Genomic DNA, 111,674 nt, shown 5'->3' on the forward strand with positions numbered 1-111,674 from the left:
GACGCCAGTTCATTGAAGAAATTGTTGGTCTGGTTATCCTGGATCTTCCGTCCGCAATCGGTCGGGGTGATTTCCAGGGTCATGACTTTCTTGCCGAAGCCCGGGTCGTCCCGTTCCACCCACACTGCGCTCTGTACATAACGGTCGCAGCTGTTGCGTTCGGTGGTGGGGTAGATCACCTGTTTCTTGTTGTCGTAGACGAAGCTTGCGTCCTGCTGCGGCGTCTGCGGCAATCTCATGTTGATCATCGGCAGGTAGCGCTGGGTCGCCTGGTACCACTGGATCTGGTTCAGGCGCGCGCCTTCCAGGCCACTGTCCTCGACATAGAACAACGCCAGGATCGAGGGTGAGATGGGTGGTTTCTCTTCCCATTTGGCCAGGCGCAGTTCGTTCTGGGTGCCGAAGGATTCGGCGGCGATCTGTCCCATGGCGCGGATGCTCTGGTAGAACGCCGGACCGGCCGCGGTGTTGCGCTCGTCGCGTACGTCGAAGGAACACTGGCGCGAATGATCGCCGCCGTTCTGCCGGTAGTTGGCGCCCCATTGTTCGGCGGTGGTCACACCGATCTCGTTGCAGAATTTCTCCACGCTGCCGGGTGTCCGGCGCGAATCGGTGCAGCCGGCCTGCTGGCGGTCGTCGGTGGCGGCGTCGATGGGGAACGAGCAGAGCACGGCATAATCCTGATGGTCCTTGGGATTGCCGAAGATGGTGTCGAAGATAAAGCCGCTGGTGAGTCCGTAGGCCAGTTTGCGGAATTTTGAGTCCTTGCGCAGGTACGATGCCGAGACGCCGCCGCTGGCCTGGCTCTTCGGGCTGATGCTGTAGAACTGGTAGTCGGTGGACGGCCAGGTGGCCCGGAACAGGACCCCGGAACAGAGGAACGCCGGCTTGGACGGGCCGCCGCAATCCTGTCGGGTATCGTTGTAGAGCTGGTTGAGGCGGGCGACGGTGTCACTGCCCTGGTCGGCGTGCGCGCCGGAATAAAAAGACAGGCCAAGGACAGCCGCCATGCAGGCGATGGGCGCTCTGGTGCTTTTCATCATGCTACTTCCGTGTGGTGTGAAAGCGTTGGCCGGTGTCGGCCTGCCTCTCTGGCAATGGCTTGAGAATAGAAGGGCTTGCGGAAAATGAAGGAGTTTTTGAGCGTCCCGTGACGAGGTTCACGGGATGATCGTACCCACGCTCCGCGTGGGTACGATCCCGATTCGTGCGGCAGCTCTCAGATCGACAATTGGCGGAAGTGTTCCTGCAGGAACTCGACGCAGACCCGCAGCTTTCCGGAGTAGGCCAGACGTGTCGGATACACCGCCCAGACATTCGCGCTCTGGGTGTAGTCGTGCAGCACCTGCACCAGCCGACCCTGTTCCAGCAGCGGTTTGACGTCCCACAGCGAGCGCAAGAGGATGCCGCGGCCGTCCAGGGCCCACTGCAGGACAATCTCGCCGCTGTTGGACGACAGCGGGCCGCTGACCCGCACGCTGTCCTGGCTGTCGTTGCTCTCCCGGTCATTGCGCTCCAGGTTCCAGATACCAAAGGCGTTGTCGCGCTCCTTGAGCACCAGGCAATCGTGCTGTTCGAGGTCGCCCAGTTGCTGTGGCGTGCCGCGTCGTTGCAGGTAGGCCGGCGCGGCACACAGCACCCGGCGATTGCTCACCAGACGCCGACCGATATGCTGGCCGGGGATGTCGTCGCCGACGCGGATCTCCAGGTCGAACCCTTCGCTGACGATGTCCACCACGCGGTCGAACAGGTCCAGGCGGATCTCCAGGTCCGGGTAGCGCTCGGCCAGCAACGACAGCGCCGGTGCCACGTGATTGCGCCCGAAACCGAAGCTGCTGCACAGGTGCAGGCGGCCGCTGGGGCTGTCATGGGCTTCGGACAGTTCGTCGTTGAGTTGCTGGAAGTCTTCCAGGATACGCACGGCCCAGCGTTGCACCCGCTCGCCGTCCTCGGTCAGGGCGATGCGTCGGCTGGTGCGGTGCAGCAGGCGGGTGGCCAGGGTGGTTTCGAGGATCTGGATGCGCTTGCTGACGTAGGCGGGCGACAACCCCAGCTCATCGGCGGCCGCGGCAAAGCCGGCCTTGCGAATGACGGTCAGGAATACACGGAGGTCTTCGGGCAGGGGCACGGTGTCTTTCTTTTGGCTCATGGGCGAAGCAACGAACACTGGCGGCAGAAGCCGCCAGAATAGCATTGGCTGAGAAAGTCGGAGAATGATCGCGCCATTGCGATCTGCAGGGCGGCACACATTCCGTAGGAGCCGGCTTGCTGGCGATAGCGTCTGGATAGGCACCGCCGGGCTCAAGGGCCTCATCGCCGGCAAGCCGGCTCCTACAGGGTCAAGGAGCGACCTTGGCAGCGTCGGCTTCTGCCTGGGCAGCCACGGCCTTGCGTCCGCGCTTGAGGGCAATCGGGGTCATCTTGCTGCGGTCGAGTTCGCCTTCCCAGGCCGCTACCACCAGGGTTGCCACGGCGTTGCCGATGATATTGGTCAGGGAGCGACACTCGGCCATGAAACGGTCGACGCCGAGGATCAGCACCATCGCCGCCACCGGTACGGTCGGCACCACCGCCAGGCTGGCGGCCAGGGCGACAAAGCCTGCGCCAACCACCGCGCCCGCACCCTTGGAGGTCAGCATGGTCACTGCCAGCAGGGTCAGTTGCTGCTCCAGCGTCAGGTCGATATTGGTCGCCTGGGCCAGGAACAGCACCGCCAGGGTCATGTAGATATTGGTCCCGTCGAGGTTGAAGGTGTAGCCGGTGGGCACCACGATACCTACCACTCCCTTGGAGCAGCCCAGGCTTTCCAGTTTCTGGATCAGTTGCGGCAGGGCCGACTCCGACGAGCTGGTGCCGAGCACGATCAGCAGTTCGGACTTGATGTAGCCCAACAGGCGGAAGATGCTGAAACCGGCATAACGGGCGATGCTGCCCAGGACGCAGGTGATGAAGATAAACGCGGTCAGGTAGAAGGTGCCGACCAGTTTCATCAGCGGCAGCAGCGAGCCGAGCCCGTATTTGCCGATGGTGAAGGCGATCGCGCCGAAGGCACCGATCGGGGCCACGCGGGCGATCATGCCGACGATACGGAAGAACACCTCGCTGGCCTGGTGGATCACGGCCACCAGTGGGCGACCCTTCTCACCGACCATCACCAGTGCCAGGCCGAACAGGATCGAGACGAACAGCACCGGCAGGATCTCGCCCTGGGTAAAGGCGTCGAAGAAGGTGGTGGGGATCACATGCAACAGGAAGCCGATCACCCCTTCGCCGTGCTGGGCCTGGCCGACAAAATTGGCGATGGCCGAGGTGTCGAGGGTTTTCACGTCGACGTTGAAGCCCGAACCCGGGTGCAGCGCGTGGGCGGCCAGCAAGCCGATCGCCAGGGCCAGGGTGGAGACGATTTCGAAGTACAGCAGGGCCTTGCCGCCGACTCGCCCGACCTGTTTCACGTCGTGCATGTTGGTGATGCCGGAGACCACGGTACAGAAGATGATCGGGCCGATGATCATCTTGATCAGCTTGATGAAACCATCGCCCAGGGGCTTGAGATCGATACCGGTCTGCGGCCAGTGGTTGCCGATCAGCACCCCCAGGACAATGGCGATGATGACCTGCACATACAGGGTTCCCAGCAGTTTTCTGATTGTCATTTTTATTATCTCGAGAGAGTTTCAGGCAAGCCGATCCCGCCATGGGCCATTACGGCGGCCCATGGGGGCGGGGTGTTTCACGTCAGTGTTTCAGGTCGGTCGGACCCGGTGGTTCAGCGCAGGAACGGCAGGGCTTCGTCGAGCAGTAGCTGCGGGATTTCCTCGGCCAGGTAATGGCCGCCCGGCAGGGCCTTGCCGCGTACATCGGTGGCGACCTGCTGCCACTCGTGCAGCGGGTTGAAGCAACGACCTACCGTGCCTTCGGCGCCCCAGAGGGCCAGCAGCGGCATGTTCAGCTTGCGCCCGGCCTCCAGGTCGGCGCGGTCGTGGTCCAGGTCGATGCCGGCGCTGGCGCGATAGTCCTCGCAGATACCCCGGGCACTGCCGGGCAGGCTGATGCAGCGGATGTATTCGTTGAAGGCGGCGTCGGTGAATGGCTTGAGCCCGGCACTGCGGCTACCCATGACGCTGCGCAGGTACTGTTCCGGGTTGGCTTCGATCAGGCTTTCCGGCAACGGCGCCGGACGGATAAGGAAGAACCAGTGCCAGTACGCGCGGGCGAAGGCTTCGTCGGTCTGGGCGTACATCGACAGCGTCGGGGCGATATCCAGCAGCACCATGCGCTGCACCGCCTGCGGATGGTCGAGGGCCAGGCGATGGGCGACTCGGGCGCCACGGTCGTGGGCCAGGACCGAGAATTGTCTGAAACCCAGGGCCTGCATCAGTTCGACGTCGTCCCGACCCATCTCGCGCTTGGAGTAGCTGAGGTGCTGCTCGTCGGCCGGCGGCCGGCTGCTGTCGCCGTAGCCGCGCAGGTCGGCGGCGACCACGGTGAACTGCTTGGCCAACTCGTCGGCGACCTTGTGCCAGATGACATGCGTCTGCGGGTGGCCGTGCAGCAGCAGCAGGCCCGGCCCGCTGCCACCGATGCGGTAGGCAATGTCCACACCGTTGACGTGGCGCTGGTCTTTCTGGAATCCGGCGAACATGGAGTGACTCCTTATGATTGTTGCCGACATCCTAAAACTCACAGCGCCAAGGGCAAGGCGCAAAACGTGGTGCGCTTGTTCATGAAGTGTGTTGAGAGAAGCGGACGCGGAGCGCCTGGTGAGGCGTTCCCACGCTCAGAGCGTGGGAACGATCGTTGTCAGCCTTTCATTTGCCGGAACAGTTCCGCCGCCCGCGTTTCGATCTCGGCCTGGGTCAGGTCCTCCTTGTGGGTGGCCAGGAACCAGACATGGCCGAAGGGATCTTTCAGGGTACAGCTGCGATCCCCGTAGAACTGGTCCTGAACTTCGCGGATAACCCTGGCACCGGCCGCCGTGGCGGTTTCGAACTGCTTGTCGACATCCGCGACATACAGGTGAATCCCGACCGAGGTGTGCCCCTCCGGGCTGACAAAAGGCCCTTCGTCGCAGGGCGTGCCCAACATCAGCGGCGAGTCGCCGATCCGTAGTTCGGCATGGCCGATACTGCCGTCGGGCATTTCCAGGCGCATGATTTCGCTGGCGCCGAAGGCTGTCTTGTAGAACTCGATGGCTTCGGCCGCCTGTTTGACGCCCAGGTACGGGGTGATGCTATGGAAACCTTGCGGTATCGCTTTGACGCTCATCGTGGTTGTCCTTTCCAGTGGCAGTGACCGGGTGGTGTTGCCGTCTGTTTGACTATAGGCCACGGGCGGCGAGGCCTGGATCGAGCTGACGAGTGTGCTGCCGGCGGATGTCAGCAAGGGGTGTGGGTGCTAGAAATCGACATCCGCCTGTTTGTTGTAGAGCGCCAGCAGGACATCGTAGCGATGGGTCACGTTCCAGAAGTCGTCGCTCAGTACCTGTGGTTCGGCGCGGTTGCGCCAGTCCGTCGCCAGTTGTTCCAGGGCGGCCTGGTAGCGCTGCGCGGGCTGTTCCAGCAAGGCCCACAGATCGTGAACCGGACCTCGGCGATGGTTGGCGGGGAGGCTATCGCGATAGGTCTCGCCCGCTTGCCGGGCCTGGCGCAGGGCTTCGCTGGCGGCGCCGAGCAACGGCAGGTCCAGTTGCCGGCGGGTGGCGGCCTCGTCCAGGCGTTTGACGGTTTCGCGGGCCTGGATCATGTAGTTCAGCAGGTACCAGTGCTGGTCGCGCCCCAGCCGCTGCTCCAGCTGTTCCAACTGCCTGGGGCGCAAGGCGAGGTCGAGGGATTCGAGTTGAGGGCGCAGCGTATCCGAGGCCGCCAGAAACGCTTCGATCTTGCCGTTGTAATAGGTGTCGTGAAACTTCATCGCCAACAGGGCGCTGGCCGGGGAATAGCGTTGCAGAGCCTCGTGGCGCATGAGCACATCATTGAAGGCCGAGGTATAACGATTCACCACCGGCTCCAGCTGCCGTGTACCCGGGAGCATGCCGACCTTGAAGACGATGCCCGGTTTGCAGAAATCACGCCGTATGGCGTCGGCATCATAACGTTGCAGATAGGGGAAATCGTCAGGTGCGTTGCCGGCCTTGAGTGCAGTGGCCGAAGTTGCGCGGTCGAGCCGCCAGGGCACATCGGCCACATTGATGCACTTGATCAACGGCCGCAGCGCGTTGGCTTCGGCGATTTCCTCGCTGCTGTGACGGTCGAGCCAGAGGCCGAAGCGGCTCTGCTGCTGTTCGGTGCCGATGGCCACATAGATCAGGCAGATCAGCACTACGCCGAAGGTGAGAAACCAGCGCATATCCATCAGTGGGCCTCCTTGCCGTACCACTGTTCCCGGGTCGCCGGTGGGCGGCAGTCTTCGGCGCTGGCCGGCATTCGGCTGCACAGGCGTTCGGGCCAGGGTTGCAGGCCCTGGTTGCGACCGGCGACAGTCAGGCCATGAGCGGCATACAGGGCCAGGGTGGCCAGCGAGATGACCAGGATCAGGCCCCAGGCCAGCCACCAGGAGGTCGGGTAGGTCGAGGTATTCTTCAGGTTGGCTGTCGGGCGGTCGACCCAGGCCATCCCCAGCATCGCGCCGCCGTACGCCAGCAGGGGGATGATCCCGAGCCAGGCACCGATGACCCCGGCCACCAGCCAGCAGGGCAGCAGTTCACGCAGTATCAACGGTGGCGGGCGGCGCGGGCTGAGCCTGGCCGATAGCCGCTGGCTCAGGCGCTGGTCGAGCGTCCAGAGGGTGTCGGCCATGCCGGGCCAGAACCACAGCAGGATGCCGTTCAGCCCGCAAAGCAGCAGCGACCAGAGTGCGATGGCGCTGGCGGTTTCGTTCAGGCCGTTGCCCGGCAGCAGATGATGCTGTACCGCCGCGACGCTGCAAGCCAGCATCACGGCAGCGAAGCCGAGCCAACCGGTGTCATGGGATTCCCATTCACGCCAGAAAAAGGCATTGCCGTCGGGCAGCAGGCTTTGCAGTCGCGGGTGGCTTGCCTGTATCGACCGGGCCAGTTGATGGCAGGCCTGCCAGTCTTCTTTCTCGAAGCGGCGGGAGAAGCTGCGGCGCTGGGCCAGGGGCATATCGGCAAACATCAGGCGCGCGACCCGGTTGTCCGGGGTGTCCGGTGGCAGATCCAGGCGATGTAGCTGGTTGGCCAGGAAGGTTTCGCTGCGACTGCGTTCCAGCAGGTGTGTCCAGTAGGGCTCCGGGCAATTCGGCGTGAGGCTGGCGCTGTTCCAGTGATTGAGCTTGCAGACGGAGTTGAACAGCTTGGCCGACCAGAAGGGGCTGTCCAGCAGCAACTTCGCCAGCAGCTCATTGAGGCGCTCTCGGCGCTCCAGGCCCTTGAGCCAGCCGAGTTGCTCCAGGTTGTAGTATTCGCGCCAGAAGCCTTCGACGTCGCCGTGCCCGAGCAGGTTTGCCAGGGTCTCTTCCAGGGCCTGGAACAGCCGCTGATAGAGTTCGAGCAAGGCGGGTTGCGGCAAGTCGTTGCGTTGCCAGGGACTCAACCACTCGAAATGCTCCAGCCCCCAGTGGGCCAGGGCCCAGAAGTCCGGCCCGGGTTCGAGGCAGCGCAGCAGCAGATGTTCTTCGAACTCGCGCTGGCAGTAATAAACGGCCGCCCGGGCAAAACGCTCGCCAAGCAAGGCCGGGGTGATGCCTTCGAGCAATTTGGCGGCCGCCCGTTGTGCCGCGCTGGGGCCGGTGGGAGCAGGGGACAGGCCGGTTGCGGTGGTGTACAGGATCGGTTCGACAACAGGCGCTGGTTCGATGACGGGCGCCGGTGGCCATGTCAGCGTCCAGTCGAGCGCCTGCTCGTAGGCTTCGCGCAGCCGCTGGAAACCTTCCGGGTCGTCGTCCGGGCGGGTCTGTTTGAGCAGGGTGGCATATTGGCGCTTGATGCTGCGGGTATCGGCGTCCGACGACAGTCCGAGAATTTCCCAGCAACTCATCGGCCGACCACCGGGCGCACCCTCGGCGTGAGAATGTTGCCGCTGTTCGACGCTGTGACCACGACCATACCTGATAAAACTCCCTGAAAAGACGGTTCCGCGCTGGCGACGGATCATAACAATGCCGAGGCTATCGGCGCTGCCGCGGATTTTATGAAGGGATCACGCTGGCTTTTTGCTCGGCGCTGCCTAAGATGGCCGTCACAAGGATCAGCACAAGGCTTGAGTGACGGCCAATGTCGGAAAAAGACACCATCTCCATCCATCTGGTGCGCGAGGCACTGCTGCAGAGTTGCGCCCCGGGAGCGGCCATCGAAGAGGTCCTGGACAAGGTCGGGATTGCCCCGCAATTGTTGGAGCAACCCGATGCCCGCGTGCCGGCCAGTGACTACGCCCGGCTGTGGCGCCTGTTGGCGCGACGCAACGATGACGAGTTCTTTGGCATGGACCCGCGCAAGCTGCGCGCCGGTAGCTTCGCTTACCTGTGCCGGGCCGGCATGGCCCAGCCCACGGTGGCGATGGGGCTGGAGGCGGTGCTGGGCTTTCTGTCGCTGATGTTCGAACGTTTGCCGGCACAGTTGGTGACCCGGCAGAGCCTGGCGGAAATCGTCCTGCTGGAGCCCGAGGGCGAGGTGCGCCGGCCGTTTACCTACTTCGCCTACTGGATGATCGTCCATGGGGTCGCCTGCTGGCTGGCCGGGCGGCGCATTCCGATCCTGGCCATCGAATTGCGCTGTGCCGAACCGGACTATGGCGAGGACTATCGGGTGATGTTTTCCGAGAACCTGCGTTTTGCCCGGCCACGGACCCGGATGATCTTCTCCGCCGACTGCCTGGACCTGCCGATCAAGCGCAGCGCCCAGGAATTGCAGCGTTTTCTCGGTCAGGCGCCGGCCAATATCCTGGTCAAGTACCGCGACGCCCAGAGCCTGGCCAGTCGGATCAAGCACGACCTGCGGCAGTTGCCCGCCGAGCAGTGGCCGGAAACCGAGGGCCTGGCGCTGCAATTGTGCGTGTCGGCCTCGACCCTGCGGCGCCGGTTGGCGGAGGAGGGGCAGACCTACCAGGGCCTCAAGGACAGCGTGCGCAAGGAGCTGGCGATCGCCTGGCTGGCCGAGCCTGCCATCAGCTTCGCCGAAATCGCCACGCGGCTGGGGTTCGCCGATACCAGCTCGTTCTACAAGGCCTTTCGCAAATGGTCCGGGTCCAATCCGGGGCATTACCGCAGCCTGATCCTCAACGAAGCGCAATAGCGCGCATTTCGATCATTCCCACGCTCTGCGTGGGAATGCCTCACGGGACGCTCTGCGTCCGCTTTTGTGACGCGCAGCGTCACGGGCTGCATGCCCACGCAGAGCGTGGGAACGATCAAAGCCATAGAATCTCCCACAGGGCAGGTGGCGCTGTAGCGCTGTTATTGGCCAAACCAGTCAAGCAGGTTGAAGGCTTTGACCATTGTTCCAAGTCCCTGACGGGGCGACTATTTCCAGGATTTTTCTACGGTTCCTCTTCCTTCTAATAACAAGATAAGACCGAGAGATTCCTGTTATGCGCGACTACCTGACCGCCACCGAGAGCTTCAACTATCAGCACGCGGCCGATACGGCCTTGAAAGGGACTTTGACGGCGCTAAATGCCAGCGTCGAATGCTGTGACCGGCATGCCTTGCCGGGACGGATCGCGTTGTTCTGGGAGGGCCGCGACGGCAGCAGTGCGACCTATACCTTTACCGACCTGCAGGACAAAGCCGGACGTTTCGCCAATTTCCTCCTGGCCCAGGGCGTGCGCCGTGGCGACAAGGTTGCCGGCCTGTTGCCGCGCAATGTCGAGTTGCTGGTGACCCTGTTCGCCACCTGGCGCATCGGCGCCGTCTATCAGCCACTGTTCACCGCCTTCGGCCCCAAGGCCATCGAACACCGCCTGGGCAGTTCCGCGGCCAGGGTGGTGGTCACCGACGCGGCCAATCGCGCCAAGCTGAGTGAAGTCGGCGATTGCCCGACCATCGTCACCGTTGCCGGCCCGCGCGGGCAGGGCATCGTACGCGGTGACTTCAGCTTCTGGGCCGAACTGGACAACTATCCGGCCTATTGCGAACCGGTGATGCTGGACGGTGAGGATCCGTTCCTGCTGATGTTCACCTCGGGCACCACCGGTCCGGCCAAGCCCCTGGAAGTGCCGCTCAAGGCGATCATCGCCTTCCAGAACTACACCCGTGATGCGGTCGACCTGCGTCCGGAAGATGCCTTCTGGAATGTCGCCGATCCGGGCTGGGCCTATGGGCTTTACTTCGGTATCACCGGGCCGTTGGGCCTGGGTCATCCGATCACCTTCTACGACGGTCCGTTCACCGTGGAAAGCACCTGCCGGGTGATCGAGAAATACGGCATCACCAACCTCACCGGGTCGCCGACCGCCTACCGTCTGCTGATCGCGGCGGGAGAGGCCTTCTCCGGCAGGGTCAGGGGCCGGCTGCGGGCCGTCAGCAGTGCCGGCGAGCCGTTGAACCCGGAAGTGATCCGCTGGTTCGCGGAACACCTCGACGTGACCATCCTCGACCACTACGGCCAGACTGAGGTGGGCATGGTGCTGTGCAACCACCACGGCCTGCAGCACCCGGTGCATGTCGGTTCGGCGGGCTTTGCCTCGCCCGGTCATCGCATCGTGGTGCTGGACGACGACCATCAGGAGTTGGGTGTCGGTCAGCCGGGGATTCTCGCCCTGGACCGCTCCCAGTCGCCGATGTGCTGGTTCAACGGCTACCAGGGTTTTGAAACCAAGGCATTTGTCGGTCGGTATTACCTCAGCGGCGACACCGTCGAGCTGAACGCCGATGGCAGCATCAGCTTTGTCGGCCGTAGCGACGATGTGATCACCACCTCGGGTTATCGGGTCGGTCCGTTCGATGTGGAAAGCGCCCTGGTCGAGCATCCGGCGGTGGTGGAAGCGGCGGTGGTCGGCAAGCCCGACCCCGAGCGTACCGAGCTGGTGAAGGCCTTCGTGGTGCTCGGCTCGCAGTACCGTGCCGAGCCGCAACTGGCCGAAGAGCTGCGCCAGCATGTGCGCAAGCGCCTGGCGGCCCATGCCTATCCACGGGAAATCGAATTCGTCGACGAACTGCCCAAGACCCCGAGCGGCAAGTTGCAACGCTTCATCCTGCGTAATCAGGAAATCGCCAAGGCCCAGGCAGGGACCTGACAAGGACCTTGTGCAGGAGCCGGCTTGCCGGCGATGTCGTCCCGACAGGCAATGCAGGACTTACAGGCCTCATCGCCGGCAAGCCGGCTCCTACAGGGACAGTGTCGGTTACCAGGTTTATCCACGGTTTTAACGAAGGACATGTGTGATGCGTATTCAAGACAAGGTTTTCCTGGTCAGCGGCGGGGCTTCCGGCCTCGGTGCGGCTACCGCCGAGATGCTGGTGGCTGCGGGTGCCCGGGTCATGCTGGTGGACCTCAATGCCGAGGCCGTCGCGGCCCAGGCGCAAACGCTCGGCTCCAGTGCCCACAGCGTGGTGGCGGATATCACCCAGGAGGCCCAGGCCCAGGTCGCGGTACAGGCGGCGGTCACGGCTTTCGGCGGCCTGCACGGTCTGGTCAACTGCGCGGGTATCGTTCGTGGCGAGAAGATCCTCGGCAGGAACGGCCCGCACCTGCTGGAGAGTTTCAGTCAGGTGATCAACGTCAACCTGATCGGCAGTTTCAACCTGCTGCGTCTGGCCGCCGCGGCCATGGCCGAAACCGAGGCCGACGCGGACGGCGAGCGCGGGGTGATCATCAACACGGCCTCGGCTGCCGCCTATGACGGCCAGATCGGCCAGGCTGCCTATGCCGCGTCCAAGGGCGCGATCGTCAGCCTGACCCTGCCGGCCGCCCGCGAGCTGGCCCGTTTCGGCATCCGCGTGATGACCATTGCGCCAGGCATCTTCGAAACCCCGATGATGGCCGGCATGACCCCGGAAGTCCGTGCCTCCCTGGCAGCCGGCGTGCCGTTCCCGCCACGCCTGGGCAAGCCGTCCGAATACGCGGCGCTGGTCCGGCACATCATTGAAAACAGCATGCTCAATGGCGAGGTGATCCGTCTCGACGGCGCCTTGCGCATGGCCGCGAAATAGGAGAATCGCACATGAACACTCAAGACCCGATTGTGATCGTCAGCGCCGTGCGCACCCCCATGGGTGGCTTCCAGGGCGACCTGAAGAGCCTCAGCGCGCCGCAACTGGGTGCCGCCGCCATTCGCGCGGCGGTCGAGCGTGCCGGTGTGGCCGCCGCCGCCGTGGAGGAAGTGCTGTTCGGCTGCGTGCTCTCCGCCGGCCTCGGCCAGGCGCCGGCCCGTCAGGCGGCATTGGGCGCCGGACTGGACAAGTCCACCCGCTGCACCACCCTGAACAAGATGTGTGGCTCCGGCATGGAGGCGACCATCCTCGCCCACGACATGCTGCTGGCCGGCAGTGCCGAAGTGGTGGTGGCCGGTGGCATGGAAAGCATGTCCAACGCCCCGTACCTGCTGGACCGTGCCCGTAGCGGCTATCGCATGGGCCACGGCCAGGTGCTCGACCATATGTTCCTCGACGGCCTGGAGGACGCCTACGACAAGGGTCGCCTGATGGGCACTTTTGCCGAGGATTGCGCCGAAACCAACGGTTTCAGCCGCGAGGTCCAGGATGCCTTTGCCATGGCGTCCCTGACCCGCGCGCAGCAGGCCATCAACGAGGGCCGCTTCAAGGATGAAATCGTGCCGTTGCAGGTCACGGTCGGTAAGGAGCAGCGGCTGATCAGCGATGACGAACAGCCGCCGAAGGCCAGACTGGACAAGATCGCCACGCTGAAGCCGGCGTTCCGCGCGGGCGGTACGGTCACGGCGGCGAACTCCAGCTCGATTTCCGATGGCGCCGCGGCGCTGCTGTTGATGCGCCGTTCCGAAGCGCAGAAGCGCGGCCTCAAACCGTTGGCGGTGATCCACGGACATGCGGCGTTTGCCGATACCCCTGGCCTGTTCCCGGTAGCACCGGTGGGGGCGATCGACAAGTTGCTGAAGAAGACCGGCTGGTCGCTGGATCAGGTCGACCGTTTTGAAATCAACGAGGCGTTCGCCGTGGTCACTCTGGTGACCATGAGCAAGCTGGATATTCCCCATGCCAAGGTCAACGTTCATGGCGGTGCCTGCGCCCTTGGCCATCCGATCGGTGCATCCGGTGCACGGATCCTGGTGACCCTGCTTTCGGCCCTGCGCCAGCAAGGCCTCAAGCGCGGCATCGCGGCCATCTGCATCGGCGGCGGCGAAGCCACGGCCATGGCCGTCGAGTGCCTGTACTAGGAGCCCCCATGTTACCGAGCGAAGAGCAACAACAGATCAGCGATGCGGCCCGGGTGTTTGCCCAGGAGAGGCTGAAACCGTTCGCCGCCGAATGGGACCGCGAACACCGCTTTCCTCGCGAGGCCATCGGCGAGATGGCCGGGCTGGGCTTTTTTGGCATGCTGGTGCCGCAAGACTGGGGCGGTTGCGACACCGGTTACCTGGCCTATGCCATGGCCCTGGAGGAAATCGCCGCCGGCGACGGTGCCTGCTCGACCATCATGAGCGTGCACAATTCAGTGGGTTGCGTGCCGATCCTCAACTTCGGCAGCGAGGAGCAGAAAGCCCGGTTCCTGCCGCCCCTGGCCAGTGGCGCGATGCTCGGGGCCTTTGCCCTGACCGAGCCGCAGGCCGGCTCCGATGCCAGCGGCCTGAAGACCCGCGCGCGGCTGGAAGGCGATCACTACGTACTCAACGGCTGCAAGCAATTCATTACCTCCGGGCAGAACGCCGGGGTGGTGATCGTCTTCGCGGTGACCGACCCGAGTGCCGGCAAGCGCGGCATCAGCGCCTTTATCGTGCCCACCGACTCGCCGGGCTATAAAGTCGCGCGGGTCGAGGACAAGCTCGGCCAGCACGCCTCGGATACCTGCCAGATTCTCTTCGAGGACGTGCAGGTGCCGGTGGCCAATCGTCTGGGCGAGGAGGGCGAGGGGTATCGCATCGCCCTGGCGAACCTGGAAGGCGGCCGCGTCGGTATTGCCGCGCAGTCGGTGGGCATGGCCCGGGCGGCGTTCGAGGCGGCGCGTGACTACGCCCGCGAACGGCAAAGCTTCGGCAAGGCCCTGGTGGAGCATCAGGCCGTAGCCTTCCGGCTGGCGGACATGGCAACCCAGATCGCGGTGGCGCGGCAGATGGTGCACTACGCCGCCGCCCTGCGCGACAGCGGCAAGCCGGCCCTGGTGGAGGCCTCCATGGCCAAGCTGTTCGCCTCGGAAATGGCCGAGAAGGTCTGCTCCGCGGCGTTGCAAACCCTCGGCGGTTATGGCTATTTGAACGATTTCCCGCTTGAACGGATCTACCGTGATGTGCGGGTCTGCCAGATCTACGAAGGCACCAGTGACATTCAGCGCATGGTCATTTCGCGCAACCTGTGATCAAGGACTCTATCGATGAGCTATGAAACCATTCTGCTGGACATCAAGGGCCGTGTCGGCCTGATTACCCTGAACCGCCCGCAGGCGCTCAACGCGCTGAACGCGCAGATCGTCAGCGAGTTGAACCGGGCGCTCGACGCGCTGGAGGCCGACCCGCAGATCGGCTGCGTCGTCCTGACCGGTTCGAAGAAAGCCTTCGCCGCCGGCGCCGATATCAAGGAAATGGCCGAGCTGACCTACCCGAAGATCTACCTCGACGACCTGTTCAGCGACAGTGATCGGGTCGCCAACCGGCGCAAGCCGATCATCGCCGCGGTGGCCGGTTTTGCCCTCGGCGGCGGTTGTGAGCTGGCGCTGATGTGCGACTTTATCCTGGCCGGTGACAACGCCAAGTTCGGTCAGCCGGAAATCAACCTCGGCGTGCTGCCGGGCATGGGCGGTACCCAGCGCCTGACCCGTGCGGTGGGCAAGGCCAAGGCCATGGAAATGTGCCTGACCGGGCGCTTTATCGATGCGGTGGAGGCCGAGCGGTGCGGGATCGTTGCGCGGATCGTGCCGGTCGACGAGTTGCTGGACGAGGCGTTGAAGGTCGCGAGCCTGATCGCCGGGAAGTCGATTCCCATCAGTATGATGGTCAAGGAAAGCGTCAACCGCGCTTTTGAGGTCAGTCTGTCGGAAGGTGTGCGCTTCGAGCGTCGGGTGTTCCACGCGGCATTCGCCACCGAGGATCAGAAAGAAGGGATGGCGGCCTTTATCGCCAAGCGCGAGGCGCAGTTCAAGGACAGCTGAGTCCTGTTGTTGATCGTTCCCACGCGCAGCAAAGTAATGCTTCTCTGGACGCTCAGCGTCCGCTGTTGTGACGCGGAGCGTCACGGGCTGCATTCCCACGCTGGAGCGTGGGAACGATCTTCACTCGGTATATCTGACACATCGAGTTCTCCGAGTTTGGGGGCGCTTCGCGCCCCCGCGCGGGCAAGCCCGCTCGCCACAGGTCTGTGTTATACCAAGTAGTGCTTGAGTTCCCGCGCGATCAGCATCCGCTGAATCTCGCTCGACCCTTCGTAGATCTGCGTGATCCGTGCATCGCGGTAGTAGCGCTCCACCGGATAATCTTCCAGGTAGCCGTAGCCGCCATGGATCTGCGTCGCTGACGAGCAGACCTTCTCGGCCATTTCCGAAGCGAACAGCTTGGCCTGCGAGGCCTCCGACAGGCACGGCTGGCCTGCGCTGCGCAGACGCGCGGCATGCAGGATCAGCAGGCGCGAGGCGTTGATCCGGGTGTGCATGTCGGCGAGCATATTGGCGATGCTCTGGTGCTCGATGATCGGCTTGCCGAACTGTACCCGGTCGCGGGCATAGGCCAGCGCGGCCTCGAAAGCGGCGCGGGCGATCCCCAGGGCCTGGGCGGCGATGCCGATACGCCCGCCTTCCAGGTTCGACAGGGCAATCGCCAGGCCCTTGCCGCGCTCACCCAGCAGGTTGGCTTCGGGCACGCTGCACTGGTTCAGCGTGACGGCGCAGGTATCCGACGCGCGAATGCCCATCTTGTGTTCGGTGCGATCGACGATAAAACCGGGGGTATCGGTGGGCACCAGGAACGCGGAAATACCTTTCTTGCCCAACTCCGGATCGGTCACGGCAAAGACGATCGCCAGCTTGGCCCGCTTGCCATTGCTGACAAACTGCTTGGCGCCGTTGATCAGCCACTGGCCGTCCTTGAGCTCGGCACGGGTGCGCAGGTTATGGGCTTCGGAGCCGGCCTGGGGCTCGGTGAGGCAGAAGCAGCCGATGGCCCGGCCGGTGGCCAGCGCTTCCAGCCAGGTTTCCTTCTGGGCCTGGCTGCCGTAGTTGAGGATCGGCCCGCAGCCAACCGAGTTGTGGATGCTCATCAGAGCGCCGGTGGCACCGTCACCGGCGGAAATTTCCTCCACGGCCAGGGCGTAGGCCACATAGTCGACATAGGTGCCGCCCCATTCCTCGGGCACCACCATGCCCAGCAGGCCCAGCTCACCCATCTTGTTGACGAGGCCGTCGTCGATCCAGCCGGCCTTTTCCCAGGCCTGGGCATGCGGTGCGATCTCGCCGCGGGCAAAGTCCCGGGCCATGTCGCGGATCATCACTTGTTCTTCGCTCAGTTCGATATCGTGCATGGTTCAGTTCCCGCTCGTGTCGAGGCCGTGGAAAAAACGGGCGACCTGCTCGGGCCGCAGTGCCTGCAGGGTCGGTGGATTCCAGCGGGGAGTCTTGTCCTTGTCGATCAGCAGGGCACGCACACCTTCCATCAGATCGCCGTGCTCGAACCACTGACGGTCCAGGTGCAGTTCCAGGGCGAAGCATTCCTCCAGGCCCAGGTGCCGGCCGCGACGAAGCATCTCCAGGGTCACACCCATGGCCAGCGGCGAACGGGTCTCCAGCAGGTCGGCGGTCTCCTTGGCCCACTCATGGCTGTCGGCAACGGTCACTTCCCGCAGTTGCTCGACCATGCTCGGCACATCGGGCAGGGCGAAGAAGTGGTCGATGGCCGGGCGCAGCTTGTCCAGCGGGGCATCGGGCAGGGTCTGCACGCCGAGCCTGGCCAGCAGGCTCTGCAGGTCCTTGAGGGGCGTGTCGTGCCACTCCAGTTGGTCGAGGCGCTGGTCCAGTTCGTTCAGCTTGTCACTGCTCAGGTACCAGTCGGCGAGGCCACAATACAGCGCGTCGGCAGCGCGGATCTGGCTGCCGCTCACCCCCAGGTAGAGGCCGATTTCACCGGGAATGCGTGGCAGGAAATAGCTGCCGCCGACATCCGGGAAATACCCGATGCCGACTTCCGGCATGGCCAGGCGGCTGCGTTCGGTGACCACCCGCAGGTCGGCGCCTTGCACCAGGCCCATGCCGCCGCCGAGGACAAAACCGTCCATCAGCACCAGCACCGGCTTGCGGTAGTGGTGGATGCTCAGGTCGAGGGCGTATTCCTCGACGAAGAAATCTTCGTGCAGGCGCCCGCCACTCTGGTAGCTGTCATGCAGTGATCGGATATCGCCGCCGGCACAGAAGGCACGATCACCGGCACCGCGCAGGGTGACCGCGTGGATGTGCGGATCCTCGGCCCAGGCATCGAGCTGGCGTTGCAGCAGGCGGATCATGTCCAGGGTCAGGGCATTGAGGCCGGCGGGGCGATTGAGGGTCAGGTGGCCGATATGGTTGCGCACCTCGGCGAGTACCTCGGCCGAGGTGTTGTCGAGATCCGTGGCAGCGGAGGATGAAACCCGAGCAGTCATTACTAACTCCCTGCTTTTATTGTCTTTTTGAGTGCGTTCGACGGACGAACGATGGTCGATCGTAACAGTGCAAATTTGCCCAGTACAACCCGGATAAGTGCAGGTCTTGTCTGCATTTATGCCTGTTCGAAGGCGGCTCTGGACAGTCTGGCCCAACACGCCGGGGTTGCAACCCGAATCTGCGGCAAACGGGGCGGAAATCAGATTCGTATTGCGCCGACTCAATGCTAAAGTCGCTTCTTTTTTTCGGAGCAGGGAACGGTCATGCGGATGTTAATCGGGGCGTTGGCGACAGTAGCGTTGGCGGGGTGCATGAGTCCCGGCATGAATCAGACCCGCACCACCGGGCCGACCAAGACCTTTACCTCGGCCAAGGCCGATAACGTCGTCGCCCAGTGCATCCAGTTCTCCTGGCAGGACGAGGCGGTCTTCGACGTGGATGCCGCGGCCTACCTGCAACCGGGCTACAAGGGCGGCTCCACCGTCTACACCCGGGGTTCTGAGTATTTCGTCGATGTCCGCCGCGATGCCAATGGCACGGTGGTCGACTACTACGCGACCACCAGCAAGCCGATCGGTGCCCGGAGGCTGGCGGCGGTAGCGACTTGCCTGTGATGGCATGATCCGACCTGAAGCTCGCTCGGGAAGGGGGGCGGTGGTTGATCGGGGGGAGAACCGACGGATTTGAGCGTGTTCGCGCTCGAATACTAGTTGGGGTTGGGGCTTTTGTGAGTCAGCGCTCCCTTCACGGCTCCCAACGCGATGTTATGCATCAATGCCCGATATCCACCCGGTTCCAGTCCTGCCTCGTCGGTCCAGGCCGGCAGGTTGTTCAGCAGGCACAGGAAGGTGCGCACGGTGGTCAGGGCCAGGGTTTCGTCGGATGACAGGCCCAGGGGCGTCAGCAGCTTGACCAGATGGCTTTCGTAGCGCCGGCGCAGCACCAGTACCGTGGCTTGGTGCGTGGCTTCCAGGCAGTGGAATTCATGCTCCGCGACCCGGAAGAAATCGCCTTTGTCGCGGTGCAGGTCCAGATGGGCTGCGATCAGTTCGTTCAGGCGCTTTTCCGCCGAACGTGAGGTACGCAGCGGCGGGGTGACGATTCCCAGCAGGTCCAGGTAGAGGCTTTCGATCAGCTCGAACAGCAGGGCTTCCTTGCTCTCGATATGGTTGTAGATCGAGCCCGCCTGGATGCCCAGGTGCCCCGCCAGTTCCCGCAGGCCGACCTGGGCGAACCCGCGCCGGGCAAACAGCGCCACGGCTTTTGCGCGGGTTTCCAGATGGCGCGAGGGCCTGGCCCGGATCTCCTCTCCAGGCATCGCTGGCATGGCGAGTACGGCCCGGGCCATGGGCGGCTCAGCGCTCGTACGCGTGGAAGCCGCGACCGCTCTTGCGGCCCAGGTAACCGGCCGCGACCATTTCCTTGAGCAACTGCGCCGGCCGGTATTTCGGTTCGTCGAAGCCAGAGTGCAGGCTCTCCATGATCGCCAGCAGGGTGTCCAGGCCGATCAGGTCGGCCAGGGCCAGCGGGCCGATGGGCTGGTTGCAGCCCAGTTGCATGCCGGCGTCAATGTCTTCAGCGCTGGCCAGGTCTTCCTGGAGCACGAAGATCGCTTCGTTGATCATCGGGCAGAGGATGCGGTTGACCACGAAACCCGGGCGATTGCGCGCGGTGACCGCTGTTTTGCCGATCTGCGTGGCCAGGGCCAGTGCGCTGGCGTGGGTGGCGTCGCTGGTCTGCAGGCCGCGAATGACTTCCAGCAGGCCCATCATTGGCACCGGGTTGAAGAAGTGCAGGCCGATAAAGCGCTCGGGCAGGGCGATGGCCGCCGCCAGCTCGGTGATCGACAGTGACGAGGTGTTGGTGGCGATGATGCATGTGTCGTCCACGACTTCGGCGATCTGCTTGAGGATGCGCTTTTTCAGCTCGAGGTTTTCCGTGGCGGCCTCGATCACCAGTTCGGCGTCGACCAGCACTGCGTAGTCGCTGCTCAGGCTGATGCGACCCAGCGCGGCCTGTTTGTCCTCGGCGCTGATCACGGTCTTGCGCACCTGGCGCTCGAGGTTGCCGGTGAGGGTTGCCAGGCCCTTGTCCAGGGCGGCCTGGGACACGTCGATGAGGCTGACTTGCAGGCCCGCGACCGCGCAGACCTGGGCGATGCCGTTGCCCATGATGCCGGCGCCGATCACGGCGATACGTTGAGTAGTCATAGGTGTTGTCCTTCAGATTCGTTCGAAGATGACCGCGATACCTTGCCCGCCGCCGATGCACATGGTCGCCAGGCCATAACGCCCGCCGGTGCGGTGCAGTTCATGGATCAGCTTGGTGGCGATGATCGCGCCGGTGGCACCCACCGGGTGGCCGAGGGCAATCCCCGAGCCGTTGGGGTTGACCCGGGCCGGGTCAAGGTCCAGTTCCTGGCTGACGGCACAGGCCTGGGCGGCGAAGGCGACGTTGGCTTCGATCACATCGAGGTCGGCGACGGTCAATCCGGCGCGCTTGAGGGCCAAGCGGGTGGCCGGGATCGGGCCGAGGCCCATCAGCTCGGGTTCGACCCCGGCGTGGGCGTAGGCCACCAGGCGGGCCAGGGGCTTGAGGCCGTTGGCCTGGACCGCCGCACTGGTGGCCAACAGCAAGGCGGCGGCACCGTCATTGAGGCCCGAAGCATTGCCGGCGGTGACCGTGCCGTCTTTCTTGAAGGCCGTGCGCATCTGTGCCAGTTGTTCCAGCGAGGTGGCGCGCGGGTGTTCGTCGACGCTGAACAGTTCGGTGCCCTTGCGGCTGCGCACTTCCACCGGGACGATCTGCGAAACGAAGCGGCCCTCGTCGATGGCGCGACGGGCCCGCAGTTGTTCTTCGAGGGCGAGATCGTCCTGCATCTGGCGGGTGATACCGTTGCGCTCGGCGATATTTTCCGCGGTGATGCCCATGTGGATGCCATGGAACGGGTCATGCAGAATGCCGAGCATGTAGTCGATCGCCTGGACGTTGCCCATGCGTGCGCCCCAGCGTGCCGACGGCAGCAGGTAAGGGCCGCGGCTCATGGATTCGGCACCGGCACCGATGGCCACCTCGGCATCGCCGAGCAGCAGGGTCTGGGCCGCCGAGACAATCGCCTGCAGGCCCGAGCCGCAGAGGCGGTTGACGTTGTAGGCCGGGGTTTCCTTGGGAATGCCGGCGTTCATCGCCGCGACACGGGACAGGTAGGCGTCCTGGGTGTCGGTGGGGATCACATTGCCCATCACCACATGACCGACCAGGGCCGGATCGAGGTCACTGTGCTGCAGGGCGGCCTTGACCGCCGTGGTGGCCAGTTCGCTGAGGGCGACATCCTTCAGGGCGCCGCCGAAGGTGCCGATGGCGGTGCGGGCAGCGCTGACGATATACACTTCGGGCTTTGACATGGGGCACTCCTGGTTTGTCGTTGTGATTGTAGGAGCCGGCTTGCCGGCGATGGCCTCCGCGAGGACGCCAAGAGCTTCGCGGGCAAGCCCGCTCCCACAAAAGCCGACTCCTACAGGTTGTGGGGGGTGTTCTCAATCTGAAGTAAGGTTCACCTGGCCGATAAGTCTAGGGCCGGGTGTCGGTCCGGCCTATGCCGAAACTGCTCAGTAAAATTGTTATTTTTTGCCATATGCGGCCTGGGATTCATGAAAGAAAAACATTCGGTGTCGTCGTATTTCGTCAAGGCCCTGCTGGTGCGCTTTCTCGACCGTCCGCAGCGGGTCGCCGAGCTGTTGCAGGCGGCGGGTTTCAGCGAGCGTTCCGTGGAGGAACTGGGTGAAAGGGTGGCGCCCAGGCTGCTGGCGCAACTCTGGCTGACGGTGATCCGCGAGCTGGGCGATGAGTTTTTCGGCTTCGATTCCCACGGTATGCCCATCGGCAGCTTTGCCCTGATCTGCCGTGGCCTGATCCAGGCGCCGACGGTGGGCAAGGCGCTGGGGCTGTCCCTGGAGTATTTCGCGCTGTTCCTGCGCGATATCCAGGCCCAGGTGCAGGTCAGGGGCAAGCGGGTGGTCGTGGTGATGAAAACCGCTACCGGGGATCCCTACTTGCAGGCGGTGATCACCGAAACCTTCCTGATCCTGATCGTCGGGCTGATGTGCTGGCTGGCCGGACGGCGGATTCCCATCAGCCGCGCGCGGTTTGCCCATGCCCGGCCGCCCCACTGCGACGAACACCTGCTCTGGGGCGCCTACGTGGAATTCGATGCGGCCGTCACCGAGATCGAATTCGAACGTGAGTATCTGCGCCTGCCAGTATTGCAGGACCGCAAATCGCTCTATACCTTCTTGCGGGATGCACCGCAGTCGGTGTTCATCCGCTTCCGCAACCGCGAAGGCTTCAGTGCCCGGGTCCACCAGCGCCTGCGGGCCTGTGGCTACGACCACTGGCCGACCCTGGAGCAACTGGCCGGCGAGTTCGATATCCACCTGGCGAGCCTGCGTCGGGCCTTGCAACGCGAAGGCTTCTCCTACCAGGAGATCAAGGACGAAGTGCGCCGGGCCATGGCCTTCGAGCGACTGCGCAGCAGCGATATGAGCATCGCCGAGATTGCCCAGGAAGTCGGCTTTCGCGAACCCAGTGCCTTTCACCGGGCCTTCAAGCAGTGGACCGGGGAGAGCCCCGGAAACTTTCGTTTACGCGGGCGATGCGCTACATCTGCTGACCCGCTGTAAGCCTTGATCATTCACCGATATCCATCACCCCGAGGGTCGTTCATGTCATCCCAGCACCTGACCGAATACGCCGACGCCAGCCCTGAAGTACGGGCGGTCTATGACGACATCATGCAGACCCGCAAGGTCGAGCAGGTCAACAACTTCTGGAAATGCCTGGCGGCTCATCCGCCGACCCTGCGCCGGACCTGGGAGAGCCTCAAGGAAATCATGGCCCCCGGTGCGCTGGACCCGTTGACCAAGGAACTGATCTACGTCGCCGTCAGCGTCACCAACAATTGCCCGTACTGCATCGCTTCCCACACGGCGGCGGCGCGCAAGGCGGGGATGACCGATGAGATGTTCGGCGAGTTGCAGGCGGTGGTCGGCATGGCCAACGAAACCAATCGGCTGGCCAACGGTTACCGTATCCCGCTGGACGATGCGTTCAAGCTCGACTGAGACCGCCAACCCACACAGGGACGACCGCCATGTTCAGCCATATCCAGCTCGGCGCGCGGGACCTGCCGCGCATGATTGCCTTCTACGAAACGGTACTGGCCGAGCTAGGCCTGGTGCGCATGGTGGACGACCAGGACAACGGCCCGCCTGGCGCCGGCTGGCAGTTGCCGGGGCGTGATTGGCCACAGTTCTTTGTCCAGGAACCCTTCAACGGCTTGCCGGCGACCTGGGGCAATGGCGTGCAGGTGAGCTTTGCCGCGCCGTCCCGGGCGGCGGTACGGGCCGCCTGGAACCAGGCCCTGGCGCTAGGCGCCAGGGACGAAGGGGCTCCGGGCCTGCGCCCCGATTACGCGGCCGATTACTACGGCGCCTATTGCCGGGATCCGGAAGGCAACAAGTTGTGCTTTGTGCATACGCCCGCCCTGGAAAAGCTTCTACCCGGCAGCGCATAAGCTGCCGTCAGATGGCGGCGCTTTCGTTTATGCGCGCTTGGGCGTTTTCAATCGAGCTGAAACCGCCGATGTCGGCATAGGGATCCGCATCGGGATCGGCGTCATTGACCAATTGCCCGCCTCCTGGTCGCCACACATAAAAAGGCGGGGTGTCCTTGACCTTGGAGGTGATGGTGTACCCCTTGTAGGGCGGGGTAATTGGATTGTTCTTGCGTGGATCGCTGCTGCTCATGGCATCTCTCCCAAAAGCATCTCAATCGGTAAAAGTAACTGCTGTCGACAATGTGAGCCGTGTCAGGGCGGCTGGCTACTGTCAGAAATGACAGTCTTGAACCCCTTTCGTCGGTTTTTCCGCCACTGTTGCCTGGGCAACAGCGATTCGACATTTGTTCCCGGGATGCACAGGTCCTGATCCCTGATTTTTTTGCAAGTTATTGATTTTAATTATCTAAAATAATGGCATGGGCTCTGCAATGCAGACAGGTGAACCCTTTCACCCGTCGCTCAGCGGAGCCCTGTATGCCTTGCACCCGTTCCTTGCTTTCTCCTCTTGTCTGGCTCGGCATAGCGTTATGGCTGGGCCATGCCGCCGTCTCCCAGGCCGCCGAAGGTGACGACGCCGTACCGTCCCTGGCCGGCAAGCGCATTGCCGTAAGCATGACCGGCACCAGTCATTATTTCGATATCAAGGCGTTCCAGGCCCAGGTCGACGAGATCAAGCGCCTCGGTGGCACGCCGATCACCCTGGATGCCGGGCGCAATGACAAGAACCTGGTGACCCAGTTGCAGACGGTGGTCACCCAGAAGCCCGACGCGGTCATCCAGACCCTCGGCACCCTCAGCGTCATCGATCCCTGGCTCAAGCGCATCAGCCAGGCCGGCATCCCGCTGTTCACCATCGACGCGCCTTCGCAATACAGCCTCAACAACACCACCTCGGACAACGTCGCCACCGGCCGCGCGCTAGCCGATCAATTGATCAAGGACGCCGGCGGCAAGGGCCGGATCCTGGTATTCAACGGTTTCTACGGCGTGCCGGTCTGCGCGATCCGCTACGACCAGTTGAAGCTGGCGCTCAAGGACCACCCGCAACTGGAGATCATCGAGCCGGAACTGCGCGATGTGATTCCCAATACCGTGCAGGATGCCTACTCCCAGGTTTCCGCTTTGCTCAACAAGTACCCGGTCGGCAGCATCTCGGCGATCTGGGCCGCCTGGGACATCCCGCAGTTGGGCGCGAGCAAGGCGCTGATCGACGCCAAGCGCACCGAGATCAAGACCTACGGCGTGGATGGCACCCCCGAGGTGCTGGAATTGCTCGGCCAGGCGAATTCGCCGGTGGGCGCGGTGGTCGCACAGCAACCGGCGCTGATCGGCAAGACCGCGGTGCAGAACGTCGCCCGCTACCTGGCCGGTCAGCATGACCTGCCCAAGGAAACCCATGTGCCGACGTTGCTGACCACCGCCAGCAACCTGGCGCAGGTCCAGCAACTGCGGGGTGACTGATGGCGGCAGTCCCGGCGTTGCATCTGGAGCATCTGCACAAGCGTTTCGGCGCGACCCTGGCGCTGGACGATGCGAGCCTGAAAGTCGAGCGTGGCACCATCCACGGCCTGGTGGGCGAGAACGGTGCCGGCAAGTCGACCTTGATCAAGATCCTGGCCGGTATCCACAGGGCGGACTCTGGTCGGCTGCGTATCGACGGCCAGCCGTATGCCGCGTTGTCACCGCGCCAGGTGGAAGCCCTGGGTGTGCAGTTCATCCATCAGGAGCGACTGTTGCCGACCCGTTTCACCGTGGGCGAAGCGCTGTTTTTTGGCCATGAGCTGCGCCGTGGCCCGTTTGTCGACCGGCGTCGGCAACAGCGCGAGGCCGAGCGCCTGCTGGCGGAATATTTCGACCTGCAACTGCCGGCGGGGGCGCTGGTGGGCGAGTTGAACAGCGCCGAGCGCCAGGTGCTGCAGATCACCCGGGCGCTGATCCGCAAGCCGAAGATCCTGGTGTTCGACGAGCCCAGCGTGGCCCTGGTCAAGCGCGAGGTCGACCAGTTACTGCGGATCGTCAAGCGCTTGCGCGACCAGGGCTTGTCGATCCTGTACATCTCCCATTACCTGCAGGAGATCGACAGCCTGTGCGATCAGGTCACGGTGTTGCGCAACGGCCGGGATGTGGCGGTGGTCGAACCGCGACAGACCTCCAGCGCCCAGATCGCCCGGTTGATGGTCAATCGCGAGGTCCGGGACATGTACCCCAAGGTGACGGTCGAGCCCGGCGAGCCGTTACTGCGGGTGCGTTCGTTGAGTCTGGCCCGGCGCTATCGGCAGATCGACCTGGAACTGCGCCGTGGCGAGATCGTCGGCCTGACCGGATTGGTCGGCTCGGGCGCCAAGGACCTGCTCAAGACCCTGTTTGGCGTGGTTCGGGCCGACAGCGGCAGCATTCATCTCGACGGTCGCCTGCTGCGCCTGCGTTCGCCGGGCCAGGCCATTGCCGCAGGGATCGCCCTGGTACCGGAAGAGCGGCGCGGCCAGGGGATCGCGCCGGTCCTTTCGGTGCTGGAGAACCTGACCCTGGCCGGGCTCCGGCGCTTCAGCCGCTGCGGTTGGTTGAACCGGCGCGAGGAACGGGCGGAAAGCCTGCGGCTGATCGACGAACTGGCAATCAAGACACCGGGCCCCGAGGCCGCGGTCAGCCAGCTTAGCGGCGGCAACCAGCAGAAGGTCGCATTGGGCAAATGGTTGAGCCGGCGTTCGGCGGTGTATTTGCTCGACGAGCCCTGTGTCGGCGTGGATGTCGGGGCGAAAGTGGAGATCTATCGCTTGATCGGGCGCCTGGTGGAAGAGGGCGCCGCAGTGCTGGTGCTGTCCTCGGACCTGCCGGAACTGCTCGGTATCAGCGACCGCATCCTGGTGTTGCATCGGGGCGAGATCGCCGGTGAGTTCCGTGCCGCGGAGACCGACAGCGATCAGTTGCTGGCCTGTGCCACGGGTGCGACGCAACCCCGGAGTGTCGGATCGATAACCCTGGAGGTGGCACATGTCCCGGCCTGATGAGTTGTCCCTTGCCGCCGCCGCTCCGGGCCTGCCCCAGCGCTTGTGGGTGCTGTTGCTGCGGCGGGGTTCCCTGGGCGTGTTCCTGGTCATTCTGCTGGGGTTTGCCCTGGCCGCGCCGAACTTCCTGTCCGTGGGCAATATCGCCAATGTCTTCAGCCAGTCGGCGATTCTCGGGGTATTGGCCTTCGGCCTGACCTGCGTGATTATCGGCGGTGGCTCGAATGTGCTGGCCGGTGGACTCGACCTGTCGCTGGCGGCCAACCTGGGGCTGTGCGCGGCAGTGTTCAGCCGACTCAACAACGCCGGTCTGGAGCTCTGGGCAAGCCTGCTGCTGACGCTGGGCTGCGGCCTGGCGGTGGGCCTGCTCAATGGCCTGGCCGTGGTGGTGCTGCGCCTGCCGCCGTTGCTGGCAACGCTGGCGAGCATGAATGTGTTGGCGGGGCTGGAGCTGGTCCTGACCGAAAATACCGTGGTGCCCACCGATTCGCCGTTGCTCGACCTGCTCAGTGGCGGCACCTGGCTGGCGGTGCCGGCATTGGCCTGGGTACTGCTGGCGACGGCCGGGTTGCTGACCCTGCTGATCCAGCACACGGCCTATGGATTGCGTCTGCATGCCGTGGGCGAGTACCCCCAGGCTGCGCAGGCGGCGGGGATTCCCGTGACGGCCTATGTGTTTTCCAGCTACCTGCTGTCGGGGTTGTGTGCCGCCGTGGCAGCGTTGTGTTCGGCGGCCTTCTTCAGCGGCAGCACCACCGGCTCTGGCGACATGCTGCTGTCGGTGGTGGCGATTGCCTTTCTCGGCGTGGTGTTTTCCCGGCGGCTGGTGGCGAGCATCCCCGGCACCTTGTTGGCGACCCTGCTGATCGGCTTTCTCATCAACGGCTTTCAACTGCTGAACCTGTCCAGTTTCTGGGTCAACGGTGTGCAGGGGCTGCTGATCCTGCTGGTGGTCGCGGCGTCCAGTGCGCTGAATCGAGGTGAACCTTCATGAGGACTGTGCCCGCATACCCGGCCGTGAGCGTGCGCTCGTTGCTGCCATTCACATTACCCCTGGTGTTCCTGGGGATTGTCCTGCTCTTTGCCTGGCAGGCGCCGGGCTTTCTCAGTGGCGGCAATCTGAAGAGCCTGGTGCTGAACAATTTTGTCCTGCTGGCCGTTGTCTCCATCGGCATGACCTACGCGGTTGCGGCGGGTGGGATTGACCTGTCGGTCGGTACGGCGCTGGATTTCGCCAGCTTCAGTTTTGTCCTGCTGCTCAATGCCGGTCATGGGCTCGCCGTGGCGGTGCCCGCGGCGCTGGCGGCTGCATTGCTGGTGGGCGCGGTGAACGCCGGCTTGATTGCCGGGCTGCGGATCAGTCCGTTCCTGGCCACTCTGGGCACCTTGTTTATCGGTACCAGTGCCCAGCAGTTGCTGTCGGATGGCGGCCAGCCCATTTATATCGCCCAGGCTTTCAAGCCGGAACTGGCGAGCCTGAGTCCGTTGGGTGTGCCCTTGCCGTTGTTGAGCGTGATCGGGCTGGCGCTGGTCTATGGCCTGGTACTGGCTCGCGGTCGCCTGGGACGCGAACTGCTGGCCCAGGGAACCCAGCCGTTGCTGGCGTACTACTCGGGATTGTCGGTACGGCGCATCGTCACCAGCGTGGTCCTGGCCGCTGCCCTGGCCTGTGGCGTAGCTGGAATTCTGCTCAGTTCGACGGTCGGCGCCTATGTGCCGCTGTCCGGCAATGCGTTCCTGCTCAATGCCATTGGCGCGGTGTTCATCGGCAGCACCTTGAATCGCCAGGGGCGGGCGAATATTCCGGGGACGCTGCTGGGCGTGCTGTTCATCAATGTCATCGCCAACGGCCTGCTGTTGATCGGCTGGAACTTCTACTGGCAGCAGGTCGCTACCGGCGTGCTGATCTTTATCGTCCTGGGCTTCAGCTTTGTCAGTCGCCGGTTGCTGGAGCGGCAGGCTTAGCCGGTATGTGGTTGCTTGAGCATCTGCAACCATTCAGCGGCAAAGCGATGGCAGTCCCCCGGCCAGCGGGCGGTCAGCAGGTTGCCATCCCTGACGACAAAGCCACGGCCGGGTTTGCTCGCCGAGTCGCGCAGCAGTGCTGGCGGCCCCTGGACAAAGTCCTTCGGGCTGGCCAATGCGGCCTTGATTTCCGACTCGACGGTGCGTGGGTAGGTGCGATAGTAGCGCCCGAGCCAGGGCGCGGTGATCAGCCAGGCGGCCAGCTCCATGGTCGCGGACAGCAGGCCGGTGACCTTGCGTCCGTACAACACCGAGCGTCCGGTATCCGGATCGAGGGTCCGGGCCAGCAGCAGCGGGCCGTGGCAGACCGACGCCAGTGGTTTATCGGTCTTGAAGAAATGTAGCACGATGCGCTTCGCCGCATCCGACTCCAACAGGCTGCGCATGCCTTCGGCATGACCACCAGGCACCAGCAGGCCGTCGAATTGGCCGGGGTCGACATCGGCATAGGCCAGTGGCTGCTGGAAACAGGGATCGGCCAGCATCGCCTGGTAACTGTGCAGATCGGCTTTGCGGGTCATCAGCAACGGGTTCAGCAGGCCGAAACCCTGTTCCACCAGGCGTGGATCGGCGTAGGCCGGAGTGCCTTGCGGAGTGGCGAAGCGAACCTCGATCCCGGCGCGATGCAGGTATTGCCAGGGCACGCTGCTTTCGGTGGGGTCGTAGTCGGAGTGGGGGAGCAGGACAAGAATCATGCGGTTGGACTCGCTCGATGCGCAAAGGGGCATGGATCGAGGATAGCAGCAGAGCGGGCCAGCCCGCTCTGCCTGTACGGCAAGCCTAGCGTTCGATAGCCAGCGCCACGCCTTGGCCGCCGCCGATGCACAAGGTCGCCAGGCCTTTTTTCGCATCGCGCCTGATCATCTCGTGCAGCAGGGTCACCAGCACCCGGCAGCCCGACGCCCCGATCGGGTGACCGAGGGCGATGGCGCCGCCATTGACGTTGACCTTGGCCGCGTCCCAACCCAGCTCCTTGCCCACCGACAGCGCCTGGGCCGCGAAAGCCTCGTTGGCCTCGATCAGGTCGAGTTGCTCTAGGGACCAGCCGGCCTTGTCCAGGCAACGGCGGGTGGCGCTCACCGGGCCGATGCCCATGATCGCCGGGTCGACGCCGGCATTGGCGTAGGCCGCGATCTTCGCCAGTACCGGCAGGCCGAGGGTCTTGGCCTTGGCGGCGCTCATCAGGATCACCGCGGCGGCACCGTCGTTCAGCGACGAGGCGTTGCCGGCAGTGACCGTACCGTCTTTCTTGAAGGCTGGCTTGAGCTTGCCCAGCGACTCGGCGGTGGTGCCGGCGCGGGGTTGCTCGTCGGTGGCGAAGGCCAGCGGATCGCCCTTGCGCTGGGGAATCAGGATCGGCGTGATCTCATCGACAAAACGCCCGGCCTCGATGGCGGCCACGGCTTTCTGCTGCGAAGCGGCGGCGAAGGCGTCCTGGGCTTCGCGGCTGATGTCGTACTTGTCCACCAGGTTCTCGGCGGTGATGCCCATGTGGTAGTCGTTGAACGCGTCCCACAGGCCGTCGCTGATCATGGTGTCGACCAGTTGCGCATGGCCCATGCGCAGGCCGGTGCGGGCGCCGGGCATCACGTAGTTGGACAGGCTCATGTTTTCCTGGCCGCCGGCGATGATCACCTCGGCATCACCGCAGCGAATGGCCTGGGCTGCCAGGTGCAGGGCCTTGAGGCCCGAGCCGCAGACCTTGTTCAGGGTCATGGCCGGTACCGCGTGGGGCAGGCCGGCCTTGATCGCGGCCTGGCGCGCCGGATTCTGGCCGGCACCGGCGGTCAGTACCTGGCCCATGATCACTTCATCGACCTGGGCTCCGTCGAGGCCGGTCTGGCTCAGCAACTGGCGAATCACCGCGGCACCGAGGTCGACGGCGGAGATAGTGGCCAGTGAGCCCTGGAAGCTGCCCACCGCCGTACGGGTGGCGGCGACAATCACTACATCTTGCATCGCTTCATTCCTCATCAGGAAAACTGCATTTCGGGCACGTGGTCGGGAACGATCAGTTTACCCGCGGTCTTGCTGACAATCTCTTCGACGCTGACGCCAGGTGCGCGTTCCTTGAGGACAAAAGCGCCATTTTCGATTTCCAGGTAGGCCAGGTCGGTCAGCACGCGCTTGATGCAGTTGGCGCCGGTCAGCGGCAGGCTGCAGCGCGGCAGCAGTTTCGACTCGCCATCCTTGGAGGCGTGGGTCATGGTGACGATGATGTTCTCGGCACCGGCCACCAGGTCCATGGCGCCGCCCATGCCCTTGACCAGCTTGCCGGGGATCATCCACGAGGCGATGTTGCCCTGCACGTCGACTTCGAAGGCGCCGAGCACCGTCAGGTCGATATGGCCGCCGCGAATCATCGCGAAGGATTCGGCCGAGGAGAAAATCGATGCGCCGATGCGGGCGGTCACGGTCTGCTTGCCGGCGTTGATCATGTCGGCATCGACTTCATCTTCGCTGGGGAAGGAGCCCATGCCGAGCAGGCCGTTTTCCGATTGCAGCATGACTTCCATGCCGGCCGGGATGTAGTTGGCGACCAGGGTCGGAATGCCGATGCCGAGGTTCACGTAGAAGCCGTCCTGCAGTTCGCGGGCGACGCGCTGGGCCATTTGTTCGCGGGAAAGTGCCATTTATTGTTCTCCGATAGTCGATGGGGCCGGGGCTTACTTGCGCACGGTGCGCTGTTCGATGCGTTTCTCGAACGTGCCGCAGATGATCCGGTCGACGTAGATGCCAGGGGTGTGGATCTGCGCCGGGTCCAGTTCGCCCGGTTCGACGATTTCCTCGACTTCGACCACGGTGATCTTGCCCGCGGTGGCGGCCAGCGGGTTGAAGTTCTGGGCGGTGTGGCGATAGATCACGTTGCCGAAATGATCGGCCTTCCAGCCTTTGACAATGGCGAAGTCGCCGGTGATGGATTCTTCCATCAGGTATGGACGGCCATTGAATTCACGGGTTTCCTTGCCGTCGGCGACGGGAGTGCCGTAGCCGGTGGCGGTGAAGAAGGCCGGGATCCCGGCGCCGCCGGCGCGCATTTTCTCGGCCAGGGTACCCTGGGGGGTCAGGACCACTTCGATTTCGCCGCTGAGCAATTGCTTCTCGAACAGGGCGTTTTCACCCACATAGGAGGCCACGACCTTGCTGATCTGCCGGTCTTCCAGCAGCACGCCCAGACCGAAACCGTCGACGCCGCAGTTGTTGGAGACCACGGTCAGGTTGCGGGTGCCCTTGCGCTTGATCTCGGCGATCAGGTTTTCCGGAATGCCGCATAGACCGAAGCCGCCGGACAGCACGGTCATGCCGTCCTCCAGGCCAGCGAGGGCTTCCTCGTAGGACGCCACGCGTTTATCGAAACCTGCCATATGCACGATCCTCTTTTGTTGTTCGTGGCCCGAGCGGCCTTTGCGTAGAGTGTTGCTCCGGGAGATATATTTGTTAAGTTGATTTTTAGGTTTGATTGATTGATAAAGCTCAACAATAGCCATTCATGCCGAGACGATGCCGATGACCGTCAAACAGCTTAGGGCCTTTCTCGCCGTTGCCCAGAGTTTAAGCTTCGCGGTGGCGGGCGAGCGTCTGTACTTGTCGCAATCGGCCCTGAGCCTGACCATCAAGGCACTGGAGGAGGGGCTGGGCGGCCGCCTGTTCAGCCGCAACACGCGCAATGTTGCGCTGACCCCGGAAGGCGAAGCCCTGGTGCCCCTGGCCCGGCGACTGATCGCCGACTGGGATAATGCCGAAGATGAGTTGCGCCAGCGTTTCACCTTGCAGCGCGGTCGGGTGACCCTGGCGGCGATGCCGTCGTTTGCCGGCAACCTGCTGCCGCCGATCCTCAAGACCTTCCGCGCCCGCTATCCTCAAGTCAATGTCGCGGTGAACGACGTGGTCAACGAGCAGGTGCTGGAGATGGTCGGTGATCGCCAGGTGGAACTGGGGGTGGCGTTCGAGCCATTGCAGAACTCCTCGCTGACCTTCACACCGTTGTATATCGACCGCTTCGTGGCCGTGGTGCCGGCGGATTCGCCACTGGCCGAGCGCGAGGAGATCGACTGGGACTCGTTGCTCAAGGAGCCCTTTATCACCTTGCAGCGCCCCTCCAATGTGCGGGTGATGCTGGAGGAGCATCTGCGGGCCCGGGACATGACCCTGCCGGTGGAGTTCGAGAGCCATCAGTTGGCGACGGTGGGGCGGATGGTCGCCAGCGGCCTTGGCGTGAGCGCGGTGCCGGCGTTGTGCGTCGGGCAGATGCGCGAACTGGGCGCTCGTTGCATCACCCTGCGTGATCCGGTGGTGGAACGGGCCATCGGGGTGCTGACCAAACCGGGCCATGAACTCTCCGCCGCGGCCCAGGCATTGTTCGATATCTTGTTGGAAGAAAGATCCCGTTACCTGAATTTTGAGAAATAACTCGGTCTTGCATGGATCTTTTCCTACGATGCGCAATCATTACCCCATGAATATTCAAAGGAGGTGTGTATGTTCATCCGGTCTTTGACCCTCGCCGCTCTGTCGCTTGTCGTGTCCAGCCCTTTGTTGGCGGCCGATATCGACTCTCCGTTGGCCCAGGACTACGGAAAAAACCGTGCGTTGATCGTGATCGCGCCGAGTACGGCGGACCCGACCCTGGTCGGCCTGAAAAAGGCCCTTGATGACCCGGCCAACCAGAAAGCTTTCGACGAGCGTCAGTTGGTGCTCTACGAAGTGGCGCAGACCGTGGGCAAGCGTGCCAACAAATACATGGAGCAGCCGACCACCATGGCCCTGATTCGCGGGCTCAAGCTTGGAGTTACGCCCGAGGGCAAGTCCACGGTGATCCTGGTGGGCAAGGATGGTCAGCAGAAGACCCTTGAACATGACGGGCCGATGCCGCTGAAGGATGTGTTCAGCGCGGTCGATGCGCTGCCGGCCGCCGAGAAGGAAACCGTGGCACCGACGCCACCGCCACCACCGGCGGCTGCCGAGGCCAAGCCGGCCAAGGGCGCCAAGCCTGGCAAGGCGGAAAAACCGGGCAAGGCACCGGCTCCGCCCAAGGCGCTGGACGACTGAACCGGTAACATGAGCCGGGTAATATCCAACGGATCAATCTACCAGGGGCATATGCATGTCGGGCGTTCACAAGGCTGCACAAGTCGGTTTCAGCACTGAAGCCAAAACCTATGCCCAAGGGCGCCCTGACTATCCCGTCGAGTTGCAGTCCTGGCTTGGCGATAGCCTGGGTATCGCCGCGAACGGGCAGGCGATCGACCTCGGCGCCGGCACCGGCAAGTTCACTCGCCTGCTCGTCGCAACCGGCGCCACGGTGACCGCCATCGAGCCGGTCGAGGCCATGCGTGCCGAACTGGTCGCGCGCCTGCCGGCGGTGCGGGCTTTGTCGGGCACCGCCGAAGCCATGCTGCTGGAGTCCGGGGTTGCCGACACATTGCTCTGTGCCCAGGCGTTTCACTGGTTCGCCCACGAGGCGGCGCTGGCCGAAATCCACCGTGTGCTCAAGCCGGGCGGGCGGCTCGGGCTGGTGTGGAATGTCCGCGACGAATCGGTTGACTGGGTCGCGGCGATTACCCGGATCATCACGCCCTACGAGGGCGATACCCCGCGTTTCCATACCGGCGCCTGGCGCCGGCCGTTCACCGGCCGCTATTTCTCGACCCCCGAACTGAGCTGTTTCGGCTACAGCCATGTGGGCACGCCCCAGGATGTCATCATCGATCGCTTCCTGTCGGTCAGCTTCATCGCGGCATTGCCGGCGGCTGAAAAGGCCAGGGTTGCCGAACAACTGCAGACGTTGATCCAAACCCATCCTGACTTGCAGGGTCGGGAGACCATTGCCTTTCCCTACCGGACCGAGGCGTATCGCTGCCTGCGCCTGGACTGATGCCTGACACGCGGCACCCCGCGAGGGCGGGGTCGAACCCTATATCTGGTTATAACGTTAGATTATATTTTTATAAACGGTCATAACATTAGCCGCTATGCTGCCCGCCAGTTTTTTTGTCGTCTCGCTAGATTCTCCAGGGTTTGCTAATGGATGTCGGTAATTTCGGTTTTGTCGTGGCAGGCTTGGTGGTCGGCTTTATCGTTGGGTTGACGGGCGTCGGTGGCGGTTCCCTGATGACACCGATTCTGCTGTGGTTCGGTATCAATCCGGCAACCGCCGTGGGTACCGACCTGCTGTACGCCGCGATCACCAAGTCCGGCGGTGTGCTCGTTCACAGGAAGAACGACAATATCGACTGGAAGATCACCGGCTGGCTGACCCTCGGCAGTGTGCCGGCGGTGTTGTTGACCCTGTGGTTCCTGAGCAGCCTGCACACCGCGCCCGAAGCCCTGAACAGCATCATCAAGCGGTCGCTGGGCTTTGTGCTGCTGCTGACGGCGCTGGCGGTGTTGTTCAAGAACAAGCTGCTGGCCTTTGCCCACCGCAGCGGCGTCGATCACTCGCTGATCAGTGCACCAAAGTTGAACGGACTGACGGTACTGACCGGCCTGGTTCTCGGCACCATGGTGGCCCTGACTTCCATTGGCGCCGGTGCCCTGGGCACGGTGGCGCTGTTTATCCTCTATCCGTTTCTGCCGACCCGACGCCTGGTGGGCACGGAGATCGCCCATGCGGTGCCGCTGACCCTGGTGGCGGGCCTCGGCCATGCGAGCATGGGCAATATGAACTGGGAGTTGCTGGGCTTTCTGCTAATGGGCTCGCTGCCGGGGATCTATCTCGGCAGCCACCTGACCGGACGGGTCTCGGACGGGTTGTTGCGGCCGTTCCTGGCGGTGATGCTGTTCATGATCGGCTACAAGCTGGTGCTCTGATCGCGTTACCTGTTGAACCCTGCCAGTAACGCGTCCAGCACTGCGCGTACGGCCGGAACCATGCCGCGCCGGGAAGGGAAGATGGCATGCAGGCTGCCGGCGGGCGATGGCCGGTCGGGGAGTACCGGCAACAGGCGGCCCTGTGCCAGGTCGTCCTGCACCAGGCTGGCCGGTAGCTGGGCGATACCGATTCCCCTCAAGGCCGCCTCACGCAACGTCTCCAGATCGTCGGTGGCCAGCCTTGGCTGGTGGCTGAACACGAGCGGATGCGGTGTGAGGAAATGCCACTGGTATTTGTCGTTGGTGTTGGCCATGGCCAATGTCGGGAATCGCGCCAGATCGTCCAGGTCAATGAGGGGCGGATGCTGCGCGAGCAAGGCCGGGCTTGCTACCAGGATGCGCTGGGAGTTGAGCAGGGGCAGTAACGTCAGGTCCGAGTCTTCCAGCGGCAACAAGCGCACCCGCAGGGCGATATCCAAGCCTTCCTCGATGATATCCACGCGCCGGTTGGTCGCATCGAGCATGATCCGCACGGCCGGATTGTCCAGCATGTACTGCGTCAGAATCGCTCTGGCGCCCATCTGCAGCACGCCCAATGGAGAGCTGATGCGGACCAGGCCCTGGGGCGTGGCCCGCGTCTGGTCGATGGCGGTTTTCGCTGCCCGGGCTTCCTCCACCAGCGCCACGCAGTGCTGGTAAAACAGCCGGCCGGCATCGGTCAACGAGATCCGTCGCGAGTTGCGGTTGAGCAGGCGCACGCCCAGTTCCGCCTCGAGCGCGGCAACGCGTCGGCTGAGCTTCGAGGTCTGCAGCCCCAGGACCTGTGCCGCCGCGGTGAATCCGCCGTGATCCACCACCTTGGCGAACAGATACATGTTGTTCAGGTCCGTCAGATGATCCATGACCGGTCTCGTGCTGGGTTGATTGTTCTATTTTCTACAAGCTATCGTTGTTTTTGAAGCTGTTCTTCCATATTCATTTCAAATTTATGCTCTGTACATACGGCAACCGGCCGCCTTTGGCCGTTCTTCTACTGTGCAGGAACCGATATGTTGGAGCATCGATTCAAGGCCGATCTTGGCGGCGGCGACTTTGGTTGGCTCAAGGCCCACCATCACTTCAGGGTCAGCGCCGACGGCAATCCCGCCCATCGGTCGCTGGGAGCGCTGGTGGTCTGGAACGATGACCGGATTGCGCCCGGCACCGGGTTTCCCATGCACGGCCATGAAAGCATGGAGATCGTTTCCTATGTGCTGGAAGGCGCGGTGAGCCATCGGGACAGTCTCGGCAGCGCGGGTCGTACCGAATCCGGTGACGTGCAGGTGATGAGTGCCGGCACCGGTATCCGCCATGAGGAGCGCAATGCCGGCGACGTGCCGTTGCGGCTTTTCCAGATATGGTTGCGCCCGCGGGAAAACGGTGGGCTTCCCGCCTGGGGCACGCGCCCCTTTCCCAAGTCTGATCGGGCCGGTCAATGGGTGGTGCTGGCCAGCGGGTTGCCGGGTGACGACAACGCCTTGCCGATCCGCGCCGATGCCCGGGTTCTCGGCGCGACGCTCAAGGCCGGCCAGCGCCTGAGCTATCGTTGGTCGGTCACGTCCCAGGGCTATCTGGTACCGGCGTTCGGCGCGCTGAAGGTCAATGGTGAACGGGTCGAGGCGGGGGACGGTCTGGCCGTGAGCGAGGAGCGCGTGCTGGAGGTCGAGGCGATCGAAGACACCGAAGTGGTGCTGGTTGAGGTACCCGGCGCATGAGGACGATTATCATGACTGGCGGCACTTTCGGCCTGGGACAAGTGACCGCGCAGCGGCTGGGTGACAGCCCTGACACACGATTGATCATTGGCGGACGCACGACCCGCCTGCCGCTGGAACTGGCGAGCCTGGACAGCGTCCGGCAGTTCGCCCGGCAGGTGGTCGAGACGCTGGGTAACACGAAGATCGATGCCCTGGTCTTCAATGCCGGGCTGGGTTTTCCGACGACGGCGCGTACGGTGGACGGCTACGAGAGCACCTTTGCGGTCAATCACCTGGGCCACTATCTGTTACTGCGCCTGTTGGCGCCGGCCTTGGCCCGTGGGGCGATCGTGGTGCTGACGACCAGTAATACCCATGACCCACAGTTCAGTCCGGTCGCGCCGTTTTCTTCTGTGGATGCGCAACAGCTGGCCCAACTGGACCTGGGCAAGGTGGTGCAGGGCAGCGTGCCCTTCGAGTCGGGATTTCGCGCCTACGCCACTTCGAAGTTGTGCAATCTGCTGACGGCGCGTGCCTTTGCGGCATTGCCCGAGGCCCGGGCGCGTCGTGTGCGGGTGATCGCCTATAACCCGGGTTATGTTCCTGGTACGGGCCTGGGCCGCAACCTGCCTTCGGGAGCACTGCCGGCACCACCTTCGGCATTGAGCCCGTATTTCGCCGAGGGTATGCGCCTGCAGGCCGGCGAGCTTTTGGCCGACCTGGCATTGGGGCGGATTGTTCCGCCGAAAGGGCGCCTGTATGCGTCCCTGGTGAGAGGCGAGCTGACCTGGCCGGAACCGTCCGAGCTCGCTCGCCGTGATGAGGTTGCCCGGCAACTGTGGCAGGACAGCGCGCGCTTGTGCGCTCTAGAAGTGTGAAAGACCACCGTCGACAATGATTTCCGAGCCGGTCATGAACGACGAGTCGTCACTGGCCAGGAACACCACGGTGCGGGCGATTTCCTGCGCTTCGCCAAAACGCCCCAGTGGTACCTGGGCCTCGATGCTGGCCGCGACGGCGCTGAGGTCGGACTCCGACAACCCGAGCTTGCTGTGGAATGGTGTACTGATCGGGCCGGGGCTGACCGCGTTGACACGGATGCCCCGTGGCGCCAGTTCCGCGCCCAGGGTCAGTGCCAGGGAGCGCACGGCGGCTTTGCTGGCCGAGAGGATCGACAGGCCAGGCGCGCCGACACGGTTGAGGAACGAGGTGGTGAGGATCACGCTGCTGCCTTTTACCAACAGTGGCGCGGCTTTCTGGACAGTGAAGAACAGGCCTTTGAAATTCAGCGCGAACTGCTCGTCGATCTGTTCTTCGGTCACGGCTTCCAGTGGCGCGGCGGTGCCGGCACCGGCGTTGGCAAACAGTACGTCGATCTGTGCATGGCGGCTGCGGATGGCGTCGATGACAGTGTCCAGGTCGGCCGGTTGGCGCAGGTCCGCGCTGATCACCAGGGCTTCGGGACCGAGTTCGCGGCGGGCTTCTTCAAGGCGGCCCGGATGGGTACCGGTGACGATGACATGGGCGCCTTCGGCGCGAAATTGCCGGGCTGTTTCCAAACCGATACCGGAAGTGCCGCCGGTGATCAGGGCAACTTTGTTGGTCAGTTTCATGGTCGTTCTCCGTCGAGTGGTTGAGAGTGGATGAGGCTGTTCTGGCCTGGAAGCCACTATCGTCGTTGGAGATTTGGCCGCCAAATCAGAAGATCTGTGCCCCCGGGATAGAAAAACTATGCTGCCGGGATCCGGCTTCGGATCTGTCTCCTTGTGCTGAAAATTTCCATTCCCGTTTTTCCGGCGGACGGACACAATGGGGCCGAGTTGAACGATCAGGTCCATCCCATGAGATCCCCCCATCATCTGAATGCCCTGCGCGCCTTCGAAGCTGCCGCCAGGCATCTGAGCTACGTCCGTGCCGCCGAAGAGCTGAACGTGTCGCCCGCTGCCATCGGGCAATTGGTCAGGGGCCTGGAGGACGCCCACGGGGTGGTGCTGTTTCATCGTTCGCGCAGCGGCCCGGCGCGGCTGGAACTCACCGAGGTGGCGGTGTCCGCGCTGGCGGATCTACAGGCAGGCTTCGATCTGCTCAGTTCGGCGGTGGCCCGGTTCAAGGCCGACGAGCAGGACACCAGCATCACCGTGACCGTACCGCCGGCCTTTGCGGACAAGTGGCTGCTGGCGCGGGTAGAGGGCTTCCAGGCGTTGTATCCGCAGTACGAGCTGCGACTCGATACCAACGGCAAACTGGTGGATTTCACCACGGACCGCACCGACCTGGGCATCCGCTTCGGTGCCGGACACTGGCCTGGCCTGATGGTCACCTACCTGATGGCCGAAGAGTTCTTTCCGGTGTGCAGCCCGGCGCTGTTGAGCGGCGGGCAACCATTGGCGAGCGTGGCGGACCTCAAGCATCATCCGTTGCTGCACGATGTTTCCATGCGTGGTGTCGCGGCGTTCCCCACCTGGGAAACCTGGTTGCGCCAGTCGGGCTTCGACTACGACGAAGCCCGGCGCGGCTTGCAGATCAACGACTCGGCGGCGGTGATGCAGACTGCCATCTCCGGCAATGGCGTGGCACTGGGCAGGAGCAGCCTGGTGGCGGCTGACCTGGCGGCGGGCCGCCTGGTCAGGCCGTTCGGTGAGGCGCTGTCGTGTGAGCTTGCGTATTACATTGTGCAACGGCAAGGGGTCGAGGCTTCGCCAGCGGTCGAGGCGTTCAAGCAGTGGCTGCTGGCGCAAGTGGCAGGTGATCGATAGCAGTCGGCTTACGCCGATGCCTCTGGAGCCGGGCCGGGCTTGATCGACAACTGCCGTTCGATGATCTCCAGCAACAAATGGTTGTCCACGGTCTGCAGGATGTTCACCAGGCCGCCGATGGATGGCTCGATGGCAACGTCCAGCCGTAGCGGTTGCTTGTAGCGCCAGGTCTTGCCGCGTGTGCGACCGGCACGCAACTCGACTTCCGCGTAGTACGGCGTTGAGGTGGCGACAGCGGGGTCAAGCAGCCAGGCGATGACCAGGGCGTCATGGATCCAGCAGCCGCTCAGGCCGCGAGTGGCTATCGAGTAATCGATCCATGGCCTGAAGGTCTCGCAGACAAAACTCGCCAGGGGCGTATCGAGGCGTTCGATACGGTCCAGGTCGGCGTGGGTCATCAGGGTCTGCGTGGTGACATCCAGGGGCACCAGGGTGATAGGTGCGCCGCAGCTCAGGACCCGCTGCGCTGCTTCCGGGTCGAAGCCGAAGTTGGTGTCCTTGATGTAGTCATCCAGGGCAAACACGCCGCCCATGATCACGATTTCCCGGACCGCCGCGATCATCCCTGGGTAGCGTTCGAGGGCCAGGGCCACGTTGGTCAGCGGTCCGATCGCCACCAGGGTGATTTCCCCGGGGTTGGCGCAGATCAACGGGCCGATGGCGTCCGCCGCTTCCTGCGTCGGTGCCTCGAATTCAAGGGGCGTGCGCACGCCTTGCCACAGATGGGCCAGTTGACGCTTGTGCACGGTATTGTCCAGCGCATCACGCCACGGCGCGTCGGGCTCCTGCAAGGCCCGGGTACTGCCACGGACCACCGGCAGGGAGCGGCCGACCCTGGCCATCAGGTCCCTGGCGACGTTGTAGCCGACGGCGCTGGGCGTATTGCCCGCCACGGTGGTCACCAGTTCAAGGGAGATTTGCGCGGCGGCCAGGGCCAGGGCCAATGCCAGGCCATCGTCGACATTCGCGCCTGCAATCCCGTTCCCGGGATCGCAATCAATGATTAAACGTTTCATTCCACCTTCTTTTTTTCAGGCTTGCGGTGTTTTCACGACCGTGCATCCGCAGGATTCACCCACTACCAGGCGGTGAGAGAACTCTTGCAGCTTCACCTCGCCATCCCAGGCCAGCAGCATCGCAATGGCGGCCTTGGCCATCTCCCTGACGGGTTGGCAGACGGTGGTCAGTGACGGGGCGTAATACGCCGATTCCTCGGTACCGTTGAAGCAGACCAACGCCATCTGTTCGGGGACGTTCAGGCCGTGCTCCGACAGGGCGCGGATGCAGCCTATGGCCTGGGCCTCGTTGGAGCAGAACACGGCACGGGGAGGGCGACCGTCGACGAGCATGCGCTGTGTCGCCTCATAGCCGCCCTGGCGGGTGTAGCTCGCGGGGAATATCCATTCGGGGCGTTCCTCGATCCCGGACTCCGTCAACGCGTCACGCCAACCGTTCAGACGGTCCTGGGCGTTCAGCATGTCCAGCGGCCCGGCGATCATGCCGACCTCGCGGTAACCATGGCTCAGTAGGTGCGCAGTGACCTGACGGGCCGCTGCGCGTTCGTCGACCCGCAGCATATTGACGGCGAGCCTGGGGTCGACCCGGTCGAGCATCACGAATGGCGTGCCGCTGGCCTGGATCAGATCGATATGCGGATGGCGGTCGACGCTGGTGTAGAACAGGCCATCGACGCGCTGGCTCAGGAGGCTGTTGATCAGGTTCAGTTCGCGCTTGCGGCAGTCACCGGAATCGCCCAGCAGGATCACCAGGCCATTGTCCAGCGCCTCCTGTTGCAGGGCATGGGCAAAGGAAGCGATGAAGGTATTTGAGATGTTGGGAACGACCAGTCCATAGGTCCGGGTCTTGCCGGAGGCCAGCGCCTGGGCAACGCCATTGGGTCGGTAACCGGTGCTTTTGATGGCGTCCAGCACGCGCTGGCGAGTGGCCTTGGCGACCGGCCGGGGACCGTTGTTGATCACGTAGCTGACCACTGCAACCGAGGTTCCGGCCTCGCGCGCGACATCGTCCCGGGTCACGCGACTTGCATGCTGTTTCGTCAAGATTACCTTCCATTTCTGGTGAATAGACAGACATCCGGATGCTTCTGGGCAGCGGGTCTACTCGCGTAGATTCCCGTATCGAAAAAAAACGGCAAAGGGGGCTGAGGCGGATGAAGGGAAACAGCACTTCATGAGCAGACCATTACCGGTTTGTGACATTCGACATTATCACTTCTGTTTTATTTCAGTTTGATGACCCTGGAGAGTCCCCTTCAACCGCCTGCAACCCCTTTTCCCGGCCTTGTCCTGGCTGATCAGAAGAAGGTGTAGGTGTAACTGAAGATCAGTCGCGCCTGATCGACCGCGGCGACGTTGGGAATACCGCTGCGCAAGCTGCCTTCGCGCAGGGACGTGCCGAAGCCTTTGAGGAAACCGCTTTGCACCACATAGTCGATGCGCATGTCACGTTCCCATTCCGAGTACCGGGAGCCGTCGTTCCCGCGGATGTGGTCGCCGTGGAGATAGAGGGCAGATGCCGAGAGACCGGGTACGCCAAGCGCCGCGAAGTCATAGGAGTACTGGGCGAAATTGGTGTTTTCGCCCGCGCGGATGAACGAGTTGTCCATCACGTCGGTAATCAGATAGACACTGGCACCGCCGTTGCCTTCGTTGTTGCCGGCACCGCCGACCACGCTGCCCTGGTTCAGGTAGACCACGCCGCCCGAATCGGACACCTGCTGGCGCCCCAGCATGAAAGCGCTGCCGCCCAGGTAATAGGTGAACGCGGCACTCCAGGTGCTGTTGTCGACTTTTCCCGGTTCGCTGGCATAACCGCCGTTGTTGTTGAAGAGATAACCGGTTGTGCCGTTCTTGCCCTGTGAAGTGCTGTTGAAGTAACGCAGGTCGGTCTTGAATCTGGAGTTGTCACTGATTCTGGTGGTATTCAGGAGACCGAAGAAGTCTTGTTTGTAGTAATCGCTCAGATCGGCGTGGTAGTACTGCAGAGTGGTATCCGGAGTCACTTTCCAGTCCGCGCCGGCATAAGTGAAGTGGTTGCTGGCGCGGGTGCCGCCGGCGATCGCCAGTCCCGTGGCGTTGGAGGAGGCCCGTCCTGTCGAGCGACTCAGTTGCCCGGCGTTGATGGTCAGGTTGTCGATGTCCCTGGATGTCATCGTCACCCCTTCGAAGGTTTGCGGCAGCAGCCGGCCATCGTTGGCCACCAGGATCGGCAGGTTGGGGGCGAGTGCGCCGCCGGCGTGAAACTCGGTCTTCGAGACCCGCACCTTGGCATTGCCCGCCAGCCGGCTCCAGCCGTCGACAGGACTGCCGTCGGAATCCACGGGGGCAAACGAGTTCTGCGTATTCGCGTTCGGGTGCTGGATGCCCCCGGAGAGGTTGTAGGCCTGCATGGCCTGGACGTCGAGGCCAAAGCCGACCGTGCCCTGGGTGAATCCCGAGAGATAGTCCAGTTTGAAACCCTGTGTCACTTCGTCCTGGTCGACACCTGGCGCGTTGGGGTTGTCACTGCGCAGGTAATAGGTGCGCGAGCTGACCGAGGCGGTGCTGTCTTCGATAAAGCCTGCGGCCAATGCTTGTTGGGCGAGGATACTGGTGGTCACGGCCAGTGTGAGAGTGGCTCTTTTCATTACGTTGCTCCTGTAAGGTTGCCAATTGACAGGCGTGGTTTTGCCCGACCGGTCAATAACGGTCGTGCGGGTTTGCGCCTTCTATGAGGCGTTGGAAGTGCCGGGTGATGCGGTGGGTTGTTTCAGCGTTCTGTTTTTAATGGGCGGCGCTGTTGCCCGGGTTCATGTAACGGGGCGTGGAAGTTGAATGAGCGAGTGTCAAATGTTGGCCGGTTAAATGGCATCTTCCAGCGCATTCAAGTTGCGACCGCGGGTTTCCGGTGCGACAAAGGTCGTCAGGAAACCAATGCCTGCCATCGCGACAAAGTAAGTCGCGATCGGCCACCAGTGACCGGTCCAGGACAGCAACGCGGCAGCGATCAGGGGCGCCGTACCGCCGGAAAGGATCGACCCCAGTTCCTTGGCCATGGCCAACTTGGTGTAGCGATTCTTCACCCCGAACATTTCAACCCCCCAGGCCGCTTGCACGCCGAAGATCCCCAGGGACGCCAGGCCCATGCCCACCACGATGGTGGCCATGACGATGGTCGGATCGCGGGAGTCGAGCAGCATGAAGGCGGGGAAGGCGTAGAGCATCAGCAGGAGGCAGAACCAGCGGTAGATGACGCGTCGGCCAAAGCGATCGGACAGCCAGCCGGCCAGAGGGATGATCAGGAAACCGAGGATCGAGGCGATCAATACGGCCTGGGTCGCGACTGATTTATTGACGGCGAGTACCTTTACCACATAACCGACGATAAATCCCTGGGCCAGATAGGAAGGGCCGTTCTCGCCGATGCGCAAGCCGATCATGGTGAAGAACGACCGGCTGCCTTTCCAGAAGCTGGCGCGTTGCTCAAGGTTGGAGAGGGCGGCGAGGCTGCTGTCACGCCGGGCCTGCAACTCGGCCTTCCTGAGTTCGAATACCGGGGTTTCCCGCAGGTTGCGACGAATCCACAGCGCGGCCAGGGCAATCAGCGAGCTGCACAGGAATGGAATGCGCCATCCCCACTCCTGCAATTGCTGTTGATCCATTTGCACCACCGCCAGCCAGACCATCGAAGCCAACAGGGTGCCGCTGTTCGAGCCCAGGGCAATCACCGATGAGACCAGGCCCCGTTGTTTTGCCGGAGCGAATTCGCCCAGCATCACCGTACCGGCGGCCAACTCGGCACCGGCGCCAAAACCCTGGGTAAAGCGCAGCAGCACCAGGCACACCGGAGCCCAGATGCCGATCGAGGCGTAACTGGGGATCAGGCCGATCAAGGTGGTTGAGGCGCCCATCAACACGACGGTGGCGATCATCACCACCTTGCGTCCCTTGCGGTCGCCGAGCCAGCCGAAGAACAGCGCGCCGATCGGCCGCGCGACAAAACCCACGGACCATGTCGCGAACGTGGACAGCAGGGCCATGGCCGGGGTGACATTGGGGAAAAACACATCGCCGAAGATAAGCCCGGCGGCCAGGCCATAAAGGGCGAAATCCGCATACTCCATGGCCGTACCCAGCCAGCAGGCGAGGGTGGCGCGGTACAGCTCCCGGCGTCCTTGCGGGGTCATCAAGCTTTCATCCGCCGCACCACGCGCCCCGGGGGCAGTGGATCGAGCAGCACTTTCAACTGTGGACATCAAAAAACTCCTGATCTGAGGACGGCCGGCACAGGCCTGTCGAGAGGCTCTGTCCTGGTATCGATAGCCGCGCTGTGGCTTTCGTTCTACGCATATCTACGCGCGTAGATTCCTATCCTTGAAAATCGGCCTCGAGATAGACCTCGGAGGCCGATACGGGTAATCAATTGACCTGAACGCGGGGCGATCTTAGGCAGGGTTGTATTGCAGTCGAATGACAGGTTGCCTGATGGGCACGATGCAGCGTGTACAGGACAGTGAGCGCGCCCGCACAAACGGATTGAGCTGCTATGGTAGTCAGGGCCGGGCGTGTGCGTTGACTGTCCCTGTAAAGCGTCCTGCGATGTCCGGGCATTGTTTCTTCTTGGGGGGATCCACGGCCGATGCGGTTAAGTTTCTTCAGCGGGTTGGAGCGGATCGAAATCCACGATCGAGCCGAGACGGGGACCGGTCGATCCGGGGCAAGGACTGGTGTCGCAAGCGATGACGCGCCGGCGATGAAAATGGACCTGCGCGAGACGTGGCAGGTGGAAAGCTTTGTCCGTCGATATTTCCAGGGCTCTGGCGAGGTCCATCGCTTGCGCACCTTGCTCTCCGGCGGGTTGCCCGTGACCCACTTCCTGGGTGACGAGGAAGTGCTCCGGCAACTGTCGCGCAGTCTGCAGTCCGGTGCCTTGTGCGCCTATCTGTATCCCCGGCAACCGACGATAGCGGTCAGGCAGCCGGGACCCGCTGGGGGAAAAGCCGTTGCGCGACAGACGCCGCGCCCGACCGGTCCGGCACCCGTACCCAGGACCGATATCGAACTGGTGACGACAGCGCCGGTATCGCGCGAACGCGTCGATGCCGCACAGGATGTCGAGGCGGCGATGCTTGAGGACGCGGCCAAAAGCGCGACGCCTTTCTGTGAGGAATGTGAGCGGGCGCGCTTGCAACGTCAGGGGCAGGGATGAACGCCAGCGAATTCGAGCAACTGACGGCGCTGTTATGGCCCGACGCGCAAGATGGCACCGATCATCAGGTGTACTGGCTGCTCGACGGCGCGCGTGATCCTGGGATATCCCGGTTGGTGCGCTATGGCTCGCTCAGGTTCTGGTGCCTGTATTCCGGGCAGTTGACCCCACGTCTGCGGGCCGCTGCGCCTTATCTCGTGCAACTGACGCGCGGAGCGCCGGCTACCCTGGAACTGTTGGACAGGGGCTGGGGCAACGCGTGGGGAATATTCATCGTCGCGCCGGCTTCACTGGCGATGTCGCGGATCCGCCTGCACTTCAAGAAGTTTCTGCGGGTCCAGACGGAAGACGGCAAACGGCTGCTGTTTCGCTTCTACGATCCGCGCGTCCTGTCGATCTTCCTTCCTACTTGCACCGATGATGAATTCACGCGGTTCCTCGGTCCCATGAAGTGCCTGTTCGTCGAGTCGGAACAGGGCACGGAATATCGACTGTTCGACAGGGCGGGCCAGACCCTGCGCATCACTTCGGGACGGTTGTCCTGCCAGTGACGGGTACCGGTCGCTTAACACTCTCGAACGGAAAACAATTCCAGCCAGGTGCGATCCGACCACCGGATCAGTGAAGGTGCAAGCACGCCTCACAATCGATGCCTGCCTTTTCCATTCAATGAAGTGCTTTGTCTGACAGAAAATTCCATGTCGGCAAACTACATAATTAGGGCATCACAAACCTGAGCGGTTGGGGAGAAGGATGCGGCTGTGAACCCGTGGAATGATTTCGCAGGCCAGCCGAGGAAAGTTCACTTTGGCCGCTCGGCCATCACCATCTATCGCGCCTGATGCGATAGCGATTACAGGGAGAACAACAAATGGATTTGAATCCTGATACCACCGGCGAAGATACCTGCACGGTCCAGCTCAAGCTCAGCGAGGAGCAACTGAAGAACCGTGGTTTTGTCTATGAGCTGGCCTGTCGTATGGAGGGTTGGGCAGGTGTCGAGATTCTGAGTGTCGAGCGTGGAGAGTATTGCCGGGATGTTGCCGGCTCGAAGGATTGTTGAGATTGACAATGCTCGGCCCGAGAACGGGGCCGTTATCTGACACATGGAGTGGTGGAGGTTTATGTGCATCCCTTGAATCTGGCAGTCGCCTTTCAGATCATGAACAACATCAAGAATGGCCAACTGCGCAGTTGCCTGGCCATGGGGCTTGAAGAGAAAGACCTGCAGGCCCTGATCGATCCGCATTGCATGGGCGCCCTGGTGAACTCGCCGGTGCCCTGGTTCAAGGTGGTAGTGAACGGGCCGGTGGTCCATCGCCTGCTGACCCACGTCAAGGACAGCGACGAGGAGGAACTGATCAGCCGCGCGATTACCCTGGGCGCCAGTTCGCCGATGATCCTGGAACTCTTCGGCTTGTCGGCCAAGGAAGTCGCCATCCGTCGCACGATGCTTGGCATCCCCCATCGCAAGGGGCGTTGGCCCCAGGTCGGCGCCGAGGAGGAACTCTGCCTCTGGGAGCACTGGGTGCGCCTGACCAAGGAACAGGGGACGGACCCGGGTGATCCCCGGGCGGTGCTGCGGGTCGCCATGCTGATGAGCGAGTGCGAACCGGAGTTGAACCTGACCATGGTCTGGAGCCTCGTCCAGAGCTGGATCGTGCAAGGGCTGGTGTGAAGGCCGGCTGATCGTCGCGCCCTTCGGCAGGAAGCTGCCGAGGGCGCGCTTGATCACGGTCGTGAACTTGCGCGACCGTTGCTGTTGAGGTTCTTTTCCATCGATTCGAGGCGGTTGGTGTCCGGGTCACCCTCGTAGATGGTGCGCGAGTTGTCCTTGCGTTCCTGGTGACGGGCAATGATCGCCGCGGGGGAGTTGCTGGTCAGCGAGCGCCGCAGTTCAAGCTCGGTGCGAAGGTTGGTGATTTCCTGCTGCAAGGTGTCGCGTTCGCCGTTGATGGTCTGCGTGGCAATCTCGTTGGCGGCGACGTTGGGTTCCTTGTTGCCGGCCAGCAGCGTGCGCTGCAGCAGCAAAGCCTTTTCCAGCACGCTGGTGACCGCGATTTCCGAAGCCAGGCGCTGGGCCAGCAATTGCTGGTCGGGCTCATCGCGCAAGGCGGTGACGATGCCACGGGTGATGGGCATCGAGTTGCTGCCGGCTTCGGCCAGATTTTCCAGGCTGGTTGGCTTGCTGCCGGCAATCAGCGCTTGCAGGGCCTGGAGCTTGCTCGCGTACTCTTCCTGGATCAGCGGGGTCAGGCCGACACCGGCGGTGGCCGTACTCTGGGTACAGCCTTCGCAGGTCTGCTGCTGGACTTCGCCGAGGACGCGGTTGGCAAACGCCGCTGCCTCATCCGGCGACTGCCAGGTATCGCACAACAGGCCGCTGTTGCAGTCGTCGGGGGCAATGCTTGCGGTGTCCGTGGCACTGCGGCCATTGAGCAGGTTGTAGCCGGCCCGGGTCACCTCCTTGATCACCTGGATCGGTGGCTGCTGCCTGCCGCCGGCCTTGTCGCCACCCACCCAGGGCACACCGGTATTGCCCTTGTCCGACTCGGCCCGGGCGGTCACGGCCACGGCGTCCTGGTTCTGGGCTATGGCTTCCTTCAGTGCCTGGCCTTCGGCGAGGGCCCCCCAACTGCTCTGGTTGCCGGCGACGTTGACCATGCGCTCGGCCATGGCCCGGCAACTGGCCTTGGAGCGGTCGAAGTCCAGCCGGGCCTGGAGGATACCGTTGGTGAGCAGGTTGTACAGGCCCGGGTCCGCCCGCTGGATGATCAGTGCCGGCAGCGAGGCGACGGCACCGGTGGCGTTCTGGATAAGGCTGCCCATGATGCTCTGGAAACCGTCGGTAAGGCCGTTGAGCTGGTTGTGCAGGGTGGTGGACAGGTCCATGTTGCCGCACATGAGGTTGTTGTTCCAGCCCACACCGACACCGATGCTTTGCATGCTGCCGGCACGGCCCATGTTCACCGCGTTGCCGCCGCCGATGCGGTACAGAACATCGTCGCCGATGACACTGCCGGCGCTGCCGAAACCGGGCGGTGCGGCGAGGATGGGCAGGCTCGCCAGTGTGGCGATCAGGACCAGCCAGGGGATGGGGCTGGGGCAGGGGCGTGGAAGAAGTGATATCCGAGTCATGGCAATGCTCCGTGGTGAACGACAATCAATGGGGGCCGGTGCTGCCGAGAAAGGTCTGGCCCTCTCGCTTGCAGCAGGTGTAGGGGCGCCACAGCGACCAGGCGTAGCCGCCATCGATGGCCTGGAGATGAGGGCCCGGTTCCGGAAAGACCGAGCAGGCGCTGCTGGCCGCAGGCGTCAGTTGCTGCCATTTGCCGGTCTCGGCGGCGGATTCGCGCAGTTCCCCGGCAGGCCAGTAGCCCGGGCTGGCCTGTGCCAGAAGAGGTTGATAGACATGCACCTGTCCGGGACGGGTGACGATGTCGCCCGCGCGCTGGGCCGTTACGGCGGAAGCCTTGTAGTCGTCGGGCTGGTGCACGAAGCCGCTGCGCGGGTAGACGCTGCCCCACAGATTCGATGCCAGCCGGCTGCCGATTTCCCGCAGGCCCGGGATCAGTGACGGCGGGAAGACGCTTTCCGGAATGCCATGGCGCCAGCCGAGCGTGTCCAGGGTGCTGAGCAGGTTGGGCACGTAGGGCGTACCGGCGCCTTCGCAGGTGTAGCCCGAGCCGCTGGCAAAGGCATTGAACGCCGCGATTCCCGGATGACCGATCACATCGACGTTCTTGAACACCGAGAGGTTGTTTTCGTGCGGGTTGCCGCTGGTGCCGCTGCCGCCACCCTGTGCCGTCGAGGTGGCCGCGCTCAGGGCCCGGACTTCGACCCAGGGATTGCGACCCGTCGAGGAGTAGCTGGAGACCACGGCATCGGGCACGTAATGCCGGACCTTCGACGAGGTCTTGACCTCGCAGCCGAAGGTGGTGCAACGCAACCAGTAGCACACCCCCACGACCTGGTACTCCAGGCAGCTCGGGGACGCCACTGTGGGCACAATGGTCGCGGTGTCCAGGGCCAGGCTCACGGCCGGACAGGGCAGGGCCAGCAGCGCCGGAATCCATGAGCCGGCAAAGTGTCGTGGCGAGTGACGGTTCATGGTTTGCTCCTCCTGAACCGTTCGATCTTCGCCAGCGCCCGCTCAAGGTTCGGATCGCCATAGACGACGTAGCGGTGATCGACGACCACGGCCGGGATCCGGGTGACCCCCAGGCTCCAGGCGTCGACGATGTCCTGGTGGGCACGACTGATGTCCGCGCTGGACTCGGCGGTCATGGTTTCCTGGAAAGCGGCCTGGGCCTCGCCAGGATCGCTGGGAAGACCTTGGGAAAGCGCCACCTCCAGGTGATCGAGGCGATCGAGATGAATCAGGCGGACATCCGCCGGCACTTCAACGGGATGGGCCGAGTCCGTGATGACCCAGGTGCTGGCGAAACAGCCGGGAGCCAGGGCCAGCAGGGCGAGGGCGCCAAGCAGCGGCAAAAAAGGTGAGCGATTCATGGGCAAGATCCAGGTGACAGAAACCTGGATCTTGTTTAAAGCGAGCCACGATCACAGCAGGAAAACTGATTTGTGATCAGGAGTTTCCCGCAGGCGGCTCAGTGCTCCTTGCTTAAAGGCAGGGCGGTCTTGTAACGCACCTGTTTCAGCGAAAGGCTGGAGCGGATTTTTTCCACTTCCGGCATCGGCGACAGTCGTTCGATGATGAAATGTTCCAGCGCCTGCATGTCCGCCATGACCACGCGGATCAGATAGTCGGCGTCGCCGGTCATCAGGTAGCACTCCATCACTTCGTCACATTCGCAGATCTGCCGTTCGAAGTTCTGCAGCGCCTCGCGGCCCTGCTGTTTCAGGCTGATGGAGATAAACACGTTCAACCGCAGGCCCAGATGCTCGGGCTCCAGCAGGGCGACGTATTCACGGATGCAACCGGAGGCCTCAAGGGCCTTGACGCGAGTCAGGCAGGGCGAGGGCGAGAGATGAACGCGCCTGGCCAGTTCCACGTTGGACAGGCTGCTGTCCCTCTGCAGTTCCCGGAGGATCTTCAGGTCGATACTGTCGAAGTTCATTATGCTTCCAGTTTTATTGTTTGCGGATTTTTATGCTGCAAGGTGGCGAAGTTTTGCGGCATAACGGTCAAAAAAATTGCCTGCCTCGGCATAGACTAATAAGAAAAAGAGGAGGCGCCAATGAACCGTTTTGACTCTATCGATTCCATTGCACAAGCCGCGGCAGATAACGATGAGCTGCAGGAGTGGCGTGACGCCTTGCAGTCATTGCTGGCCAACGGTGGCCCGCAGAGAACCCGACAGGTGCTCGATATGCTGGCCGATATCGCGCGGACCCCGGCGGTCGCCTGGCAGCCTTCCTCCAACACGCCCTATGTGAACAGCATTGCGGTCGAGCAACAGCCGCGTTTCCCCGGCGACCTCGCCACCGAGGAACGCCTGGCCTCGATCACCCGCTGGAATGCCCTGGCCATGGTGGTCCGCGCCAACCGTGCCTATGGCGAACTGGGCGGGCATATCGCCAGTTATGCCAGTGCGGCGGACCTGTTCGAGGTCGGCTTCAACCACTTCTTTCGTGCCCGTGGCGATCGCTTCGACGGCGACCTGGTGTTCTACCAGCCGCATTCGGCGCCGGGCATCTACGCCCGCGCCTTTCTTGAGGGGCGCCTGGGCGAACGTGAGCTGGAGCACTATCGCCAGGAGATCAGTGCACGCAAGGCCGGCATCCAGGGTTTGTCCAGTTACCCGCATCCATGGCTGATGCCGGACTTCTGGCAGTTTCCCACCGGCTCGATGGGCATTGGTCCCATCAGTTCGATTTTCCAGGCGCGGTTCATGCGTTACCTGCATCACCGCGGACTGCAGGACACCACCGACCGCCATGTATGGGGCGTCTTCGGCGATGGCGAGATGGATGAGCCGGAAAGCATGTCGGCACTGACCCTGGCCGCGCGGGAAGGGCTGGACAACCTGACCTGGGTGGTCAACTGCAACCTGCAGCGCCTGGACGGCCCGGTGCGCGGTAACGGACGGATCATCGATGAGCTGGAGGCGTTGTTCCACGGCGCCGGCTGGAACGTGATCAAGCTGGTCTGGGGTTCGGACTGGGATGCGTTGCTGGCGCGGGACGATGACGGCCTGCTGGTGCGCACGCTGTCGCAAACGGTCGACGGCCAGTTCCAGACCTTTGCCGCCAAGGACGGTGCCTATAACCGTGAGCACTTTTTCGGCCAGGACGAAGCGCTGGCCCGGCTCGTTCGCGGCATGAGCGACGAGCAGATCGATCGCCTCAAGCGCGGTGGCCACGACATGCTCAAGATCCATGCCGCCTACCGTGCGGCGAGCCTGCACGAAGGCCAGCCGACGGTGATCCTGGCGCAGACCAAGAAAGGCTTCGGCATGGGCGAGGCCGGGCAGGGCAAGATGACCACGCACCAGCAGAAGAAACTCGATCGGGAAGCGCTGCTGGCCTTTCGCGACCGGTTCCGCTTGCCGCTGTCGGATGAGCAGGTGGAAACCCTGAGCTTCTACAAGCCGGCTGAAGACAGCGCGGAAATGCGCTATCTGCGCCATCGCCGCGAACTGCTCGGTGGCAGCGTACCGTCGCGCAACCGCGACGCCGCGCGGGTGGCGGTTCCGGCCATCGACGGTTATGCGGGGTTCTCCACCCAGGCCGACGGCAAGGAAATGTCCACCACCATGGCCTTTGTGCGGATGCTTGGCAACCTGCTCAAGGACAAGCAACTGGGACCACGGATCGTCCCCATCGTCGCCGACGAGGCCCGTACTTTCGGCATGGCCAACCTGTTCCGCCAGATCGGTATCTACTCCAGCGTCGGGCAACGCTACGAGCCTGAGGACATCGGCTCGATTCTCAGCTACCGCGAAGCCACCGACGGCCAGATACTCGAAGAGGGTATCAGCGAGGCCAGTGCCATCAGCTCCTGGGTGGCGGCGGCCACCAGCTACTCGGTCCACGGCTTGCGCATGCTGCCGTTCTACATCTACTACTCGATGTTCGGTTTCCAGCGCGTCGGTGACCTGATCTGGGCCGCCGCCGACCAGCGGGCGCGAGGTTTCCTGCTGGGCGCGACTGCGGGGCGCACCACCCTGGGCGGCGAGGGGTTGCAGCACCAGGACGGCTCCAGCCACTTGATTGCCTCCACCATCCCGAACTGTCGCGCCTACGACCCGGCCTTTGCCGGCGAGTTCGCTGTCATCCTCGATCACGGCATGCGCCAGATGCTGGAGCATGAGGTCGATGAGTTCTACTACGTGACCCTGATGAATGAAAACTATGCGCAACCCTCGCTGCCGGAAGGGGTCGAGCAATCCATCATCCGTGGCATGTACCGTTTGAGCGAGCCGGGGGAACCGACGCCGCAAGGCCAGGTGCGCCTGTTGGGCTCGGGCACGATCCTGCGCGAAGCCCAGGCCGCCGCCGAACTGCTGGCCAGCGACTGGCAGATCGACAGCGAGGTCTGGAGCGTCACCAGTTTCAGCGAGCTGGCCCGCGAAGCCCGGGAAGTCGAACGCTGGAATCGTTTGCACCCGCGTGAGAGCGCCAGGCAAAGCCATCTGGTTGACTGCTTGCCGAAAGGTGCGCCGGTGATTGCAGTGTCGGACTATATCCGCGCCTTGCCGCAACTGATCGGCTCATACATCGAGTCGCGCTATTGCGTGCTGGGCACCGACGGCTTCGGGCGCAGCGATACCCGGGCGGCCCTGCGCGACTTTTTCGAGGTCGATCGTTATCACATCGTCCTGGCCGCCTTGTCGGCACTGGCCGATGACGGGCATCTTGATCGCAGCCTGTGCGCGCAGGCTATCGAGCGCTACGCCCTGGCGGTCGACAGTGACAGTGCCTGGACCTGCTGAAGGTTCCGGCGACAATCATTGGCAATCCAGTACGGTGGACCTTGGCCGGTCCGCCTGCCTGGGCTACCTGTTCAGCCGGGCATCGATTCCCGGCTGAAGGCATCCAGTTCCCGCACCAGGCTCTGTGCTGCCAGCATCACCAGTTCGCGACCTTTTTCCGGTGTTGCCAGGGCCGGATCCGAGCCCATGCGCCCGTCCGGGTGACGGGCGCGGAAGTCGAGGGCTTCGCGGATGGGGCCCGAGGGAGCGATCTGCGGTGAGTACTCGGCGGACTTGATGGCATCCGGATAGGCCCATTGCGTGATCGCAATCTCCGATGGCGTGGCATGGGAGCCATGCCCGGTCGGAAACTGTTGGCGTGCCAGTTCGCCGACGCCCTCCAGGTCCCACCAGTTGCACAGCTTCAGGGCGAACCCTGCCGGACGTCGGGCAAAACTGGCTTCGGCATAAAGCTCCGAGAACGCCGCTTCAATCGAGGCGATATTGCCGCCGTGACCATTGAGGAAAAGGATTTTCTCGAACCCGTGGCCGGCCAGCGAGCGTGTCCAGTCGCCGATGGCGGCGATAAAGGTCGAGGGCCGCAACGAAATGGTCCCGGCGAAGCCGAGATGGTGCTGGGCCATGCCGATATTGAAAGTCGGCGCGATCAGGATATCGGCATTTTTCTGTGCTTCATGGGCAATGATCTGCGGGCACATCCAGTCGGTGCCCAGCAGGCCGGTCGGGCCGTGCTGCTCGTTGGAACCGATGGGAACCACTATGGTGCGGCTGCGTTGGAGAAATTGTCCGATTTCGGCCCAGGTCGACAGGTGTAAAAGCATGTGAGTTCCTCGTTGGTCAACGGCTGTTGCCGGCCATGGTGCTCCGGCATGCCGGGATCAGCAAGCGACACCCGGAAACGGCTGAACAGGATGATGTTGCAGCGCCTGCCGATGTTTGCCGGCAGCCCACCGCCGGCAGGGCAGTCCCCGGCGTGAAAGCGGTTATCTCAGTGCATCCTTCTCGAAATACTCCAGGAACTGCGAGGAGAACACCTCCACCAGCCCCTGGTTATGCGACTCGCTTGAGCGAATTACCAGGAAGCCGGTATCGATCGGCACGCTGAGGGGGCGTATCAGCAGGCCCTGGGCAAGAAAGTCCCGGGCCGTGGGCGGGTCGACGATACTGATGCCCAAGCCCTGGGCCACCAGCGCGCAGGCGGTATAGGTCAGGCTGGCTTCGACCTGGCTGACTCGTGGAACTTCTGACAGCGCCAGTTGCACGCCGGCGGCAAACAACGAACCGGGCCGCAGCCCGATAAAACGCTGATGGGCCAGATGCGCGGGCGTCAGGACCGCATGTTCTGCCAGCGGATGACCGGGAGGCAGGATGACCACGGCCTCCATGGCCACCGCCTGGATATCCAGGCCATGGCGGTTCAGCGGCCCTTCGGCGTAACCGATATCGACCTGGCCGGCCGCTACCATCTCCGCCACCTGATGCGAGGGGATACCCTGCAAGCTGACCTGCAGGTTCGGTCGTTGCGCCAGGAAGTGTGCGAGAAAGCGTGGCAGCAAAGTATTCGCCACCGCCGGCATGGCGGCGATGCGCAGCGACCCCGCGGTGTTTTCGCGGATACCGGCGGCGAGCCGGGCGATACGGTCGAGGCCGATAAAGGAGCGCTCGACCTCGGGGATCAAGGCGATCGCCTGGGGCGTCGGCAGCAACTGGTTGCCGCGCCTCTCGAACAGGGGAAACCCCACCACATCTTCAAAGTCGCGAATCAGTCGGGTGACCGCCGGCTGGGTCACGGCCATCAGGTTAGCCGCCCCCGTCATGCTGCCGGTACGCATCACCGCATGAAACGCTTCGACCTGGCGCAGGTTCAGGCGCATGGTTTCTCCATAACATTTACACATTTCGAATAGTTCATAAGTGATTATGGATTATGAGTGCGCCGTGCGAAATTGATTTTGAAAATAAAACCCGGGCAGTCACCCGTTGACGGCCCCGGGCAAGACCGCAACGGTCTTGACCAACACTGATGAGCGCTTGGCGCCTGCGGGGTCTGTTCGTGAATTTCTGGCAAGTAATGGGTTTTGGCGACCAGGGCTGGGCAGCTGACATGCTGCTTGCCACGGCCTCGACCTGCATGATTGCGTTATGCGGGTTCCTCTTCGGCGCAGTGATCGGCTGCCTGGGCTGCTGGGCGAAACTGTCACGCTACAGGCTGCTGCATATCCTGGCCGATGCCTACACCACGGTGCTGCGCGGCGTGCCGGACCTGTTGGTGATCTATCTGTTCTATTTCGGCAGCAGCATGGTCCTGACTCAGGTGGCACAGTCCCTGGGTGTCAACGGGTTCCTTGGTTTGCCGGCTTTTCTGGTCGGGTTCCTGGCGATCTCGGTGGTCTGCGGTGCCTATCAGATCGAGGTGCTGCGCGGAGCCTTCGGTAGCGTGCCACCCGGCACCATCGAGGCGGGCAGGTCCCTCGGACTGGGCGGCTTCAAGCTGCTGGTGCTGGTGGTCGCGCCCCAGGCACTGCGTTTCGCGCTGCCCGGGCTGGGCAATATCTGGCTGCTGGTGCTCAAGGAGTCCGCGCTGATCAGCGTGGTGGGGATGGTCGAGCTGATGCGCCAGTCGCAGATCGGCGCGGGCGCGACCCACCAGCCGTTCTACTTCTACGCCACGGCGGGCGCCTTGTACTTCCTGATCAGTCTGTCCAGCAGCCACATGATCGGACGGCTTGAACAGCGCCTGGCACTGCCCATGGGGAGAGCATGATGGACTTCGGTTTTCTCCTCGACTGCCTGCGACGCCTGCTGCAAGGCGTTCCCCTGACGCTCAGGCTGACGCTGTTTTCCTGCCTGATCGGCTTTGTCCTGGCCTGGGTATTGTGCGCGATGCGCCTGTCGAAGCGGCGCTGGCTGGACTATCCCGCACGGGTCTTTGTCGACGTCTTTCGTGGTACGCCGTTGCTGGTGCAGCTGTTCATCATTTACTACGGCCTGGGTCAATTCGCCTGGCTGCGCGAGAGCTTTGCCTGGGCCTACCTGCGCGAAGCCTACTGGTGCGTGCTGCTGGCGCTCTCGCTGAACACCGCCGCCTATACCAGCGAGATCCTGCGCGGTGGCGTGCTGTCGGTGCCGGGCGGGCAGAAGGAAGCCGCCGTGTCGATGGGTTTGTCCTCGCCACAGATATGGCGATACGTCGTGCTGCCGCTGGCCTGGCGGCAAATGCTGCCGGCATACGGCAATGAAATCATCCTGATGGTGAAGTCCACGTCGCTGGCTTCGATCGTCACGCTGATGGAGGTCACGGGCATTGCCGCACGCCTGGTCTCCGAATCCTACCGGCCGGTGGAGGTGTTCATCTGCGCCGGAGCGCTGTACCTGGCTTTCAATTTCCTGGTCACCCGGGTGGTCATGCTGCTTGAGCTTCGCCTGAGGCGAGGCATGCGGCGCGGTCACTGATGGTGTGAGCTCAACTGTCCTGTCATTTTCGAGGAAACGCGCCATGTCTCTGAAAGAAGTGTTGCTGGGGTCGCTGTTGTGCGGCGGCTTGTGGGTGTCTGCGAGTCATGCCGCTGAAGCCCCGGTGCTGAAGATCGCCACCGAGGGTGCCTATGCGCCGTGGAACTTCACCAGGCCGGGCGGTCAGCTCGATGGTTTCGAGATCGACCTGGCCCATGAGCTGTGCGAGCGCATGAAGGCCCGGTGCGAGGTGGTCGCGCAGGACTGGGATGGCCTGATTCCTTCGCTCAATGCCGGCAAGTTCGACGCCATCATGGCGGGCATGAGCATCACCGAAAAGCGCCAGCAGGTGATCGGCTTCAGCCGGCCTTATGCCGCGCCGCTCAACGGTTTCCTGGTCATGGGCCAGGGGGCGCTCAGCGGTTTGCCGGGCGCCGGGCGCAGCATCGACCTGGATCAGGATGAAGCCGGGGCCAAGGCGCTGGTCGAACAGATGAGGCCGTTGCTCAAGGGCAAGGTCCTGGGTGTCCAGGGCTCGACCACCGCCTCGGCCTTTGCCGAGAAATACCTGGCGGACCTGGTCGAGGTCCGTGAATACAAGACGGTGGATGCCCATAACCTCGACCTGCTCAGTGGTCGCATCGATGCCGTGTTGGCCAATGCCGTGGTGTTGAAGCTGGCCACCGAGGCGGCGGATATGCACGACTCGAAAATGGTCGGGCCGATCTTTGCCGGGGGCGTGTTCGGCCCCGGCATCGGCGTAGGGCTGCGCAAGAACGATGACGCCCTCAAGGCCCGGTTCGATCAGGCGATCACTGCGGCCGTAGCCGACGGGACGGTCCGGCGGCTCTCGGAGAAGTGGCTCAAGCTTGACGTCACGCCGCTCAAATAAGGTGCCTTGCGTTATGTCTGGATTGCTGTGGAGCGGGATGAAATGAGTGGTGAAACAATCGTCGTCGGCGGGGGCCTGGTGGGCCTCTCCGTCGCCTACGGACTGGCCCGCGAGGGGCAGTCGGTCAGGCTGCTGGATCAGGGCGATGTGGCGTGGCGGGCGGCCCGGGGCAATTTCGGGTTGGTCTGGGTACAGGGCAAGGGGTACGGGATGCCGGCGTATGCGCGCTGGACCCTCGGCTCCGCGGCGGCCTGGCCGCGTCTGGCGCAGGATCTGCTCGCCGAGACCGGCATCAATGTGCAACTGCATCAGCCCGGAGGTTTTCTGCTGTGCCTGGAGGCGGCGGAGCTGGATGAGGAGTCCCGGCGCCTGCATTGGCTGCGCGAGGCACTCGAGGGCGATTACCCCTTTGAACGGCTGACGCCGGCCGAGTTGCGCCGCCGCTTGCCGGGGGTAGGGCCCGATGTGGTCGGAGCCTGTTACTGCCCGGCGGACGGTCATGTCAATCCGTTGCTGCTGCTGCGGGCGCTGACCATGGCGGTCCAGCGTCGTGGCGTGGTGCTGCAGACCGGCTGCGATGTCGAGCGTATCGAGCGCCATGGCGAGGGTTATCGCGTCACCGGAGCCGGCGAAAGCTGGCTTGGCGATCGCGTGGTGCTGGCGGCCGGCCTGGGCAACCAGGCGCTGGCAGCCCAGGTGGGACTGAACGTCAAGGTTACGCCCAATCGCGGGCAGATCCTGGTGACCGAACGCCTTGCGCCGTTTCTGTATCACCCCACCAACTATGTACGCCAGACCGCGGAGGGCAGCGTGCAGTTGGGCGATTCCCATGAGGCGGCCGGGCTGAACGACAGCATCAGTGCTGGCGTCGTGGCGTCCGTGGCGCAGCGCGCGGTGAGCTGTTTTCCGCGGTTGGCGGGGGTGCAACTGGTACGTGCCTGGGGCGCCCTGCGGGTACTGAGCGAGGATGGTTTCCCGATCTACCGGCAGTCCCGCGAATGCCCCGGGGTGTTTGCGGTGACTTGTCATAGCGGCGTCACGCTGGCGGCGGCCCACGCCTTCCAATTGGCGCCCTGGATAGCCGGAGCGGCGCCACCGGCGGACCTGGATGCTTTCAGCGATCAACGTTTCCAGCAGGTTTTCAGGGAGGCCGGGCATGGGCGCTAAAGCACTGTTTCGCAGTATCGAGCCGGCCGGTCCACGGGTCACCATCGAATTCAACGGCCGGCCGCTCGACGTCCTGGCCGACACCACCCTGGCGGCGGCCTTGCTCGACGCCGGGATTCGCCAGAGCCGCCAGACCCCGGTCAGCGGTGCGCCGCGCACGACGTACTGCATGATGGGGGTGTGCTTCGATTGCCTGGTGCTGATCGACGGTATCTCCCGGCAGGCGTGCCAGGTCCGGACTCAGCCCGGCCTCAGGGTGCATAGCCATTGTCCTGTTCCTGTCGAGGGTGATGCCGATGCCTGATCAAATTGATGTCCTGGTCCTCGGCGCGGGACCGGCCGGCATGGCCGCCGCTCTGCAATTGCAGGCCCTGGGCCTCGAAGTGCGGGTACTGGATGAACAGCGCAGCCCCGGTGGGCAGATCTATCGCGAGATCAGTCGCGTGCCTTCGGCGCGGAAAAAGCTGCTGGGTGCCGACTATGCGGCGGGTGGCACAACGGTCACCGAGTTCCTGGCCAGTGGGATCGACTACGTGGCGAATGCCTCGGTCTGGTTGATCAGTGCCGAGCGGGAGGTGCATTACCATGTCGCCGGCCAGGCCCATGTGGTGCAGGCCCGGCGCATCCTGCTGTGTGGCGGGGCCTATGAGCGGCCGATGCCGATTCCCGGCTGGACGCTGCCGGGGGTGATGACCGCCGGGGCAGGGCAGATCCTGTTGAAAAGCGCCGGGCAGGTGCCGAGCGGGCCGGTGGTACTGGCCGGTAGCGGGCCGCTGCTCTATCTGCTGGCCGCCCAGTACCTGCAAGCCGGGGTGCGGGTGAGCGCGCTGGTGGATACTTGTACCCGGCGCGACTTGCTTGCGGCGCTGCGCTGGTTGCCTGCAGCGCTCAAGGGCTGGCGCCAGCTGCGCAAGGGCATTGCGCTGATGCACAGTCTGAAACGCGCCGGTGTTGCCTGGTATCGCGGTGCGAGCGACCTGCGAATAGAGGGGCGCGAGCAGGCCGAAGCGCTGACCTTCCAGGCCCGGGGACACACGCAACGTATTGCTTGCGAGTTGATTCTCCTGCACCAGGGCGTGGTGCCCAACACCCAGCCCAGCCTGTCGATGGCGGCCGCGCATCGCTGGGATGACAGCCAGATGTGCTGGGTCGCCGAGCAGGATGAGTGGGGGCAGCTCAGCGTTCCCGGATGTTTTATCGCCGGTGACGCAGCGGGCATTGATGGCGCCGAGGCGGCGGCGGTACAGGGTCGTGTGGTTGCCCTGGGCATTGCCTTGTCATTGCAGCGGCTCTCTGCGCACGCGGCGCGGCAGCAGGCCAGGCCGTGGCGCCGGCTGCTGGACAAGTACCGCAGCGTGCGGCCGTTCCTGGAACGCCTGTATCGCCCGCAACCCTCGCTGTGCCTGCCGGCCGACGAGACCATTGTCTGCCGTTGTGAAGAAGTGACCGCTGGCGCGATCCGCGAATACGCGGCACTCGGTTGCCTGGGGCCCAATCAGACCAAGGCTTTCGGTCGCTGTGGCATGGGGCCCTGCCAGGGGCGCCAGTGTGGCCTCGCCGTGACCCAGATTCTCGCTGACGCCCATCAGGTCACACCGGCGCAGGTCGGCTACTACCGCATTCGACCACCGCTCAAACCCATCACGCTGGCTGAACTCGCCAGTCAGGATTGATCTTCAGGAAGCTTGAGAAATGACTTCAATTGTTCGTCTGGACAGTAACGCCCGACTCAGTCGTGCAGTGATCCACAACGGTATCGTCTGGTTGGCCGGGGTGGCTCCCGCGGACTGCAGCCAGGGCGCCGCCGGTCAGACACGCCAGGTGCTGGCCCGTATCGATGAGCTGCTGGCCCAGGCCGGCAGTGACCGCGGGCGCCTGCTGTCCGTGCAGATCTGGATGGCCAGGATGGATCTGCACTTCGAGGTGATGAATGAAGCCTGGTGCAACTGGTTGGGCGATGCCGGCCGACCCGCTCGCGCGACCTGCCAGGTGACGTTCGACGATCCCGATCTGCTCCTGGAAATCATCGTCACCGCGGCCATCTGAGCGTGAGCCGGGCTACGTGCCCGGCGCCGATACAACATGACAAGAAGGTACTCCCGTGACTCGTTATATCGACGTAAGCGACCTGGCCGAACTGGTTCGGGTCAAAGGGCTGCTGCCCTGCCTGGCCGAGATGGCCGACTACATCCGTGAAGACTATCTGCGCTGGGCCGACTTTGAAAAATGCGCCCGCCTGGCCAATCACTCGCCGGAGGGCGTCATCGAGTTGATGCCGATTTCCGACGCGGCCCTGTACGCTTTCAAGTACGTCAACGGTCATCCGAAGAACACCCTGGATGGCATGCTCACGGTAATGGCGTTCGGTGCCCTGAGCGACGTCGACAGCGGTATGCCGGTGCTGCTCAGCGAGATGACCCTGATCACCGCGATTCGCACCGCGGCCACCTCGGCGCTTGCCGCTCGCTACCTGGCCCGCCCCGGCAGCCGACGCATGGCATTGATCGGCAATGGTGCGCAGAGCGAGTTCCAGGCTCTGGCCTTTCATCATCTGCTGGGCATCGATCATATCAGTCTGTACGACCTCGACCTCGCCGCCACGACCAAGCTGGCGGCCAACCTGCGCGCCTGGCCGGGGATCACCCTGCGGATCGCCGGCTCCGTTGCCGAGGCCGTGCGTGGCTGCGAGATCGTCACCACGGTCACTGCCGACAAGAGCTACGCGACGATCCTGACGCCGGACATGATCGAGCCGGGCATGCACCTCAATGCCGTAGGCGGCGATTGCCCGGGGAAAACCGAACTGCACCGCGATATCGTCGAGCGGGCGCGGGTGGTGGTCGAGTACGAACCCCAGAGCCGCATCGAAGGTGAAATACAGCAGATGCCGGCCGATTCGCCGGTCACCCATTTGTGGCAGGTGATCAACGGTCAGGTACCTGGCCGCGAGCACGACGGACAGGTCACGTTGTTCGATTCCGTCGGCTTTGCCCTGGAGGACTACTCGGCGCTGCGCTACGTGCTGGACATCGCCAGGACGCTGGGCATCGGCTCGGATATCCAGCTGGTGCCGCGGTTGGAGAACCCGAAGGACTTGTTCGCCTTGCTCGTTCGCGATGCCGAGCCCCGGCAGCAGCTCAGCGCCTGAACCCGCCGATTACCCCCCAACAGATCCCGGGTCTGGCAACCGGCCCTGGATCAATGACAAAAAAAGAGGGACACCTCCGTGGGACCATTGCACCGTCAGCCTTTCACCCTGGATACGCCCCTGGCGTCCGTAGCCGATCACCGGACACCACGCGGCCCGGCCATTGCCGGCGCGATCAAGCTGCAGATCGAGCAGTTGCACAAGCGCTACGGCGAACACGAGGTGCTCAGGGGCATTTCGCTGCAAGCACGTAGCGGCGATGTCATCAGTCTTATCGGTGCCAGCGGCTCGGGAAAAAGCACCTTGCTGCGTTGCATCAACTTCCTGGAACAGCCCGATGCCGGGGTGATCGCACTCGATGGCAAGCGCATCGAAATGCGCAACGCCAGGGGCGATTACCAGATGCCGGATGCCCGCCAGTTGCAGAGCCTGCGCACACGCCTGGCGATGGTGTTCCAGCACTTCAACCTGTGGGGCCACATGACGGTCCTCGACAATATCTGCACGGCGCCGCAAAAGGTCCTGGGCCTGACCCGCCAGCAGGCTCTGGAGCGTGCCTACAGGTACCTGGACAAGGTCGGCCTGGCCCCGCGGGTAGCGGAGCAATACCCGGGGTTTCTCTCCGGCGGCCAGCAGCAGCGCGTCGCCATCGCCAGGGCGCTGGCGATGGAACCCGAGATCATCCTGTTTGACGAACCCACCTCGGCACTTGATCCGGAGTTGGTCGGGGAAGTGCTGAAGGTGATACAGGCGCTGGCCGAGGAGGGCCGGACCATGGTGATGGTCACCCATGAAATGGCCTTCGCCCGCCAGGTCTCCAGCCAGGTACTGTTTCTTCACCAGGGCCGGGTGGAAGAGCAGGGTGGCGCGAGCCTGCTGGATGCGCCACAAAGCGAGCGGCTGCGGCAGTTTCTGTCGAACCGCTTGAAGTGATCCTGGCGTTACCTGCCGGCTTCGTGCCGCGCCGAAGCCGACGCGGCACGAGACTCCGGCTCAGATCGCCCGGCTCGGAGGCCGGTCATGCGGGGAGGGTGATCTGCAGCTTGACGTCCCGTGGCAGCGCCTGGTCGGCACGCTCGAAGGCTTCGATCGAGCGTTCGAACGGGTAGCTCGCGCTGATCAGGGGTTTCACATCGATCTTGCCGCTCGCCAGCAAGGCGATCGCGCGCTCATAGACATTGGCGTAGCGGAACACCGTCACCAGGCGGATTTCCTTGACCATCAGCGCGACGATATCCAGGGCCACCGTGGACGCCGGCATGCCGACACAGACCACGGTTCCCCCAGGGCGCAGGTGGTTCGCCAGATCGACAAAGGCCGCGGCGGCGCCGGAGCATTCGAAGACCAGGTCGACACCGCGATTTTCCGTCAATACCGCCACCTGGCCGCTCAGGTCGGCGCCCGTGAGCCCCTCGATCCCTGGGTAATGCGCGACGTTCTGCAGCTTTTCCGCGGCTGGGTCGAAGATCAGTACACGGGCGCAGCCCGCGGCCAATGCACAGAGTGCGGTGAGAATGCCGATGGTGCCCGCGCCCATCACCAGTGCCACATCGCCCGGTTGCACGCCGGCCTTGGTGGCGGCCTGCATCCCCACGGCCAGGGGCTCGACCATGGCCCCCTCGGCCTGAGTAATAGTGGCGGGCAGGCGATAGACCAGCGTCGCCGGGTGGATCACCTCCGAGGTCAGGCAGCCATGGACCGGTGGCGTCGCCCAGAAGGTCAGCGCCGGGTCGAGGTTGTACTGGCCGATACGGCTGGGGCGGCTGGAAAAGTCCGGGATGCCCGGCTCGATGCAGACCCGGTCACCCGGGCACAGGTCGACGACCGCCGCACCACATTCCAGTACCGTGCCGGCGGCTTCATGACCCAGCACCATCGGCGCATCGACCACGAAGGGGCCGATACGGCCATGGCGATAGTAGTGGATGTCACTGCCGCAGATACCGACCACATCCATGCGTATGCGCACGTCCCTGGCGCCCAGTACCGCGGGCAGTTCGATCTCGCGCAGGGCGAGTTGACGCGGACTTTCGAGAACAAGAGCCTGTACCATCGTGACACCTCATATGCATGTATAGCCGGCATCGGCCGTGATGATCGAACCTGTCAGCAGGCTGGCCGCATCGGACGCCAGGAACTGCACCAGGGATGCTATTTCGTGGGGCTGGCCCATGCGCCCGGCGGGCGTCATGTCGAGCCATCTGTCGATCAGCCCGGGCTGGCTTTCCAACCCTTGCAGCAGGGGCGTCTCTATATAGGTGGGCGCAACGGCATTGACCCGTACCCCACGTGCGGCCCATTCCACCGCCAGGGACTTGGTCAGGTGATGCACCCCGGCCTTGGAGGCGTTGTAGTGACACTGGGGTTGCGGGACATTGACGATCTGTCCGGACATCGAGCCGATATTGATGATCGAGCCGCGCCCGGCCTCGAGCATCCGCCGACCGAAACCGCGGCAGGTACGGAACACACCGCCGAGATTGACGCCGATGACCTTGTCCCACTCCGCGTCACTCATGTCCTCGGCCGGGGTGTTGGTCACGATGCCGGCATTGCAGACGAGGATGTCCAGTGCCGGCAGGGCCACGGCCAGGGCATTGATCGCCGTGCTGTCGGTCACATCCAGGGCCTCGGCCCGCGCCTGGTAGCCCTGGGCGTTGAGTGCTTGGGCGGTGGCTTCGGCGCGCTCGCGCAGGATATCGGTGCAGATCACCTCGGCACCCGTGGCGGCCAAGGCCTCGGCGATGGCCGCGCCGATGCCCTGGCCCGCGCCGGTCACCAGCGCGAGTTTGCCGGTCAGCGATTGTTTTTCACGGTAATTCATCGTTCGCCTCTCTCAAATCACTGCACAAATCACTGCTCAAGTCAGTGCACAGCGCAATGTTTCACCGCGCAGGCCGCGCGAGGCTTCCTCGCTGGCCAGGCGCTGCAGGGTGTCGACCGAGGCGTCCGAAAAAAACGCCGCATGGGGCGACATCAGCACATGGGGCGCCGTGCGCAGTGGTGAAGCCGCAGGCAGCGGTTCCTGCTCGAAGACATCCAGTCCGGCGCCGCCGAGGTGGCCGCCGACCAGGGCGGCGCTCAACGCCGTTTCGTCAACCAGGCCACCACGGGAGCAGTTGATCAGGATCGCCCCGCGAGGCATGCGCGCCATGGCGGCGGCATCGATGACATGACGGGTTTCGGGGGTCAGCGGTACATGCAGCGACAGCACGTTGGCCGCGCTGATGACCTCTTCGCGCGACATCGGCTCGATCCCGGCGGCACGTGCCTGCTGGTTGGTGACATAGGGGTCGTAGCCGACGATACGGCAGCCGAACACCGCCATGCGGGTTGCGTAGGCACGGGCAATGCGCCCCAGGCCGATCAGGCCAACGGTGGTGTCGCGCAACGAGCGCACGCCATCGACCATCTGCGCGATCTTCCATTCTCCGCCACGGATGCCCGTGCCGTAGTGGTCGAGTTTGCGTGCCAGGGCCAGGGTCATGGCGGCGGCATGGTCGGCCACTTCTTCGATGCCGTAGTCCGGCACGTTGCACACGTGCACACCGACCTCCCTGGCCGCGGCGAGATCGACGTTATCGACCCCGACGCCGTAGCGCACGATCACCGCGCCCGGTGCCATCGCCTGCATCACGCGGCGGGTCATCGGTGCGAAGTTGTTCAGTACGGCGTGGGCACCGCGTACCGCTTCCAGGGTGTCCTCTTCGGTACGGCACTGATGCTCGAAGAACTCGGCACCGACAGCGTCTGCCGCGGCTTTTTCATGACGGGTATTGCCGAAGGCCTGGTCGGTGACCACCAGTTTCATCGTGTTCCGGCTCATAGCAGCCCCCGTTTTGCCAGGTTGCGCATCAGCGCGCGGGTGCCGTAGGTCCAGGGCGCGGCCTCGTCGGAGTAGACGACGGTGTTGCGCAGGGTGCCCAGCAGTGGCGTCGAGATTTCCACCAGGTCACCGGCCTTGTGGGTAAAGCCGGAGCCCTTTTGTTCACGATCCTGGGTCGGCGCGAACATGGTGCCGAGAAACAGCATGAAACCATCGGGGTACTGGTGCGAGGCGTTGCGTGTCTGCGCCACCAGGTTGGCCGGCTTGCGGCTGATCTCGGCCATGTTCGAGCCGCCCGACATTTCAAAGCCATCCAGGCCGCTGACGGAGAGCGTCAGGGTGGCGTTTTCAATATCGCTGAGGGTGAAGTGCTCATCGAACAGGCGGATGAACGGGCCGATCGAGCAGGACGCATTGTTGTCCTTGGCCTTGCCCAGCAGCAGGGCCGAGCGTCCTTCCACGTCGCGCAGGTTGACGTCGTTGCCCAGGGTGGCGCCACGGATATTGCCCTGGCTGTCCACCGCCAGCACGACTTCGGGCTCGGGGTTGTTCCATTCCGAGATCCGGTTGATGCCCACCTGCGCGCCATAGCCGACCGCCGCCATGGGCTGCGATTTGGTGAACACTTCGGCGTCCGGACCGATACCGACTTCCAGGTACTGCGACCAGAGACCTTCGGCGATCAGCGCTGCCTTGATCTCGGCGGCCTTGGGCGAACCGGCCTGGACATTGGAAAGGCTGTCGCCGATCAGCGAGCCGATCCGCGCCCGCAGTTCATTGGCGCGGGCCGGATCGCCGGCGGTGCGTTCGTCGATCACACGCTCGACCATGCTCCGGGCGAACGTCACGCCGCAGGCTTTGAGGGCCTGGAAATCGCACGGCGCCAGCAGGCAAGGGCGGCCGGAGTGGTAGCCCATCTCGGAGGGATCGAGGATCAGGTCGGCCAGATCGCCGACCGCTTCGCCGGTCAGTGAATCGAAGCGTTGCGCCGGGTTGTTGTCGAGAAAGTCGGCCATCGAGATCACCGAATCGGTGATGTCGATCAGCAGGTTGTCCCGCAGGATGACCACGGAGGGGCCTTTGCCTGGGAGCCAGACCCGACCGACCAGTTTGGCGTGTTTGAGCGAGGTGGGCAGCATGAGCGGTTTCCTTATTGTTGATATCTAGTAATGCTACGTTTCGATTTTGAGCACGGTCAAGCGATCTTGCATGAAAGAAATCGGCATTTTTCCGTGTTTTTTCTCGTTTTATAGCTAATATTTTGAAAAATAAGGCGAATATTAAGTGTTTCAGACTTTGGGCGACGATGGGGGTATGGCGCCTGTTCGGGCAAATTTCGAAAGGGCTATTGCAAAAAGCTAGCAATACTATATTTTTGAATCAAGTCAGTGGTTCCACCGCAGAGAAAGGCGACGGAGAAGTCCCATGCATAACAATAATTCTCTCTACGAGTCGATTGCCGCCCTGGAAGGCGCCTTGTTTATCAATGGTGAGCTGCGCAAAGGCGCAGGCGCTCGCTTGCCGGTGGAGAATCCGGCGACCGGAGAACTGATCGGCCATATCGCCGCCGCGACCCCGCAAGAGATCGAAGAGGCGGTGTCTGCCGCCCATCGCGCCTTTGCTTCCTGGTCCCGCGAGCTGCCGAAGACCCGGGCCAGCGCCTTGCATCGCCTGGGCGAACTGATCGCTGCCGATGCGCAGCACATGGCGCGGATCATGACCCTGGAGCAGGGCAAGCCGGTCAACGAAGCCAAGGGCGAAGTGCTCAAGCTCGCCGAGGCCTGCCACTTCTATGCCGAAGAAGCGACCCGCGTGCATGGTGAGATCGTGCCCAACGATCAGCCGGGCTTTCAAAGCCTGGTGGTACGCGAGCCGATCGGTGTCGTTGCGGCGATCACGCCCTGGAACTACCCGGCCGAACTGGTGGGCTGGAAGCTGTGCGCCAGCCTGGCCTCGGGCTGCACCATTGTGGTCAAGCCGGCTGAACTGACGCCCTACACCGCCCTGATGATCGCCGGCAAATGCGCCGAGGCCGGTATCCCGGCCGGTGTGGTGAACGTATTGACCGGCAAGGGCTCGCAGGTCGGGCAGGCACTGGTCGAACACCCGCGGGTCAGCAAGGTGGCTTTTACCGGCTCCAGCGCGGTCGGCCTGCATATCCAGCGCAGTTGCCCGCAGGTCAAGCGCCTGTCCCTTGAGCTGGGCGGCAATTGCCCCATGGTGGTGACCGCCAGCGCCGATGTGGATGCGGCGGTCAAGGGGGCCACGCGACGCAGTTTCCGTAACTGCGGGCAGATCTGCATTGCCATCAACCGCATCTATGTCCATCGTTCCATTTATGCAGCGTTCGTCAGCAAGCTGGGGGCGGCCGCCGATGCACTGACGGTGCGCAACGGTCTGGAAGATCCCGCCGCCGACCTGGGGGCCATGGCTTCCGCCGAGCCCCTGGGCAAGACCCGTGCGCACCTGGAGGATGCCTTGGTCAAGGGCGCACGGCTGGTTGCCGGTGGCAAGGCACCGCAAGGCGGCGAATTTGCCAATGGGCATTTCTTCCGGCCGACGGTGGTCGCCGATTGCACGCATCAGATGCTGGTGATGACCGAGGAAACCTTCGGCCCGCTGGTGGGCGTCATGCCCTTTGACGATCTCGCCGAGGCGATCGAGCTGGCCAACGACACGCCTTACGGCCTGGCCTCTTATGTCTACGCCCGGGACCTGACCGACATCCATACCCTGTCGGCGCAGCTGGACTATGGCAATGTCGCCATCAATAACGTCGATGCCGGGATCATGAATGCCCCCTACGGTGGGCGCAAACAGAGTGGCGTGGGTTACGAACACGGTCGCGAAGGGCTGCTGGAGTACTTCAACTTCAAGCATGTCCGTCTGCACCATGGCGTCGGGAACTGAGCCATGCAGGCGCTTATTGGCATCGATATCGGCACCTCGGGCTGCAAGGCATTGCTGCTCGACGTCCATGGCGCGGTGATTGCCGCCGACACGGCGACGTATCCGCTTTCTCAACCGCGACCCGGCTGGACCGAGCAGGACCCTGAACTGTGGATCGACGGCGCCCGGCGCGCCATCGCCGGTGTGCTGGCCAAGGCCTCCGGTGTGGAACTGCTCGGCATCGGCCTGTCCGGACAGATGCACGGGCTGGTGCCGCTCGATGCGGCGCAGCAGGTGCTGCGCCCGGCGATCCTGTGGAACGACCAGCGCAACGCCGCGGAGTGCGAGTGGATCACCGATACCGCCGGCGGCCTGGACGGGTTGCTGGCGGCCACCGACAACCGCATGCTGGTGGGTTATACCGGCGGCAAGATTGTCTGGATGCAGCGGCACGAGCCCGAGCTTTTCGCACGCCTGACCACTGTGCTCAATCCCAAGGACTACCTGCGCCTGCGCCTGACCGGTGAAGTCGCCAGCGAAGTCTCCGACGCTTCGGGCACGGGCCTGTTCAATGTGCGTTCGCGGCAATGGGCGAGTGGGCTGATCGAGCAACTGAGGATCGATCCCGGGCTGTTGCCGCCGGTGTTCGAGTCGCAGGTGATTTCGGCGCGGGTCAGTGCCACGGGCGCCGCGTTGTTCGGCCTGCCCGTGGGTACGCCGGTGGCCGGCGGCGGCGGCGATTCGGTGATCCAGACCCTCGGCTCCGGCGTGATCGCACCGGGCGAATTGCAGACCACCATCGGCACGGCAGGCATTCTCGCCGCCGCCCTGGATGAGCCCCGGGACAATCCGGACGGGCGTTTGCAGATTTTCTGCAACGTCGCCGCGGACAAATGGCATTGCATGGGCGTGTCGCTGAACGCCGGTGGTTCGATGAACTGGTTTCGCGACACCTTCTGTGCGGACGCCAGCGGCGTCGTGCCGTCATTCGAGCAGATCGTCGCCGAAGCGGCGAAGAGCCCGGCCGGCGCCCATGGCCTGCTGTTCCTTCCCTATTTGAACGGTGAGCGCTGCCCGCATCCCGATCCGCTGTTGCGTGCCGCCTTCGTCGGCCTGACCGCGCGCCATGGCCGGGGCGACATGGCCCGTGCCGTCATGGAAGGGGCGGTACATGCCCTGGCCGATATGCATGCCCTGATGAAGCCCCTGGGTATCGACGGCCATGTGATCAAGGCCTCCGGTGGCGGCGCGCGTTCGCCGCTGTGGCGCCAGTTGCAGGCGGATATCTTCGGTTGCGACGTGCTGACCACCGAAGGGGCCGCCGAGGGCGCGGCGTTCGGCGCGGCGTTGGTGGCCGGGCTGGCGGTGGGGGTCTGGGCTGATCCGGCGAGTGCGGCGGCGAGCTGTCGCGCCATTACCCGCCAGGCGCCCGATGGCGCGACGGCCGAGGTCTTCGCCCGTGCCCATCGCCTCTATCACAGCCTTTATCCGACGCTCAGGGAAACCTTCGCAGAGCTCGGTGCGCCCATTTTCGATTAGTCATTTTTTCTGGAGTCTGATTCATGTCCGTCTATTGCGCGCTGATTTTCGATCTTGACGGGACGCTTATCGACAGTGCGTCCGATATCGCGAAGGCCTTGAATATCGGTTTCGCGTTGAACGGCTGGCCCGAACTCGATCCGGCGCATGTCGAGACGTTTCTCGGCAACGGGCCGCGGCGGCTGATCGTCGACATCCTCGAAGACCTTGCGATTCCTTACGACGACTCCCAGGTACAGCGTGCCTTCGATGGCTACCTGCAGGCCTATATGGACGATCCGGCGGGGCGCACGCGGTTTTTCCCGCATGTGCGTGAAGACCTCCAGGCCCTGCGCGAAGCCGGTATCCGCCTGGGTATCTGTACCAACAAGAACCACGCCGTTACCGGCAAGGTCCTGGAACAGCTGGGGCTGGCGGACTTGTTCGAGGTGGCCCTGGGCGCCGATGCGGTGCCGGCGTGCAAGCCGGATCCCGGGCATTTGCTGGCCGTGGCGCAGGCGATGGACCTGGCTTCGGACGAGTGGGCCTATGTCGGTGACACCCGTGTCGACCAGATGACCGCCTATGCGGCGGGTGTGCCGTTCTTCGTGGTGCCCTGGGGCGGTGGTCCCCATGTGGACATTTGCGCGGAGCAGCGCTTGAACCGTCTGGCCGATCTGTTACAACGCAGCCCACTAATCGTCAAGGAGCGGGTATGACCGTCAGTTTGCTGCAACGCATCATTCTTGAAAGCAAAGACATGCACCGGGCCGAGCGTCGGGTGGCCAACTTCGTTTCCACTTCGCCTTCGAAAGTCCTGCAGATGAGCATGGCCAAGCTCTCGGAAACCTGTTCGGTCAGCGACCCGACCGTGATGCGTTTCTGCCGGCGCTTCGGTTTCGAGAGCTATCAGGAATTGAAGCTGCACCTGGTACAGAGCCTGGTGCCGTCGGCGCCTTTTGCCTACGAGCAGATCATTCCCGATGACAGCATCGACAACATCGTGCGCAAGACCTGTCGCAACTCGCTGAATGCGATCCAGCGCCTGGCCGAGGACCTGGCACCCGAACGGGTGGCCGAAGGTGCCCGGCTGCTGCAGGCGGCGAGCTGGATCGGCATCTACGCCACGGGAATTTCCGTGGTCAACGCCCTGGATGCCGAGCACAAGTTCCAGCGCCTGGGCCTGCGCTGCCAGGCACTGCTGGGCAGCAAGCGCCAGGAGATGCATGCCGAAGGCGCGCGGGCGGGCGAAGTGGCGCTGATCTTTTCCCAGTCCGGCCACACCCGGCAGATGGTCGACGTCGCCACCGCCGCCCGCAAGGCCGGGGCCAAGGTGGTGTCCATTGCCGCCGATGACAGTCCCCTGTCACGGGTCTCCGATGTGCTGATCGCGGTCAAGCCCTATGAACATACCGAACTGATGACGCCCCTGGCATCGCGGCTGAACCATCACCTGGTGACCAACATGCTGGTAGCCGCCATCGCCGTCGCCAGTGGCAGCCAGTTCCCTGATCAACTGACCGCCCTCGACTCATGGCGGACCGACAAGATTTGACCCCCATGACCTGTGGGGAAACTGCCCGATAGGAGTAGCAGATGAGTAACCAACAGAACGAAGCGAAGAAGGTCGCCGCCCGCCGGGTGATCGAGGAGTTCGTGCGTGATGGCATGAAACTGGGCCTGGGGTCCGGCACCACCTCGCATTTCTTCGTTCGCGAACTGGGCAAGCATGTCGCCAATGGCCTGCAACTGACCTGCACCACCACCTCCCGCTCGACCAACGATGTGGCGCGGGAAGTGGGCATCGAGATCATCGATCCCAACGAGATCGGCGAGCTCGACCTGACCGTCGACGGCCCGGACGAGATCGACCGCCAGTTCAACATGATCAAGGGCGGTGGTGCCTGCCTGCTCTGGGAGAAGATCATCGCCCATGCGTCCAAACGCATGATCTGCGTGTGTGACGAGAGCAAGATCGTCGACTGCCTGGGCCAGTTCCCGCTGCCGGTGGAAGTGGTGCAGTTCGGTTGGAAACAGACTGAGCGCCTGGTCAAGCGGGTATTGGCCCGACAGGGCATCAACGAGGTGACGATCATTCGCCGGCTGCGCGATGGGCAGCCGGTGGTCACCGACAGCGGCAACTTCATTCTCGACTGCCATTGCGGTCCGGTCATCGGCGATCCGGCACCGCTGGAAATCGAGCTCAACCGTATTCCGGGCGTGGTCGAGAACGGCCTGTTCACTCGCGAAGCCGTTGGCATGGTGGTGGGCTGTTTCGACGGATCTTCTTACGTCCGTCTGCGATAACCGGTGCTCCAGGCAAGGCCGCACCTGCGTGAAACAAGGCGAAAGATAGTATTAAACCTACAATAATAAGTCGGAGTTGATCCCATGAAAAAAGTCAATCTATCTAACGTGAGCCGCCGTAGTGTGTTGGCCGGTGGTGTGGTACTTGGACTGGGCGCGATGCTGGGGCGCAGTGCCTTTGCGCAGACCCCGCTATCGGTCGCCTATTCGAACAAGAGCCTGGACTACTACTTCTTCGTCATTCAGGAGGAGTCGGTCAAGCGTGCCGTCCAGGCGCAGTCGGGCAAGTTCCAGGCGACCAACGCCAGCTTCGACACCACCACCCAACTCGGCCAATGGCAAAGCCTGATGTTGTCCCAGCCCTCGGCGATCATCTCCGATCCCATCGACAGCCAGGCCATTGTCTCGGCCATCAAGCGTTATAACCAGCGCAAGATTCCGGTGGGCATCATCGATACCCCGGCCGACGGGGGCGATGTCGCCATTACCGTCAGTTTCGACAACTTCAAGGGCGGCGTAATGGCCGCCGAGGAAATCGTCAAGCGCCTGGTCGCCAAATACGGCAGCCCCAAGGGCACCGTACTCAATTGCTTCGGCGCCCTGGCCTCGGTGGCCTGGCGCCTGCGCAAGGAGGGCATGGACTCGGTGTTCGCCAAGTACCCGCAGATCAAGTACCTGGCCCGTCCCACCGAAGGCCTGCTGGACAAGATGCAGGCAGTGACGCTGTCGACCCTCTCCGAGTTCCCCGACCTGGACGCGGTGCATGCTCCTTCGGACTCGCCTTCGCGCGGTATCGCGGCGGCGCTCAAGCAGAAGGATCGCTGGAAGAAGGTTGGCGAGAAAGGCCATGTCATTTTCATCAATATCGACGGTGAACCGGTGGCCCTGGACTGGATCAAGGACGGTTACATGGACGCCTGCGTGTCCCAGGACCCGGTGGCCTATGGCGGCATCGCCGTCGAAATGATCACCAAGTATGCCCTCAATGGCCAGGCGGTACCGCTGGGCACCTACCAGAACAAGGACTACTTCTGGGAGTCGGGGGAAATTGTCCAGGGCAAGACCGGCCCGACCCTGATCATCCCGGCCTTCGTGATCAACTCCGACAACGTCGACGACAAGCGCCACTGGGGTTATGTCGCGGAGAAAGTCTGGGGCGTGCCTTCCAAGTGATGGTCTCGCGGGCTGCGGTTGTCGCAGCAGAGTGAAGCTCTGCCGCGATGTTCATCCGACACGGTGATGGTGAGAAAACAACATGACCCTACACGACACCCAGGCCGGCACAGCGATGGACGACACGATCCTGCGGATCGACAACGTCGCCAAGAGCTACGGTCCGGTCCACGCCTTGCGCGGCGTCACCACGCAGATCCGTCGGGGCTCGATCCATGGGCTGCTGGGGGAAAACGGCGCGGGCAAGTCCACGCTGGTGGGGATCATCTCCGGCCAGGTGATCCCCACCTCCGGGCAGATTCTCATGGACGGCCGGCCGCTCAAGCAGGTGGACGTCAAGGCCATGGAGCAGGCCGGGGTGTTCCTCGTTACGCAGGAACCGATGATCATCGGCAACCTGACGGCCGCGGAAAACCTGATGCTGGGTATCTGGCCGACCCGTAACGGTTTTGTCGACTGGAAGCAGCTGGGCGCCGATGCCGCGCGGATGCTCGATGGCTCCGGCATCGACCCGGCTGCCCTGGCCGGCCAGCTGGATGCGGTGGCACGGCGCAAACTGAATATCCTCCGGGCCATGTTCTCCGGGGGCAAGGTGATCATCCTCGATGAGCCGACGGCGTCGCTGACCGTGGTCGACCGGCGCCAGCTGTTCGACTTCATGCTGCGCCTGAAGGGCAAAGGGGTGACCTTCATCTTCATCTCCCACTACAACGACGAGATCCTGGAGATCTGCGACGCGGTCACGGTGTTGCGTGATGGCAGCCTGGCCGGGACCTGCGACGACATCGGTTCGATGACCTCCGAGCAACTGACGGAACTGGTGATCGGTCATGGCGTCGAGCTGTTCCAGCGCAAGCGCCGCGATCACGCCGGCAAGCCGCCGGCGATCTCGCTGCGGGGCGTGCGGGGCAAGTGGCTGTCCCTGGATCGCCTCGACATCGGTCCGGGGGAGGTGGTGGGATTCACCGGCCTGCCGGGTGCCGGCGCGAAGGAAATGGCCCGGGCGATCTTCGGCCTGCACCCGGCGTTGGGCACGCTGGCCATCGGCGGTGAAGCCGCGCGGGCGCTGCCACGCTCGCCACGGGCGGCGTTCGATGCCGGTATCGCCTATCTCTCCGACGACCGCCGGCGTGACGGCGCGGTGGGGCCGATGTCGATCGGCAGCAATATCGCCATGTCGTCCCTCGGCGCGCGGACCCGCCTGGGTTTTATCGACACCGAGGCCGAAGCGTCGGTGATCGGGCATTACTTTGCCGCGATGGGAGTCAAGGCGCCCAACCCGGACTACTCGGTCAATACCCTCAGTGGCGGCAACCAGCAGAAGGTCTGCCTGGGCCGCGTGCTCGCGACCCGGCCGCGCCTGCTGATGGTCGACGAGCCGACCCGTGGCATCGACATGGGCGTCAAGCAAGACGTGCTGCGCATCATCGATGAACTCAGCGATGCCGGCGTGGCGGTGATCATCGTGTCCAGCGACACCGACGAACTGGTCCGCGCGGTGGATCGGGTGTGCATTTTCGACCAGGGCACGATCAAGGAAACATTGACGGGAGAGGACATCACCGTCGAGCGCATCCGCGCATCGGTACAGGGATCAGGCAGTTGAACAATAAAAAGAGTGGAGACACGGGTATGAGAACTCTGACCAGTCCCGGCAACGGGGTGTCGCCTGCCGCGACCAGAATCAACGGCCCGGCCGTATTGGGCTGGGTGTTACACAATGTCGTCTGGATCTGGCTCATCGCACTGGTGGCCCTGTTCGGTACGTTCAACGAATTCTTCTTCACCTTGTTCAACCTGCAGAACGTGATGGTGCAGGCGACGGTGCTGGGGACCCTGGGGCTGGCGGTGGCATTGCCGCTGCTGGTGGCCGAGATCGACCTGTCGATTCCGGCCAACGCCGGCTTTTCGTCGGCGGTGGGTGCGCTGGCGTATTCCAGCTGGGGCCTGCCCTGGTTTGTCGCCGTGGCCATCGGCCTGGCGGTCGGCACCCTGATCGGCTTTTTCAACGGGTTGTGCATCACCCGCCTGAAAATGGTCTCGCTGATCGAAACCCTGGCGATGATGATCATCCTGCAAGGCGCCTTGCTGGCGCTGACCCAGGGCACGACCCTGACCAATATGGCCGACGGCTATATCTGGATCGGCCAGGTGACGATCGATGGTTGGCCACTGATGCCGGTGGTGTTCCTGGTGGCGCTGGCGGTGATCGGCGTGGTGCTCAAGCGCACGGTGCTGGGTCGCTCGATCTACGCCGTGGGCGGTAACCCGATCGCCTCGAATTCCGCCGGGATCCGGGTCAACCGGGTGAAGATCATCACCTACACGATCTCCGGGTTCCTGGCGGCGCTGGCCGGCTTTCTCCTGGCTTCCTGGCAGATGGCGATCACCTCCAGCCAGGGGGCGAGCTACCTGCTCTATGCCATTGCGGCGCCCATCATCGGTGGCGTCAGTGTGTTCGGCGGGCGCGGCAATGTGAAGGGTGTGCTGGGCGGTGTGCTGCTGCTGACCGTGATCCAGGTCGGCCTGGCGATTGTCAATGTGCCTTCGTTCTATGTCGGCATGATCGGTGGGGTGATGATCTTTATCGCGGTCGCTATCGATGCCATTCGCGTGCGCTACTTCGGCTGACTTATCCCAACTTCAGGAAACGGCAATGTCTTTTACTCCGCATGGCAAACACCTTGTCGCCGGCCAATGGGTGGCGAGCGACAGCACCTTTTCCAACGCACCGATCCAGGGCCCGGCACAGCGCTTTTCGGCAGGGGATGTCGATCTGGTGAACCGCGCCTGCGAGGCGGCGGAGGATGCTTTCTGGAGCTACGGCCATGCCAGCCGCGAGTCGCGGGCGACGTTCCTGGAAACCATTGCCGATGAAATCGAGGCCCGTGCGGCGATCATCACGGCCATCGGCGCGCTGGAAACCGGTCTGCCCGAGGCGCGCTTGCAGGGCGAACGCGGGCGTACCGTGGGACAGCTACGGTCGTTTGCCGCGCATATCCTGGCGGGCGACTATCTTGATCGCCGGCATGACCGGGCGCTGCCGGATCGCCAGCCAGTGCCGCGCCCCGATATTCGCCTGATGCAACGCCCGATCGGACCGGTGGCGGTGTTCGGCGCCTCTAATTTCCCCCTGGCTTTCTCCACGGCCGGTGGCGATGTGGCGTCCGCCCTGGCAGCGGGTTGTCCGGTTGTGGTCAAAGGCCATGAGGCTCATCCGGGGACCAGTGAGATCGTTGCCGAGGCGATCCGTGCCGCCATCGAAAAATGCGCGGTTCATCCGGGGGTATTCAGCCTGGTCCACGGTGGTTCGCGGGTTGTCGGCCAGCATCTGGTCCAGCATCCGCTGATCAAGGCGGTCGGTTTCACCGGTTCGCTGGGAGCGGGCAGGGCACTGTTCGATTTGTGTGCCAAGCGTTTTGAACCGATTCCGTTTTTTGGCGAGCTGGGTTCGGTGAACCCGATGTTCCTGCTGCCCCATGCACTGGCCGCGCGCGGCACCGAGATCGGCAACGGTTGGGCCGCTTCCCTCACCCTGGGGGCGGGTCAGTTCTGCACCAATCCGGGTCTCTGCATCCTGCTCGAAGGAGCAGAAGCCAATGGCTTTATCGAGGCGACGGTCCGCGCCCTTGAGCCGGTGGGCGCACAGGTGATGCTGACCGATGCCATGGCGGTTGCCTACCGTGCCGGACGTGACCGGGTAGCGGGCACGGCCGGAGTGCGTGAAGTCCTTGGCTCATCCTGTGACCTGCGTAACGCCAGTCCCTATCTGTTTGCCACGACCGGTCGGGAATGGCTGGCCAATGCCACGCTGGGGCATGAAGTCTTCGGCCCGCTGGGCCTGGTGGTGACGGTGGCGGACATCGATGAGCTGCTGCAGGTGGCGCGCTCGCTGGAGGGGCAACTGACGTGCACGATCCATATGGACGAAGCCGATACCGAGGTCGCGTCGCGCCTGCTGCCGGTGCTCGAACGCAAGGCCGGACGTCTCCTTGCCAACGGCTTCCCGACCGGTGTCGAGGTGTGTGACGCCATGGTCCATGGCGGCCCTTATCCTGCGTCGACCAACTTCGGTGCAACGTCCGTCGGCACCATGGCGATCCGCCGTTTCCTGCGCATGGTCAGCTATCAGAATATTCCGGAGATGTTGTTGCCCGGGGATTTGCGTTAGTTGAAGGGGGCATTTCGCGGCTGACGCAGAAGGTTCAGTGAGGCATTCCCACGCTGGAGCGTGGGAACGATCATTGACTCAGGATTGCGTCGACAACCAGGCGCGCCATCCACCCAGGGCGCTGATATCCGTGGCACCTTCAAGGCCATGGCCTTCGCAGATGAAACCGGTCTCCCAGCGCCCATCCGCCAACTGCACCTTGCCCAGTCCGAGCGGTGCCGGGATCCCGGTCAGGAATGAACCGAGCTCGCGGCTGGGCAATTGCCAGACCTCGACCGCGATGGCCACGCCGCCCTCGGCGACCCGGACCATTCCGGGGCGTCTCACCGGGCCGCCGGCCAGCGCATACAGGCGATAATCCGCCGAGCTGTGGGTGCTTTCCAGCAGCCGCGCGCCGCGTTGCCGGAGCTGCCAGTTGAGCGCCAGGCCGTCCAGGTGTGCGCCGCAGACCACCAGGCGCGCTTGGTCATTGCGAGCCGGTTGCTCGGGCGCCTTGCCGCCCTGATAGGCGTTGGCCAGGCTCAGCAGGTATTGGTCGGTGAAGGCGCGACCAAACAACGTCACACCCCAGGGCAGGCCGTTGCTCATGAAATCGCTGGGGACGGCGACGGCGGCATAGTCCAGCAGGTTCATGAAGTTGGTGTAGTAGCCCAGTTCGGCATTGCGCAGGACCGGTTCGTCGGCCAGTTCGGCGAGGGTCACCGGGCGGCCGATGGTGGGCGTCAGGACGCAATCGAGCCCGGCCATCAGGCGGTCACACTCGGCCTTGAGCGCCTGCAGTCGATACTGCGCGCGGAAGGTTTGCACGCCGGTGACCTGCGGGGCTTTCGCCAGCACCGCATGGATCACCGGCAGTACGGCTTCCGGGCGGGTCTGCGCCAGTTCGCCGACGACGCTGTAGCGTTCGGCTACCCACGGGCCCTCATAGAGTAAACGCGCGGCTTCGAGAAACGGCGACAGGTCGAGGCTGACCGCTTCGCCGCCCAGTGCCTGCAACCGCTCGACCGCCGCGGCAAACAGCCCAGGCCCCTCGTTGCAGCCAAAGAACTCCAGGTCCTGCGCGTGCGGCAGACCAAAGCGGAAGGGCCGCACGGCGCCGAATGCCAGGCCATCGTTCCAGGCCGGATTGGTGCGGCTGTAGTCGTCCGCGGGGTCCGCCTGCGCGGTCAGCGCCAGCAAACGGCTGGCCTCGGCGGCAGTGGCGGTGAAGGTGGTCACGCAATCGAGGGTGCGGCAGGCCGGCACCACGCCCGCCGTGGACAGCAGCCCCTTGGTGGCCTTGAGTCCCACCAGGTTGTTCAGCGCCGCGGGCACCCGGCCCGAGCCGGCGGTGTCGGTGCCCAGGGCAAAGCTGGTCAGGCCCAGGGCCACGGTCAGGGGCGATCCCGCGCTGGAACCACCGGCAGGGTACTGCTCGAGCACGCTGTTGCGGCAGGGTCCATAGGGCGAGCGGGTACCGTTGAGGCCGGTGGCGAACTGGTCGAGATTGGTCTTGCCCAGCGGTACGGCGCCGAGGTCGATCAGTTGCCGGACCAGGGTTGCCGAATGCGGCGGGGTATAGGCAAATGCCGGACAGGCCGCCGTCGTGGGGATGCCGGCCAGGTCGATGTTGTCCTTGATGGCAAAGGGCACGCCGTACAACGGCAGGGTGTCCATCGAGGCGGATTCAAGGGCGGCCAGGTAAGGCTCCAGTTCCGCGACACTGAGCAGGTGGATAAACATATTGAACTCGGGGTTCAACGCTTCGGCCTGTTCTCGCAAGGCGAGAATCAGCTGGCGTGGCGTGCATTCGCCACGGGTGTAGCGGGCACGCAGAACATCCAGGCGCAGATCGTGTTTCATGATTTTTCTCCTGTCATGGCAGCGGGCTCGATCACCACCACCCGTTGTCCGGCGCGTACCGCAGAGCCGGGTTGCACCTGTACTTCACGGACGATCCCGGCACAGGGTGCCAGCACCGGAATCTCCATCTTCATCGACTCCAGCACGACCAGTGCGGTGTCTGCCGCGACCCAGTCGCCGACCGCCACCCGGACCTGCCAGAGATTGCCGGCGATGGGACTTTCCACCCCGGTCTGATGAGCCGGCAGAAGCATTTCTTCGCGGGCTTCGGCAACGGCTTCGGTGCTTTCGAAATGCGCCTGGCCACTGTCGATCCAGCGCTGCCGTTCGGCGGAGAAAGCCGCCTGCTGGCGGTCGCGGAATGCCTGGATACTGTCCGCCTCGCTGGCGAGGAAATCCTGGTAATCGGCGAGGCGCAACTGGCTGTGCTCGATATTCAGGTCGAAGCGCCCCAGCGGGAAGTCGCGGCGGATGCGCAGCAGCTCCTCGGCGCTGACCGGGTAGAAGCGGATCTGGTCGAAGAAGCGCAACAGCCAGGGTTTGCCGTCGAAGGCCGCCACTTCGCGGTAGCGGTTCCACATCTGCAAGGTGCGCCCGACGAACTGGTATCCGCCGGGGCCTTCCATGCCATACACGCACAGGTAGGCGCCGCCGATGCCCACCGAGTTCTCGGCGGTCCAGGTCCGTGCCGGGTTGTACTTGGTGGTCACCAGCCGATGCCGGGGATCCAGCGGTGTCGCCACCGGGGCACCCAGATAGACATCACCCAGGCCCATCACCAGGTAGCTGGCGTCGAACACCGTGCGCTGCACTTCATCGAGGTCGGGCAGGTCGTTGATACGGCGGATGAACTCCAGGTTGCTGGGGCACCATGGCGCGTCCTTGCGTACGGTGGTCAGGTATTTCTCGATGGCCAGCTGGCAGGCCGGGTCATCCCAGGACAGCGGCAGGTGCACGATGCGCGAAGGCACCTGCAGGTCGCGGGCGGCACAGACCGCATCCCACTCGCCGCTGACGATCTCCAGCAATTGCTCCAGCGGCAGTTGCTCGGGTTGGTAATGGACCTGCAGCGAGCGGATACCCGGTGTGAGATCGATGACGCCGGGCAACTGCTTGCTTTCCAACGCCTGCATCAAGGCGTGTCCACGGAAGCGCAATACCAGGTCGAGTTCGGCGGCACCGATTTCCAGCAGCAGGTGGGTGTCGCCGGCCAGGCGCGCCACCAGGCGTGTGTCGTCCCGGCCCAGGTCCAGCACAATCGGCGATGATAGCCGGGTCGGATACGACGCTGGTTGGGCTTGCGCGGTGGGTTCGGCGTTCAGCGGAGCCATGGCAAGCCGGCGTGCCTGGGCGAGGTCGCACGGCACGAAGCGCACCTTGTCACCGGCCTTGAGTTGCCCCAGTTGCCAGAGATCGGCCTCGATGACGGTCACCGGGCAGACGAACCCCCCCAGGCTCGGGCCGTCAGGGCCGAGAATCACCGGCATGTCACCGGTGAAATCCACCGCGCCGATGGCATAGGGATTGTCGTGGATATTCGACGGATGCAGTCCGGCCTCGCCACCGTCGGCCCGGACCCATTCGGGTTTCGGGCCGATCAGGCGCACGCCGGTGCGACTGGAGTTGAAATGCACTTCCCAGTCGGTGGCAAAGAAGGTGCGGATGTAGTTTTCCGTGAAGTACTCCGGTGCTCCGTGGGGGCCGTAGATCACCCGGATAGTGCGTAACGCCGCCAGTGCGGGGTGTTCGGGGAGCATCGTGCCGGCCGTGATGTCTGTCAGCGCGGCCAGGTGCAGCACATCGCCGGCCCGCAAAGCCCGGCCACCGTGACCGCCGAACTGGCCGAGGGTGAAGGTGCTTTTGCTGCCCAGGTAATCCGGCACCTGCACGCCACCGCGCAGGCACAGGTAACTGCGTGCACCGGCCCCGGCGATGGTGCCCAGGCTCAGCAGCGAACCGGCCTTGATCGCCAGCGTGGTATTCATCGCCGTCGCCACGCCATCGAGTAGCACCGGCAATGTCGCACCGGTCACCGCCACCACGGCATCGGCATTGAAGCGCAGGCTCGGCCCGCTCATGGTGATTTCCAGGCCCGCGCAACTCTCGGGGTTGCCCAGCAGTTGGTTGCCCAGGCGTAGCGCCCGGCTGTCCATGGGGCCTGAAGGGGGAACGCCCACGGCCCAGTAGCCCTGGCGTCCAGGGTAGTCCTGAACGCTGGTCTGGGTGCCACCGGCGAGCACCTCGAAGGTCTGGGCGTGATAGTCCAGGCCTTCCAGGCAGCGGGTCCAGGGTTGGCCGCCGGCAAAGGGCGCATCGAGCAGGATCTGCCGCAGGTAGTCGCGATTGGTCTCGACGCCGTACAACTGAGTGGCGCCGAGAGCCTGGTGCAGTTGCAGGCGCGCCTGTTCGCGGTTCTCGGCCCAGGTGATGACCTTGGCCAGCATCGGGTCGAAGTAGGGCGGGATCTCGCAACCGGCCTCGACCCAGGTATCGATACGCAAGGTCTTGCCGTCGGCCGGCGGAAATGTGACCGCCGTCAGCAGACCGGGGCTCGGTTGGAAGTCCTTGCCCGGATCCTCGGCATACAGGCGTGCCTGTACCGCGTGGCCATGCGGTTGCAGGCCGGCGCGCAACTCGGCGAGTGGTGGCAGGTCGCCGGCAGCCAGTTGCACCATCCAGCGCACCAGGTCGACGCCCCAGACCTGTTCGGTAACACCATGCTCGACCTGCAGGCGGGTGTTCACCTCCAGGAAATAGAAACGTTGCTCATCACTGTCGAAGACGAATTCGACAGTGCCGGCGCTGCGATAACTGACCGCTTTGGCCAACTGTACGGCGGCGGCGCAGAGTGCTTCGGCCATGCCCTCGGGCAGGTTGGGTGCGGGGGTTTCTTCCAGCACTTTCTGGTTACGCCGTTGCACCGAGCAATCGCGCACGCCCAGGGCCAGGACTTCGCCGGCGCCATCACCGAAGACCTGGACTTCCAGGTGACGGGCGCGCTGGATGTATTTCTCGATAAATACCCCGGCGTTGCTGAAGTTGTTCTGACCCAGGCGCTTGACGGTCTCGAAGGCATCCTGCAGCGCTTCGGCGGAACGACACACGCGCATGCCGATACCACCACCGCCCGCGGTGCTCTTGAGCATGATCGGGTAGCCCACTTGCGTTGCGGCGTGCAGGGCGTCGTCAAGACTGTCCAGCAGTTCGCTGCCTTCCAGCAGCGGTACGCCGTGTTGGCGGGCGAGGGCGCGGGCGGTGTGCTTGAGGCCGAACAAGCGCAGTTGCTCCGGTGTCGGGCCGACGAAGGCGATCCCGGCCGCCTCGCAGGCCTCGGCAAAGGCGGCGTTTTCCGAGAGGAAACCATAGCCCGGATGGATGGCCTGGGCGCCGCTGGCCCTGGCGGCGGCGAGGATTTTCTCCGTCGCCAGGTAGGTGTCGGCGGCGGCACCGTCACCCAGGCTCAGGGCCAGATCGGCTTCAAGGATATGGCGGCTGGTGATATCCGCTTCGGAATAGACCGCAACGCCCTTGACCTCGAGCTCGCGCAAGGTGCGCAGGAGGCGGCAGGCGATGGCGCCGCGATTGGCAATCAGTAGTGTGTCGAACATGACGGGTTCCCTGGAGGCGGCAGTGGTCCGCCTCGGCTGGGGTGCGGGTCGTCCCGCAGTTTTTCGAAAGGGTCTCGGGGCCGTCCCCGGACAGCGATCAGGTCCGCTTGCGCGGCAGGGTCTGGCCCGAACGACTCTGGCAGAGCATGAACAGCCATGACCGCAGGGGCCTGAACCAGGTCTTCAGTCCCATATCAGCAGCTCCGCGGGAGTGGGGTTGTAGCCGTTGCACGGGTTGTTCAGTTGCGGGCAGTTGGAGATCAGCACGATCACGTCCATCTCGGCCCGCAGTTGCACGTACTTGCCGGGAGCGGAGATGCCGTCCTCGAAGGTCAGGGCGCCTTCGGGCGTCACTGGTACGTTCATGAAGAAGTTGATGTTCGGGCCGATGTCGCTTTTGCCCAGCCGGCCATCGCGGGAACAGGCGCGCAGGTAGTTGTCGCGGCAACTGTGCATATGGCCCTTGTCCAGGGCGTAGCGCACGGTGTTGCTTTCCTGGGCGCACGCGCCGCCGAGGGTGTCGTGGCGACCGCAGTTGTCTTCGACGATGGTCAGCAGCGGGCGGCCAAGGTTCGAGTACAGCACGCTGCCGGTGCCCAGGTAGACGTTGTTCTGGCGCCGCAGGGTGCGCTGTACGTCGTAGCGTTCGCGCGGGTTGGCGGCGCTGTAGAACAGCGTGTCGACGGCCTGGTTGCCTTCGAGGTCGAGGATGCGCAGGGTCTGTCCGGCCTTCACTTCGGTGAGCCAGGGCTCGCCCGCCGGGACGGTGGCGCGGTAGCGGGCCGATTCGGGGTGCAGGTGTGTGGTCATGGCATCTTCCTCAGGCGAACAGGCGGTCGGTATTGATGAAGCCGCGCACATTCTCGGGACGCGAAGTGCGGCAGTGCTCGGCAACGCCGGCATCGGCGTTCATGAAGGTCAGGTGCACCGGTTTGGGCGCGTACTCCGTTGCCGGGTCCATGGGGTGTTGCAGGGCGGTGATGATGAAAAGGGTGTCCATCGGCGCGTAGAGTTCGATGCAATCACCGGCCCTGGAATGACCCGGGACAAAGTGCAGTCCGCCCTGGTCGTCGACATCGACCCGGCTGAACAGGTTGAGGGTCATGGACAGGTCGGACAGGCCCAGCCCCCACTTGCCCATCTCCACCAGCAGGTTGTCGGCACCGTTGCGATAGAAGCCGTTGCGCAGCTCCTGGTAGCGCCCCCGGCCATACTTCTGTTCGACTTCCTCGGCGCAGAGCACGCCGCCGATGCTGTCGTTCCAGCCACGGGTATCGCGGGTAATGGTGGCCAACACACGGCCCATGTCCGAGTACAGGCAATGGCCGGCGGTCAGGTTGGCGGTGTGCTGGCACTTGAGGCTGTCAGGCAGGTTCAGGCGCTCGCTTTTCTCGTGGGCGTTGAACAGCATCAGGCTGACGTTGGCACCGCCGTGGACATCGCTCAGGCGCAGCAGTTGTCCGCGCTTGAGCACGAAGGACAGGTGGCCGCCGCCTGGCAGGCGTTCTTCGGCAAAAACAGGCGTGTCATTCATGGGGAAATTCCTTGATCGGTTGGAGTGCGCCCGGCAGCGACGTCGCGAGGGCCGCCCGGGCCTCGTCGCGCCGGCTGTTGAGCGGCAAGTCGTAAGTGATGCGCGCCCCGTAGGCATTGGGCGCATGGGGATCGATACGGACCTTGTCGAAGACCATCAGGCGCGTGCCCAGGCTGAAGCCTTCGCTGAGGTCGTGGGTGACCATGAACACGGTCAGCCGGGTTTCCCGCCACAGCTCCAGCAGCAGGACGTGCATGTCCTTGCGGATGCCGGGATCGAGGGCGCCGAAGGGTTCGTCCAGCAACAGCACCCGCGGCTTCATGATCAGTGCCTGGGCGATGGCCAGGCGCTGCTGCATGCCGCCGGAGAGTTGCGCCGGGTATTTGTCCAGGGCGTGGCCGAGGCCGACCCGATGCAGCAGCGCCGCCGCCTGCTCGCGGGCGGCGCGCTTGCGTTGGCCGAACAGGCGCCCCAGCAGCGGGGCCCGGGGCAGTTCCAGGCCGAGGGCGACGTTGTCCAGCACGCTCAGGTGGGGGAAGACCGAATAACGCTGGAACACCACGCCACGGCTCGGGTCCGGCTCCGAGGCCAGCGCTTGGCCGTCGAGCAGGATTTCGCCGCGACTGGCGCGTTCCTGGCCCAGCAGCAGGCGCAGGAAGGTCGATTTGCCGCAGCCCGACGTGCCGACCAGGGTGCAGAATTCGCCTTCGGCGATGCTCAGGTTGAGCCCTTCCAGCACCACATGGTCGTCATACTGCTGCCACAGGTTGTTGACCTGGATAAAGCTCATGACCGCGCCCCTTCATACCAGGGAAAGGCCCGCCGGGTGAGTCGCTGCAGGCCCCAGTCCATCAGCCAGGCCAGCAGGGTGATCCACACCACATAGGGCAGGATCACGTCCATGGCCAGGTAGCGGCGCACCAGGAAGATCCGATAGCCCAGGCCATCCTCGGAGGCGATGGCTTCGGCCGCGATCAGGAACAGCCAGGCCGAACCTAGCACCAGCCGCAGGGAAATCAGCAGGCGTGGCAGCAGTTGTGGCAGGACCACCCGCAGGATCAGGGTCCAGGTCGAAGCACCGAGGGTCTGGGCCTTGATCAGCAGTTCGACGGGGATCTCCCGTGCCCGCTGTTCCAGGTCGCGGGCCAGGATCGGGGTGATGCCGATCACGATCAGCATCACCTTGGACAGCTCGCCGAGGCCAAAGACGATAAACAGGATCGGCAGGATCGCCAGCGGCGGCACCATGGACAGCACCACCAGCAGCGGTGACAGCGGCGCGCCGAACAACGGCAGCGCACCCGCAGCGATCCCCAGGCACAACCCCGCCACGGCGCTGATGCCGAGACCGATGGCCAGGCGTCGCAGGCTCGATGCGCTGTCCTGCCAGAGTACATAGCCGCCGCTGCGCTTGTCCTCGCTGAAGGCCAGGCGTTGCACCGCATCGCCCATCTGCGCGGCGCTGGGCAGCAGCTTGTCGTTGGGGTTGTCCGTCAGCCGCTGTGCCGAACCCAGGAAATAGGCGCACAGCAACAGCACGAAGGGCAGGATCACCAGCAACAACCGCGTTGGACGATCGGGATGACGATTGATCAGGCGCATGGCGCGTCCTCCGCTTACAGCTTGCCGTCGACAGCCATCTGCACGTAGCCCGGATCAAAACGCAGCTTGAGATTGCCCTTGTCGCCGCGGGTCACCTCGTGGGCGAAGCTCATGCCGACCGCGCTGCTGTCCTTGGCCCCTTCGCCGAGCAGGCCGTGCTCGAAGGAGAATCCGGCGACCTTGTCCATGGTCTTGGGCAACTGCGCACTACCGACGAAGTCCAGCATCTGTTGCGGGGTATGGAACAGCTGGGTGGTCGCCAATTGCGCCTTGAAACCGGCCAGATCGGTGCCGGAAGCCTTGGCCATGTGTTCCAGGGCCGCATCGCTGGCGGCGGACTGGCCGCTCATCAGTGCCACGACCTCGAACCACGCGCCGGTCAGGGCCTTGCCCAGGGCGGGGTTGTCCTTGAGGGTCTGGGTGTTGACCACCATCATGTCGATGATCTCGCCGGGGATCTTGCTGGAGTCGAATACCTCGGTGACCCCGGGCTTGGCCTTGATATCGGCCAGCATCGGGTTCCAGGTGGTCACGGCCTGGACCGCGTCGGTGTTGAGGGCGGCGGAAATGTCGGCGTCGGAGGTGTTGACGACTTTCAGGTCCTTTTCCACCAGGTCGACGCTATCGAGGGCGCGTGCCAGCAGGTAGTGGGAGACCGACAGCTCGACCAGGTTGACGTTCATGCCCTTGAGATCGGCGACGGTCTTGCCGCTGCCCTTGATGACGATGCCGTCGTTGCCGTTGGAGAAGTCGCTGAGCAGCAGCGCGGTGCTGTCCACGCCACCGGCGGCGGGTATGGTCAGGGCATCCATGTTGGTCATGGTGCAGCCATCGAACTGGCCGGCGGTGTACTGGTTGATCGACTCGACGTAGTCGTTGATCTGGGTGACCTTGATGTGGATGCCGTACTTCTTGGCCCACTTGTCGACGATACCTTGCGCCGCGGCATACTCCCAGGGCATCCAGCCCGCATAGATGGTCCAGCAGACATTGAAATCGGTCTTGGCGGCGGCGTGGGAAGACAGGCTGAACAACAGGGCGACGCCTGCTGCGAGGAAAGCGGATAGACGGGGCTTTCGCATGGTGGGACTCCAGTTGAGGGTGGACGGACAGGGAGCAGCGCGACACCCGTATCGATGGGTGGTCTGTCTCCCGGGCTTTTATCCCGCCGTGTAACCTCAACTGGAGGTCGTTGGCTCTCGGACCAGTCACTCGCCTTGCAGCGAGCCGGAACCCTAGCCAACTATTTCATTTCGCAAATTGTGGTGCACTTGGCTCGCGCTACTCCTGCACATCCGGAGCAATGCCAGAGGCGTGCCAGATCGACCTGTTTTTTTTCACGTACGGCTGTAGCGGGCGGCGCAGGCGGGTCAGGGCAGGTTCGCCGGTGGTGAACCCGGTTGTTGTGCCCTGGGTCCGTTCCCGGCGTTCGCTCCGAGTTGGGGCGGGTCGCACTCGACTGGTGCGGCAGCCCCGACGGCGGGCGGACTCAGAACTCGTCGGTTCCCGGGCACTGGCTCGCTTGCGCGGTGGTGGCGCCTTCCTTGCCTTCCTGGACAAAGGCGGCTCGGTGTTCGGCCACGACATTACGCAAGGCACTGTAGTAATCCGGCAGCCGCTGCAGGCTGTCGGTAAGCGGCAACAGCGAGGCCCGGGTATCCACGGTGCCGCCCACCAGATCGATGGTCCCGAGGGCCTGCACGGTATCGCTGTGCCCCAGTGGTGCAACCAGGAAGTTCAAGACCTTCCCGGCGGCATCGCGGCTGTTGCCCGTCCCCAGCAATGGCAGTTCGACGATGGGGCCGTTGCCGATCCCCCATACGCCAAAGGTCTGGCCGAAGTCGGCGGTGTGCCGGGGGATGCCGATCGGATCGGACACGTCGATCAAGCCGACGATCCCCACCGTGGTATTCACCGCAAAGCGCCCCAAGGTGTTGATGGAACGCCGTGGGTTGCCTTGCAGCAGATCGTTGATAAACACCTTGGGCTCGCTGAAGTTGCTGGCGAAGTTGTGCACGCCTTGCTGGAAGAATTCCGGCAGGTGTCGATAACCGCGAGCCACGGGTGCCATGGCGTAGTCGTCCACGGCACGGTTGAAAGCGAACACACCACGATTGATCGACTCGGCCGGGTCGTACACCGCGGTGGGAGCCTGCGTGCACTGTGTCTCGTCGGGCACGGCAGGCGGGGTCGTGCAGCCGGCCAGCCAGGACAGGGTCAGCAGCAGCGCGGCATGGCGAGCCAGGGGCGGGGAATACGTCAGTGGGTGCATAGGCACAGTCCAGTCTGCGGAAAAGGGAGGTCGATGCTGGCATTGGTCCCTTGCGCGAAGATGTCTGCTTTATTGCGCCATTGACGCTTTATTGCCGGATTGAAATATATGACGGGCCGCGCCGAATGGTTTTAGATGGCGCATCGACAGAACTCAGTGATACCCGCCGGTGAGCCATCTTTTAATCGTGGACGATGACCTTGAGGTCCTCGCGCTGCTGAAGAAATTCTTTCTGCAACATGGCTATGCGGTCGAGACCGCGGCCAACGGGGCGCAACTGTGGGCGGCCATGGCGCTGACCCCCGCGGACCTGATCATCCTCGACCTGATGCTGCCCGGCGACAACGGCCTGCTGCTCTGCCAGCGTCTGCGCCAGCAGTACGCGACACCGGTGATCATGCTCACCGCCATGGGCGAACTCAGTGATCGAGTGGTGGGGCTGGAAATGGGCGCGGACGACTACCTGAGCAAACCCTTCGACGCCCGCGAGTTGCTGGCGCGGGTGCGGGCCGTGTTGCGCCGCGCCGGAGAAAGCCGGCCGCCCCTGGGTGACGCCTCGCGGCCGTTGATTCGTTTCGCCGGCTGGCAACTGGACCTGACGCGCCGCGAATTGCGCTCGCCGGACCAGGTGATGATCCCGCTGTCGTCTGGGGAGTTCGACCTGCTGCTGGTTTTCGTCGAACACCCCCAGCGTGTCCTGACCCGCGAGCAATTGCTGAACCTGGCGCGCGGCCACAGCCATGATGCGTTCGATCGCAGCATCGACGTCCAGGTCAGCCGCCTGCGGCGCAAGCTGGAATTCGATACCAAGCGCCCGGAGATGATTCGTACCGTGCGCAATGGCGGCTACCAGTTCACTGTCAGCGTGACCCGCTCATGAGCGGTCGTCATCGCCGCGATACCGTGGCCCGCTGGATTGCCCTGACCATCCTGATCGCCATGTTCACCGCACTGGCCTTCAACGCGCTGTTTGTCCAGCTGGCGGGTGTCTGGGCGCGGCCGCCCTTGAGCGAGACCGGCCTGCTGGACAAGGTGGCCGTGGTGGTCCAGGTGATCGAGGCGACGAACCCGGACCAGCGTCTGCGCCTGAGCCAGGCGGTGGATGATGCCGATTTCAAGGTCGTCTGGCTGCCTGATCGCAAGACGATTGATGTGCCGGTGATCGAGGATGCAGGCTTCAGTTCCGAGAAGATTTTCAAGCGAACCCTCAAGGGGCCACCCCGGCACATGGAAGCCTATGAGCCGTCCGACTGGTCGGGTCCCGGCGGGCACTACGCGCTGCTGGTGGAACTGGCCGACCACTCGTGGCTGGTGTTCAGTGCACCGTCGCGCAGCTGGGGCATGGCGGAGGGGCCGCGTAGCCTGATCGTGCTGCTGTTGGTGCTGGTTTCCACGGCCCTGGTCACCCTGATCGCGACGCGACGCCTGGCCCGGCCCCTGGAGGATTTCGCCCAGGGTGTCCGGCGCTTTGGCGCGGACTTCCGGGCCCCAGCCATCGAACCGGTCGGTCCCCATGAAATCCGCCAGGCGATCCTGGCCTTCAATGGCATGCAGGCGCAGTTGCAACACTTTATCCGCGATCGCACGCAGATGCTCGCGGCGATTTCCCATGATCTGCGCGCGCCCTTGACCCGCCTGCGCCTGCGGGGTGAATTCATCGAAGATGTCGAGCAGCAACAACGCCTGTTCCGTGATGTCGACGAGATGCAGGCGATGATCAACACCGCCCTGGAATTCTTCCGCGACGATGCCCGCCTGGAGCAGGGTACCCAGCTGGACCTGGCGGAGCTGCTGCAGACGCTGGTCGACGACTACCGTGACCAGGCCGTCGATATCCACTTCAACGGCCCGCCGCGGCTGGTGTACTTCGGGCGCCCCCTGGGGCTCAAGCGGGTGATGACCAACCTTATGGACAATGCCGTTCACTACGGTCGCGAGCCGCTGGTCGAACTGCAACAGCACGCGCACGACGTGACCATCCGGGTACTCGATCGCGGGCCGGGGATTCCCGTCGACTTGCATGAGCAGGTATTCCAGCCGTTTTTCCGCCTGGAAGGCTCGCGCAACAAGAGTACCGGTGGGGTTGGCCTGGGGCTCTCCACCGCACGGGCGATCGTGCTGGAACATGGCGGTACGCTGACCCTGAGCAATCGTCAGGGCGGTGGGTTGGAGGCGGTGGTGGTGCTGCCGGTCTAGCCGGTTCGATGGCGTTGGCATCGAGCGGTTGCAGGGGGGACTGCAACCGCTCGCAGGTGTTATTTGTCAGGACTGTCGAGCGTGGCGCTGGAAATCCCCCGCAGGCCATCGATCCGTCGTGCTACTTCCATCGCGGCCTCCAGCTCACTCATACCCCTGGCGTTCATCAATTCGAAACGTTCGGCTTTTTCCTCTGGTTCGGTCATGGCCATGGTCAGGTAGAGACTGGGTGGCACCGCGCGAAACAGCACCTCCATGGACTTGGACAGGATTACCCCCTCGGTGAACTTCCCGGATTCCTTCCTGGCGGACAGCATCAGGGTTTTCTGGGCGTCGGTGAGCGCGCGGAACCGGGCGATCTTGTTGACCTCGTCCGGTGGCATGTTCAGGCAGATCCACCACTCGATCATGTTCAACATCGGTTCCGCGGCCTTGGGCAGGTCATCGACGTTCTGGGTGGCGAGCCAGAACCAGGCACCGAGCTTGCGCCACATCTTGGTGATCTTCACCACATAGGGCGACAGCAGCGGGTTCTTGGTGATGATATGGCCTTCGTCGGTGACGTTGATGATGGGCCGGCCGAGCATCTGGTCCCGCTCGGCGATATTGTTGACGGTATTGATCAGCGAGATGTAGGCGATGGAGAGCTGCGCGTTGTAGCCCTCGCGGGCGTAGGTGGCGAGGTCCACCAGGGTGATATCGGCTTCCGGCCAGGGCGTGCCGTCACTGTTGAACAAGTCTCCATCGGCGCCCTGGCAGAACATGTCCATGGCGTCGGCCATTTCCAGCAGGCGCAGGCATCGTGGCTCGGGCAGGCCGTGGTCATGGCCCATGGCCCGCAGGGCGTCGCGGACATCCTGGGTCAGGACGGTGCGGTCCTGGCTCACGCAGGTGTGTGCGGCGTTGATGATGCTCTGGCGAATCAGGCTGCGGTCGGCGCGGGTCAGGCGCTGTTCTTCCTTGTCCTCGCCGCCGGTGATCATCAGGCGCGCGGTGATCTCCAGTTCTCCCAATACATCGCGCTCGTCCTCTTGCGGGCTGTCGTGGTCATCGAGTGCATCGGCGTCCAGGGTCAGGACCTGCGCGGGGGTGTCCACCAGTCGACAGGCGTCCGCGAAGGGCGCCAGGCTGACCCCAGAGCCTGGCGCGAGCTTGACCCGGTTGACGCTCAGGCCCAGGCGCCGGGCAAAGTCGGCGAACAACCCGAAGCTGTTGCCGGCCTCGGCGATAAACAACCGCGGGCGGTACATGGCCATGACCTGGTTGAGCAGGTTGTTGAGGGTGGCCGACTTGCCGGCACCGGTCGGCCCGAACAGGAACAGATGGGCGTTCATTTGCCGGTCCAGGCGGTTGAGGGGGTCAAAGGTCAGCGGGCCGCCGCCGCGATTGAAGAAGGTAAAGCCGGGGTGCCCGGTGCCTTCGCTGCGCCCCCAGATGGGCGCCAGGTTGGCCACGTGCTGGGCGAATATCAGCTGGGTGTACCACTCGCTCTGGCGCATCCCCGGGTTGAACACGCAAGGCAGCCAGCGCAGGTAGCTGTTGAGCGGGGCGACCTCATGTTCGTCGCGCACCGGTTGCAGTCCCGCGTTGAGCATCACGTTGTTGAGCTGCAGGGTCCGGCTGTCGAGTTCCCGGATATCGCGGCCGCGCAGGTAGAAGGCCACTGCGCCCCGGTACAGCTTGTGTGCGCTGCCCAGGTGCGCGCGGGCCTGCTGCACATCGTCGCGGGTCTGCTCGGATGCCAGGGTGTCGCCGACCGACTTTTTCGCCAGGTGGTTGAGGTGCGCCTCCAGGGTGTCCTGCGGCGTGATCACCAGGGTGATGCACAGCAGCGTGTCTTCGGGCATCTGGTCGAAGAGGGCGTTGATGGCATCGCCGCCCTTGGTGGTTTCGCCAGTCAAGTGGCCGGTCATGGGGGGCGAGCGCAGGCGATCGAGTACCACCACGCGGTGCGGCATATCATCCAGGTACCACAGTCCCTGTTGCACATCCGAGCGCGGTTGTTCAAAGAACAGGCGCTGGGCGAAGTCGCTGCCGCTGGCCAGTGACAGTTCCTCGCTGGCGTCGTCCGGCGGGTAGTCGGCGAGCCGGTAGAAGTCCTGGCGTTGTTCCGGGGCGTTGCCCAGTAGTTTCGGATCGGGGTTGAACCAGCGCAGCAGCCAGCGATGGATCTGTGCACCGTCCAGACGTCGTGTCCTTACGCCGGCATTGCCCAAGCCACCGCTCAGGCGCTCACAGAGGCTGTTGAGGGCCTGCTCGCTGCTTTGGCCGCGCTGGGTCGGTGTGCCTTTGCTGCGTCGGTACACCACCAGGCGCACTTTGCGGCTTTGCCCGCGCCAGGGCAGTTGGGTGACGACGGTGTCTTCAAAGAGTCCGCCGGGTTGCGACAGGGCCTCAAGGTGCTGTCGGAACATCTGCAGGTAGCAGTCGGTGAACGCCGAGCCCCGGGCTCGGGGTTGCACATAGTCACCGAGGCTGTGCAGGTAGGCGCCCCAGTCGGTCTCGTCCTGGGCGTAGAGCTGCAGCACCCAGGGTTGTTCTTCCAACTCGTCGAAGCTGTCCTGCAGGGCGTTTTCCAGGGCATCGCGGACCGTGCGCAGCCAGCTCGCCTCACGGCCTTCGGTGCCGATGGGGGTCAGTTCGAAGAATGCCGCCACCGACTCGCCGTCCTCCAGCAGCAGGCACTGTGAGTCGGGCAGGAATTCCACCCAGGGCAGCAGGTCGACGAAGCTCGGGGTCGCCTCATAGAGCGCCTGTTCATCGGCCACGGTGGCTGGGCGTGGGTGTTGGGGCTTGGGCGTTTTCATCAATAGTCCTCCGTCCGCTCGCCGGGCAGGGCGTACTGCACACGCTGGTAAAAGGGAAAGACCGTGCTGTAGCCCGGCACCGGTACCGGGTCGGAACCCGCCAGATGCGGGAAGACGTACAGCACCAGGTCCGGATTGGGCAGGCGTCGGAACTGGCTGTGTATTTCGTTGCGAGCGGTCCGGGTGTAGGCCGGTTGCGCGGAAACGCTGTCGCCGAGAGGTCGGCGCAGGGCCAGGCGTGCCTCTTGCAGAGAGTTATTGCCGGGGCTGCGGGGCCCCTCGGCGGACTGCCGGTCCCAGATATCCGTCATGGTGTGCGGGCCGTGGGGCAGCAGATGGTCTTTGTCGGTACTGCAGCCGCCGACCAGCAGTGTGCCCAGCAGCAGACAGGGCAGCAGTTCAATCGAGGGTAGACGCATGGGTTCCTCCAGCGATGTGCCGCACCTGGCGGCCGAGGGGTTCGTAATCGATCTCCAGTTGCCGGTCCAGGTGCACGGCCACCTGAGCGCCGGGTTGCACGTAGACGGCGGCAAACGCCTGGCCATAGAGTTTGTTGACCCAGTCGCCGATATCCTTCACGCCACCGGAGAGAATGCTGTTGAGCGCCGAAGGACCGGCACCCACGGCGGCTCCACCGGGGGTGATTACGGTACTGGCGTCGGCCTTGTTGGCTTCGAGCAGGGCTGCCAAGCCGGCACCCGCGGCGGTGACCAGGCTTTTGCTGCCCAGGTATTGCTGGGCGTTCGAACGCCGCTCACCGGCAATGCAGGGCACACCGTACGGGTCGCTGAGCCAGCCGATACCGCCCTGGATCTTGCCGGTCGGGGTGCCGGCTGTCTGGTTGCCGCCCTGGCGACTGGTCAGTTTCTTCGGCGCGGGCAACGTGCGGATGCGTCCGTCGTTGAAGACGAAGGTCAGGCTGACGATATGGCCGCGTACGCAGGAGAGTGTCCAGTCGCCGGCGGCAGTACCGCTGAGCACAGCCCCCGCGACGTCCGGCAGGTCGATGCCATTGGCGGTGAGGTTGTCCGGGCCGATCAGCACTTTGAACGGATAGGGGTCGTTGACCACGCCGTCCACCGGCACTCTCCCGATCAGCGCGGTCATGGCGACGGAGCCGGTCAGGGTGCTGTTCTCCGGCAAGGTGTAGACAGGCCTGGCGGACGCCTTGTCCGCAGGAGCCTTGACGTTGCCGCCCCCTGCGTCGGCTTCGAGCTTGCGCTGGCCTGCCTCATCACTGAAGGCGGTAGGGAAACTCAGGCCCAGCGCCGGTTTGCCGGAGCCGGCGGGCAAGGGTTTGCCCCGGGCGTCGACGGAGGTCGCGTCCTGGGGCTCGGTCCAGACCAGGTCATCGTTGCTGGCGGAGAATTGTCCCTCGTCCCCGGGTTCAAGCCCCAGGCCAATGGGCAGGTCCGCGCCGCGGCTGGCGCTGAATTGCACCGACAGCTTTTGTTGCAGATCGTCCAGCAGGCTCTGCGTCTCCAGGGCGCTCAGGCCGGTGGGGGCCTTGTGCTGCGCCTTCTCCAGCTCGACGCCGAGGACTTGCTGGATACGCTGGTCGATCTCGCTGTCGCGACGTCGCAGGCGGATGTTCTCCTGCTGTTGATCCTGGTTTTCGGAGAGCAGGGCTTTCAGTTCCTCGCGCATCGCCTTGGTCTGGGCCACCAGCGTGGCAACCGTGTCATGGGGAGTATCACCGTCGATGCCCAACTGCTTCATTTCCTCCGCTGTCAGGCGATGGCCGCCGTGCTCGGTGTTCGCACCGGAAGTGTCCTTGCTGGAGCAGGCCCTGATCACCCCGAAGAGCACCAGCAGCACCAAGGGCAGGACCAACCATTTGAGCATGCCGCTACTGCGCATGGTCACCTCCATCCGCGAGGGAGAGGGGGCGACTGGCATCGACCGGGCTCAGGCTGGGCAGCAGTGCTTGTGCCAGGCCGCGACCGCGGGTGACCAGGTAGACCACGGTGGTATCGCTGGGTTGCGGTGCCGGGCCGAGATAAGGGTGCTGGAAGGCCGCACTGGTGAAGTCGCCCTGCAGTTCGCGTGGGTCGAGGTCGAGTGTCCGGGTCGAGAGGTTCCGCAACCTGACGGCGCTGACGATGTAGTCGTCCAGTTGCCAGGCGCCCAGCAGCCTGGCGGTGAGTGGCTGGCCGGGCAGCAGGTTCGAGAGATCGAGGTCGCGTCGTGTTTTCAGCGCGACTACGTCGGACAAAGGCTCCACGGTGCGCAGCGGAGCATAAAGGCTTTGTGCGGCGTAACGGGTCAGGACCACCGGGATCGGTGTCTCCCGGGCGCGTCGGGACTTGTCGGCTGATTCGGCAGGTGATGCCGGTGTGTCGCTGTTCGACGACATCGTCGACGCGCCGGTGTATCGCCTGGGCCTGCCGGGACCTTTGACGATCCTGATGGGTTCGAGGGCGCTGCCGGACTGGACGGCCCTTGCCGCGATATCGATCAGCATGATTTCACCGCTCTGCACATTCTGCAGTTGCAGACGGGTGGGTTCGATCGGGGCATTGGCGCGCAGGTAGAGGGTACCGCCGGTACTCTGGATGCGCAGTTTGTCGCCCAGTGAGCGCGGCACTCCGACCCTGACATTCTGGTCGATAAAGAGAATTCGTTCCTCGCCGACCTGCAAGGGGATAGCCAGCGGCAGGCGCTCCCAGGTCATCAGTTCGACGGCCTGGGCCGTGGCGCAGCCCAGGCCCAAGGCAAGCATGGGGGCAAGCAGGAAGTTCAACCGGGCCATCAGTCATCTCCTCGCGTGGGAGAAATGGCGTCGGCGGCGGACCTGGATGAGGCGGCAATGCGTTGTGGCGCACCGTCGTAGCAGTCCAGGGCCATGCCGAAGGGGTTTTTCTCCGGGTCCACATCCCGGCGCACCACCTTGAGGGGATAACGCACGAAGGCCTGCTTGACCCGCTCCGATCCGTAGAATTCCTCGGTGGCGAGATCGAGGTTCAGCAGCCATTGGTCTCGCCCCCGGACCTTGACCCGCAGCTCCGGCGACCGGGTGTAATCCCTTTCGGGAATCTCGAAAACGCCGCGGGTGCGGCTGCGTAGCTCGCCGGCGATCTGGCGTTGCTGGAAGTCGTTTTCCAACTGTGACTTGCAGCCGGGTGTCAGGTAGGCGGAGAGCTTGTGAATGGCCCGTGGGTAGTCTTTTTCGCCATCGACGGGCCAGCGGTTGAGTTGTTGAAAGATGTAGAAACCGAAGGTGTAGACCGACTCCGGCGGTACCTCCCACCATTTGCGGGTACTGCCCGAACGCAGGTCGGGCGGAATATTGATGGTCAGGTTCCGTGGGGCCTCCCACCACCCCAACCCCATGAGCAAGGCTATGCCGAACAGCAATGCGCATCCGCCACGCAGCGACTTGACATGGGATTCCAGGCGGGCCACCTCGTTCTTGAAGCGGCTCATGGGCGCGGGCTCCGACGTGTACTCCAGAGACCTCCGCGGGTCACCAGGGCGTCCGCACCGACCCAGGGGGCCAGCGGCGGGCAGTGGGTCGCCAGTTGCCATTGCAGGTGCCGATACAGCCAGGTCTGGGGTTTGCCGCGCTTGTGGCGACGCAGCAGGTTACCGCCCACGAACAACCCCAGGCCGATGCACAGCACGATCCCCGAGGGGACCAGGGCAATGCTCTGCAACAGCGTCGCCGCGACGCTGCCGAGGCAGGTGCCCGTCAAGGCCGCGACGACGACGGTGAGCCACATTTCATCGGCGGTGAGCCCCAGCACGATGACCGGCTGGTGATTGAGACGTGACGGCAGAAAGCGGATGGTGCCGTCAGCCAGGAAGTGATCCGAATCGTGAGTCATCGCGCGATCATCCTCACAGCACTTCCGTGCCTTTGGTCAACAGCCAGATGATGATCACCAGCAACAGGGCACCCACCCCGCAGGTCAGGCCGAACTGGCCCCAGGTCTTCTTGCCGTTCTGCACTTCGGAGTAACAGCAGTAGGCGTGGTAGGCCACGCCGCAGAATGCGGCGGCGGCGATGGCCAGGGCGATCAGCGCGACGATGTCGTAGCCGTGGTTCTGCAGCGTCTGGATGATGCCGTTGCCCTCGCCGCGACTGGGTGCTTCCATCGCGGGCAGGGCGGCGAACACCGGCGTCGACAACCCTGCGCTGCCGACAAGCGCCGCTCGCGAAAGCGGGCGGGCGAGCTGTTTGAAGAGGGAAAGGATATTCATCAGGTGCCTCCAATGGCAGTGGGTGAAACAAGAAAAATCAGTGCAGCAACAGGACGGTGAGCAGGATGTAGATCAGCGCCACCTTGGCTGCCAGACCGGCGAACCTGCCCTGGGACAGTTGCCCGCCGGCCCAGCCCCGGTAGCCGCTGACCATGGCCCAGGCGGCGAAGATCAATGCGATGGCCAGCACCAGGCCGGTCAGCAGGGTGGTGCTTTGCCCGGGGGTAAAGCCGCCCATGGCCTGAAAGGCCGAGAGCTGCGGCGCGCTCATGCTCATGGCGCAACCTCGTCGGAGCGGGTGTAGTGGCCGGTCAGTTCGGGCAGGCCCCGGGGCTGGGCCCTTGAAGGGCTGAGATAACCTTCGATGCCCTGGCGTACCAGTTCCAGGTCGGCGGACAGGCGCGGGTAGTCGAAGCTGAAGCGTGCCTGTTCATCTGTCGGTAGCGCGGCACTGGCATTCGCCTGCCGGGTGGCGGCGTCGAGCTGGCGCAGCAGTCCGGTCAGGTGCGTGCGTTCATGAGCCGTTGGCTCGGCCAGTACCAGAGGGACGCCGAGGCTCGCGGCCAGCGCGGTGTATCGAAGGGGGCTCAAGGCAATAGGCATAAAGGCGATCCGCTCGAAGAAAGTTCAACGAGCGTGCCGCAGGAGGCTGCCGATGACAGCCGGAAAACAGGATTGGGCGTGGTAGGTTTTACGGCTTGGCGGATCACAGGTATTTCTTGAAGCTGCCGACCGAAATGCTCACCGCCAGGCCGAGGGCGGCCGCACCGGGCAGCAGGATCAATAACGGGTTCACGCTTATGGGCAGCGCCGGATAGATGATCCAGGGGGCGACCCATAGCGGTACGATCAGCATTTTCGCCCGATGATAGATGAACCCTGATTCTCTCCCGGCACCAAACCGACGCAGATCCCGGCGCACCAGGCCATCCACCACGGCGGTGAAGAGCACCATCAGCACCAGCGGCAGGGTCAGCACCAGGATCAGTATCCGCGCCAGGAAGGTCAGCACGGCATAGACCGCCGCGAGGCCGTAGTCCTCCGTGTGTGCATGGGCCTGTCCCAGGTAGTACTGCAATCCCGTGCCGCGCTGGCCGTTCATCCGCGTGTGCGGCGCCGGCAGGTTGATCCAGTCGATCAGGCCGGTCTTCTCGAAGCCCCACTCGTAAGCCAGGGCGACGATCCAGCGGGCGGTCTGTTCCGGTTGATCGAGCAACAGGCTCTGGCTGAAGATCGTCGAAATCCACGCCAGTTCGCTGTTCAACATGTCCCGCGAGTGCTGCCAGCCTTCGTCCGGCCAGAAAAACAGCAAGCCGAGCCACTCGCTGGCGACGCTGAAAAACAGCGCCACCAGCAGGATGCCGAAGAGGGTGAAGGGCAGGGCGAGGATCTTGCCGAACAGGCCTTTTTCTCGGTAGGGCTGCTGGTTTCTTGCACTTTCGCCAGTGGCCGTCATGGCGTCGTTCCTCTCGATTTCATGGGCCCGGCACCTGCTGGTCCGTGGATGCTGACGGCACTTTCACACCCGCTTGCGGCAAGGGAAAATCGTCCAGCAGATCCGTCGGCAATGAGGCGCCCACCCTCGGTGTACCGCTGGTGATCCACCACTCGCCACCCCCATCGACATAACGCTTGCGCATGTTTTCCGCGAGGGTTTGCAGATCCCCGGGCATCTGTTCATCGGGATCGGGGGCCGGCAGGGGCATGCGGATTTTCCACAGGTTGCCACCCTCGATCAGGGCAAAGGCCTGTCCCTTGGGCAGGCTGACAATGTGCGCGGGCTCGATCAGCGGCACGCTGGTGGAGCTGACCCGGTCCTGGGTATTGCTGGTGAAGTCGGTACCGCCCGAGGGATCGGAGCTGTCGGTGGCACCGCTGACCAGCGTGGTCGAATACACGTCGACCTTGGGCAACTGACGGGTCAGCAACTCGGCGGTGGCGGTTTCCCGGACCCGCAACATGAACAGGTTGTTGAAGTTGCCCACCACCTGGCCGGCCTTCGCCCGATTGCCGATCCTGGCCTCGATGTCGCTGATGGTCTGGGTGTAGGCCGTGACCTGGATGCCCGCGCCACCGCCCTTGTTGATCATCGGGATGAACTCGTCGCCCATCAGTTCGTTGAACTCATCGGCATGCAGGTTGATCGGGATTTTCTGTTCGCGGCCGCTGTCCGGCAGGCCATCGTCGAGGCCGAATTTGTAGATATGGCCGGCCACCGACACCAGGTCGGCAAACATCGAGTTGCCCACGGCTGCTGCCACTTCCGGATCGGACAGGGCATCGAGCCCGACATAGACGACCGCCCGCTTTCGAATGACCTGCATCCAGTCGAAGATCGGCCGGGGATCGTTGAGTTTGCTGTAGTCGGGCGAGATCAGTTCCGCCATGCGCCCGGTGGTGAGCTTTTCCAGCAGTGGCAACAGCGAGGCGACGATCTTGTCGAAGTAGGTCTTGTCGTAACGCACGGCCGAACGCAGCCCGTCCATCACCGGATCGCCCACCCGGGTGCGGGCAAGGTACTGATCAATCGCCGTGACCCGTTTTTGTCGGCCGCGCATGTTGTGGGGCGTGTTCTTGTCGTTGAGGCTGGCTTCGAGGGCGGCGATGACGTCCCAGGCGCCGGGATCACGTTGGGTAAAATAGTGGTTGCTGTACTCGATGAACAGCGTATCGATATTGATCACGTGCCGCTGGATCTTCAGGTAGTCCGGGCGCACTCCCAGTGCCACCAGCGCCCGCGCGATGATATTGACGAAACGCCAGGCGAACTCGCGAAAGGCGGCGCTGCTGCCTTCGCCCGAGAGCTGTCCGGAGATCCGGCTGGCGACTTCGGAGATGCGCCCGAAACGACCCACGGCGTTGTAGCGTGCGGAAAAGTCCGGCCAGCCCAGGTGAAACACATAGAACTCGTCGCCACGCCCGGCGCGTTGGGCTTCGACATACATGCGCTTGAGCAGGTCGGCATCACCTTTGGGATCGAAGACGATCACCGGTTCGAAGTGCGAGCGATCACCGGCGACCTTCACGCGGCGAATGTCCTGGGTGATGAACAGTTCCGCCAGCCGGGTTTTGCCGACCCGCGTCGTGCCGAGGACCAGGCTGTGCCCCACGCGCTCGCCGAGCGGTAGCGAGACCTCGACTTCATTGGGCTCGACCCCATGCAACCGAGGCGAGCCGCCTACCGGCGGCAAAGGGCGCAGCGGATTGAGCGGGCTGTCCCAGGCGCTGGCCGCGGCGATCAGGCTCAACGGAAAGGGGGCTTTCTCCAGGCGCTCTTCCAGCCTGCGGACCTGCCGGAACAATGTCGTCGGTTCCACGTAGCGACGGAACTCCGGCCGGTAGGTCTGCATCAGGCGCTGGGTATGTCGCTGCTCCCATTTGAAACCGATGCCGATAAACAGTCGTCGGTTGCTGACGGGCACTTTCCTGCTGGTCATCACGTAGCGTGGCAATCGGCGGATAGTGCGTCGGTAGCGCAACACCAGCAATGCCTGGCGCAGGCGGATCCAGCCCAACAGCAGAAAGCACAGGGCTGTCGCGGCCCCGAACAGGGGTGTCAGCGCGAGCGACCAGGGGGCGAACAGACCCAGCCCGGCGCCGGCCATGCAGACCGCCACGGTGTATAGCTCCACGGCCGGACGCAGCAGTGCCTCGATGGTATGGGACTGGGTCATGGCTACTGCTCGATGCCGGTGGCGGTCACCAGCACGGGGTAGTGTGCAAGACCCAGCCGTCGTGCCAGGTCATCCGCCGCGGCCGGTAGCATATTCAGCCCCGTACCCAGCTGGCGTAGTTCGGCGAGTGCCTGTAGCCGCTGCACATCGACCACCAGGCCGACGGCGCCGAGATCGCGCAGCAGTGCCGCCCGCTGTTGCAACCAGCGCCGTGACAGGTCGTCATCGCCGATCAGGAACACCGGTTGCAATCCGGGTACATGGTGCACGCGAGGGGTGATATGCCCGGGACTCAGGGACTCGGACCGCACGGGGAGCATGTCCGTTTCGCCGTAGGCCTTTAGGCGAACGGGTGGCAGGGGCATCGCCTGCGCCGATGGGGTGGGCGGCGCTGGGTTGAGTGAGCGGTAATAGGCCAGGGCAGAGTCTGCGCCCAGGTCTTCGACAACCGTCAGTTCGGCCTGCGCGCCATGGACCAGCAACAGCGCCAGGGCGCTCGCCAGACGGGAAAATTTCATCGGGTGTGTCTTCCTTGAACGGGCCCGTGGGTGACGCGGGCGAGGTGGTGGGCAAAGGCTTTGCGGTAGCGTTCGGCGGGCGCACCGCCGACGGGGCGGTGATAGCGGCCCGCTGCCGTTACCCAGTCGACCTCGGGGGTCTTGTGTTCGAGCAGCAGCCCGGCGGCGACGCTGAGGTTGCGGTAGGGATCCAGGGCCTGGCAGGGATGGGCGAAATGCTCGCCGTTCCAGCCCAGGTTGATCTGCCCCAGGCCGGCATCGACCCGCTTCGCGCCGACTTGCTCGATGGCCAGCAGCAGGGCGTTGCAGGCAGACTGTCGATCGGCGTAGCGGTAGGGCAGGCCGGCGACATTCAGGGTCCAGGGCCAGGGCCGCAGCCGGCCGCGAAGCAAGGTTCCGCTTTCCTGCAGGGCCAGGGCGTACAGCACCTGGGGCGGCACCGGCGTGCCTTGGGTGGCCCAACGGTAAGCCAGGGGCGGCAACGACGCAGCGATCACCGGCAGCGCCAGCAGGCAACCACCCAGCAGGGTGCCGAGCACCAACAGGCGGCCAGGGTTCATCGCCGCTGCCATCGGCCATTGTCGGCCTGCATGATGGCCGGAAAGGTGCCCTTGTCGCCCTGGTGTTGCCAGTGTCCGTCATCATGATTGAGGGTGATTTCCCGTTGACGCACCTTGTGCGGTTCAATCCCGGCCTTTCTCGCCCAGTCGCGGATAAGCTCGTCATTGCCCTGGCTGCCGACCAGATACAGGTCGAAACCTTGCTTGTCTCGTTGGAGCTGGCGGACCTGTTCGACGCAGCCCCGACAGTCCGTGGTGACGAACACCGCGAGTCTTCCCGCCGGCACCACCGTCGACATCATTGGCGGCGGGTGGGTGCCGATCAGGTTGACGGGCAGTTGCTCGGGGTAAAGACGCTTGTAGGCCTGGTCGTAGGCGTTCTGGTACGCCATCAGCTTCTGCACCCGGGCGACTTCCGCCTGTACCTGCAGCTCGGCGTAGCGCTGCTGTTCAGCGCTGTCCCGCGCCTCGATGCCCAGCGCGGTCAGCGGGTCGAGGTTGGGCGAGTAGATGCCCAGCGGGCCCTCCATCACGCGCCGGTAACGCTGCCATTCCTCCTGTCTGAGTCCCCAGTCGGCGGCTCGCTCCAGTTCTTGCTGGCGAACCTGGCTTTGCTGGTGGCGATGGTTTTCGACGGCCTGCTGCACCCGTGTTTCGGCCTGTGTCACGGCTGGCAGCAGGCAGGCAGTGCTCAATACGGTCCGGAAAATCTTCATATTCATGCTGTAGCCCTCATTGGGTCGAGACGGACAGGGACGTGCCGTCAGGCCTGGCCCACTGGGCTTTGCCTGATTCCAGGGCATTCAAGCGCCAGCCGGAGAACGTCATGCCCGGCCGCAGCAGCTCGATGTCGGCAAGCCGTGGCTGCGCCGTGGATGCCACCGCCAGGAATGACTCGCCTGCGCGTGATTCAAGGCCCATGACCGTGAAGGGCGGTTGCGCGGCTGCGCTGTGCTTTTTCGCCTGTGCCTTGACCTTCGATGTGGAGCCGGGCCCGGCACCCGAGGGTGCCATTGACGCCGTGGCGATGGCGGGATCGGCAGCGGCATTGCGGTTTTCCAGGCGAGCCTTGAACGTCAGCAGCGTGCCCTCGCTGTTTTCCACCCGTGCGCCGAGCGCGGCCAGGCCCGAAGCCAGGGTGTCGATGGAGCGACTGCTCGTCTCAAGTGCCGTGAAGCGCTTGAAGATACCCTGTTCGGAGCGCCGGAACTCTGCCTGGAGCGCAGCGCTCGAATGCTGCAACGTCTCCAGCTCGGCGTCGGCCTTTTGCAGTTGCTGCTGCAGGTTTTCCAGATGATCGGCCGAAGGGCGCGAATGCACTTCTGTCGATAGCGTCGAGAGCTTGCCGCCCAGGTACAGCGCGATGCCCGCCAGCAGGACCAGGGTCGCGCCTTGGACAAGTGTATTTCGGCAAGGACGTTCCATTATCGGCCTCCCTCCGGCAATGCCGCGGACAAGGGCAATGTGCTTGTCGGCAAGCGTTCCAGGCCTCCCTGTCGCGCGACAAAGCAGATTCGGCGGGCGTACTCGTCGACCTCCAGTTGCCAGGCCGGGCCAGCCAATGCCAACAGGGCATTGCGCAGGGTGATAGGGCCCAGTTGATGGTGCGCGGCGGGTAACGGATGGGCATACAGCACCTGCACATCGCCGCTTGCCCCGGCCGGGCACAACCCATATCCCGACTGACGCAGCACATAGCCCATGGCTTCCCGGACAGTCGGGTTCACGCCTACCGGCAGGCGGATATCGATCACCTGGCTCAGCAGGTCCAGCTGATCGCTGCGTGGTGTCGTGTCGGCCAGGGTATAACGGCCGACACGCAACAAACCCGTACCTTCAGGCCGCAGCACCCGGGTCTGGGACGCCTCCGGTGCGGGCGGCGCATCCAGGACCCCTGGCGATGCACAGCCCGACAGCACGGTGGTCAGCGGGAAAGTGAGTGTTACAGCGACGGCCAGGGGCCGGGTAGGAAAGCAAAACATCCAGATGTCCTCACGCAGTGATAAGGACACGGTGGCAAATCAAGGCGGCGGGCACCGCAAGGAAACTGGATCGCAGGCGAAGGCTTTTTATCGGGGATCGCCACCGTTCGGTATAATGTAGTGGGAAATAACGGCGGAGCCCCCCATGTACGATCAGCCTGCATTTCGAAACGAGTTCGATGATGACCTTTTCCGTCTGTTGGTCGATGCAGTGATCGACTATGCCATCTACATGCTTGACCTCGAAGGGCGGGTCAGCAGCTGGAATCTCGGTGCACAGCGCATCAAGGGGTATTCGCCGGAGGAAGTCATCGGCAGGAATTTCTCGATGTTCTACACCGAGCAGGATCGTCTCAATGAAGAGCCCCGCCGTGCCCTGGATGTCGCCGCGAGCGAAGGACGATTCGAGAAGCAGGGCTGGCGGGTACGCAAGGACGGATCGTGTTTCCTGGCCCATGTGATCCTCGACCCGATCCGCTCCGACACCGGCGAGATTATCGGCTTTGCCAAGATCACCCGTGATATCACTGAGTCGGTCGAGGCGCAAAAAAAGCTGGAACTGGCGCGCGAGGCGCTGTTCCAGTCACAAAAACTTCAGGCCATCGGGCAACTCAGTGGCGGTATCGCCCATGATTTCAACAACTTGCTGACCGTTATCCAGGGCAATCTCGAACTGCTGCACAAGCGTGTCGACGGCGACCCGAAACTCTCGCGGCTGGTGGACAACGCATTGCTTGGCACCGCGCGCGGGGTTTCGCTGACCCAGCGCATGCTGGCCTTCGCCCGGCGCCAAGAGCTCAAGACCGAGGCGGTGCACCTGCCGCAACTGGTCGCCAATCTGATCGAGCTGTTATGCAGTTCGGTGGGACCACAGGTAGCTGTTCTGGCCCAACTGCCCGAGGCGCTGCCAGAGGTGCAGGCCGACATCAACCAGTTGGAGCTGGCATTGCTCAACCTGGTGAGCAATTCCCGCGATGCGATGCCAGCGGGTGGCACTGTCCGGATCAATGCCGAGGTCCACGGCAGGACCGGCACGCTGCCCCACGATGACTATGTCTGCCTGTCGGTGATCGACGATGGCGAAGGCATGGACGAGCAGACCCTGGCCTACGCGGCCGATCCATTCTTCACTACCAAGGGCGTGGGCAAGGGCACCGGCCTGGGACTGTCGATGGTCCACGGCCTGGCGGAGCAACTGGGCGGGCGGCTGGTACTCAAGAGCAGCAAGGGCCAGGGCACCACCGCCGAACTCTGGTTGCCGGTGGCGACCGATGGCGTCACGCGGTTGCCGTTGCCACCTGAGAAAAACCACGGGCCAGTGTTCAAGGCGCTGACGGTCCTGGTGGTCGACGATGACAGCCTGGTCCTCAACAGCACCATGATGCTGCTGGAAGATCTCGGCCACCGGGTGATCTGTGCGGTTTCCGGCGTCCAGGCGCTGCAATGCTTCGGGCTGCACCCGGATATCGACCTGATGATCACCGACATGGCCATGCCGCAGATGGATGGCGCGCAACTGGCCGAGGCCGTCCGCAAGCTGTATCCCGCGCTGCCGATCATTCTTGCCACCGGCTATGCCCAGCACCTTGAGGGCATGGCCGTGCAACTGCCGCGGATCCTCAAGCCCTATAACCAATCGCAACTGCAGGAGGCCCTGGCGCAGGCCGTGTCCAGGGACGCGCCACCCACTGCCGATCTTTCGGCTCCGGAGGCTTGAAGCGGATCGGAGTGTCACTAGCGTGGCATTTCCCGGTATTGCTGGCGCATTGCCTTCGCCCAGTTGCTGGCGCCGAGCCCGACCTGCAACTCCGTGTCCTCCAGACCTGATGGTTCATCAGCTGTTACCCTTGTGGATGCAGTTGCCTTGCTCGTTCGGCGCCCATGGGTGCAAGACCTGGCGGTGCGCGGGCAGCCAACCGGCGATAGTCGGAAAATACCGTGTGCAGTGGAAGCACAGGAAGATCAACGGTGCCCGCCACCAGTAGCCGTGGATCATGCGCTGCAAGGTGATGCGCTTGCAGTGCTGCCCGGCCAGTTCGGACAGGTGTCTGTGCAGGTTTTCGGTAAAGGCCGCATCGCGGATGAACAGATTGGCTTCCAGGTTCAGTGCCAGGCTCAGCGGGTCAAGATTGCTGGAACCCACCGTGGCCCATTCGTCATCCATCAACGCCACTTTTCCATGCAATGGACGTTGGCAGTATTCAAAGATCTTCACGCCGTCGCGCAGCAGGTAGTTGTACAACAGCCTGGAAAAGGCGCTTACCCAGCGCATGTCCGGTTGTCCCTGCAGAATCAGCGTGACGTCGACACCGCGTCTGGCGGCGTTGCGCAATGCGCGCAGGAGTCGATAGCCGGGGAAAAAATAGGCATTGGCCACCACCAGCCGCGTGTGGGCAACCTGAAACGCGGCGAGGTAATGGGCTTCGATGTCATGGGTATGGTGCAGGTTGTCGCGTTCGAGCAGCATGGCCCGGGCCTGGCCGGTGGGCATGGGGGTGGACGGTATCCGGCTCGGCGGGTCCGATACCGTGGCCAGCAGGCGTCGGCTCGAATCGTGTACCTGCCTGATCACGGGGCCGGTGACTTCCACGGCATAGTCCTGTTTGGCCATGGGGCCGGAGTCCATCAGATGGTCGGCGCTGTAATTGAGCCCGCCGATAAAGGCGCGCCGACCATCAATGACCACGATCTTGCGGTGCAGGCGACGGAACAGATTGGTGCGCAGGCCAATCAGCCTGGGTCGGGGGTCGAAGATGTGCACTCTGACTCCCTCGGCGGTCATGGCGTGGATGAAGGCCTCCGGCAGGTCGGCGGTGCCATAGCCATCTACCGCGACTTCGACCCTTACGCCGCGCCGCGCGGCCTCTATCAGCGCCTGCTGCAACGCTCGCCCGACCTTGTCGTCGAAGATGATGAAGGTTTCCAGTAACACCTCCCGCCGCGCCAGGCGAATGCCCGCGAATACCCGCTCGTAGTAGTCCTCACCGTTGATCAGCAACCGCACGTTGTTGCCGTCCTCCCAGGCACCGTTCACAGCAGCACCTCGACGGCGAGGGGCGCGTGGTCCGACAAATGTGACCATGGCCACGCGGACAGCACGCTGGCCGTGCCTGGCAGGGCATTGCGCAGGTAGATGCGATCAAGGCGTAACAGGGGCAGGCGCGCGGGGAAGCTGCGGGCCGGGGCGCCGCGGGTGTGGGAGAACGCTTCGATCAGCGACTGCGCGGCAAGGCGGGTATCGGCACGTCGACGCCAGTCGTTGAAGTCGCCGGCAATGATCACCGACGCCGCGGGTGGCAAGCTGTCCAGGTGGTCGAGCAGCAGATCGATCTGGCGCTGGCGATGGGCTTCGCGTAATCCCAGGTGGACACAAATGGCATGCACCTGTTCATGGCCCGGCATATCCAGGCGGCAATGCAGCAGGCCACGCCGCTCGTTGCCATGGACCGATACATCGAGGTTGTCATAGGCCTGGATCGGAAATTTCGAGAGAAGGGCATTGCCATGGTCGCCATCGGGATAGACCGCGTTGCGCCCGTAGGCGAACTCCGGCCACATGGTGTCGGCGAGAAATTCGTACTGCGGCAGCGACGGCCAGGCCGGGTGACGGCTGGCATGCCGGGTCTGGCGGCCATGCACTTCCTGGAGAAACACCAGGTCGGCACCGGTGGTACGCACGGCATCGCGCAATTCGGGCAGGATGAATCGCCGGTTGAGCGGCGTGAAGCCCTTGTGCAGATTGAGAGTGAGTACCGTGAACCGCTGCACCGTGGTGGCTTGCCGGGTGATGTCGGCGAGGTCCGGCAGGGCGCAGCTCCCGGTCGTGCCGTTGCTGGTCATGACTCCTCCGATTCAGCTGTGCCATCAATCGATACAGGTGCGACCGAAGGGCCTTCGACGGAGTTCAAGGTGAGTGACGAATGGCTGCCGGAGCGGATAACACTGCAAGGTTGCCTGAAACCGCTGATCGGTCCTGGCGAACTATTGGCGGATAGCGCCGGTCGGCTGTTCTACTGGTCACGAGAAGGGAGTCGAGCCCATGCCCGCGCAGCCGATGCAAAAATGTGTGGTGGCCCACGGTAACGTCGGAGCACTTCATCACGAACTCGAGACCAACCGCGCATTGGCCCGCTGGCTGGCCGAAATCCTCGGTTGGCCGTTCGCCGATACCGGGTGCAACGATTCCAACCCGATGCCAGCGTTGTATTTCGTTCCCACGCAAACGCTGGTCGGCGAGGAGCTAGACGAACTCGGCATCAGCGGTGTCGACGACTTGCTCGGCGGCTACGTTCAACACGCATTCATCGCCACCAAGGCTATTTCCCATCCGCTGATAGCCGATGCGCGGGCACGGCCGGAAGGATGGAACCCGCAATTCGGCGAGCGGGTCAGGGATGTCGTGCTGGCGGGGGTGACGGTGTTCGACCACAACGATGCCCGGCGTGCCGCCACCGAAGGCTTGCGGCGAGGCGCGCTACGGGTCAAGCAGGTCGAAGCCTGCGGCGGTACCGGCCAGGCAGTCTTGCGTACTGCGCAAGACCTCATGCAATGGCTGGATGATCTGGATGCGGCGGTATGTGCCAAGGGCATAGTGCTGGAGGAAAATCTCGAACAGGCGATCACCCATAGTGTGGGTCAGACCCTGATCGATGGCCTGCTGATGACGTATCACGGCCGGCAGAGCCAGACCCGCAACACCCGCGGCGAATGTGTCTACGCAGGCTCCGACCTGTTGTTGGTACGGGGTGACTATATCGAACTGCTGGCCCGTGAACTGACACCAGACGTGCGCCGGGCCATCGAGTATGCACGGACTTACGACACAGCAGCGGCGTTGAGCTTTCCCGGCTTCTTCGCCTCGCGGCGCAACTATGATGTGGTGCAGGGCCTGGCCGGCGACGGTCAGCCCACGGTCGGTGTGCTCGAACAATCCTGGCGTGTCGGCGGTGCAACGGGGGCTGAACTGGCCGCGCTGCAAGCCTTTCGCGAATGGCCGCGGATGAGCGCGGTCCGTGCTTCCACCCATGAAATCCACACCGAACAGACTTTGCCGCAAGAGGCGCGGGTACTCTATCGTGGCCATGATCGCCACGGTGACTGTCTTCTCAAATATGCGCGGATCGATGCTTATGACAGCTAACGGTGAAGCGGTCTGGATCAATGTCGAGGAAGACCGCATCGTGGGTAACCTGCTCAGTCCCAGGGCCAAGGTCCCGGGTGTCCTGTTTGTACATGGCTGGGGAGGCAGCCAGGAGCGTGACCTCAATCGCGCCCGAGGCATCGCCGGGCTTGGCTGTGTCTGCCTGACGTTCGACCTGCGCGGTCATGGTGCCGAAGACAGTCGACAGGCCTTTGTCACCCGCGAAGACAACCTGCGTGACCTGGTGGCTGCCTATGACCATCTGCTCTCGCATCCTGCTCTCGACACCTCCGCCGTGGCGGTAGTGGGGACCAGCTATGGTGGTTACCTTGCGACTATCCTGAGTCAGCTACGCAGGGTCCGCTGGCTGGCCTTGCGGGTGCCGGCGATCTATCGTGATGAAAACTGGCAAATGGCCAAGCGTCAGCTCGATCGCAACGACCTGATGCAGTACCGCTCCAGCCATATCAATGCCAGTGACAATCGAGCGTTGCGTGCCTGTGCGGCGTTTCGTGGTGATGTCTTGATGGTCGAGTCGGAGCACGATGAACATGTGCCCCACGCAACGATCATGAGCTACCGTGCCGCGTTTCAGCAGACCCATTCCCTTACCCATAGAATCATTGACGATGCGGACCATGGCTTGAGCGACGAAGTGGCCCAGGAGGCCTACACTTCGATCCTGGTCGACTGGATTACGGAGATGGTGGTAGGCGAGCGCTTGAGTATCAATCGGCTACCCTAGCGCAGCACATGCACCGCCAGGCCAATGAGCGCACAGGCCAGCAGCACCTGAATGACACCCCGCTTGAAGCGGAACAGGGCAATCGCCGCCGCGATGGCGATCAGTGCAGAGGGCCAGTCGAGATTGCCGCTGAAGCCCTTGGGCCAGAGCACGTGGTAACCAAAGAAGCACGCCAGGTTGAGAATCACACCGACCACTGCTGCCGTAATCGCGGTGAGCGGTGCGGTGAATTTGAGTTCGTTGTGGGTCGACTCCACCAGGGGGCCGCCCGCGAGGATGAACAGGAACGAGGGCAGGAAGGTGAACCAGGTCACCAGCGTAGCGGCCACCGCCCCGGCCAGGAATACGTGATCCGCGCCGAACACTTGCAAGACATAGGCGCCGACAAAACCCACGAAGGCCACCACCATGATCAGTGGTCCGGGCGTGGTTTCACCCAGGGCCAGTCCGTCGATCATCTGTGTGGGTGTCAGCCAGCCATGGTGACCGACCGCGCCCTGGTAGACATAGGGGAGCACGGCGTAAGCGCCGCCAAAGGTCAGCAGTGCGGCCTTGGTGAAGAACCAGCCCATCTGGGTCAGGGTGCCTTCCCAGCCGTACAGGGCGGTCAGGACGCACATTGGCAACGCCCATAGCGCGGCGCCGATCAATACCAGCGATCCCAGTTTCAACCAACTGAACCGGGCGTG

109 protein-coding genes and 1 riboswitch (2 of these 110 only partly in view) are annotated in these 111,674 nt (G+C 63.7%); of the genes, 49 read left to right on the top strand and 60 right to left on the bottom strand.

Features of this window, described 5'->3' with window-relative positions; genetic code table 11:
- The 7 genes from HX851_RS15760 to HX851_RS15790 form a co-directional block, all read right to left on the bottom strand.
- A protein-coding gene (locus HX851_RS15760; protein ID WP_256262727.1) for a DUF2599 domain-containing protein crosses the window boundary here: on the bottom strand, window positions 1-1,010 show its 5' portion. Its footprint begins 187 nt before the window's first position; only the first 1,010 of its 1,197 coding nucleotides appear in the window; its start codon is at window positions 1,008-1,010; the stop codon falls past the left edge of the window.
- A gap of 209 nt (window positions 1,011-1,219) precedes the next feature.
- Window positions 1,220-2,149 carry a LysR substrate-binding domain-containing protein gene (locus tag HX851_RS15765; protein WP_177065791.1) on the bottom strand — a complete coding sequence of 310 codons (930 nt, stop codon included), beginning with the start codon at window positions 2,147-2,149 and terminating at the stop codon, window positions 1,220-1,222.
- Window positions 2,150-2,339: 190 nt separating this feature from the next.
- On the bottom strand, window positions 2,340-3,653 hold the full coding sequence (gene dctA / locus HX851_RS15770; protein ID WP_177059755.1) for a C4-dicarboxylate transporter DctA: 1,314 nt from the start codon (window positions 3,651-3,653) through the stop codon (window positions 2,340-2,342).
- 113 nt (window positions 3,654-3,766) lie between these two features.
- Window positions 3,767-4,642, bottom strand: coding sequence for an alpha/beta fold hydrolase (locus HX851_RS15775; RefSeq protein ID WP_177065789.1), 876 nt, complete (start codon window positions 4,640-4,642; stop codon window positions 3,767-3,769).
- A 158-nt stretch (window positions 4,643-4,800) separates the two neighbouring features.
- Window positions 4,801-5,265, bottom strand: a complete 465-nt coding sequence (locus tag HX851_RS15780; RefSeq protein WP_177059752.1) for a VOC family protein — start codon at window positions 5,263-5,265, stop codon at window positions 4,801-4,803.
- Between the two features lie 129 nt (window positions 5,266-5,394).
- Window positions 5,395-6,351 (bottom strand): DUF3829 domain-containing protein, encoded by a 957-nt coding sequence (locus tag HX851_RS15785; RefSeq protein ID WP_177065787.1) that lies wholly within the window; start codon window positions 6,349-6,351, stop codon window positions 5,395-5,397.
- Window positions 6,351-7,994, bottom strand: coding sequence for a J domain-containing protein (locus tag HX851_RS15790; RefSeq protein ID WP_177065785.1), 1,644 nt, complete (start codon window positions 7,992-7,994; stop codon window positions 6,351-6,353). Before HX851_RS15790 ends, HX851_RS15785 begins: the two co-directional genes overlap by 1 nt.
- A gap of 236 nt (window positions 7,995-8,230) precedes the next feature.
- Between HX851_RS15790 and HX851_RS15795 the strand changes: the two genes are divergently transcribed.
- The 6 genes from HX851_RS15795 (at window position 8,231) to HX851_RS15820 (ending at window position 15,232) form a co-directional block, all read left to right on the top strand.
- The gene (locus HX851_RS15795; RefSeq protein ID WP_177059749.1) at window positions 8,231-9,247 is read left to right on the top strand and encodes an AraC family transcriptional regulator; all 1,017 of its coding nucleotides are present in this window, start codon (window positions 8,231-8,233) and stop codon (window positions 9,245-9,247) included.
- Window positions 9,248-9,542: 295 nt separating this feature from the next.
- Window positions 9,543-11,189, top strand: a complete 1,647-nt coding sequence (locus HX851_RS15800) for an AMP-binding protein (protein WP_177065784.1) — start codon at window positions 9,543-9,545, stop codon at window positions 11,187-11,189.
- Window positions 11,190-11,337: 148 nt separating this feature from the next.
- Window positions 11,338-12,105 (top strand): SDR family NAD(P)-dependent oxidoreductase, encoded by a 768-nt coding sequence (locus tag HX851_RS15805; RefSeq protein WP_177059747.1) that lies wholly within the window; start codon window positions 11,338-11,340, stop codon window positions 12,103-12,105.
- Window positions 12,106-12,116: 11 nt separating this feature from the next.
- On the top strand, window positions 12,117-13,307 hold the full coding sequence (locus tag HX851_RS15810) for an acetyl-CoA C-acyltransferase (RefSeq protein ID WP_177059745.1): 1,191 nt from the start codon (window positions 12,117-12,119) through the stop codon (window positions 13,305-13,307).
- An 8-nt stretch (window positions 13,308-13,315) separates the two neighbouring features.
- Window positions 13,316-14,443, top strand: a complete 1,128-nt coding sequence (locus HX851_RS15815) for an acyl-CoA dehydrogenase (protein WP_177059743.1) — start codon at window positions 13,316-13,318, stop codon at window positions 14,441-14,443.
- A gap of 15 nt (window positions 14,444-14,458) precedes the next feature.
- A complete protein-coding gene (locus HX851_RS15820; RefSeq protein ID WP_177065783.1) occupies window positions 14,459-15,232 on the top strand; it encodes an enoyl-CoA hydratase in 774 nt (257 codons plus the stop codon).
- A gap of 209 nt (window positions 15,233-15,441) precedes the next feature.
- On the opposite strand, the gene HX851_RS15825 is transcribed toward HX851_RS15820, so the two are convergent.
- Window positions 15,442-16,593 carry an acyl-CoA dehydrogenase family protein gene (locus HX851_RS15825; RefSeq protein WP_177065781.1) on the bottom strand — a complete coding sequence of 384 codons (1,152 nt, stop codon included), beginning with the start codon at window positions 16,591-16,593 and terminating at the stop codon, window positions 15,442-15,444.
- A gap of 3 nt (window positions 16,594-16,596) precedes the next feature.
- Window positions 16,597-17,703 carry an enoyl-CoA hydratase/isomerase family protein gene (locus HX851_RS15830; protein ID WP_177065773.1) on the bottom strand — a complete coding sequence of 369 codons (1,107 nt, stop codon included), beginning with the start codon at window positions 17,701-17,703 and terminating at the stop codon, window positions 16,597-16,599.
- A 264-nt stretch (window positions 17,704-17,967) separates the two neighbouring features.
- Between HX851_RS15830 and HX851_RS15835 the strand changes: the two genes are divergently transcribed.
- Entirely contained in the window at window positions 17,968-18,318 is a 351-nt protein-coding gene (locus tag HX851_RS15835) for a hypothetical protein (protein ID WP_177059735.1), read from the top strand.
- 92 nt (window positions 18,319-18,410) lie between these two features.
- On the opposite strand, the gene HX851_RS15840 is transcribed toward HX851_RS15835, so the two are convergent.
- The 3 genes from HX851_RS15840 to HX851_RS15850 are packed head-to-tail and all read right to left on the bottom strand — an operon-like array spanning window position 18,411 to window position 21,108.
- Window positions 18,411-19,052, bottom strand: a complete 642-nt coding sequence (locus tag HX851_RS15840; RefSeq protein ID WP_177059733.1) for a TetR/AcrR family transcriptional regulator — start codon at window positions 19,050-19,052, stop codon at window positions 18,411-18,413.
- 7 nt (window positions 19,053-19,059) lie between these two features.
- On the bottom strand, window positions 19,060-19,914 hold the full coding sequence (locus tag HX851_RS15845) for a 3-hydroxybutyryl-CoA dehydrogenase (protein ID WP_177065771.1): 855 nt from the start codon (window positions 19,912-19,914) through the stop codon (window positions 19,060-19,062).
- A 12-nt stretch (window positions 19,915-19,926) separates the two neighbouring features.
- A complete protein-coding gene (locus tag HX851_RS15850; RefSeq protein WP_177065763.1) occupies window positions 19,927-21,108 on the bottom strand; it encodes an acetyl-CoA C-acyltransferase family protein in 1,182 nt (393 codons plus the stop codon).
- A gap of 246 nt (window positions 21,109-21,354) precedes the next feature.
- On the opposite strand from HX851_RS15850, the gene HX851_RS15855 reads away from it, so the two are divergent.
- From HX851_RS15855 to HX851_RS15865, 3 genes are read left to right on the top strand one after another with little or no spacing between them, the layout of a single operon-like run.
- Window positions 21,355-22,383 (top strand): AraC family transcriptional regulator, encoded by a 1,029-nt coding sequence (locus tag HX851_RS15855; RefSeq protein ID WP_177065761.1) that lies wholly within the window; start codon window positions 21,355-21,357, stop codon window positions 22,381-22,383.
- 42 nt (window positions 22,384-22,425) lie between these two features.
- Window positions 22,426-22,824 carry a carboxymuconolactone decarboxylase family protein gene (locus HX851_RS15860; RefSeq protein WP_177065759.1) on the top strand — a complete coding sequence of 133 codons (399 nt, stop codon included), beginning with the start codon at window positions 22,426-22,428 and terminating at the stop codon, window positions 22,822-22,824.
- 29 nt (window positions 22,825-22,853) lie between these two features.
- On the top strand, window positions 22,854-23,276 hold the full coding sequence (locus HX851_RS15865; protein WP_177065757.1) for a VOC family protein: 423 nt from the start codon (window positions 22,854-22,856) through the stop codon (window positions 23,274-23,276).
- Between the two features lie 7 nt (window positions 23,277-23,283).
- On the opposite strand, the gene HX851_RS15870 is transcribed toward HX851_RS15865, so the two are convergent.
- Complete coding sequence (locus HX851_RS15870) at window positions 23,284-23,508, bottom strand: hypothetical protein (RefSeq protein WP_177065755.1); 225 nt, start codon at window positions 23,506-23,508, stop codon at window positions 23,284-23,286.
- 287 nt (window positions 23,509-23,795) lie between these two features.
- Between HX851_RS15870 and HX851_RS15875 the strand changes: the two genes are divergently transcribed.
- The 4 genes from HX851_RS15875 to HX851_RS15890 are packed head-to-tail and all read left to right on the top strand — an operon-like array spanning window position 23,796 to window position 28,291.
- Window positions 23,796-24,782 (top strand): sugar ABC transporter substrate-binding protein, encoded by a 987-nt coding sequence (locus HX851_RS15875; protein ID WP_177065753.1) that lies wholly within the window; start codon window positions 23,796-23,798, stop codon window positions 24,780-24,782.
- Complete coding sequence (locus tag HX851_RS15880) at window positions 24,782-26,326, top strand: sugar ABC transporter ATP-binding protein (protein WP_177065751.1); 1,545 nt, start codon at window positions 24,782-24,784, stop codon at window positions 26,324-26,326. The genes HX851_RS15875 and HX851_RS15880 overlap by 1 nt, the downstream gene beginning before the upstream one ends.
- Entirely contained in the window at window positions 26,313-27,320 is a 1,008-nt protein-coding gene (locus HX851_RS15885) for an ABC transporter permease (protein ID WP_177065749.1), read from the top strand. The genes HX851_RS15880 and HX851_RS15885 overlap by 14 nt, the downstream gene beginning before the upstream one ends.
- Window positions 27,317-28,291 carry an ABC transporter permease gene (locus HX851_RS15890; RefSeq protein ID WP_177065747.1) on the top strand — a complete coding sequence of 325 codons (975 nt, stop codon included), beginning with the start codon at window positions 27,317-27,319 and terminating at the stop codon, window positions 28,289-28,291. The genes HX851_RS15885 and HX851_RS15890 overlap by 4 nt, the downstream gene beginning before the upstream one ends.
- On the opposite strand, the gene HX851_RS15895 is transcribed toward HX851_RS15890, so the two are convergent.
- The 4 genes from HX851_RS15895 to HX851_RS15910 form a co-directional block, all read right to left on the bottom strand.
- Window positions 28,288-29,046, bottom strand: coding sequence for a DJ-1/PfpI family protein (locus HX851_RS15895; RefSeq protein ID WP_177059711.1), 759 nt, complete (start codon window positions 29,044-29,046; stop codon window positions 28,288-28,290). The two genes, HX851_RS15890 and HX851_RS15895, sit on opposite strands and share 4 nt — an antisense overlap.
- A gap of 85 nt (window positions 29,047-29,131) precedes the next feature.
- Complete coding sequence (locus HX851_RS15900; RefSeq protein ID WP_177059709.1) at window positions 29,132-30,310, bottom strand: acetyl-CoA C-acetyltransferase; 1,179 nt, start codon at window positions 30,308-30,310, stop codon at window positions 29,132-29,134.
- Window positions 30,311-30,324: 14 nt separating this feature from the next.
- Window positions 30,325-30,984, bottom strand: coding sequence for a CoA transferase subunit B (locus tag HX851_RS15905; RefSeq protein WP_017127560.1), 660 nt, complete (start codon window positions 30,982-30,984; stop codon window positions 30,325-30,327).
- A gap of 33 nt (window positions 30,985-31,017) precedes the next feature.
- Window positions 31,018-31,716, bottom strand: a complete 699-nt coding sequence (locus tag HX851_RS15910) for a CoA transferase subunit A (RefSeq protein WP_177059707.1) — start codon at window positions 31,714-31,716, stop codon at window positions 31,018-31,020.
- 142 nt (window positions 31,717-31,858) lie between these two features.
- Between HX851_RS15910 and HX851_RS15915 the strand changes: the two genes are divergently transcribed.
- The 4 genes from HX851_RS15915 to HX851_RS15930 all read left to right on the top strand — a co-directional run bounded on the left by HX851_RS15915 (window position 31,859) and on the right by HX851_RS15930 (window position 35,161).
- Entirely contained in the window at window positions 31,859-32,761 is a 903-nt protein-coding gene (locus HX851_RS15915; protein ID WP_177065745.1) for a LysR family transcriptional regulator, read from the top strand.
- A 69-nt stretch (window positions 32,762-32,830) separates the two neighbouring features.
- Complete coding sequence (locus HX851_RS15920) at window positions 32,831-33,400, top strand: DUF4174 domain-containing protein (RefSeq protein WP_177065743.1); 570 nt, start codon at window positions 32,831-32,833, stop codon at window positions 33,398-33,400.
- A gap of 55 nt (window positions 33,401-33,455) precedes the next feature.
- Entirely contained in the window at window positions 33,456-34,226 is a 771-nt protein-coding gene (locus HX851_RS15925; protein ID WP_177065741.1) for a class I SAM-dependent methyltransferase, read from the top strand.
- Window positions 34,227-34,375: 149 nt separating this feature from the next.
- A complete protein-coding gene (locus tag HX851_RS15930; protein WP_177065739.1) occupies window positions 34,376-35,161 on the top strand; it encodes a sulfite exporter TauE/SafE family protein in 786 nt (261 codons plus the stop codon).
- A gap of 5 nt (window positions 35,162-35,166) precedes the next feature.
- On the opposite strand, the gene HX851_RS15935 is transcribed toward HX851_RS15930, so the two are convergent.
- Window positions 35,167-36,063: a LysR substrate-binding domain-containing protein gene (locus tag HX851_RS15935; RefSeq protein WP_177065736.1), complete on the bottom strand. Its 897-nt coding sequence runs from the start codon at window positions 36,061-36,063 to the stop codon at window positions 35,167-35,169.
- Window positions 36,064-36,210: 147 nt separating this feature from the next.
- Here HX851_RS15935 and HX851_RS15940 point away from each other — a divergent pair, with 147 nt between their 5' ends.
- A complete protein-coding gene (locus HX851_RS15940) occupies window positions 36,211-36,915 on the top strand; it encodes a pirin family protein (protein ID WP_177059696.1) in 705 nt (234 codons plus the stop codon).
- An 11-nt stretch (window positions 36,916-36,926) separates the two neighbouring features.
- Entirely contained in the window at window positions 36,927-37,775 is an 849-nt protein-coding gene (locus HX851_RS15945; RefSeq protein WP_218170631.1) for an SDR family NAD(P)-dependent oxidoreductase, read from the top strand.
- On the opposite strand, the gene HX851_RS15950 is transcribed toward HX851_RS15945, so the two are convergent.
- The gene (locus tag HX851_RS15950; RefSeq protein ID WP_177065734.1) at window positions 37,764-38,510 is read right to left on the bottom strand and encodes an SDR family oxidoreductase; all 747 of its coding nucleotides are present in this window, start codon (window positions 38,508-38,510) and stop codon (window positions 37,764-37,766) included. The genes HX851_RS15945 and HX851_RS15950 overlap by 12 nt on opposite strands.
- Window positions 38,511-38,738: 228 nt before the next feature.
- Between HX851_RS15950 and gcvA the strand changes: the two genes are divergently transcribed.
- Entirely contained in the window at window positions 38,739-39,653 is a 915-nt protein-coding gene (gene gcvA / locus HX851_RS15955; RefSeq protein WP_177065733.1) for a transcriptional regulator GcvA, read from the top strand.
- Between the two features lie 8 nt (window positions 39,654-39,661).
- On the opposite strand, the gene HX851_RS15960 is transcribed toward gcvA, so the two are convergent.
- The 4 genes from HX851_RS15960 to HX851_RS15975 form a co-directional block, all read right to left on the bottom strand.
- A complete protein-coding gene (locus HX851_RS15960; RefSeq protein ID WP_177065731.1) occupies window positions 39,662-40,669 on the bottom strand; it encodes a nucleoside hydrolase in 1,008 nt (335 codons plus the stop codon).
- 15 nt (window positions 40,670-40,684) lie between these two features.
- Window positions 40,685-41,713 (bottom strand): LacI family DNA-binding transcriptional regulator, encoded by a 1,029-nt coding sequence (locus HX851_RS15965; protein ID WP_177065729.1) that lies wholly within the window; start codon window positions 41,711-41,713, stop codon window positions 40,685-40,687.
- Between the two features lie 254 nt (window positions 41,714-41,967).
- Window positions 41,968-43,299 carry an OprD family outer membrane porin gene (locus HX851_RS15970; protein ID WP_177059684.1) on the bottom strand — a complete coding sequence of 444 codons (1,332 nt, stop codon included), beginning with the start codon at window positions 43,297-43,299 and terminating at the stop codon, window positions 41,968-41,970.
- A gap of 213 nt (window positions 43,300-43,512) precedes the next feature.
- Window positions 43,513-44,907, bottom strand: a complete 1,395-nt coding sequence (locus tag HX851_RS15975; RefSeq protein ID WP_177059682.1) for an MFS transporter — start codon at window positions 44,905-44,907, stop codon at window positions 43,513-43,515.
- A gap of 497 nt (window positions 44,908-45,404) precedes the next feature.
- On the opposite strand from HX851_RS15975, the gene HX851_RS15980 reads away from it, so the two are divergent.
- The 4 genes from HX851_RS15980 to HX851_RS15995 all read left to right on the top strand — a co-directional run bounded on the left by HX851_RS15980 (window position 45,405) and on the right by HX851_RS15995 (window position 47,538).
- Complete coding sequence (locus HX851_RS15980; RefSeq protein WP_177059680.1) at window positions 45,405-45,860, top strand: hypothetical protein; 456 nt, start codon at window positions 45,405-45,407, stop codon at window positions 45,858-45,860.
- A complete protein-coding gene (locus tag HX851_RS15985; protein ID WP_177059678.1) occupies window positions 45,857-46,411 on the top strand; it encodes a DUF4123 domain-containing protein in 555 nt (184 codons plus the stop codon). The genes HX851_RS15980 and HX851_RS15985 overlap by 4 nt, the downstream gene beginning before the upstream one ends.
- A 320-nt stretch (window positions 46,412-46,731) precedes the next feature.
- A complete protein-coding gene (locus HX851_RS15990; protein WP_177059676.1) occupies window positions 46,732-46,923 on the top strand; it encodes a hypothetical protein in 192 nt (63 codons plus the stop codon).
- Window positions 46,924-46,986: 63 nt separating this feature from the next.
- Window positions 46,987-47,538 (top strand): DUF2857 domain-containing protein, encoded by a 552-nt coding sequence (locus HX851_RS15995; RefSeq protein WP_177065728.1) that lies wholly within the window; start codon window positions 46,987-46,989, stop codon window positions 47,536-47,538.
- A gap of 53 nt (window positions 47,539-47,591) precedes the next feature.
- Here the strand turns inward: HX851_RS15995 and HX851_RS16000 are convergent, their stop codons facing one another.
- From HX851_RS16000 to HX851_RS16015, 4 genes are all read right to left on the bottom strand, one after another.
- Entirely contained in the window at window positions 47,592-48,998 is a 1,407-nt protein-coding gene (locus HX851_RS16000; protein WP_177065726.1) for an integrating conjugative element protein, read from the bottom strand.
- Between the two features lie 25 nt (window positions 48,999-49,023).
- The gene (locus HX851_RS16005) at window positions 49,024-49,971 is read right to left on the bottom strand and encodes a TIGR03756 family integrating conjugative element protein (RefSeq protein ID WP_177065724.1); all 948 of its coding nucleotides are present in this window, start codon (window positions 49,969-49,971) and stop codon (window positions 49,024-49,026) included.
- Window positions 49,968-50,372 (bottom strand): TIGR03757 family integrating conjugative element protein, encoded by a 405-nt coding sequence (locus HX851_RS16010; protein ID WP_177065722.1) that lies wholly within the window; start codon window positions 50,370-50,372, stop codon window positions 49,968-49,970. The genes HX851_RS16005 and HX851_RS16010 overlap by 4 nt, the downstream gene beginning before the upstream one ends.
- 98 nt (window positions 50,373-50,470) lie before the next feature.
- Window positions 50,471-50,944, bottom strand: a complete 474-nt coding sequence (locus tag HX851_RS16015) for an Lrp/AsnC family transcriptional regulator (protein WP_370590567.1) — start codon at window positions 50,942-50,944, stop codon at window positions 50,471-50,473.
- A gap of 117 nt (window positions 50,945-51,061) precedes the next feature.
- Here HX851_RS16015 and mdeB point away from each other — a divergent pair, with 117 nt between their 5' ends.
- A complete protein-coding gene (mdeB, locus tag HX851_RS16020; protein WP_177059664.1) occupies window positions 51,062-53,758 on the top strand; it encodes an alpha-ketoglutarate dehydrogenase in 2,697 nt (898 codons plus the stop codon).
- A 71-nt stretch (window positions 53,759-53,829) separates the two neighbouring features.
- Here mdeB and HX851_RS16025 read toward each other — a convergent pair whose 3' ends face one another.
- Window positions 53,830-54,579 carry a creatininase family protein gene (locus tag HX851_RS16025; protein ID WP_177059663.1) on the bottom strand — a complete coding sequence of 250 codons (750 nt, stop codon included), beginning with the start codon at window positions 54,577-54,579 and terminating at the stop codon, window positions 53,830-53,832.
- Window positions 54,580-54,741: 162 nt separating this feature from the next.
- On the bottom strand, window positions 54,742-55,632 hold the full coding sequence (locus HX851_RS16030) for a LysR substrate-binding domain-containing protein (protein WP_256262467.1): 891 nt from the start codon (window positions 55,630-55,632) through the stop codon (window positions 54,742-54,744).
- A gap of 149 nt (window positions 55,633-55,781) precedes the next feature.
- Here HX851_RS16030 and HX851_RS16035 point away from each other — a divergent pair, with 149 nt between their 5' ends.
- The 9 genes from HX851_RS16035 (at window position 55,782) to HX851_RS16075 (ending at window position 63,351) form a co-directional block, all read left to right on the top strand.
- Window positions 55,782-56,522 (top strand): ABC transporter permease, encoded by a 741-nt coding sequence (locus HX851_RS16035; protein WP_218170630.1) that lies wholly within the window; start codon window positions 55,782-55,784, stop codon window positions 56,520-56,522.
- Window positions 56,519-57,211, top strand: coding sequence for an ABC transporter permease (locus HX851_RS16040; protein WP_218170629.1), 693 nt, complete (start codon window positions 56,519-56,521; stop codon window positions 57,209-57,211). The genes HX851_RS16035 and HX851_RS16040 overlap by 4 nt, the downstream gene beginning before the upstream one ends.
- A gap of 43 nt (window positions 57,212-57,254) precedes the next feature.
- Window positions 57,255-58,103 carry a lysine/arginine/ornithine ABC transporter substrate-binding protein gene (locus HX851_RS16045; protein ID WP_177059662.1) on the top strand — a complete coding sequence of 283 codons (849 nt, stop codon included), beginning with the start codon at window positions 57,255-57,257 and terminating at the stop codon, window positions 58,101-58,103.
- 42 nt (window positions 58,104-58,145) lie between these two features.
- A complete protein-coding gene (locus HX851_RS16050) occupies window positions 58,146-59,270 on the top strand; it encodes an NAD(P)/FAD-dependent oxidoreductase (RefSeq protein WP_177059661.1) in 1,125 nt (374 codons plus the stop codon).
- On the top strand, window positions 59,260-59,574 hold the full coding sequence (locus HX851_RS16055) for a (2Fe-2S)-binding protein (protein ID WP_177059660.1): 315 nt from the start codon (window positions 59,260-59,262) through the stop codon (window positions 59,572-59,574). Before HX851_RS16050 ends, HX851_RS16055 begins: the two co-directional genes overlap by 11 nt.
- Complete coding sequence (locus HX851_RS16060; RefSeq protein ID WP_177059659.1) at window positions 59,567-60,943, top strand: FAD/NAD(P)-dependent oxidoreductase; 1,377 nt, start codon at window positions 59,567-59,569, stop codon at window positions 60,941-60,943. Before HX851_RS16055 ends, HX851_RS16060 begins: the two co-directional genes overlap by 8 nt.
- Before the next feature lie 19 nt (window positions 60,944-60,962).
- A complete protein-coding gene (locus HX851_RS16065) occupies window positions 60,963-61,316 on the top strand; it encodes a RidA family protein (protein ID WP_177059658.1) in 354 nt (117 codons plus the stop codon).
- Between the two features lie 55 nt (window positions 61,317-61,371).
- On the top strand, window positions 61,372-62,418 hold the full coding sequence (ocd, locus tag HX851_RS16070) for an ornithine cyclodeaminase (protein ID WP_177059656.1): 1,047 nt from the start codon (window positions 61,372-61,374) through the stop codon (window positions 62,416-62,418).
- A gap of 120 nt (window positions 62,419-62,538) precedes the next feature.
- The gene (locus HX851_RS16075; RefSeq protein ID WP_177065959.1) at window positions 62,539-63,351 is read left to right on the top strand and encodes an ABC transporter ATP-binding protein; all 813 of its coding nucleotides are present in this window, start codon (window positions 62,539-62,541) and stop codon (window positions 63,349-63,351) included.
- An 85-nt stretch (window positions 63,352-63,436) separates the two neighbouring features.
- Here HX851_RS16075 and HX851_RS16080 read toward each other — a convergent pair whose 3' ends face one another.
- From HX851_RS16080 to HX851_RS16095, 4 genes are read right to left on the bottom strand one after another with little or no spacing between them, the layout of a single operon-like run.
- Window positions 63,437-64,471 (bottom strand): NAD(P)-dependent alcohol dehydrogenase, encoded by a 1,035-nt coding sequence (locus HX851_RS16080; protein WP_177065720.1) that lies wholly within the window; start codon window positions 64,469-64,471, stop codon window positions 63,437-63,439.
- 9 nt (window positions 64,472-64,480) lie between these two features.
- Window positions 64,481-65,242, bottom strand: coding sequence for an SDR family NAD(P)-dependent oxidoreductase (locus HX851_RS16085; protein WP_177059652.1), 762 nt, complete (start codon window positions 65,240-65,242; stop codon window positions 64,481-64,483).
- 36 nt (window positions 65,243-65,278) lie between these two features.
- Complete coding sequence (locus tag HX851_RS16090) at window positions 65,279-66,244, bottom strand: C-terminal binding protein (protein ID WP_177065718.1); 966 nt, start codon at window positions 66,242-66,244, stop codon at window positions 65,279-65,281.
- The gene (locus tag HX851_RS16095; protein WP_177059648.1) at window positions 66,241-67,383 is read right to left on the bottom strand and encodes a fumarylacetoacetate hydrolase family protein; all 1,143 of its coding nucleotides are present in this window, start codon (window positions 67,381-67,383) and stop codon (window positions 66,241-66,243) included. Before HX851_RS16095 ends, HX851_RS16090 begins: the two co-directional genes overlap by 4 nt.
- A gap of 286 nt (window positions 67,384-67,669) precedes the next feature.
- Here HX851_RS16095 and HX851_RS16100 point away from each other — a divergent pair, with 286 nt between their 5' ends.
- The 9 genes from HX851_RS16100 (at window position 67,670) to HX851_RS16140 (ending at window position 78,302) form a co-directional block, all read left to right on the top strand.
- On the top strand, window positions 67,670-69,154 hold the full coding sequence (locus HX851_RS16100) for an aldehyde dehydrogenase family protein (RefSeq protein ID WP_177059646.1): 1,485 nt from the start codon (window positions 67,670-67,672) through the stop codon (window positions 69,152-69,154).
- A 3-nt stretch (window positions 69,155-69,157) separates the two neighbouring features.
- Entirely contained in the window at window positions 69,158-70,672 is a 1,515-nt protein-coding gene (gene xylB, locus HX851_RS16105) for a xylulokinase (RefSeq protein ID WP_177059644.1), read from the top strand.
- Window positions 70,673-70,695: 23 nt separating this feature from the next.
- Window positions 70,696-71,370 carry an HAD family hydrolase gene (locus HX851_RS16110; RefSeq protein ID WP_177065716.1) on the top strand — a complete coding sequence of 225 codons (675 nt, stop codon included), beginning with the start codon at window positions 70,696-70,698 and terminating at the stop codon, window positions 71,368-71,370.
- A complete protein-coding gene (locus HX851_RS16115; RefSeq protein ID WP_177059640.1) occupies window positions 71,367-72,206 on the top strand; it encodes a MurR/RpiR family transcriptional regulator in 840 nt (279 codons plus the stop codon). The genes HX851_RS16110 and HX851_RS16115 overlap by 4 nt, the downstream gene beginning before the upstream one ends.
- A gap of 41 nt (window positions 72,207-72,247) precedes the next feature.
- Entirely contained in the window at window positions 72,248-72,958 is a 711-nt protein-coding gene (gene rpiA, locus HX851_RS16120) for a ribose 5-phosphate isomerase A (RefSeq protein ID WP_177065714.1), read from the top strand.
- Between the two features lie 84 nt (window positions 72,959-73,042).
- Window positions 73,043-74,131 (top strand): sugar ABC transporter substrate-binding protein, encoded by a 1,089-nt coding sequence (locus HX851_RS16125; protein ID WP_177065712.1) that lies wholly within the window; start codon window positions 73,043-73,045, stop codon window positions 74,129-74,131.
- A gap of 82 nt (window positions 74,132-74,213) precedes the next feature.
- Complete coding sequence (locus tag HX851_RS16130; RefSeq protein ID WP_177059634.1) at window positions 74,214-75,737, top strand: sugar ABC transporter ATP-binding protein; 1,524 nt, start codon at window positions 74,214-74,216, stop codon at window positions 75,735-75,737.
- A 26-nt stretch (window positions 75,738-75,763) separates the two neighbouring features.
- Window positions 75,764-76,762 carry an ABC transporter permease gene (locus HX851_RS16135; RefSeq protein WP_177065710.1) on the top strand — a complete coding sequence of 333 codons (999 nt, stop codon included), beginning with the start codon at window positions 75,764-75,766 and terminating at the stop codon, window positions 76,760-76,762.
- Window positions 76,763-76,787: 25 nt separating this feature from the next.
- Window positions 76,788-78,302 carry an aldehyde dehydrogenase (NADP(+)) gene (locus HX851_RS16140; protein WP_177059630.1) on the top strand — a complete coding sequence of 505 codons (1,515 nt, stop codon included), beginning with the start codon at window positions 76,788-76,790 and terminating at the stop codon, window positions 78,300-78,302.
- 78 nt (window positions 78,303-78,380) lie between these two features.
- Here HX851_RS16140 and atzF read toward each other — a convergent pair whose 3' ends face one another.
- The 8 genes from atzF to HX851_RS16180 all read right to left on the bottom strand — a co-directional run bounded on the left by atzF (window position 78,381) and on the right by HX851_RS16180 (window position 89,160).
- Window positions 78,381-80,144, bottom strand: a complete 1,764-nt coding sequence (atzF, locus tag HX851_RS16145) for an allophanate hydrolase (RefSeq protein WP_177059628.1) — start codon at window positions 80,142-80,144, stop codon at window positions 78,381-78,383.
- The gene (uca, locus tag HX851_RS16150) at window positions 80,141-83,752 is read right to left on the bottom strand and encodes an urea carboxylase (RefSeq protein WP_177065708.1); all 3,612 of its coding nucleotides are present in this window, start codon (window positions 83,750-83,752) and stop codon (window positions 80,141-80,143) included. The genes atzF and uca overlap by 4 nt, the downstream gene beginning before the upstream one ends.
- Window positions 83,753-83,935: 183 nt before the next feature.
- Window positions 83,936-84,562 (bottom strand): urea amidolyase associated protein UAAP2, encoded by a 627-nt coding sequence (locus HX851_RS16155; RefSeq protein WP_177059623.1) that lies wholly within the window; start codon window positions 84,560-84,562, stop codon window positions 83,936-83,938.
- A gap of 10 nt (window positions 84,563-84,572) precedes the next feature.
- Window positions 84,573-85,286, bottom strand: a complete 714-nt coding sequence (locus HX851_RS16160) for an urea amidolyase associated protein UAAP1 (RefSeq protein ID WP_177059621.1) — start codon at window positions 85,284-85,286, stop codon at window positions 84,573-84,575.
- A complete protein-coding gene (locus tag HX851_RS16165; protein ID WP_177059619.1) occupies window positions 85,279-86,076 on the bottom strand; it encodes an ABC transporter ATP-binding protein in 798 nt (265 codons plus the stop codon). The genes HX851_RS16160 and HX851_RS16165 overlap by 8 nt, the downstream gene beginning before the upstream one ends.
- Window positions 86,073-86,888, bottom strand: a complete 816-nt coding sequence (locus HX851_RS16170) for an ABC transporter permease (protein WP_177059617.1) — start codon at window positions 86,886-86,888, stop codon at window positions 86,073-86,075. Before HX851_RS16170 ends, HX851_RS16165 begins: the two co-directional genes overlap by 4 nt.
- Before the next feature lie 14 nt (window positions 86,889-86,902).
- Window positions 86,903-87,970: a putative urea ABC transporter substrate-binding protein gene (locus HX851_RS16175; protein ID WP_177065706.1), complete on the bottom strand. Its 1,068-nt coding sequence runs from the start codon at window positions 87,968-87,970 to the stop codon at window positions 86,903-86,905.
- Window positions 87,971-88,035: 65 nt separating this feature from the next.
- A riboswitch (guanidine-I (ykkC/yxkD leader) is annotated at window positions 88,036-88,138 on the bottom strand.
- Window positions 88,139-88,377: 239 nt separating this feature from the next.
- Window positions 88,378-89,160, bottom strand: coding sequence for an MlaA family lipoprotein (locus HX851_RS16180; RefSeq protein WP_177059613.1), 783 nt, complete (start codon window positions 89,158-89,160; stop codon window positions 88,378-88,380).
- 169 nt (window positions 89,161-89,329) lie between these two features.
- On the opposite strand from HX851_RS16180, the gene HX851_RS16185 reads away from it, so the two are divergent.
- Together HX851_RS16185 and HX851_RS16190 are read left to right on the top strand one after the other, a co-directional pair.
- A complete protein-coding gene (locus tag HX851_RS16185; protein WP_177059611.1) occupies window positions 89,330-90,040 on the top strand; it encodes a response regulator in 711 nt (236 codons plus the stop codon).
- On the top strand, window positions 90,037-91,356 hold the full coding sequence (locus tag HX851_RS16190; RefSeq protein ID WP_177065704.1) for a sensor histidine kinase: 1,320 nt from the start codon (window positions 90,037-90,039) through the stop codon (window positions 91,354-91,356). The genes HX851_RS16185 and HX851_RS16190 overlap by 4 nt, the downstream gene beginning before the upstream one ends.
- Before the next feature lie 59 nt (window positions 91,357-91,415).
- On the opposite strand, the gene HX851_RS16195 is transcribed toward HX851_RS16190, so the two are convergent.
- The 16 genes from HX851_RS16195 to pilL2 all read right to left on the bottom strand — a co-directional run bounded on the left by HX851_RS16195 (window position 91,416) and on the right by pilL2 (window position 105,100).
- The gene (locus HX851_RS16195; RefSeq protein ID WP_177065703.1) at window positions 91,416-94,163 is read right to left on the bottom strand and encodes a conjugative transfer ATPase; all 2,748 of its coding nucleotides are present in this window, start codon (window positions 94,161-94,163) and stop codon (window positions 91,416-91,418) included.
- Entirely contained in the window at window positions 94,163-94,582 is a 420-nt protein-coding gene (locus HX851_RS16200; protein WP_177059604.1) for a TIGR03751 family conjugal transfer lipoprotein, read from the bottom strand. The genes HX851_RS16195 and HX851_RS16200 overlap by 1 nt, the downstream gene beginning before the upstream one ends.
- On the bottom strand, window positions 94,563-96,023 hold the full coding sequence (locus tag HX851_RS16205; protein WP_177065701.1) for a TIGR03752 family integrating conjugative element protein: 1,461 nt from the start codon (window positions 96,021-96,023) through the stop codon (window positions 94,563-94,565). The genes HX851_RS16200 and HX851_RS16205 overlap by 20 nt, the downstream gene beginning before the upstream one ends.
- Window positions 96,013-96,915: a TIGR03749 family integrating conjugative element protein gene (locus HX851_RS16210; protein ID WP_177059601.1), complete on the bottom strand. Its 903-nt coding sequence runs from the start codon at window positions 96,913-96,915 to the stop codon at window positions 96,013-96,015. Before HX851_RS16210 ends, HX851_RS16205 begins: the two co-directional genes overlap by 11 nt.
- Window positions 96,915-97,589 carry a PFL_4703 family integrating conjugative element protein gene (locus tag HX851_RS16215; protein ID WP_177059599.1) on the bottom strand — a complete coding sequence of 225 codons (675 nt, stop codon included), beginning with the start codon at window positions 97,587-97,589 and terminating at the stop codon, window positions 96,915-96,917. The genes HX851_RS16210 and HX851_RS16215 overlap by 1 nt, the downstream gene beginning before the upstream one ends.
- Window positions 97,586-97,990, bottom strand: a complete 405-nt coding sequence (locus tag HX851_RS16220) for a TIGR03750 family conjugal transfer protein (RefSeq protein ID WP_177059597.1) — start codon at window positions 97,988-97,990, stop codon at window positions 97,586-97,588. Before HX851_RS16220 ends, HX851_RS16215 begins: the two co-directional genes overlap by 4 nt.
- Before the next feature lie 13 nt (window positions 97,991-98,003).
- Window positions 98,004-98,366: a TIGR03745 family integrating conjugative element membrane protein gene (locus HX851_RS16225; RefSeq protein WP_177059595.1), complete on the bottom strand. Its 363-nt coding sequence runs from the start codon at window positions 98,364-98,366 to the stop codon at window positions 98,004-98,006.
- A 37-nt stretch (window positions 98,367-98,403) separates the two neighbouring features.
- A complete protein-coding gene (locus HX851_RS16230) occupies window positions 98,404-98,643 on the bottom strand; it encodes a TIGR03758 family integrating conjugative element protein (RefSeq protein WP_177059593.1) in 240 nt (79 codons plus the stop codon).
- The gene (locus HX851_RS16235) at window positions 98,640-98,969 is read right to left on the bottom strand and encodes an integrative conjugative element protein, RAQPRD family (protein ID WP_177059591.1); all 330 of its coding nucleotides are present in this window, start codon (window positions 98,967-98,969) and stop codon (window positions 98,640-98,642) included. Before HX851_RS16235 ends, HX851_RS16230 begins: the two co-directional genes overlap by 4 nt.
- 103 nt (window positions 98,970-99,072) lie before the next feature.
- Window positions 99,073-99,822 (bottom strand): TIGR03747 family integrating conjugative element membrane protein, encoded by a 750-nt coding sequence (locus tag HX851_RS16240; RefSeq protein ID WP_177059589.1) that lies wholly within the window; start codon window positions 99,820-99,822, stop codon window positions 99,073-99,075.
- Between the two features lie 19 nt (window positions 99,823-99,841).
- Window positions 99,842-102,040, bottom strand: coding sequence for a type IV conjugative transfer system coupling protein TraD (gene traD / locus HX851_RS16245; protein ID WP_177065698.1), 2,199 nt, complete (start codon window positions 102,038-102,040; stop codon window positions 99,842-99,844).
- Between the two features lie 2 nt (window positions 102,041-102,042).
- Window positions 102,043-102,558: an integrating conjugative element protein gene (locus tag HX851_RS16250; RefSeq protein WP_177059586.1), complete on the bottom strand. Its 516-nt coding sequence runs from the start codon at window positions 102,556-102,558 to the stop codon at window positions 102,043-102,045.
- The gene (locus tag HX851_RS16255; protein ID WP_439899224.1) at window positions 102,555-103,130 is read right to left on the bottom strand and encodes a lysozyme family protein; all 576 of its coding nucleotides are present in this window, start codon (window positions 103,128-103,130) and stop codon (window positions 102,555-102,557) included. Before HX851_RS16255 ends, HX851_RS16250 begins: the two co-directional genes overlap by 4 nt.
- Window positions 103,115-103,840, bottom strand: a complete 726-nt coding sequence (locus HX851_RS16260; protein ID WP_177059582.1) for a TIGR03759 family integrating conjugative element protein — start codon at window positions 103,838-103,840, stop codon at window positions 103,115-103,117. Before HX851_RS16260 ends, HX851_RS16255 begins: the two co-directional genes overlap by 16 nt.
- A gap of 10 nt (window positions 103,841-103,850) precedes the next feature.
- Window positions 103,851-104,543 (bottom strand): nucleotide exchange factor GrpE, encoded by a 693-nt coding sequence (locus HX851_RS16265; protein ID WP_177059580.1) that lies wholly within the window; start codon window positions 104,541-104,543, stop codon window positions 103,851-103,853.
- Complete coding sequence (pilL2, locus tag HX851_RS16270) at window positions 104,543-105,100, bottom strand: PFGI-1 class ICE element type IV pilus protein PilL2 (RefSeq protein WP_177065694.1); 558 nt, start codon at window positions 105,098-105,100, stop codon at window positions 104,543-104,545. Before pilL2 ends, HX851_RS16265 begins: the two co-directional genes overlap by 1 nt.
- 145 nt (window positions 105,101-105,245) lie before the next feature.
- On the opposite strand from pilL2, the gene HX851_RS16275 reads away from it, so the two are divergent.
- Window positions 105,246-106,817: an ATP-binding protein gene (locus HX851_RS16275; RefSeq protein ID WP_177065692.1), complete on the top strand. Its 1,572-nt coding sequence runs from the start codon at window positions 105,246-105,248 to the stop codon at window positions 106,815-106,817.
- 117 nt (window positions 106,818-106,934) lie between these two features.
- Here HX851_RS16275 and clsB read toward each other — a convergent pair whose 3' ends face one another.
- Window positions 106,935-108,134 (bottom strand): cardiolipin synthase ClsB, encoded by a 1,200-nt coding sequence (clsB, locus tag HX851_RS16280; protein ID WP_177059574.1) that lies wholly within the window; start codon window positions 108,132-108,134, stop codon window positions 106,935-106,937.
- On the bottom strand, window positions 108,131-108,940 hold the full coding sequence (locus HX851_RS16285; RefSeq protein WP_177065690.1) for an endonuclease/exonuclease/phosphatase family protein: 810 nt from the start codon (window positions 108,938-108,940) through the stop codon (window positions 108,131-108,133). The genes clsB and HX851_RS16285 overlap by 4 nt, the downstream gene beginning before the upstream one ends.
- Window positions 108,941-109,139: 199 nt before the next feature.
- On the opposite strand from HX851_RS16285, the gene HX851_RS16290 reads away from it, so the two are divergent.
- Both HX851_RS16290 and HX851_RS16295 read left to right on the top strand, forming a co-directional pair.
- Window positions 109,140-110,240: a DUF3182 family protein gene (locus tag HX851_RS16290; protein WP_177065682.1), complete on the top strand. Its 1,101-nt coding sequence runs from the start codon at window positions 109,140-109,142 to the stop codon at window positions 110,238-110,240.
- Window positions 110,230-110,985, top strand: coding sequence for an alpha/beta hydrolase family protein (locus HX851_RS16295; protein ID WP_177059568.1), 756 nt, complete (start codon window positions 110,230-110,232; stop codon window positions 110,983-110,985). The genes HX851_RS16290 and HX851_RS16295 overlap by 11 nt, the downstream gene beginning before the upstream one ends.
- On the opposite strand, the gene chrA is transcribed toward HX851_RS16295, so the two are convergent.
- On the bottom strand, window positions 110,982-111,674 hold the 3' portion of the coding sequence (chrA, locus tag HX851_RS16300) for a chromate efflux transporter (RefSeq protein WP_177059566.1). 666 nt of this gene lie beyond the right edge of the window; only the last 693 of its 1,359 coding nucleotides appear in the window; its start codon lies beyond the right edge, outside the window — the gene reads right to left on this strand; its stop codon occupies window positions 110,982-110,984. The genes HX851_RS16295 and chrA overlap by 4 nt on opposite strands.

Origin of the sequence: Pseudomonas gingeri (genome assembly GCF_013385635.1) — a bacterium.
Lineage (GTDB): Bacteria > Pseudomonadota > Gammaproteobacteria > Pseudomonadales > Pseudomonadaceae > Aquipseudomonas > Aquipseudomonas gingeri_A.

Bases quoted from the DNA above. Each gene is read 5' to 3' on its own strand.
- HX851_RS15765 (WP_177065791.1), bottom strand. From the start codon at position 2,149: ATGAGCCAAAAGAAAGACACCGTGCCCCTGCCCGAAGACCTCCGTGTA.
- dctA (WP_177059755.1), bottom strand. From the start codon at position 3,653: ATGACAATCAGAAAACTGCTGGGAACCCTGTATGTGCAGGTCATCATC.
- HX851_RS15775 (WP_177065789.1), bottom strand. From the start codon at position 4,642: ATGTTCGCCGGATTCCAGAAAGACCAGCGCCACGTCAACGGTGTGGAC.
- HX851_RS15780 (WP_177059752.1), bottom strand. From the start codon at position 5,265: ATGAGCGTCAAAGCGATACCGCAAGGTTTCCATAGCATCACCCCGTAC.
- HX851_RS15785 (WP_177065787.1), bottom strand. From the start codon at position 6,351: ATGGATATGCGCTGGTTTCTCACCTTCGGCGTAGTGCTGATCTGCCTG.
- HX851_RS15790 (WP_177065785.1), bottom strand. From the start codon at position 7,994: ATGAGTTGCTGGGAAATTCTCGGACTGTCGTCGGACGCCGATACCCGC.
- HX851_RS15795 (WP_177059749.1), top strand. From the start codon at position 8,231: ATGTCGGAAAAAGACACCATCTCCATCCATCTGGTGCGCGAGGCACTG.
- HX851_RS15800 (WP_177065784.1), top strand. From the start codon at position 9,543: ATGCGCGACTACCTGACCGCCACCGAGAGCTTCAACTATCAGCACGCG.
- HX851_RS15805 (WP_177059747.1), top strand. From the start codon at position 11,338: ATGCGTATTCAAGACAAGGTTTTCCTGGTCAGCGGCGGGGCTTCCGGC.
- HX851_RS15810 (WP_177059745.1), top strand. From the start codon at position 12,117: ATGAACACTCAAGACCCGATTGTGATCGTCAGCGCCGTGCGCACCCCC.
- HX851_RS15815 (WP_177059743.1), top strand. From the start codon at position 13,316: ATGTTACCGAGCGAAGAGCAACAACAGATCAGCGATGCGGCCCGGGTG.
- HX851_RS15820 (WP_177065783.1), top strand. From the start codon at position 14,459: ATGAGCTATGAAACCATTCTGCTGGACATCAAGGGCCGTGTCGGCCTG.
- HX851_RS15825 (WP_177065781.1), bottom strand. From the start codon at position 16,593: ATGCACGATATCGAACTGAGCGAAGAACAAGTGATGATCCGCGACATG.
- HX851_RS15830 (WP_177065773.1), bottom strand. From the start codon at position 17,703: ATGACTGCTCGGGTTTCATCCTCCGCTGCCACGGATCTCGACAACACC.
- HX851_RS15835 (WP_177059735.1), top strand. From the start codon at position 17,968: ATGCGGATGTTAATCGGGGCGTTGGCGACAGTAGCGTTGGCGGGGTGC.
- HX851_RS15840 (WP_177059733.1), bottom strand. From the start codon at position 19,052: ATGGCCCGGGCCGTACTCGCCATGCCAGCGATGCCTGGAGAGGAGATC.
- HX851_RS15845 (WP_177065771.1), bottom strand. From the start codon at position 19,914: ATGACTACTCAACGTATCGCCGTGATCGGCGCCGGCATCATGGGCAAC.
- HX851_RS15850 (WP_177065763.1), bottom strand. From the start codon at position 21,108: ATGTCAAAGCCCGAAGTGTATATCGTCAGCGCTGCCCGCACCGCCATC.
- HX851_RS15855 (WP_177065761.1), top strand. From the start codon at position 21,355: ATGAAAGAAAAACATTCGGTGTCGTCGTATTTCGTCAAGGCCCTGCTG.
- HX851_RS15860 (WP_177065759.1), top strand. From the start codon at position 22,426: ATGTCATCCCAGCACCTGACCGAATACGCCGACGCCAGCCCTGAAGTA.
- HX851_RS15865 (WP_177065757.1), top strand. From the start codon at position 22,854: ATGTTCAGCCATATCCAGCTCGGCGCGCGGGACCTGCCGCGCATGATT.
- HX851_RS15870 (WP_177065755.1), bottom strand. From the start codon at position 23,508: ATGAGCAGCAGCGATCCACGCAAGAACAATCCAATTACCCCGCCCTAC.
- HX851_RS15875 (WP_177065753.1), top strand. From the start codon at position 23,796: ATGCCTTGCACCCGTTCCTTGCTTTCTCCTCTTGTCTGGCTCGGCATA.
- HX851_RS15880 (WP_177065751.1), top strand. From the start codon at position 24,782: ATGGCGGCAGTCCCGGCGTTGCATCTGGAGCATCTGCACAAGCGTTTC.
- HX851_RS15885 (WP_177065749.1), top strand. From the start codon at position 26,313: ATGTCCCGGCCTGATGAGTTGTCCCTTGCCGCCGCCGCTCCGGGCCTG.
- HX851_RS15890 (WP_177065747.1), top strand. From the start codon at position 27,317: ATGAGGACTGTGCCCGCATACCCGGCCGTGAGCGTGCGCTCGTTGCTG.
- HX851_RS15895 (WP_177059711.1), bottom strand. From the start codon at position 29,046: ATGATTCTTGTCCTGCTCCCCCACTCCGACTACGACCCCACCGAAAGC.
- HX851_RS15900 (WP_177059709.1), bottom strand. From the start codon at position 30,310: ATGCAAGATGTAGTGATTGTCGCCGCCACCCGTACGGCGGTGGGCAGC.
- HX851_RS15905 (WP_017127560.1), bottom strand. From the start codon at position 30,984: ATGGCACTTTCCCGCGAACAAATGGCCCAGCGCGTCGCCCGCGAACTG.
- HX851_RS15910 (WP_177059707.1), bottom strand. From the start codon at position 31,716: ATGGCAGGTTTCGATAAACGCGTGGCGTCCTACGAGGAAGCCCTCGCT.
- HX851_RS15915 (WP_177065745.1), top strand. From the start codon at position 31,859: ATGACCGTCAAACAGCTTAGGGCCTTTCTCGCCGTTGCCCAGAGTTTA.
- HX851_RS15920 (WP_177065743.1), top strand. From the start codon at position 32,831: ATGTTCATCCGGTCTTTGACCCTCGCCGCTCTGTCGCTTGTCGTGTCC.
- HX851_RS15925 (WP_177065741.1), top strand. From the start codon at position 33,456: ATGTCGGGCGTTCACAAGGCTGCACAAGTCGGTTTCAGCACTGAAGCC.
- HX851_RS15930 (WP_177065739.1), top strand. From the start codon at position 34,376: ATGGATGTCGGTAATTTCGGTTTTGTCGTGGCAGGCTTGGTGGTCGGC.
- HX851_RS15935 (WP_177065736.1), bottom strand. From the start codon at position 36,063: ATGGATCATCTGACGGACCTGAACAACATGTATCTGTTCGCCAAGGTG.
- HX851_RS15940 (WP_177059696.1), top strand. From the start codon at position 36,211: ATGTTGGAGCATCGATTCAAGGCCGATCTTGGCGGCGGCGACTTTGGT.
- HX851_RS15945 (WP_218170631.1), top strand. From the start codon at position 36,927: ATGACTGGCGGCACTTTCGGCCTGGGACAAGTGACCGCGCAGCGGCTG.
- HX851_RS15950 (WP_177065734.1), bottom strand. From the start codon at position 38,510: ATGAAACTGACCAACAAAGTTGCCCTGATCACCGGCGGCACTTCCGGT.
- gcvA (WP_177065733.1), top strand. From the start codon at position 38,739: ATGAGATCCCCCCATCATCTGAATGCCCTGCGCGCCTTCGAAGCTGCC.
- HX851_RS15960 (WP_177065731.1), bottom strand. From the start codon at position 40,669: ATGAAACGTTTAATCATTGATTGCGATCCCGGGAACGGGATTGCAGGC.
- HX851_RS15970 (WP_177059684.1), bottom strand. From the start codon at position 43,299: ATGAAAAGAGCCACTCTCACACTGGCCGTGACCACCAGTATCCTCGCC.
- HX851_RS15975 (WP_177059682.1), bottom strand. From the start codon at position 44,907: ATGTCCACAGTTGAAAGTGCTGCTCGATCCACTGCCCCCGGGGCGCGT.
- HX851_RS15980 (WP_177059680.1), top strand. From the start codon at position 45,405: ATGAAAATGGACCTGCGCGAGACGTGGCAGGTGGAAAGCTTTGTCCGT.
- HX851_RS15985 (WP_177059678.1), top strand. From the start codon at position 45,857: ATGAACGCCAGCGAATTCGAGCAACTGACGGCGCTGTTATGGCCCGAC.
- HX851_RS15990 (WP_177059676.1), top strand. From the start codon at position 46,732: ATGGATTTGAATCCTGATACCACCGGCGAAGATACCTGCACGGTCCAG.
- HX851_RS16000 (WP_177065726.1), bottom strand. From the start codon at position 48,998: ATGACTCGGATATCACTTCTTCCACGCCCCTGCCCCAGCCCCATCCCC.
- HX851_RS16005 (WP_177065724.1), bottom strand. From the start codon at position 49,971: ATGAACCGTCACTCGCCACGACACTTTGCCGGCTCATGGATTCCGGCG.
- HX851_RS16010 (WP_177065722.1), bottom strand. From the start codon at position 50,372: ATGAATCGCTCACCTTTTTTGCCGCTGCTTGGCGCCCTCGCCCTGCTG.
- mdeB (WP_177059664.1), top strand. From the start codon at position 51,062: ATGAACCGTTTTGACTCTATCGATTCCATTGCACAAGCCGCGGCAGAT.
- HX851_RS16025 (WP_177059663.1), bottom strand. From the start codon at position 54,579: ATGCTTTTACACCTGTCGACCTGGGCCGAAATCGGACAATTTCTCCAA.
- HX851_RS16030 (WP_256262467.1), bottom strand. From the start codon at position 55,632: ATGCGCCTGAACCTGCGCCAGGTCGAAGCGTTTCATGCGGTGATGCGT.
- HX851_RS16035 (WP_218170630.1), top strand. From the start codon at position 55,782: ATGAGCGCTTGGCGCCTGCGGGGTCTGTTCGTGAATTTCTGGCAAGTA.
- HX851_RS16040 (WP_218170629.1), top strand. From the start codon at position 56,519: ATGATGGACTTCGGTTTTCTCCTCGACTGCCTGCGACGCCTGCTGCAA.
- HX851_RS16045 (WP_177059662.1), top strand. From the start codon at position 57,255: ATGTCTCTGAAAGAAGTGTTGCTGGGGTCGCTGTTGTGCGGCGGCTTG.
- HX851_RS16050 (WP_177059661.1), top strand. From the start codon at position 58,146: ATGAGTGGTGAAACAATCGTCGTCGGCGGGGGCCTGGTGGGCCTCTCC.
- HX851_RS16055 (WP_177059660.1), top strand. From the start codon at position 59,260: ATGGGCGCTAAAGCACTGTTTCGCAGTATCGAGCCGGCCGGTCCACGG.
- HX851_RS16060 (WP_177059659.1), top strand. From the start codon at position 59,567: ATGCCTGATCAAATTGATGTCCTGGTCCTCGGCGCGGGACCGGCCGGC.
- HX851_RS16065 (WP_177059658.1), top strand. From the start codon at position 60,963: ATGACTTCAATTGTTCGTCTGGACAGTAACGCCCGACTCAGTCGTGCA.
- HX851_RS16080 (WP_177065720.1), bottom strand. From the start codon at position 64,471: ATGGTACAGGCTCTTGTTCTCGAAAGTCCGCGTCAACTCGCCCTGCGC.
- HX851_RS16085 (WP_177059652.1), bottom strand. From the start codon at position 65,242: ATGAATTACCGTGAAAAACAATCGCTGACCGGCAAACTCGCGCTGGTG.
- HX851_RS16090 (WP_177065718.1), bottom strand. From the start codon at position 66,244: ATGAGCCGGAACACGATGAAACTGGTGGTCACCGACCAGGCCTTCGGC.
- HX851_RS16095 (WP_177059648.1), bottom strand. From the start codon at position 67,383: ATGCTGCCCACCTCGCTCAAACACGCCAAACTGGTCGGTCGGGTCTGG.
- HX851_RS16100 (WP_177059646.1), top strand. From the start codon at position 67,670: ATGCATAACAATAATTCTCTCTACGAGTCGATTGCCGCCCTGGAAGGC.
- xylB (WP_177059644.1), top strand. From the start codon at position 69,158: ATGCAGGCGCTTATTGGCATCGATATCGGCACCTCGGGCTGCAAGGCA.
- HX851_RS16110 (WP_177065716.1), top strand. From the start codon at position 70,696: ATGTCCGTCTATTGCGCGCTGATTTTCGATCTTGACGGGACGCTTATC.
- HX851_RS16115 (WP_177059640.1), top strand. From the start codon at position 71,367: ATGACCGTCAGTTTGCTGCAACGCATCATTCTTGAAAGCAAAGACATG.
- rpiA (WP_177065714.1), top strand. From the start codon at position 72,248: ATGAGTAACCAACAGAACGAAGCGAAGAAGGTCGCCGCCCGCCGGGTG.
- HX851_RS16125 (WP_177065712.1), top strand. From the start codon at position 73,043: ATGAAAAAAGTCAATCTATCTAACGTGAGCCGCCGTAGTGTGTTGGCC.
- HX851_RS16130 (WP_177059634.1), top strand. From the start codon at position 74,214: ATGACCCTACACGACACCCAGGCCGGCACAGCGATGGACGACACGATC.
- HX851_RS16135 (WP_177065710.1), top strand. From the start codon at position 75,764: ATGAGAACTCTGACCAGTCCCGGCAACGGGGTGTCGCCTGCCGCGACC.
- HX851_RS16140 (WP_177059630.1), top strand. From the start codon at position 76,788: ATGTCTTTTACTCCGCATGGCAAACACCTTGTCGCCGGCCAATGGGTG.
- atzF (WP_177059628.1), bottom strand. From the start codon at position 80,144: ATGAAACACGATCTGCGCCTGGATGTTCTGCGTGCCCGCTACACCCGT.
- uca (WP_177065708.1), bottom strand. From the start codon at position 83,752: ATGTTCGACACACTACTGATTGCCAATCGCGGCGCCATCGCCTGCCGC.
- HX851_RS16155 (WP_177059623.1), bottom strand. From the start codon at position 84,562: ATGACCACACACCTGCACCCCGAATCGGCCCGCTACCGCGCCACCGTC.
- HX851_RS16160 (WP_177059621.1), bottom strand. From the start codon at position 85,286: ATGAATGACACGCCTGTTTTTGCCGAAGAACGCCTGCCAGGCGGCGGC.
- HX851_RS16165 (WP_177059619.1), bottom strand. From the start codon at position 86,076: ATGAGCTTTATCCAGGTCAACAACCTGTGGCAGCAGTATGACGACCAT.
- HX851_RS16170 (WP_177059617.1), bottom strand. From the start codon at position 86,888: ATGCGCCTGATCAATCGTCATCCCGATCGTCCAACGCGGTTGTTGCTG.
- HX851_RS16175 (WP_177065706.1), bottom strand. From the start codon at position 87,970: ATGCGAAAGCCCCGTCTATCCGCTTTCCTCGCAGCAGGCGTCGCCCTG.
- HX851_RS16180 (WP_177059613.1), bottom strand. From the start codon at position 89,160: ATGCACCCACTGACGTATTCCCCGCCCCTGGCTCGCCATGCCGCGCTG.
- HX851_RS16190 (WP_177065704.1), top strand. From the start codon at position 90,037: ATGAGCGGTCGTCATCGCCGCGATACCGTGGCCCGCTGGATTGCCCTG.
- HX851_RS16195 (WP_177065703.1), bottom strand. From the start codon at position 94,163: ATGAAAACGCCCAAGCCCCAACACCCACGCCCAGCCACCGTGGCCGAT.
- HX851_RS16200 (WP_177059604.1), bottom strand. From the start codon at position 94,582: ATGCGTCTACCCTCGATTGAACTGCTGCCCTGTCTGCTGCTGGGCACA.
- HX851_RS16205 (WP_177065701.1), bottom strand. From the start codon at position 96,023: ATGCGCAGTAGCGGCATGCTCAAATGGTTGGTCCTGCCCTTGGTGCTG.
- HX851_RS16210 (WP_177059601.1), bottom strand. From the start codon at position 96,915: ATGGCCCGGTTGAACTTCCTGCTTGCCCCCATGCTTGCCTTGGGCCTG.
- HX851_RS16215 (WP_177059599.1), bottom strand. From the start codon at position 97,589: ATGAGCCGCTTCAAGAACGAGGTGGCCCGCCTGGAATCCCATGTCAAG.
- HX851_RS16220 (WP_177059597.1), bottom strand. From the start codon at position 97,990: ATGACTCACGATTCGGATCACTTCCTGGCTGACGGCACCATCCGCTTT.
- HX851_RS16225 (WP_177059595.1), bottom strand. From the start codon at position 98,366: ATGAATATCCTTTCCCTCTTCAAACAGCTCGCCCGCCCGCTTTCGCGA.
- HX851_RS16230 (WP_177059593.1), bottom strand. From the start codon at position 98,643: ATGAGCATGAGCGCGCCGCAGCTCTCGGCCTTTCAGGCCATGGGCGGC.
- HX851_RS16235 (WP_177059591.1), bottom strand. From the start codon at position 98,969: ATGCCTATTGCCTTGAGCCCCCTTCGATACACCGCGCTGGCCGCGAGC.
- HX851_RS16240 (WP_177059589.1), bottom strand. From the start codon at position 99,822: ATGACGGCCACTGGCGAAAGTGCAAGAAACCAGCAGCCCTACCGAGAA.
- traD (WP_177065698.1), bottom strand. From the start codon at position 102,040: ATGACCCAGTCCCATACCATCGAGGCACTGCTGCGTCCGGCCGTGGAG.
- HX851_RS16250 (WP_177059586.1), bottom strand. From the start codon at position 102,558: ATGAAATTTTCCCGTCTGGCGAGCGCCCTGGCGCTGTTGCTGGTCCAT.
- HX851_RS16255 (WP_439899224.1), bottom strand. From the start codon at position 103,130: ATGGCAGCGGCGATGAACCCTGGCCGCCTGTTGGTGCTCGGCACCCTG.
- HX851_RS16260 (WP_177059582.1), bottom strand. From the start codon at position 103,840: ATGAATATGAAGATTTTCCGGACCGTATTGAGCACTGCCTGCCTGCTG.
- HX851_RS16265 (WP_177059580.1), bottom strand. From the start codon at position 104,543: ATGGAACGTCCTTGCCGAAATACACTTGTCCAAGGCGCGACCCTGGTC.
- pilL2 (WP_177065694.1), bottom strand. From the start codon at position 105,100: ATGTTTTGCTTTCCTACCCGGCCCCTGGCCGTCGCTGTAACACTCACT.
- HX851_RS16275 (WP_177065692.1), top strand. From the start codon at position 105,246: ATGTACGATCAGCCTGCATTTCGAAACGAGTTCGATGATGACCTTTTC.
- HX851_RS16285 (WP_177065690.1), bottom strand. From the start codon at position 108,940: ATGACCAGCAACGGCACGACCGGGAGCTGCGCCCTGCCGGACCTCGCC.
- HX851_RS16290 (WP_177065682.1), top strand. From the start codon at position 109,140: ATGCCCGCGCAGCCGATGCAAAAATGTGTGGTGGCCCACGGTAACGTC.
- HX851_RS16295 (WP_177059568.1), top strand. From the start codon at position 110,230: ATGACAGCTAACGGTGAAGCGGTCTGGATCAATGTCGAGGAAGACCGC.